Source organism: Marinobacter sp. M-5 (assembly GCF_032911545.1).
Lineage (GTDB): Bacteria > Pseudomonadota > Gammaproteobacteria > Pseudomonadales > Oleiphilaceae > Marinobacter > Marinobacter goseongensis.
This window is the reverse complement of sequence record NZ_JAWJEK010000002.1, coordinates 114,233-229,575: the sequence shown is the minus strand read 5'-3', so window position 1 is coordinate 229,575 and position 115,343 is coordinate 114,233. Positions and strand designations below refer to the sequence as shown.

General features: G+C 57.1%; 104 protein-coding genes, 1 tRNA gene and 1 pseudogene (2 of these 106 running past the window's edge). 59 read left to right on the top strand and 47 right to left on the bottom strand.

The features are described from left to right. From R0125_RS10390 to R0125_RS10370, 5 genes are all read right to left on the bottom strand, one after another. Window positions 1-2,447: the 5' portion of a formate dehydrogenase subunit alpha gene (locus R0125_RS10390; protein WP_248183334.1), read on the bottom strand. Its footprint begins 361 nt before the window's first position; the window shows 2,447 of its 2,808 coding nt (coding positions 1-2,447); it begins with the start codon at window positions 2,445-2,447; its stop codon lies beyond the left edge, outside the window. Between the two features lie 165 nt (window positions 2,448-2,612). Continuing rightward, window positions 2,613-2,804: a ubiquinol-cytochrome c reductase iron-sulfur subunit N-terminal domain-containing protein gene (locus R0125_RS10385; protein ID WP_248183336.1), complete on the bottom strand. Its 192-nt coding sequence runs from the start codon at window positions 2,802-2,804 to the stop codon at window positions 2,613-2,615. A gap of 41 nt (window positions 2,805-2,845) precedes the next feature. Beyond that, window positions 2,846-3,457, bottom strand: coding sequence for a molecular chaperone (locus R0125_RS10380; protein WP_317238109.1), 612 nt, complete (start codon window positions 3,455-3,457; stop codon window positions 2,846-2,848). Between the two features lie 94 nt (window positions 3,458-3,551). Next, window positions 3,552-4,166, bottom strand: coding sequence for a DUF3306 domain-containing protein (locus R0125_RS10375; protein WP_317238108.1), 615 nt, complete (start codon window positions 4,164-4,166; stop codon window positions 3,552-3,554). Continuing rightward, window positions 4,166-4,744, bottom strand: coding sequence for a DUF3305 domain-containing protein (locus R0125_RS10370; RefSeq protein WP_248183342.1), 579 nt, complete (start codon window positions 4,742-4,744; stop codon window positions 4,166-4,168). Before R0125_RS10370 ends, R0125_RS10375 begins: the two co-directional genes overlap by 1 nt. Window positions 4,745-4,891: 147 nt before the next feature. Between R0125_RS10370 and R0125_RS10365 the strand changes: the two genes are divergently transcribed. Genes R0125_RS10365 through R0125_RS10350 form a run of 4 tightly spaced genes read left to right on the top strand, consistent with a single transcriptional unit; the run spans window position 4,892 to window position 8,910 of the window. Then, window positions 4,892-6,871, top strand: a complete 1,980-nt coding sequence (locus R0125_RS10365) for a 4Fe-4S binding protein (protein ID WP_317238107.1) — start codon at window positions 4,892-4,894, stop codon at window positions 6,869-6,871. A 19-nt stretch (window positions 6,872-6,890) separates the two neighbouring features. Next, complete coding sequence (locus tag R0125_RS10360; RefSeq protein ID WP_248183345.1) at window positions 6,891-7,736, top strand: Mrp/NBP35 family ATP-binding protein; 846 nt, start codon at window positions 6,891-6,893, stop codon at window positions 7,734-7,736. Beyond that, the gene (locus R0125_RS10355; protein WP_317238106.1) at window positions 7,733-8,437 is read left to right on the top strand and encodes a biotin/lipoate--protein ligase family protein; all 705 of its coding nucleotides are present in this window, start codon (window positions 7,733-7,735) and stop codon (window positions 8,435-8,437) included. The genes R0125_RS10360 and R0125_RS10355 overlap by 4 nt, the downstream gene beginning before the upstream one ends. Further along, a complete protein-coding gene (locus tag R0125_RS10350; protein ID WP_317238105.1) occupies window positions 8,434-8,910 on the top strand; it encodes a DUF6505 family protein in 477 nt (158 codons plus the stop codon). The genes R0125_RS10355 and R0125_RS10350 overlap by 4 nt, the downstream gene beginning before the upstream one ends. On the opposite strand, the gene R0125_RS10345 is transcribed toward R0125_RS10350, so the two are convergent. The 7 genes from R0125_RS10345 to R0125_RS10315 are packed head-to-tail and all read right to left on the bottom strand — an operon-like array spanning window position 8,911 to window position 14,353. Beyond that, window positions 8,911-10,158, bottom strand: coding sequence for a molybdopterin-binding protein (locus tag R0125_RS10345; RefSeq protein ID WP_317238104.1), 1,248 nt, complete (start codon window positions 10,156-10,158; stop codon window positions 8,911-8,913). Continuing rightward, window positions 10,142-10,675 (bottom strand): molybdopterin-guanine dinucleotide biosynthesis protein B, encoded by a 534-nt coding sequence (mobB, locus tag R0125_RS10340; RefSeq protein WP_317238103.1) that lies wholly within the window; start codon window positions 10,673-10,675, stop codon window positions 10,142-10,144. Before mobB ends, R0125_RS10345 begins: the two co-directional genes overlap by 17 nt. Continuing rightward, the gene (gene mobA / locus R0125_RS10335; protein WP_248183354.1) at window positions 10,672-11,259 is read right to left on the bottom strand and encodes a molybdenum cofactor guanylyltransferase MobA; all 588 of its coding nucleotides are present in this window, start codon (window positions 11,257-11,259) and stop codon (window positions 10,672-10,674) included. Before mobA ends, mobB begins: the two co-directional genes overlap by 4 nt. Continuing rightward, window positions 11,252-12,121, bottom strand: coding sequence for a formate dehydrogenase accessory sulfurtransferase FdhD (locus R0125_RS10330; protein WP_317238102.1), 870 nt, complete (start codon window positions 12,119-12,121; stop codon window positions 11,252-11,254). The genes mobA and R0125_RS10330 overlap by 8 nt, the downstream gene beginning before the upstream one ends. After that, window positions 12,118-12,912: a substrate-binding domain-containing protein gene (locus R0125_RS10325; RefSeq protein WP_317238101.1), complete on the bottom strand. Its 795-nt coding sequence runs from the start codon at window positions 12,910-12,912 to the stop codon at window positions 12,118-12,120. The genes R0125_RS10330 and R0125_RS10325 overlap by 4 nt, the downstream gene beginning before the upstream one ends. A 42-nt stretch (window positions 12,913-12,954) precedes the next feature. After that, on the bottom strand, window positions 12,955-13,665 hold the full coding sequence (locus R0125_RS10320; RefSeq protein ID WP_317238100.1) for an ATP-binding cassette domain-containing protein: 711 nt from the start codon (window positions 13,663-13,665) through the stop codon (window positions 12,955-12,957). Beyond that, a complete protein-coding gene (locus R0125_RS10315; RefSeq protein ID WP_317238099.1) occupies window positions 13,658-14,353 on the bottom strand; it encodes an ABC transporter permease in 696 nt (231 codons plus the stop codon). Before R0125_RS10315 ends, R0125_RS10320 begins: the two co-directional genes overlap by 8 nt. A gap of 422 nt (window positions 14,354-14,775) precedes the next feature. Here R0125_RS10315 and R0125_RS10310 point away from each other — a divergent pair, with 422 nt between their 5' ends. Beyond that, window positions 14,776-15,135: a hypothetical protein gene (locus R0125_RS10310; protein WP_317238098.1), complete on the top strand. Its 360-nt coding sequence runs from the start codon at window positions 14,776-14,778 to the stop codon at window positions 15,133-15,135. 50 nt (window positions 15,136-15,185) lie between these two features. On the opposite strand, the gene R0125_RS10305 is transcribed toward R0125_RS10310, so the two are convergent. Further along, window positions 15,186-15,356, bottom strand: coding sequence for a hypothetical protein (locus tag R0125_RS10305; protein WP_317238494.1), 171 nt, complete (start codon window positions 15,354-15,356; stop codon window positions 15,186-15,188). Here R0125_RS10305 and R0125_RS10300 point away from each other — a divergent pair. From R0125_RS10300 to R0125_RS10290, 3 genes are all read left to right on the top strand, one after another. Then, entirely contained in the window at window positions 15,294-15,752 is a 459-nt protein-coding gene (locus tag R0125_RS10300) for a demethoxyubiquinone hydroxylase family protein (RefSeq protein ID WP_317238481.1), read from the top strand. The two genes, R0125_RS10305 and R0125_RS10300, sit on opposite strands and share 63 nt — an antisense overlap. Window positions 15,753-15,859: 107 nt before the next feature. Beyond that, window positions 15,860-16,372 carry a hypothetical protein gene (locus R0125_RS10295; protein ID WP_317238097.1) on the top strand — a complete coding sequence of 171 codons (513 nt, stop codon included), beginning with the start codon at window positions 15,860-15,862 and terminating at the stop codon, window positions 16,370-16,372. A 971-nt stretch (window positions 16,373-17,343) separates the two neighbouring features. Further along, entirely contained in the window at window positions 17,344-17,808 is a 465-nt protein-coding gene (locus R0125_RS10290; protein WP_317238096.1) for a hypothetical protein, read from the top strand. A gap of 211 nt (window positions 17,809-18,019) precedes the next feature. On the opposite strand, the gene R0125_RS10285 is transcribed toward R0125_RS10290, so the two are convergent. Both R0125_RS10285 and R0125_RS10280 read right to left on the bottom strand, forming a co-directional pair. Then, entirely contained in the window at window positions 18,020-18,295 is a 276-nt protein-coding gene (locus R0125_RS10285) for a hypothetical protein (RefSeq protein ID WP_317238095.1), read from the bottom strand. 388 nt (window positions 18,296-18,683) lie between these two features. Then, window positions 18,684-19,232, bottom strand: a complete 549-nt coding sequence (locus R0125_RS10280) for a hypothetical protein (protein WP_317238094.1) — start codon at window positions 19,230-19,232, stop codon at window positions 18,684-18,686. A 452-nt stretch (window positions 19,233-19,684) separates the two neighbouring features. Here R0125_RS10280 and R0125_RS10275 point away from each other — a divergent pair, with 452 nt between their 5' ends. Beyond that, a complete protein-coding gene (locus R0125_RS10275) occupies window positions 19,685-20,341 on the top strand; it encodes a hypothetical protein (RefSeq protein WP_317238093.1) in 657 nt (218 codons plus the stop codon). 616 nt (window positions 20,342-20,957) lie between these two features. Here R0125_RS10275 and R0125_RS10270 read toward each other — a convergent pair. Continuing rightward, window positions 20,958-21,698: a hypothetical protein gene (locus R0125_RS10270; RefSeq protein WP_317238092.1), complete on the bottom strand. Its 741-nt coding sequence runs from the start codon at window positions 21,696-21,698 to the stop codon at window positions 20,958-20,960. A 485-nt stretch (window positions 21,699-22,183) separates the two neighbouring features. Between R0125_RS10270 and R0125_RS10265 the strand changes: the two genes are divergently transcribed. The 3 genes from R0125_RS10265 (at window position 22,184) to R0125_RS10255 (ending at window position 25,770) form a co-directional block, all read left to right on the top strand. Then, window positions 22,184-22,597 (top strand): hypothetical protein, encoded by a 414-nt coding sequence (locus R0125_RS10265; protein WP_317238091.1) that lies wholly within the window; start codon window positions 22,184-22,186, stop codon window positions 22,595-22,597. Window positions 22,598-22,640: 43 nt separating this feature from the next. After that, the gene (locus R0125_RS10260; RefSeq protein WP_317238090.1) at window positions 22,641-23,216 is read left to right on the top strand and encodes a demethoxyubiquinone hydroxylase family protein; all 576 of its coding nucleotides are present in this window, start codon (window positions 22,641-22,643) and stop codon (window positions 23,214-23,216) included. A 523-nt stretch (window positions 23,217-23,739) separates the two neighbouring features. Beyond that, window positions 23,740-25,770, top strand: a complete 2,031-nt coding sequence (locus tag R0125_RS10255; RefSeq protein ID WP_317238089.1) for an EAL domain-containing protein — start codon at window positions 23,740-23,742, stop codon at window positions 25,768-25,770. A 31-nt stretch (window positions 25,771-25,801) separates the two neighbouring features. Here R0125_RS10255 and R0125_RS10250 read toward each other — a convergent pair whose 3' ends face one another. The 4 genes from R0125_RS10250 to R0125_RS10235 are packed head-to-tail and all read right to left on the bottom strand — an operon-like array spanning window position 25,802 to window position 29,819. Then, a complete protein-coding gene (locus R0125_RS10250; RefSeq protein ID WP_317238088.1) occupies window positions 25,802-26,563 on the bottom strand; it encodes a HAMP domain-containing protein in 762 nt (253 codons plus the stop codon). Continuing rightward, window positions 26,560-27,399, bottom strand: a complete 840-nt coding sequence (locus tag R0125_RS10245) for a phosphate/phosphite/phosphonate ABC transporter substrate-binding protein (RefSeq protein WP_317238087.1) — start codon at window positions 27,397-27,399, stop codon at window positions 26,560-26,562. Before R0125_RS10245 ends, R0125_RS10250 begins: the two co-directional genes overlap by 4 nt. Before the next feature lie 12 nt (window positions 27,400-27,411). After that, on the bottom strand, window positions 27,412-29,313 hold the full coding sequence (locus R0125_RS10240) for a bifunctional diguanylate cyclase/phosphodiesterase (RefSeq protein ID WP_317238086.1): 1,902 nt from the start codon (window positions 29,311-29,313) through the stop codon (window positions 27,412-27,414). Window positions 29,314-29,348: 35 nt separating this feature from the next. Beyond that, the gene (locus R0125_RS10235) at window positions 29,349-29,819 is read right to left on the bottom strand and encodes a hypothetical protein (protein ID WP_317238085.1); all 471 of its coding nucleotides are present in this window, start codon (window positions 29,817-29,819) and stop codon (window positions 29,349-29,351) included. 718 nt (window positions 29,820-30,537) lie between these two features. On the opposite strand from R0125_RS10235, the gene R0125_RS10230 reads away from it, so the two are divergent. From R0125_RS10230 to R0125_RS10175, 13 genes and pseudogenes are all read left to right on the top strand, one after another. After that, a complete protein-coding gene (locus R0125_RS10230; RefSeq protein WP_317238084.1) occupies window positions 30,538-31,770 on the top strand; it encodes a methyl-accepting chemotaxis protein in 1,233 nt (410 codons plus the stop codon). 11 nt (window positions 31,771-31,781) lie between these two features. Further along, the gene (locus R0125_RS10225; RefSeq protein ID WP_317238083.1) at window positions 31,782-32,144 is read left to right on the top strand and encodes a response regulator; all 363 of its coding nucleotides are present in this window, start codon (window positions 31,782-31,784) and stop codon (window positions 32,142-32,144) included. A gap of 11 nt (window positions 32,145-32,155) precedes the next feature. Next, window positions 32,156-32,470 carry an STAS domain-containing protein gene (locus R0125_RS10220; RefSeq protein WP_317238082.1) on the top strand — a complete coding sequence of 105 codons (315 nt, stop codon included), beginning with the start codon at window positions 32,156-32,158 and terminating at the stop codon, window positions 32,468-32,470. Further along, entirely contained in the window at window positions 32,463-34,490 is a 2,028-nt protein-coding gene (locus R0125_RS10215) for a chemotaxis protein CheA (protein ID WP_317238081.1), read from the top strand. The genes R0125_RS10220 and R0125_RS10215 overlap by 8 nt, the downstream gene beginning before the upstream one ends. 17 nt (window positions 34,491-34,507) lie before the next feature. After that, window positions 34,508-36,187: a methyl-accepting chemotaxis protein gene (locus R0125_RS10210; protein ID WP_317238080.1), complete on the top strand. Its 1,680-nt coding sequence runs from the start codon at window positions 34,508-34,510 to the stop codon at window positions 36,185-36,187. An 11-nt stretch (window positions 36,188-36,198) separates the two neighbouring features. Continuing rightward, window positions 36,199-36,729 (top strand): chemotaxis protein CheW, encoded by a 531-nt coding sequence (locus R0125_RS10205; protein WP_317238079.1) that lies wholly within the window; start codon window positions 36,199-36,201, stop codon window positions 36,727-36,729. Further along, complete coding sequence (locus R0125_RS10200; protein ID WP_317238078.1) at window positions 36,726-37,562, top strand: CheR family methyltransferase; 837 nt, start codon at window positions 36,726-36,728, stop codon at window positions 37,560-37,562. Before R0125_RS10205 ends, R0125_RS10200 begins: the two co-directional genes overlap by 4 nt. Next, window positions 37,562-38,638: a chemotaxis response regulator protein-glutamate methylesterase gene (locus R0125_RS10195; RefSeq protein ID WP_317238077.1), complete on the top strand. Its 1,077-nt coding sequence runs from the start codon at window positions 37,562-37,564 to the stop codon at window positions 38,636-38,638. The genes R0125_RS10200 and R0125_RS10195 overlap by 1 nt, the downstream gene beginning before the upstream one ends. A 730-nt stretch (window positions 38,639-39,368) precedes the next feature. Continuing rightward, window positions 39,369-41,132 carry a PAS domain S-box protein gene (locus tag R0125_RS10190; protein ID WP_317238480.1) on the top strand — a complete coding sequence of 588 codons (1,764 nt, stop codon included), beginning with the start codon at window positions 39,369-39,371 and terminating at the stop codon, window positions 41,130-41,132. Between the two features lie 3 nt (window positions 41,133-41,135). Further along, entirely contained in the window at window positions 41,136-42,059 is a 924-nt protein-coding gene (locus R0125_RS10185; protein ID WP_317238076.1) for a chemotaxis protein, read from the top strand. A 290-nt stretch (window positions 42,060-42,349) separates the two neighbouring features. Further along, window positions 42,350-42,922, top strand: a pseudogene (locus R0125_RS16625) (PAS domain-containing protein); the annotation flags it as partial. After that, complete coding sequence (locus R0125_RS16620; RefSeq protein ID WP_410797650.1) at window positions 42,899-43,438, top strand: methyl-accepting chemotaxis protein; 540 nt, start codon at window positions 42,899-42,901, stop codon at window positions 43,436-43,438. The pseudogene R0125_RS16625 and the gene R0125_RS16620, both read left to right, overlap by 24 nt. 116 nt (window positions 43,439-43,554) lie before the next feature. Next, window positions 43,555-45,108: a PAS domain-containing methyl-accepting chemotaxis protein gene (locus R0125_RS10175; RefSeq protein ID WP_317238074.1), complete on the top strand. Its 1,554-nt coding sequence runs from the start codon at window positions 43,555-43,557 to the stop codon at window positions 45,106-45,108. Between the two features lie 86 nt (window positions 45,109-45,194). Here R0125_RS10175 and R0125_RS10170 read toward each other — a convergent pair whose 3' ends face one another. After that, entirely contained in the window at window positions 45,195-45,929 is a 735-nt protein-coding gene (locus R0125_RS10170) for a DUF429 domain-containing protein (protein ID WP_317238073.1), read from the bottom strand. Window positions 45,930-45,974: 45 nt separating this feature from the next. Beyond that, window positions 45,975-47,107 (bottom strand): IS3 family transposase gene (locus tag R0125_RS10165; RefSeq protein ID WP_317238072.1). Its coding sequence is split into 2 segments (ribosomal slippage): window positions 45,975-46,849 and window positions 46,849-47,107, totalling 1,134 coding nucleotides; the frame shifts between segments, so codons are not numbered across the junction. 72 nt (window positions 47,108-47,179) lie between these two features. On the opposite strand from R0125_RS10165, the gene R0125_RS10160 reads away from it, so the two are divergent. From R0125_RS10160 to R0125_RS10135, 6 genes are all read left to right on the top strand, one after another. After that, a complete protein-coding gene (locus R0125_RS10160; protein WP_317238071.1) occupies window positions 47,180-47,662 on the top strand; it encodes a tyrosine-type recombinase/integrase in 483 nt (160 codons plus the stop codon). A gap of 471 nt (window positions 47,663-48,133) precedes the next feature. Next, the gene (locus R0125_RS10155) at window positions 48,134-50,215 is read left to right on the top strand and encodes a putative bifunctional diguanylate cyclase/phosphodiesterase (protein ID WP_317238070.1); all 2,082 of its coding nucleotides are present in this window, start codon (window positions 48,134-48,136) and stop codon (window positions 50,213-50,215) included. Then, a complete protein-coding gene (locus R0125_RS10150) occupies window positions 50,212-55,023 on the top strand; it encodes a CHASE domain-containing protein (RefSeq protein ID WP_317238069.1) in 4,812 nt (1,603 codons plus the stop codon). Before R0125_RS10155 ends, R0125_RS10150 begins: the two co-directional genes overlap by 4 nt. Continuing rightward, the gene (locus R0125_RS10145; protein WP_317238068.1) at window positions 55,020-55,973 is read left to right on the top strand and encodes a diguanylate cyclase domain-containing protein; all 954 of its coding nucleotides are present in this window, start codon (window positions 55,020-55,022) and stop codon (window positions 55,971-55,973) included. Before R0125_RS10150 ends, R0125_RS10145 begins: the two co-directional genes overlap by 4 nt. A gap of 490 nt (window positions 55,974-56,463) precedes the next feature. Continuing rightward, window positions 56,464-57,078 carry a tyrosine-type recombinase/integrase gene (locus tag R0125_RS10140; protein ID WP_317238067.1) on the top strand — a complete coding sequence of 205 codons (615 nt, stop codon included), beginning with the start codon at window positions 56,464-56,466 and terminating at the stop codon, window positions 57,076-57,078. A 699-nt stretch (window positions 57,079-57,777) separates the two neighbouring features. Next, window positions 57,778-59,055, top strand: coding sequence for a hypothetical protein (locus R0125_RS10135; RefSeq protein WP_317238066.1), 1,278 nt, complete (start codon window positions 57,778-57,780; stop codon window positions 59,053-59,055). A 200-nt stretch (window positions 59,056-59,255) separates the two neighbouring features. On the opposite strand, the gene R0125_RS10130 is transcribed toward R0125_RS10135, so the two are convergent. Beyond that, window positions 59,256-60,056: a flavodoxin domain-containing protein gene (locus R0125_RS10130; RefSeq protein ID WP_317238065.1), complete on the bottom strand. Its 801-nt coding sequence runs from the start codon at window positions 60,054-60,056 to the stop codon at window positions 59,256-59,258. A gap of 105 nt (window positions 60,057-60,161) precedes the next feature. On the opposite strand from R0125_RS10130, the gene R0125_RS10125 reads away from it, so the two are divergent. The 4 genes from R0125_RS10125 (at window position 60,162) to R0125_RS10110 (ending at window position 63,399) form a co-directional block, all read left to right on the top strand. Next, complete coding sequence (locus tag R0125_RS10125; protein WP_317238064.1) at window positions 60,162-60,527, top strand: hypothetical protein; 366 nt, start codon at window positions 60,162-60,164, stop codon at window positions 60,525-60,527. Window positions 60,528-60,848: 321 nt separating this feature from the next. Beyond that, window positions 60,849-61,292, top strand: coding sequence for a translesion error-prone DNA polymerase V autoproteolytic subunit (umuD, locus tag R0125_RS10120; RefSeq protein ID WP_317238063.1), 444 nt, complete (start codon window positions 60,849-60,851; stop codon window positions 61,290-61,292). 11 nt (window positions 61,293-61,303) lie between these two features. Continuing rightward, window positions 61,304-62,587, top strand: coding sequence for a translesion error-prone DNA polymerase V subunit UmuC (umuC, locus tag R0125_RS10115; protein WP_317238479.1), 1,284 nt, complete (start codon window positions 61,304-61,306; stop codon window positions 62,585-62,587). A 113-nt stretch (window positions 62,588-62,700) separates the two neighbouring features. Beyond that, window positions 62,701-63,399 (top strand): SOS response-associated peptidase, encoded by a 699-nt coding sequence (locus tag R0125_RS10110; protein ID WP_317238062.1) that lies wholly within the window; start codon window positions 62,701-62,703, stop codon window positions 63,397-63,399. 430 nt (window positions 63,400-63,829) lie between these two features. On the opposite strand, the gene R0125_RS10105 is transcribed toward R0125_RS10110, so the two are convergent. Both R0125_RS10105 and R0125_RS10100 read right to left on the bottom strand, forming a co-directional pair. After that, window positions 63,830-63,906: transfer RNA gene (locus tag R0125_RS10105), tRNA-Arg, on the bottom strand. 85 nt (window positions 63,907-63,991) lie between these two features. Further along, window positions 63,992-64,534 carry a YaeQ family protein gene (locus R0125_RS10100; RefSeq protein WP_317238061.1) on the bottom strand — a complete coding sequence of 181 codons (543 nt, stop codon included), beginning with the start codon at window positions 64,532-64,534 and terminating at the stop codon, window positions 63,992-63,994. Window positions 64,535-64,679: 145 nt separating this feature from the next. On the opposite strand from R0125_RS10100, the gene R0125_RS10095 reads away from it, so the two are divergent. The 3 genes from R0125_RS10095 (at window position 64,680) to R0125_RS10085 (ending at window position 66,822) form a co-directional block, all read left to right on the top strand. Continuing rightward, window positions 64,680-64,886, top strand: coding sequence for a bacterioferritin-associated ferredoxin (locus R0125_RS10095; RefSeq protein WP_317238060.1), 207 nt, complete (start codon window positions 64,680-64,682; stop codon window positions 64,884-64,886). 97 nt (window positions 64,887-64,983) lie between these two features. Next, window positions 64,984-65,460, top strand: a complete 477-nt coding sequence (gene bfr / locus R0125_RS10090; RefSeq protein ID WP_317238059.1) for a bacterioferritin — start codon at window positions 64,984-64,986, stop codon at window positions 65,458-65,460. Between the two features lie 9 nt (window positions 65,461-65,469). Further along, window positions 65,470-66,822, top strand: coding sequence for a phosphomannomutase (locus tag R0125_RS10085; protein ID WP_317238058.1), 1,353 nt, complete (start codon window positions 65,470-65,472; stop codon window positions 66,820-66,822). A 146-nt stretch (window positions 66,823-66,968) separates the two neighbouring features. On the opposite strand, the gene R0125_RS10080 is transcribed toward R0125_RS10085, so the two are convergent. Both R0125_RS10080 and R0125_RS10075 read right to left on the bottom strand, forming a co-directional pair. Further along, entirely contained in the window at window positions 66,969-68,141 is a 1,173-nt protein-coding gene (locus tag R0125_RS10080) for a phospholipase A (protein WP_317238057.1), read from the bottom strand. Window positions 68,142-68,156: 15 nt separating this feature from the next. Then, window positions 68,157-68,489 carry a hypothetical protein gene (locus tag R0125_RS10075; RefSeq protein WP_248185252.1) on the bottom strand — a complete coding sequence of 111 codons (333 nt, stop codon included), beginning with the start codon at window positions 68,487-68,489 and terminating at the stop codon, window positions 68,157-68,159. A 194-nt stretch (window positions 68,490-68,683) separates the two neighbouring features. Between R0125_RS10075 and R0125_RS10070 the strand changes: the two genes are divergently transcribed. After that, window positions 68,684-69,097, top strand: a complete 414-nt coding sequence (locus R0125_RS10070) for a c-type cytochrome (protein WP_317238056.1) — start codon at window positions 68,684-68,686, stop codon at window positions 69,095-69,097. A 50-nt stretch (window positions 69,098-69,147) separates the two neighbouring features. Here R0125_RS10070 and R0125_RS10065 read toward each other — a convergent pair whose 3' ends face one another. The 3 genes from R0125_RS10065 to rep all read right to left on the bottom strand — a co-directional run bounded on the left by R0125_RS10065 (window position 69,148) and on the right by rep (window position 74,210). Then, window positions 69,148-69,708 (bottom strand): hypothetical protein, encoded by a 561-nt coding sequence (locus R0125_RS10065; protein ID WP_317238055.1) that lies wholly within the window; start codon window positions 69,706-69,708, stop codon window positions 69,148-69,150. 12 nt (window positions 69,709-69,720) lie between these two features. Continuing rightward, window positions 69,721-72,042 (bottom strand): galactose oxidase-like domain-containing protein, encoded by a 2,322-nt coding sequence (locus R0125_RS10060; protein ID WP_317238054.1) that lies wholly within the window; start codon window positions 72,040-72,042, stop codon window positions 69,721-69,723. 149 nt (window positions 72,043-72,191) lie between these two features. Further along, window positions 72,192-74,210: a DNA helicase Rep gene (gene rep, locus R0125_RS10055; protein WP_248185247.1), complete on the bottom strand. Its 2,019-nt coding sequence runs from the start codon at window positions 74,208-74,210 to the stop codon at window positions 72,192-72,194. A 100-nt stretch (window positions 74,211-74,310) separates the two neighbouring features. Between rep and R0125_RS10050 the strand changes: the two genes are divergently transcribed. The 4 genes from R0125_RS10050 to rmf all read left to right on the top strand — a co-directional run bounded on the left by R0125_RS10050 (window position 74,311) and on the right by rmf (window position 80,436). Continuing rightward, the gene (locus R0125_RS10050) at window positions 74,311-76,047 is read left to right on the top strand and encodes a bifunctional diguanylate cyclase/phosphodiesterase (protein WP_317238053.1); all 1,737 of its coding nucleotides are present in this window, start codon (window positions 74,311-74,313) and stop codon (window positions 76,045-76,047) included. Window positions 76,048-76,094: 47 nt separating this feature from the next. Continuing rightward, complete coding sequence (locus R0125_RS10045; RefSeq protein WP_317238052.1) at window positions 76,095-78,437, top strand: Tex family protein; 2,343 nt, start codon at window positions 76,095-76,097, stop codon at window positions 78,435-78,437. Between the two features lie 77 nt (window positions 78,438-78,514). After that, complete coding sequence (gshA, locus tag R0125_RS10040; protein WP_317238051.1) at window positions 78,515-80,068, top strand: glutamate--cysteine ligase; 1,554 nt, start codon at window positions 78,515-78,517, stop codon at window positions 80,066-80,068. 152 nt (window positions 80,069-80,220) lie between these two features. Further along, window positions 80,221-80,436, top strand: coding sequence for a ribosome modulation factor (gene rmf / locus R0125_RS10035; RefSeq protein ID WP_317238050.1), 216 nt, complete (start codon window positions 80,221-80,223; stop codon window positions 80,434-80,436). A gap of 20 nt (window positions 80,437-80,456) precedes the next feature. Here the strand turns inward: rmf and fliL are convergent, their stop codons facing one another. Then, a complete protein-coding gene (fliL, locus tag R0125_RS10030; RefSeq protein ID WP_248185239.1) occupies window positions 80,457-80,924 on the bottom strand; it encodes a flagellar basal body-associated protein FliL in 468 nt (155 codons plus the stop codon). Between the two features lie 163 nt (window positions 80,925-81,087). On the opposite strand from fliL, the gene R0125_RS10025 reads away from it, so the two are divergent. Further along, on the top strand, window positions 81,088-81,594 hold the full coding sequence (locus R0125_RS10025) for a disulfide bond formation protein B (RefSeq protein ID WP_317238049.1): 507 nt from the start codon (window positions 81,088-81,090) through the stop codon (window positions 81,592-81,594). Window positions 81,595-81,692: 98 nt separating this feature from the next. Beyond that, window positions 81,693-82,175 (top strand): sigma D regulator, encoded by a 483-nt coding sequence (rsd, locus tag R0125_RS10020; RefSeq protein ID WP_317238048.1) that lies wholly within the window; start codon window positions 81,693-81,695, stop codon window positions 82,173-82,175. Between the two features lie 93 nt (window positions 82,176-82,268). Here rsd and R0125_RS10015 read toward each other — a convergent pair whose 3' ends face one another. From R0125_RS10015 to R0125_RS10005, 3 genes are all read right to left on the bottom strand, one after another. Next, window positions 82,269-82,976, bottom strand: a complete 708-nt coding sequence (locus tag R0125_RS10015; protein WP_248185235.1) for an FKBP-type peptidyl-prolyl cis-trans isomerase — start codon at window positions 82,974-82,976, stop codon at window positions 82,269-82,271. Window positions 82,977-83,108: 132 nt separating this feature from the next. After that, window positions 83,109-83,504: a DUF4124 domain-containing protein gene (locus R0125_RS10010; protein ID WP_248185233.1), complete on the bottom strand. Its 396-nt coding sequence runs from the start codon at window positions 83,502-83,504 to the stop codon at window positions 83,109-83,111. Then, entirely contained in the window at window positions 83,501-84,004 is a 504-nt protein-coding gene (locus tag R0125_RS10005) for a DUF2390 domain-containing protein (protein ID WP_317238047.1), read from the bottom strand. The genes R0125_RS10010 and R0125_RS10005 overlap by 4 nt, the downstream gene beginning before the upstream one ends. Before the next feature lie 72 nt (window positions 84,005-84,076). Between R0125_RS10005 and R0125_RS10000 the strand changes: the two genes are divergently transcribed. Next, window positions 84,077-86,035, top strand: a complete 1,959-nt coding sequence (locus R0125_RS10000; protein WP_317238046.1) for an ATP-binding cassette domain-containing protein — start codon at window positions 84,077-84,079, stop codon at window positions 86,033-86,035. Here R0125_RS10000 and ppx read toward each other — a convergent pair. Next, complete coding sequence (gene ppx, locus R0125_RS09995) at window positions 86,032-87,555, bottom strand: exopolyphosphatase (RefSeq protein WP_317238045.1); 1,524 nt, start codon at window positions 87,553-87,555, stop codon at window positions 86,032-86,034. The two genes, R0125_RS10000 and ppx, sit on opposite strands and share 4 nt — an antisense overlap. 289 nt (window positions 87,556-87,844) lie before the next feature. Between ppx and trxA the strand changes: the two genes are divergently transcribed. Beyond that, window positions 87,845-88,171 (top strand): thioredoxin TrxA, encoded by a 327-nt coding sequence (trxA, locus tag R0125_RS09990; RefSeq protein ID WP_012139190.1) that lies wholly within the window; start codon window positions 87,845-87,847, stop codon window positions 88,169-88,171. A 55-nt stretch (window positions 88,172-88,226) separates the two neighbouring features. On the opposite strand, the gene R0125_RS09985 is transcribed toward trxA, so the two are convergent. Genes R0125_RS09985 through moaB form a run of 4 tightly spaced genes read right to left on the bottom strand, consistent with a single transcriptional unit; the run spans window position 88,227 to window position 90,745 of the window. Continuing rightward, window positions 88,227-88,688, bottom strand: coding sequence for a molybdenum cofactor biosynthesis protein MoaE (locus tag R0125_RS09985; RefSeq protein WP_317238044.1), 462 nt, complete (start codon window positions 88,686-88,688; stop codon window positions 88,227-88,229). A gap of 1 nt (window position 88,689) precedes the next feature. After that, a complete protein-coding gene (gene moaD, locus R0125_RS09980; RefSeq protein ID WP_248185224.1) occupies window positions 88,690-88,953 on the bottom strand; it encodes a molybdopterin converting factor subunit 1 in 264 nt (87 codons plus the stop codon). A gap of 2 nt (window positions 88,954-88,955) precedes the next feature. After that, on the bottom strand, window positions 88,956-90,170 hold the full coding sequence (glp, locus tag R0125_RS09975; RefSeq protein WP_317238043.1) for a gephyrin-like molybdotransferase Glp: 1,215 nt from the start codon (window positions 90,168-90,170) through the stop codon (window positions 88,956-88,958). Window positions 90,171-90,172: 2 nt separating this feature from the next. Further along, entirely contained in the window at window positions 90,173-90,745 is a 573-nt protein-coding gene (gene moaB, locus R0125_RS09970) for a molybdenum cofactor biosynthesis protein B (protein WP_248185220.1), read from the bottom strand. Between the two features lie 336 nt (window positions 90,746-91,081). Between moaB and rho the strand changes: the two genes are divergently transcribed. From rho to R0125_RS09955, 3 genes are all read left to right on the top strand, one after another. Continuing rightward, on the top strand, window positions 91,082-92,344 hold the full coding sequence (gene rho, locus R0125_RS09965) for a transcription termination factor Rho (protein ID WP_248185219.1): 1,263 nt from the start codon (window positions 91,082-91,084) through the stop codon (window positions 92,342-92,344). A 201-nt stretch (window positions 92,345-92,545) separates the two neighbouring features. Further along, window positions 92,546-94,033: a 4-hydroxy-3-polyprenylbenzoate decarboxylase gene (ubiD, locus tag R0125_RS09960; protein ID WP_248185217.1), complete on the top strand. Its 1,488-nt coding sequence runs from the start codon at window positions 92,546-92,548 to the stop codon at window positions 94,031-94,033. Between the two features lie 12 nt (window positions 94,034-94,045). Further along, window positions 94,046-95,038 (top strand): 2Fe-2S iron-sulfur cluster-binding protein, encoded by a 993-nt coding sequence (locus R0125_RS09955; RefSeq protein ID WP_248185214.1) that lies wholly within the window; start codon window positions 94,046-94,048, stop codon window positions 95,036-95,038. A 3-nt stretch (window positions 95,039-95,041) separates the two neighbouring features. Here R0125_RS09955 and R0125_RS09950 read toward each other — a convergent pair whose 3' ends face one another. The 6 genes from R0125_RS09950 to R0125_RS09925 all read right to left on the bottom strand — a co-directional run bounded on the left by R0125_RS09950 (window position 95,042) and on the right by R0125_RS09925 (window position 101,092). Beyond that, complete coding sequence (locus tag R0125_RS09950) at window positions 95,042-96,280, bottom strand: heme biosynthesis protein HemY (RefSeq protein ID WP_248185211.1); 1,239 nt, start codon at window positions 96,278-96,280, stop codon at window positions 95,042-95,044. Further along, window positions 96,277-97,407, bottom strand: coding sequence for a uroporphyrinogen-III C-methyltransferase (locus R0125_RS09945; protein ID WP_248185210.1), 1,131 nt, complete (start codon window positions 97,405-97,407; stop codon window positions 96,277-96,279). The genes R0125_RS09950 and R0125_RS09945 overlap by 4 nt, the downstream gene beginning before the upstream one ends. A gap of 2 nt (window positions 97,408-97,409) precedes the next feature. After that, complete coding sequence (locus R0125_RS09940) at window positions 97,410-98,222, bottom strand: uroporphyrinogen-III synthase (protein ID WP_317238042.1); 813 nt, start codon at window positions 98,220-98,222, stop codon at window positions 97,410-97,412. Then, on the bottom strand, window positions 98,203-99,144 hold the full coding sequence (gene hemC / locus R0125_RS09935; RefSeq protein WP_248185206.1) for a hydroxymethylbilane synthase: 942 nt from the start codon (window positions 99,142-99,144) through the stop codon (window positions 98,203-98,205). Before hemC ends, R0125_RS09940 begins: the two co-directional genes overlap by 20 nt. Window positions 99,145-99,248: 104 nt before the next feature. Then, on the bottom strand, window positions 99,249-100,010 hold the full coding sequence (locus tag R0125_RS09930; RefSeq protein ID WP_317238041.1) for a LytTR family DNA-binding domain-containing protein: 762 nt from the start codon (window positions 100,008-100,010) through the stop codon (window positions 99,249-99,251). Between the two features lie 5 nt (window positions 100,011-100,015). Beyond that, window positions 100,016-101,092 (bottom strand): sensor histidine kinase, encoded by a 1,077-nt coding sequence (locus R0125_RS09925; RefSeq protein WP_317238040.1) that lies wholly within the window; start codon window positions 101,090-101,092, stop codon window positions 100,016-100,018. A 118-nt stretch (window positions 101,093-101,210) separates the two neighbouring features. Between R0125_RS09925 and argH the strand changes: the two genes are divergently transcribed. Continuing rightward, window positions 101,211-102,629 carry an argininosuccinate lyase gene (gene argH / locus R0125_RS09920; protein WP_317238039.1) on the top strand — a complete coding sequence of 473 codons (1,419 nt, stop codon included), beginning with the start codon at window positions 101,211-101,213 and terminating at the stop codon, window positions 102,627-102,629. A 25-nt stretch (window positions 102,630-102,654) separates the two neighbouring features. Here argH and R0125_RS09915 read toward each other — a convergent pair whose 3' ends face one another. Then, on the bottom strand, window positions 102,655-105,099 hold the full coding sequence (locus R0125_RS09915; protein WP_317238038.1) for an EAL domain-containing protein: 2,445 nt from the start codon (window positions 105,097-105,099) through the stop codon (window positions 102,655-102,657). A gap of 132 nt (window positions 105,100-105,231) precedes the next feature. Between R0125_RS09915 and R0125_RS09910 the strand changes: the two genes are divergently transcribed. The 7 genes from R0125_RS09910 to R0125_RS09880 all read left to right on the top strand — a co-directional run bounded on the left by R0125_RS09910 (window position 105,232) and on the right by R0125_RS09880 (window position 113,785). After that, entirely contained in the window at window positions 105,232-108,090 is a 2,859-nt protein-coding gene (locus R0125_RS09910) for a class I adenylate cyclase (protein WP_317238037.1), read from the top strand. Window positions 108,091-108,167: 77 nt separating this feature from the next. Beyond that, entirely contained in the window at window positions 108,168-108,344 is a 177-nt protein-coding gene (gene lptM, locus R0125_RS09905) for an LPS translocon maturation chaperone LptM (protein ID WP_248185194.1), read from the top strand. Window positions 108,345-108,375: 31 nt separating this feature from the next. Continuing rightward, window positions 108,376-109,626, top strand: a complete 1,251-nt coding sequence (lysA, locus tag R0125_RS09900; RefSeq protein ID WP_248185192.1) for a diaminopimelate decarboxylase — start codon at window positions 108,376-108,378, stop codon at window positions 109,624-109,626. 8 nt (window positions 109,627-109,634) lie between these two features. After that, window positions 109,635-110,564, top strand: a complete 930-nt coding sequence (gene dapF, locus R0125_RS09895) for a diaminopimelate epimerase (RefSeq protein WP_248185190.1) — start codon at window positions 109,635-109,637, stop codon at window positions 110,562-110,564. A 16-nt stretch (window positions 110,565-110,580) separates the two neighbouring features. After that, window positions 110,581-111,330 (top strand): DUF484 family protein, encoded by a 750-nt coding sequence (locus R0125_RS09890; RefSeq protein WP_248185188.1) that lies wholly within the window; start codon window positions 110,581-110,583, stop codon window positions 111,328-111,330. Window positions 111,331-111,371: 41 nt separating this feature from the next. After that, complete coding sequence (gene xerC, locus R0125_RS09885; RefSeq protein WP_282448488.1) at window positions 111,372-112,307, top strand: tyrosine recombinase XerC; 936 nt, start codon at window positions 111,372-111,374, stop codon at window positions 112,305-112,307. A gap of 32 nt (window positions 112,308-112,339) precedes the next feature. Then, complete coding sequence (locus R0125_RS09880) at window positions 112,340-113,785, top strand: diguanylate cyclase (RefSeq protein ID WP_317238036.1); 1,446 nt, start codon at window positions 112,340-112,342, stop codon at window positions 113,783-113,785. A gap of 1 nt (window position 113,786) precedes the next feature. Here R0125_RS09880 and R0125_RS09875 read toward each other — a convergent pair whose 3' ends face one another. Continuing rightward, window positions 113,787-114,020: a DUF2789 domain-containing protein gene (locus R0125_RS09875; RefSeq protein ID WP_248185081.1), complete on the bottom strand. Its 234-nt coding sequence runs from the start codon at window positions 114,018-114,020 to the stop codon at window positions 113,787-113,789. A 97-nt stretch (window positions 114,021-114,117) separates the two neighbouring features. On the opposite strand from R0125_RS09875, the gene R0125_RS09870 reads away from it, so the two are divergent. Continuing rightward, window positions 114,118-115,343, top strand: partial view of an ATP-binding protein gene (locus tag R0125_RS09870; protein ID WP_410797605.1) — the 5' end (the start) only. Its footprint extends 1,567 nt past the window's final position; only the first 1,226 of its 2,793 coding nucleotides appear in the window; its start codon is at window positions 114,118-114,120; the stop codon falls past the right edge of the window.

Here is a 115,343-nt window from a genome sequence, read left to right as displayed (position 1 = left end):
TCACCGCCACCCTCGTACTCGACCAGACGGCCAGAGGTCAGAATGATGGGGAAGTCCTTGCTGAAGTCCTTCTTCTGGATGGACTCGTACAGGGTCGGGACGCGCCAGAAATGCTTGTCGGCGTAGGTCGGGTAATCCTCGACCAGATCGCGGCGGGTGGTGTAGAGCGGTTCGCGGTGAACCGGCACCGGGTCCGGGAAGTTCCACACGATGGCGCGGGCCTTGGCGTTACCGAAGGGGGCGCATTCGTGCTTGATGGCCACCCGTTGTATGCCGCCGGACAAATCCGTCTTCCAGTTGGTCTCGGGACCCGCAATGCCGTCAATGGTGGCACGTTCTTCCGCCGTCAGGTCCCCATCCCAGCCCAGATCCATCAGCATCTGCATGGTGAATTCCGGATAGCCGTCCTTGATATCGGAGTCTTTGGAGTACACGCCGTCTGCCAGGATATTCTGGCCGTTGTGCTCAACACCAAAGCGGGCGCGGAACGTCAGGCCGCCCTTGGACACCGGTACCGACATGTCGTACAGGTTCGGGGAACCCGGATGGTTCATTTCGGCGGTGCCCCAGCATGGCCACGGCATGCCGTAGACATCGCCATCGCAGGGTCCGCCCGCCGCACGCAGTGTGGTTTTGTCGAAGTGGTGCTGATACGCCATGTGTTTCTTGATGCGCTCCGGCGATTGTCCGGTATAGCCGATGGTCCACATGCCACGATTGAACTCGCGGGTAATGTCTTCGGTCACCGGAATGTCGCCCTCAAGGGCAATGTTGCGGAACATGCGCTCGGTGAAGCCGAATTTGTCGGCAAACAGCTTGATGATTTCGTGATCGACCTTCGAGTCGAACAGTGGCTCGACGATCTTTTCACGCCACTGCAGTGAGCGGTTGGACGCGGTAACAGAACCGGAATTCTCGAACTGGGTGGTCGAGGGCAGCAGATAGGCCCCGTCTTTGCGATCGTGCAGCACGGCCGACACGGTCGGGAACGGGTCCACCACCACCAGAAGGTCCAGCTTTTCCATGGCTTCCTTCATCTCGAGCATGCGGGTCTGTGAGTTGGGCGCGTGGCCCCACAGCACCATGGCCCGGGTGTTGTCCGGCTGTTCCAGGTTTTCCTTGGCTTCCAGTACGCCATCGATCCAGCGGGATACGGGAATGCCTTTTTCGTTCATCATGGCGCGGGATTTACCATCCTTGTCCATGGTGGCAAAGCGACCCTTCAGCCAGTCCAGATCCTCTTCCCAGACCCGGGCCCAGTGCGCCCAGGAGCCCGCGGCAAGGCCATAGTATCCGGGCAGGGTATCGGCCAGTACGCCCAGATCGGTGGCGCCCTGAACGTTGCAGTGACCCCGGAAGATGTTGGTGCCGCCGCCGGCGACGCCCATGTTACCCAGTGCAAGCTGCAGCACGCAGTAGGCGCGGGTGTTGTTGTTGCCGTTGGTATGCTGGGTACCCCCCATGCACCAGATCACGGTGCCCGGGCGGTTGTTGGCCAATGTGCGGGCAACGCGCTCCAGTTGCGCCCCCGGGGCGCCGGTAACCCGCTCGACTTCTTCCGGGTTCCAGCGCTTCACTTCCTCACGGATGTCCTCCATGCCGTACACGCGGGTGCGGATGAACTCGTTGTCTTCCCAGCCGTTTTCAAAAATATGCCACAACAGACCCCAGATCAGCGCAACGTCTGACCCCGGACGGAAACGCACGAATTCGTCAGCATGGGCGGCGGTGCGGGTAAAACGCGGGTCGCAGACAATCAGCGGTGCGTTGTTCTGTTCCTTGGCTTTGAGAATGTGCAACAGCGACACCGGGTGTGCTTCTGCCGGGTTGCCCCCGATGAGGAAGATCGCCTTGGAGTTGTGGATGTCGTTGTACGAGTTGGTCATCGCACCGTAGCCCCAGGTGTTGGCGACACCGGCGACCGTGGTGGAGTGACAGATCCGCGCCTGGTGGTCAACGTTGTTGGTGCCCCAGTAACCGGCGAACTTGCGGAACAGGTAGGCCTGTTCATTGGAGAATTTCGCGCTTCCGAGCCAGTAGACCGAATCCGGGCCGCTCTCTTCGCGGATTTGCAACATCTTGTCGCCGACTTCGTTAATCGCCTGTTCCCAGGAAATCTTCTGCCACTGGCCGTCGACCATTTTCATCGGGTATTTCAGGCGACGCTCGTTGTGGGCGTGCTCACGCACGGCGGCACCCTTGGCGCAGTGGGCGCCCATATTGAAGGGGCTGTCCCAGCCCGGCTCCTGGCCCGTCCAGACACCATTCTGAACCTCGGCTTCAACCGTGCAGCCAACCGAACAGTGAGTGCACACTGACTTTCTGCGAACAACCTCGCCACCTTCCGTTGAAGGGGTTGCAGCCTTGACGCGCGTGGACGTCATCGACAAAGCTGCCAGGCCACCGACGGTCACCCCTGAGGCAGCCAGAAAACCGCGTCGGTCCATCGTCTTTGCAGCGAGGGATGAAAGTAAAGATCCCGCACGGGAGCCTTTCGCTACCCCGTTGGTTTTCTTCCTTAACATGTCACATACCTCTCTTTTTTTGTTCTCGTTCAGCCGGAAGTGCGGTCATTCAAGGGCCTTTCGCAACCTTGAACGACACACGCGTCCCTAGAAGCGAGCCGACTCGAAATATTTACGTGTGTGCTCCGTGTCACGCAGACCGCGGCTTTTCGGCGCATCACTCTTGACGACCTCAGCTGCGGCGTTGGGTGCAACGGCCGCGGCTACGGCAGCGGGAACCGCCGTGGCCGCCAGCTGCAGGAACCGGCGCCGGCTGTTATCGCGTTTCGGGTGGTCCATTGGACACCTCCACCTTGGTATGGGGATCGGGTAGATCCCGGTTATTGAATTGCAAACGCGTCAGCCTCTATGGCCATGAAAGCTCGCCCGAGGGAGCCCACCGGGGCATAGAAAACCGCCGCTTGCGCTTTCTCCAGATCGGTAAAAAACAGGGCCGCCCACTTTGCCAGGTGCGCATCGAAGAAGGCTTTCTGGGAGGGCAGCTCACTGTCACAGGGGAATTCACCGGTAATGATGCCCGCCATGATTTCACACAGGGTGCCCATGTGATCTTCCGGCTCCTTGACGTCGTCATTGGCCTGGATACCGCGCGCCATCAGATCGCTGCGCAGTTCCGCCAGGGGCTTTTCATTGAGGAAACCGGTCAGGTAATAACTGGCATAGGGCAGCAACTCGCCGCGGCCAAGACCGACAAACAGGTTATTGAATTCGCGTTCGGCGTCGCCGGGGGCAGTGCGTTCTGCCAGTGCGGCCAGGCTCCGGGAGGCGGAACCCAAAGGGGTGTCGTCACCCTGCAGGGCGGCAAGCCCGTTGAGCAGCTCGCGTGACGGGGGGTTACCGAGCAGGGTGCCTAGCAACTGGTACATCTGGGCGCGCGCCCGGTCTTCGTTGCTGACCGAGCGCGGGCACTGAACTTCAGCCGTGTTGGACAAGGTGTCTCTCTCGTTTTGTTATTTTGTTTAAATTTTGTTCATTAATTTATAGCCCTGATCACACAGCCACGCAACAGAGATTCTGACTAACGGGCTAATAGTCAAAACGCATTCGTGGGCGATAGCGCGGCGGCGGCTCGGCCTCAGCGCGGGCCAGCGCGGGGTCCTCCTGGTCGGCGGCGGGGAGGGACCCGGCCGCGTTGTCCGGACCGGGCGTATTCACTTCTGCGGCGGCCACCTGGGGTGCGGGAGGTTCCGCCGGTTCGGGTGTCTGCTCTGCCGTCGGCGGTTCTTGCATTGGGTCGGGCCGGGCGCTTTTGTCGATCAGTCCCTCGCCCACTTTGTAGAGCGTTTGCACGCCCTTGACGGCGGTGGCAGCGTCGGTGAAGTCTTCGTCGTAGTCATTCAGGCCGTCCAGCACCGCCAGCACCGGGTTGGATTTCCAGAGCGAGCGCAACGCCCGGCGCCGCAGCAGCTCGGGAATCTCCTTGCGCAAGAAACCGGTAATGTCGGTTCCCAGTTCGATGGCGTCCGGGTCGGGCAGGTCGTACTTTGCCAGCAATTCGTGATCGGACAGGGTTTCGTTGACCGCGAGTTCCTGTTCGTCGGGCGGTACCGCGGTTTCAATGGTTGAGGAGGAAGCGGGTTCGGCCTCTTTGCTGGCTTCGGCCTTTTTGCGGGCCCAGCGCTGTAAGCGTGATTCGGCCATCAGTGCACTCTCGGTTTCTTGATATTGGACGGAGCCCGGAACACATCGCTTTCCTGGCGAATGCGGGCGTCGCCCTTGCCGTCTTCTATGCCGTCCACGCGGTGCTTGTCGCGACGGCGCTTCTTGAAGGGCTCCTCGATGTAGTGCATGTCGACGAATTCTTTGATCCAGGCCGCCAGGGATTCCGGAATCGGCACCGCCTCGACGATGCTCTCGCCACTGTCGAGCGCGTCCTGAGCTTCATAGGCACTGGCGGTGATGGCGCTGACGAACCAGCCGGAGGGGGAGCGGCGGGTTTCATCCCGATCCATGATGATCCACACCGAGGGCGTGGCCATATTCAACGAGACCAGGTAGGACTCCACGTCAGCACGGAACAGTTCCATGGCCACGGTGCCGGCGTGGTAATCCACCACGTCGCCGTCGCGCACCATTTCTTTCCAGAACGCCTCCGGGGCGCCCGGAACCACCGCGACGGGTTTCCAGATATCCCGCGCCCATCGGGTCACGCCCGGCGCGCGGCGAACAACGGCACCCACGAGTAACTCTCGTTTCCAACTCTCTGTGCGACGGGTCATGGCAACTCCCTTTTTCTTTGAAGCTAGCAGACGGCTAACAATTATCCAATCATCCAATTGTCCAATGCCGAACCGCTGTGGCATGCTCGAAAGCAGGCGGTATCAAAACCGTATACGTATAAAAATAACGAAAAGAGTATGACCCTGATGACATCACCTAAAACCCTACTGTTATGCACCTGCGACAAATCCCAGTCCATTGATTCGGCGGCACTGCAGGCGGCCGCAGGCGCTGAGCAGGTGGTCGTTGTGGATCAGCTCTGTGGCTCAGAGATGCGTACGGCCGCCGAACACCTGAGCGGCCGTCACGACGTGCTCATCGCCTGTGGCCAGCAGGCCGCTCTGTTCGAGCGTCTGGGCGAGGACGTCTACGCGGAAACTCAGCAGGCCGCACCCCTGGCGACCATCGACATCCGTGATCGCGCCGGCTGGAGCTCGCCCGGGGCGAAGCCGCAGCGTCTGCATGCCAAGCAGGCCGCGCTGGTTGCCGCAGCCCAACTGCCGGCGCCGATGGCACCCGCGAAAACCATTCAGTCGGCCGGGGTGTGTTGCATTGTTGGTCCCACCGAGCAGGCGGTCAGAATGGCGGAACTGGTGGGGGACGAACTCGGCGTCACCTGCATCGTTAATGATGCCGGACCGGTACAGCTGCCCTCCGCCAACTATGACATGGCCCGGGGTGAGTTAACCGCCGCCCGGGGCGCGTTGGGCAACTTCCGGCTGGAATTTGCCCGGTTGCAACCGCTCAATCCGGCTGGCCGTGGCGCCCTCGGGTACGGTGAGGTCCAGGTCTCTGCCCGTAGCGAATGTGATGTTTTCATCGACCTGCGCGGCGGTGAGCCGGCGTTTCCCAGTTATCAGAAACGCAACGGCTATTTCTGGGCCGACCCTGCAAAAACCGGAGAGCTGGAGCGGATTGCGCTGACCGCCAGGGAGCGGGTGGGTGAGTTCGAAAAAACCGTGTACTTCCGGCTGGAGACCTCGCTGTGCGCGCACTCACGCGCCAACCAAAGCGGCTGTACCCGTTGCCTGGACGTCTGCCCCACGGAGGCGATTTTCTCCATGGGCGATCACATCGAGATCGATTCGGATATCTGTGCCGGTTGCGGCTCCTGCGCCGCGGTGTGCCCGACCTCTGCGGTAACCATGACTGAAACCCCGTTCGAGGCCCTGACCCAGGTCATGGATGTCATGGCCCGGGTCTATCGCGAACATGCCGGCGAGGCTCCGCGCCTGGTGTTCCATACCCTGGGTGCGGGCGGTGACGCCATCGCCCGGTTGGCCCGCTACGGCGACGGGTTGGCAGACGATCTGGTGCCGCTGGGGCTGGAGCACGTTGACCATGTCGGCCACGCCGAGATTATGGCTGCGTTCGGTGCCGGTTACGCCGAAGTGCTGATCCTGGCAGACAGTGACACTGACCGTGAAGCCGTGACCGCCGAAGTGGAACTGGCCTGCGCCATGCTCACTGGCACCCACAACGCGCCCGACCGGGTGCGGGTGATCGCGGCCGACGAACTCAGTGCCGCCGGCGACAATGGCGGGCGGGTGAGTGATCCGGTACTGCTGGTGGGCGGCCGTCGCGACATTACGCGGGTGACCGTCAGTGCTATGGCCGACCGCATCGACACGCCCATTCCTCTGCCCGCAGGCGCGCCTTACGGCGCCATCGAAATCAACTCCGACAAGTGCACGCTCTGTCTGGCCTGTGTCTCCCTGTGCCCGACCGGTGCTCTTGGCGATCACCCGGACCGCCCGGAGGTTCAGTTCACCGAAAATGCCTGCGTGCAGTGTGGCGTTTGCGAGAGCACCTGCCCGGAGACCGCCATCACGCTGGTGCCTCAGCTGGATGTGTCGAAAGCTGCCCTGAGTGCCCGCGCACTGCATGGTGAGGAGCCGTTTGAATGCATCAAGTGCGGTACGCCGTTTGGCGTGGCCAGTACCATTAACCGGATTATCGAAAAGCTCGAAAACCAGCACTGGATGTACACCAGGTCGGATAATGTCCAGCTCATCAAAATGTGTGACGACTGTCGCGTGAAATCCCAGTTCCACGGGGAAAACTCGCCCATGGCGGGAGGTGAGCGTCCTCGCGTTCGCACCAGCGACGACTACCTCGACAGCTAACAACCAAACAGGACATCACATGGTTCAGTACGTTAACGCCGATAAAAGCAATCTGATCGGTACTGATGCGCCCCGGCCGCAGGACAAGAACCCGAAGGGCATTGCCCGCATCATTGCCATTGCCTCCGGTAAAGGCGGGGTCGGCAAATCCACGGTCGCCTCCAATCTGGCGGTTGCGCTTGCCTCGAAAGGGCTGAAAGTGGGCCTGCTGGATGCCGACGTCTATGGCCCCAGCCAGCCTCGCATGCTGGGCGTGTCCGGTCGCCCGTCCAGTCCCGACGGGCACACCATCCTGCCGTTGCGCAATCACGGCGTGACCCTGATGTCTCTGGGCCTGATGGCGCCGGATGACGAGGCCATCGTGTGGCGCGGGCCCATGCTGATGGGCGCTCTGGAACAGATGATGAACCAGGTGGACTGGGGCCGGCTGGACGTGCTGCTGGTGGACCTGCCCCCGGGTACCGGTGATGTCCAGATGACCCTGAGCCAGAAGTTCTTCGTGGCCGGCGCTGTTGTGGTCTCCACCCCCCAGGACATTGCGCTGATGGACGCGCGCAAGGGCATTGATATGTTCAACCGGATGGAGGTGCCGCTGTTTGGCATTATAGAGAACATGGCTTCGTTCATCTGCGACGGTTGCGGGAAAGAACACCATCCCTTTGGATCCGGTGGCGCCCGGGCTGAAGCCGAAAAGCTGGGGGCCCCGTTCCTGGGGGAAATTCCTCTCGACCTGGATATCCGGATCGGGTCGGACGGCGGCGTACCTATTGTGGTGTCGAAGCCTGATAGCCCTCAGTCCCGGTCTTTCCAGCGTATCGCCGATGACATTATTGCCTCTGACGTCTACGCACAGGCGATCCTATGATGGAGTCACCTCAGTTTCCGCCGCTGCTCTCGGGTGAAGTGGTACCCAGGCACACCGACCCGTTCGACAAGGCCGTCAGCCGAGCCATTGCCGGGGTGGATTCCGGCACGGTGTTCTACTCGGAGAAGGGCGACACCCTGCGCGCTGCCCTGGTGCTGGCGCCGGAAACGCCGCTGGAGGACGCGATTCTGGCGGTCTACGTGGCGCAGGTCGGTCTCGCCGAGAGTCTGGGCGCACTGGCACCTCCGGAAGTGCCCGTGCACTTTCAATGGCCCGATCGCATCAAGGTCAATGGCGCGGTCTGCGGTGGTGTGCGTTTTGCCGCGGATGTATCAGACCCGGCCGCGACGCCCAACTGGCTGGTGATCGGCATCGATGTGCCCTTTCTTCCCGCCAGCGACGAGCCGGGCGAAAACCCGAACCAGACCTGCCTGATAGAAGAAGGTTGTGGCGAGATTCAGCCCATGGCACTGCTTGAGAGCTGGTCCAAGCACACCCTGTTGTGGCTGACCTATTTCATGGACAGCGGGTTCGAGCGCGTGCACAGCGAATGGCGGCCCCGCTGCGACACCCTCGGCAAAGAGATTGACCAGCCCCGGCCCGGGCTCTTTGTCGGATTGGATGAAAAAGGCCGGATGCTGTTGCGCCGGGATGTGATGACCGAAACAGTGAGTTTGATCGAATTCGCGGAGCGTGTATGAAACTGGCCCGAACCCTGAGACTGGACATATCCGACGACAACGTATTTGAGCGCCCGGCGCCCAGTGGTGAGTGGGCCATATCGGGCGGATTCGAGTTCTCCAACTGGACCGATGCGGATCTGAAGGGTAAGGCCCGCCAGGCCTTCAGCAACGGCTGGTACAGCATCGAGTCGGCTGGGCGCGCCAGTTTTGTCGGTGTGTGCGACATCACCGAAGCGGAACTCGAGCGGTTGCGGCAGACGCTGGCGCAGACGTTTGTGGACCGCTATGGCGCGCCGGATATCGACGCCGCCTATCCGGTGGCCTGTGAAGAAATCGATCAGATGCGCAGTATGTGCGAGGACTTCGAAGACAACACCTTGCTGATGGTCAGCCGCACGCTGACCGGTTTGGGGGTGGAGGAAACCTATCGCTCCCGCGCGCCGCAGGATGCCTCGCTGGAAGCCTTCGCCGTGCATGGCAGTGTGGAATGATTACAACCCGAAGCTGCCGTAAGGAATAAACCGCACCTGGGTACCCGGCTCGATCTGCTGGGCGCCCTCATCCAGTTCCACCAGCCCCTCGGACCATGCCAGGCCGGTCACCCGGCCCGATCCCTCGGAACCGAACACGTCCACCTGGCCGTCACGGACCCGGGCACGTAACATCTCGCTGCGCCCGGGCTTCTTGTTCTTGGAAAAGTTCGCGGGCATGACATACGCCTGTGGCTCGAACCAGTGCCCCCCGGCCAACAGCGCCATCGCCGGCGTGCCAAACCGCAAAGCGCAGACCCAGGCGGCCACCGGGTTGCCCGGCAGGCCCACCACCGGCGTGCCCTTGAACATAGCCAGCGCCAGCGGCCGGCCGGGCTTGATCGCGATGCGCCAGTTGCTGATGTCGCCGTGCGCTTTCAGGGTTTTCGACACATGGTCCTCGTCGCCAGCGGAAACACCGCCACTGGTCAGGATCAGATCGCAGTGTTCGGCGCCGCGCTCCAGCGCTGCCCTGACGTCGTCGGCGCGGTCGAGCGCATGGCCGAGATCCACCAGCTCATACCCGAGCCGGGTAACCAGCGCGCTCAACATCGGGCGGTTGGCGTCGTAAATCTGCCAGTCGGTGACCTCCGAGCCAACGGCTTTGACCTCGTCGCCGGTGGACAGAACGCCGACCCGCAGCCGCTGGTACACGTCCACCGATGAAATGCCCACGCTGGCCAGTACCGAGAGGTGAGTTGGCGTCAGGCGGGTGCCGGCACTGAGAATCCGGCCCTGCGCCTTGATGTCCTCGCCGGCCTGGCGGGCGTTGGCACCCAGCTTCAGGGTGCCGTTCAGTTTCAGCTCACCGTTCACTACCTCACAGTCCTCCTCCAGCACCACCGTGTCTGTGCCCGCCGGAATCACCGCGCCGGTCAGAATGCGGATGGCGTGGCCCGGTGGCACCGGCTTGCGGTAGGGCTCCCCGGCGGCGCTGCGACCATCTACGAGTGGCAGGGTGCAGGGCACGTCAGTCAGGGGGCCGGCAAAGGCATAGCCATCGACGGCGGAATTGCTGCTGGGAGGGTGAGCGCGGGGCGCCAGAACATCGCTCGCCAGGATCCGACCATTGAGCTGTGACAGGGGCACGGCGGGTTCCACGTCCACCACCGGATGCAAACGCGAGCGCAAACGCGCCAGCGCCTCTTCCACCGGCGTCCAGTTCACGCCGGGGGGCAGGGCGAAACAGTCGTTACGAAGCGGATTCATTGCTCTCCCGTTCATAGTTGTAGCGCTCCGGGTGTGCAGGATTCAGAAGAAAGTCAGCGATGCCGGCGACGTCGTTCACGTCAAAAACCGGGCCCTGGAAGTCCGCGGTATAGTCCACCGCCACCGCCACCACGCTGGGGTCTTCCGGATACAGCGGGGCCTGGACGCACTCGCGCCGGTGCACTTCAATCTTGGGGTGGGCATGGGTTTTGAAGCCTTCGACCACAACCCAGTCGCAGGGGCCCAGACGCGCCAGCAGATCCTTCAGTGCGGGTTCGCCGGCGCCACGCAGCTCGTGCATGATGGCGAAACGCTGCCCGCCGGCGAGGATGACCTCACGGGCCCCGGCCTCACGGTGTCTGTAGCTGTCGGTACCGGGCTGGTCCACATCCACCGAATGATGGGCGTGCTTGATGGCGTTGACCGTTAACCCCCGGCGGGCCAGCTCGCGAATCAGTGCGCTGGCCAGAGTGGTTTTTCCGCAGTTTTTCCAACCCACAATGCCGATAACGTTCACTTCAGGTGTTGCTCCGCCCAGGCCAGGTCTTCCGGCGTATTGATGTTGAAAAAGTCGTCTTCTCCAAACACCACCAGCGTCTCCCCCTGGGCCTGGGTCCACTGGCGAATCTTGCGCACGCCGTCGTTCAGCGCGGCTCTGAGATCTTCCCGCAAGGCGACCTGCCAGCGGCCAAAAGTCGGCTGGGGCAGGCGGCCACGCTCCGGGTCCGGCGTGGCGGCCAGTACCACCGGGGTGTCATGCCCGGCCAGCCGTGCCGCCAGATCCCGGGGAAAGCAGGGGGTGTCTGCCGCCACGCTGATCAGCCAGTCGTGACCCTGTTCCGCCGCCCAGTCCATGCCCGCGAGCACGCCCGCCAGCGGACCGGGAAAATCGCTGATGGAGTCGGCCACCACTGGCAGGCCCAGGTCATCAAAGCGGCTGGGGTCACCGTTCGCGTTCAGGACCACGGCGTCGACCTGGGGGCTGATCCGCTCAATCACGCGCTGGACCAGCGACTGGTCGCCCAGCATCAACCGGCCCTTGTCGCCGCCCCCCATGCGGTTGGCCTGGCCGCCTGCCAGGATCACGGCACAGTCAGTCATGGGCCGCTCCTTTGCGTCGCAGTTTCTTGTCCTCATCGGGCACCTGTGAAAGATCCTGATCGAACACCAGTCGGTGCTGGCCGCTGAGGCAGGTGAATTTCCTGCCACGCATGCGCCCGATCAGCGTCAACCCCACCTGGCGGGCAATGTCGACGCCCCAGGCGGTAAAGCCCGAGCGGCTGATCAGCGTGGGGATCCCCATCAGTGAGGTCTTGATCACCATTTCCGAGGTGAGCCGACCAGTGGTATAGAGCACCTTGTCGGCCGCCGGTATGCCGTTCAGGTGCATCCAGCCGGCGATCTTGTCGACCGCGTTGTGGCGCCCGACATCCTCCATATAAGCCAGGATGTCCCGGCCCTGACACAGGGCGGTGCCGTGAATGGCGCCGGTTTCCATGTACAGGCTGGGAGTGTGGTTGATCTGGTAGGAAAGATCGTAAAAGCTGCTGGTGTGTACCGGCGTGTCGGGCAGCGTTAGCCCCTCGAGCCCTGCCATCATGTCACCAAACACCGTGCCCACCGCGCAGCCGGAGGTGCGGGTTTTCTTTTCCAGTTTGGCTTCCACATCGGTGGCTGTGGCGGTGCGGACCACGGCTACCTCAAGCTCTTCGTCGTAATCAATCCCGGTGACCTGGTCGGTCTCTTTGAGCATACCCTGATTCAGCAGGAAACCGAGGGCCAGATACTGGGGGTGATCGCCAATGGTCATGGCGGTGACGATTTCCTGGCTGTTCAGATAGATGGTCAGCGGACGTTCCTCGATCACACTGATCGATCTGGCTTGGCCGGTCTCGTCAACGCCTTCGACGGCGCGGGACAGCCGGGGGTCGTCCGGGTTGGGTAACAGGGTCTCAATCATCATTTCGACTCAATCGCGCTGCTCAGCGGCTGGTTGGCGTTCGGGAAAAACAGTTGCTTGCCTTGCACCTGATAAGCGCCGATGGCCGCTTGCCCGGATTCCGACAGCAACCAGTTGGCAAAGACTTCCGCGGCTTCGCGGTTTACCGAAGGGCACTTGCCCGCATTGACCGGGATCACCCCATATTGGTTGAACAGCGGCGGCGCGCCCTCAAACACAATGGTACTGTCCTGCTTGTTGCCGAACGAGATCCAGGTGGCCCTGTCGCTCAGCACATAGGCTCCGAGGCTGACGCCGGTATTCAGGGTGGCGCCCATGCCGCTGCCGGTTTCAAGGTACCATTGCCCGGATCCGGCGTCCGGGTCGATGGCGGCTTCCTGCCATAACAAACGTTCTTTCTTGTGGGTGCCGGAGTCGTCCCCACGTGACGCAAACCGGGCGCCGGTTTCCCGGATGCGCTGCAATGCCTCGGTGACGTTGCCCGCGCCTGCCACGCTGGCGGGGTCGGCCTTGGGCCCGATGATGACGAAGTCGTTGTACATCAGATCCCGACGGTAGTCGCCGTAGCCGTCGGCGACAAATTTTTCCTCGTCTGGCCGGGAATGAACCAGCAGCACATCCCCATCACACCGCATGGCATTCTTGATCGCCTGCCCCGTGCCCACGGACACAACATTGACCTTAACACCGGTCTCTCGCTCCAGTATCGGCAAGAGATAATCGTACAGGCCGCTGTTCTCGGTCGAGGTGGTGGACTGCACCACCAGGGTGTCTGCCAGAGCGGACGTGCTCAAAGCAAACGCAACGCAAGTCATAAAATGCTTCATAGCTGACCTCTACAACAGGATTTCACCCGCCAGATAGGCTTTGGCCATCGGGGTCCGGGGCGCAGAAAAGAAGCTGTCCGCCGGGCTCTGCTCTTTGAGCTGCCCGTCAGATATAAATACGACTTCATCGGCCAGACGTCGAGCCTGACCTTGGTCGTGACTGATCAGAATCACCTTGGTTCCCTGCGCGCTCTGGGCTTTGACCAGAGACTCGATCACCAGTACCGATGCCGGGTCGAGGCTGGCGGTGGCTTCGTCCAACAGCAGTAACGCCGGTTGACTCAGCAGGGCCCGTGCCAGGGCCAGTCGTTGTTGTTCTCCTCCCGATAGCATACGCGCTGGCTGATCGGCCCGATCAGCCAGGTGGACGGCGGCCAGCGCATTGATCAATCGCTGTGGCTCGGACCTGGCAAGCTCCGGCGCGGCAAAGGCCAGATTCTGTAACGCGGTCCGGCGCAGCAGCACCGGATGCTGGAACACCATGGCCTGCTGGTCGCGGCTGCTCTCTGGCGCCAGGGGGCCGAGAGTAATCTGCCCCCGGTCCGGTTTGATCAGGCCATGCAGGCAGCGGAGCAACAGGGTCTTGCCTGCACCGTTGGGTCCCATGATCACCGTGATGCCGGGGTCCTCAATGGTCAGGTTGATGCCGGCCAGCAGGGCTCTATCCCCTTTGCTCAGGCGCAGGTCGCGGATATGGATGGGCAGGAGTGAGTCAGGCATACTGGCGCCTCGCCGCGTATTCGCGGACACCGATCACCAGCGCATTGACCAGCAATGACAGCGCCAGCAGCACGGCCCCCAGGCCTAGGGCGAGGCTGAGGTTGCCCTTTGAGGTTTCCAGCGCGATGGCGGTGGTCATCACACGGGTGAGGTGATCAATGTTGCCGCCGACAATGATGACCGCGCCCACCTCCGCGATGGCCCGGCCGAAGCCGGCGAGAATGCAGGTGGTCAATGCGTAGCGCGCATCCACCAGGTAGGCCACCACCGCCCGGCGCCCGGTGACGCCCATGGAGTAAAAGGTATCGCGGTACTCCTGATGCAGGTTCTCGATTACCTGGTTCGACAGCGCGGCAATAATGGGGGTGATCAGCACCACCTGTGCAATGATCATCGCGGTGGGTGTGTACAGCAGGCCCATCCAGCCCAGAGGGCCGGACCGTGACAGCAGCAGATACACCATCAAACCCACCACCACCGGCGGCATGCCCATCAGCGCGTTCAGCACCAAGATGCAGAACTTCCGCCCCGGAAAGCGGGTGATCGCCAGCCAGGTGCCCAGCGGCAGGCTGATCACGGCCGAGATGGCCAGTGCGATCAGACTGACGCGGATAGACAACCAGAGAATTTCGAACAGATCTGCGTCAAGCGTGATGATGAGTCGGAATGCTTCGGCCAACGCGTTCATTGTTGTTGCTGAGTTCCTGCGAGAGTAAGGCCATGATTGAACGCTGTTTGCGCCAGATTCGCAAGGGGTTGAGGCGGGGTCAGCCCGGGTGAAACGGAAAGCGGAGGGAGTTGGGCGCTGACTGGCCGGGGTATAACGAAAAAGGCCTGCGCTGTCACGCTGGCTTTTCTTTAACTACCACGAGTGCGGCTCATGATGAAAAAGTGGGCCATTGTGATGGTGAATTTTTGATCCGCCAGACTGCCGAAAGCGTAACGTTGTCTGTTTCGTGCTAAACGTCTGGATTGTTCTCTAATTGCCGCGCCCCCGAGCGCGGCTTTTTTTGTTAAGTGGGCAGGGGTATTGAGCCAAACCTGACTAATACTGAGCGGCTCACTGCAGTGCGAAAGCACTGGTCGGTAATGCGGAAATCCGGCAGAAGCATGTCAGCGATTGATCCGAAAAGCGCCAACCCAGAATTGGTCAGCGGTCGTATTGATTACTGTATCAGCTGTCTGGGTCGTGCCAAGCAATGGACCATCGAGATCACACCTCTGAACGCGCCTTTCGCATTCTCAGCAGCAACACTTTTGCTATTAGCGTCGGTGATCACCGTGCTGTTGTCGGCGCGGAGCCTCTCTGCTCTTCAGAATCTCCATATTCACCACCACGAGAGACGGCTCCAAGAGGAAACAACCGCCGACTTGCTCGACGCATTCAGACACAGATATGGACTCAGTGAGACGGAGGTTTTTGTTGTGGTCGCTCTTTTAGATCACCGAATACCCGGATGGCGGGATTAGCCCTGTCGTTATTTGTATCAGCAGTAAGTGAGGAGCGGTGAGTGTCAGAGTTAATGCTTGATAAAACCCACCTTAGGCACCTCGAAACCACCGGAGTGAGCGTCCGATTTCAGCGAGAGCTGAGGTGCAGCCATGCCGGCGAGACTGGCGCCTGTTGGATTTACCGAGGCATTCTGGCGACGCGCCCTGACGCAGAATTGCATCAGTTTGCGGTGGCTCATCTCAGGTCAGAAACCGAGCATCTAACGTTTTTTGACGACCTGCAGTGTTGTTACCGTCCGAGCTTGTTGCTACCGCTTTGGCGATTAGCAGGATTTTTGACAGGTTGGCTCCCGGCGCTCGTTGGAAACCAGGCCGTCTTCGCGACGATTGAAGCAGTTGAGACGTTTGTGGATGAGCACTATCGGGACCAGATCAATGTCCTCATGCCTCACGTTATGCGAGAGCCGGAGCGGAAAGTGTTGGCTGGGTTTGAATATTGTCGATTAGAGGAGGTCCACCACAGAGACGACGCCAAGCAGCGATCGTCATTGAGTAAGCCACTCTATCTACGGCTGTGGATGCATCTTGTTCGCATCGGGTCTCAGATTGCAGTCAAGTTTGCAAAGGCGGTTTAATCGGTTCTGTTTATTGAGTGTTGCACACCACTGTCTGTGGGTACCCATGCGCTCATCCGGCAAATACGGTCACACCTTGTGCGGACAATCGTGGGTGGCGATCACGCTTGTCGGGTTATGCCGATGATAATGACACCGAGCCTGGGCAGTTCTTTATCGCGCCTCGTGTTGCTCACTGTTTGTGTCGTGCGGAATTTGGTGCCTTGACCCCAAAGCCGAGATTCATTTTTTCATTCAACGAGTGTTTAACCGAAACAATGAGAGAACACCAAGACGATGCGCCCCTTATCTTCCAGGCAGTAGACAAGGATGAAAACTACGAGATTCGAGTCCTCGTTAAAGTTGATGGCAAGCTGGCCGTGTTCAGCAGGGAAGGGCTTAACCGATCAGAGCGCGATGCCATCTTGTCTGGCGAAATGCAGCTAGCCCGGACGCTTTGGATGCCTGAGGGCAATAATCTCAACGACCAAGTGCACTGGTGTGTGTCGAGTTGGCGTCGCCAAGGGTTTGCCTACTTGGTGCGCAATGACCGGGTATTTTTGTTGGCAGAGCGCCGCTTGGCTTCTCGTGGTGGTGACGAAAACAAAGCGCTGACCGTACCAACCGGTATGGCGATCTGATTGCCCGAACCAGGTGGAGCGGATGGTTGCTTACTCTGCAATAAAAAAAGGACCTGCGTTTCCACGCAAGTCCTTCATATATATGGCGCGCCCGAGAGGATTCGAACCTCTGACCTCTGCCTCCGGAGGGCACTCTTCTACGGTGTTTTAACGTGGTATTGATGGGGGTAATGTGAGGTGGTTCAAGCAGTTAGCTATTGTGAAGGCTCTCCTGAAAAAGCCTTTTTAAACCGTTAGTTGCACGATTTAAGCCGGTTGTGGGCACAGAATTGTCTGGTTCCTGTTGTCCGAAATAGACCAATATGACTGCTGCCTCATACCCCGCAATCATCAGCTTATACAGCCAATCCGTCATAGACAACCTGTCAAATTTTGTCCGGTTTTGGTTGACCAAAAGAAGACAACCTACGGGCGAATTGGCAAGTCCCCGGAGGAGTGCAATATCCGGCCCTGTGATTAGAACCGAGTGGAGTCCCCCGAACGTCTGGGCTGGGGTCACAGTGCAAACCGCCTTCATATGAAAGCCCAACCGATCGGGGGGGCTATGAATGGTCAGTTGGTTCTTCAAAGTGTTTATCAGGTCTCTCATAAAGGTACTCCGCCGCAAGAGGCCTTTTCCCGCTGTTTGCTTTTAAACAAAAACAATCGCATATAGTGCCTGATTTTGAGTGCCCGGACTGGCGATTACGCCATATCTGGTCGAGCTGGCACTGGACATGGTCTGTCAGGTACTTAAAGCCTTGTGGCCGATGTTTCGCGGGGAGGGCTATGAGTAGTATATCAAGGCCGTATAGGACGTTTTCGACCAGGTGACGGTGCGCACGCCTAATTCGTCCAGATCAAGATTGTGGGGAGTTTGTATGGTGGTCCGAGATTTCCGGGGTACGTAAAGGTTTTAATCAAGGTGGCGGCCTTGCTTCAAGGCGAGTTGCTGGTTAAAAAATCAGTCTCTATCTAAAATTTGGAGCTCAATGATGTTTCCCCGGCTGAGTTTATGCGTGCTTGCGCTGCTTCTGATCACCAGTGTGGCCCACGGCGGTTTCCCGCCATCCTGGTACATGAGTGCTATTGAAAAGGCTGATCCTAACATCCTGGGTTACGTTGCCCGTTTTGAGGAAGATGCCTGCGTGATTACGGAGCGCGATCTAAAAGATGCCGTGGCGAGCGTCATCAAGAGATCGGAAGTTGAGCCAAGGCCAGGACGCCGCGGGGAAGTCCACCTGAGTGTCAGCGTCAGATGCCTCAACGTAGACCCCACCTCCGTCTTTTCCCTCGCCATTCAGTTTGGTAGCAAGGACTCCGACTCGACGGTGCTTTACGTTAAAGACTATGGCGAGATCTTTGCAGCTACGGACGCTGACACAGTGCTTCAGACCATAAAAACCTCAGTCGAAGCTGCGATGACGGATTACACTTTGGCCAATTTCGACCGGTGATAGGGAATCGTACGTTTTGCAAATCCTCCTGAACCTTACCCCTCTTTGGGTCCAACAAAGGCTGTAAAAATCTGGATATGGCGATGCGTCGTCACAATTGTCTGCAGCCGTCCGCAGCTATACCAAAGAGGCCCTGCCGGTGTGCAGGGCTTTGTTATTTTGCCCTAACTAGAAACGGGCTCACGTCTAGCGCGCTTTTTGTGAAGTGTAGTCAGCGAGGTTTGATGGAACCCGGTTTTTTTGAACTGGGCGATTTGTCGAAAGCTTTCCAATCAACGATGTTGCCTTGGGTGTCGAAATGCACAAAACCTGCATAGTCCTCGCTATCGTGCCAGGCTTTTATGTACCCAACGACTTCTCCATCTTCAGAAACCTTTTCAAAAGAAAGGATATTTTTTCTGTCCGACTCCGCCTCGGCATCCTCTTGGATTACTTCATTGAGGTGGTATTCGGGATCGCTAAGAAGTGCAAGCAGATCGGAATTCATGTAGTGGGGCTCCCTTTCATTCACTATAAAATGTCATATCAACCCGGATTGGGATACGAGCCAACGTGAAAAGTTTCCCAAAGTGATGACAGAGATTAATATCAATTCTGCATAAGAAAATTTCTATTAATAACCTATATTTCAATGACATGGGCGGTGCGCGATAATAGTTGTTACTTCCGATCTCTCTATGATGAGTACATCGCTGAGGTCAAAAGGTTTAGAAAGTTAGGTGCAGGTCGGATCTCACCCGGGGATAGGGAGGCGTTGCGCGTCGATGGGCGAGTTGTGGTGGTTTTGTCATAGTTTGACGGTGAGTGAGCCATTAAGCGGGTTGGCCGTCTGCGGTCGAGCAAAACTGGCGGCAAGCCAAGGAGCTCGGGTTGGCCTAATGAACTCCCAAAAATTTTTCTGCAGATAAGCTCGTGACGATCATCATCTGGTCGCGTTGGCTAAGATGAGGCAGATTCGTGGGATCTTCAGTTAGGAAATTTTCAGGGTCAATTATGGATCCAAGCGCTTGATCGACACAGAGAGTCTCGGCAATCGCAAAGTGCGCACCCGTGATCAAAATCGCTTTGATTGATGTGATGGGTCGCATGCCAGTTTCAAGCTGTCCTGGCGGGCTGGAAAATATTGCGGTATGCGGTAGATCCCAGTTGATCTGATCACCTGATACAAGGCCAACGGAAATCTCAGTGCAGGGTGTTGCAGTCGCCTCTAAAAGTGTTCGAAAGTTGGCTGAATTGGCAATGTTCTCCGCTATAAACCGTGCGCTTGGGCGCTCATTTGAGTCGATCAGCAAGTAGGGTCTCTTCTCTACGAACACCCCGAAATAGCTTTTTTGGCTGGCAGATTCGTCATTGACGTATTGGCCGGAGGTGAGTGAAGAGTGTTTCTTCATCCTCGCCAAATAATTTTTCCCTTGCCCACGCATCGTTTTTGCTTTCCGTAACTTTCAGATTGTCTGATTGAATGCCGGATTGTCCGACATCGTATTTTATCGTTTAATACATCGTATGCGAATTTTTGCAATCCGCAAGTTACTATTATCCTCGATGGTGCTTTGCTCTCCGCTGTCCACTGGCAGGTTCAAGCTAATAGCGCCATTGCTGTCCAGAAAGAACCGCTCAGCCCGCAGCTCCGGGGGGCAGTTTTAACATTTAATGTGCCGCTGAAAATATCAGTATTGGGTCATAAGGGGTTGGTTCGGTTGGCTTATGTGAGATGGCTCGATCTTTGACTGAACCTGACCCTGAGGGACATCCTCGGTGCCTGCTATTACGTGCTAATGTCATTCATACTATCCTTGATTCTGCCGAAATGCTTAACGACCAACCTGCAGCTCAATTCATTCCAACTCCTGATTTCCGGAACCCAATCCCGAGGATGAGCATCAATGGTTTTCCGACCCGCTTCCGTCGAGACTCTGTAAATCTAAACGAGACTCTTTGGGTGCCTCAACGTGTAACCAGGAATCGACAAAGCGGTGGCTGGCAGATCGATATTCAGCATTCCGATGGCAAACTCAGGTTGCGGGAAGGTGATCGCGGTAGAGCGCCCCTTGAATCACTGGAGGCTGCTTGGCAAATTCTGACGTGGCACCTGCTTAGGCTCAATAGCCCTTACGTTGATAATCGACGTGTAGCGCCGGGGAGCAAGCGACGGATCAAGGAACTTGATACCGGTGTAGAGGGCGTACTTATTGCCCGTCAAAGGGCGCGCAACGGCAGAGCAAATACCGTTTCTGTGCGGATGTTTCAGCGAGTCGAAACGCCAAGCGGAAAGTCCCGACCTGTGGCGCTAGACACTGTTCATATCAGTGAATCAAAGTATTTGAAACACCCTGAGCTTGAGCAAAAACGATTCGAAAAGGGACTTTGTGAGGCTATTGCCGTTCGTGCTCAATACCTACGGGTCTACCCTTCAAACGGGCCAATACCCTCACCGATCACGGTGAATGATCTAGAATCCGAGTCTATCCCCGACCAGCCAACAGTGCCGTTAGATCTGCAAAAATTGTTCGCGACCTTCACATTGTTTTGAGCGCGGGTGAGAGGATTCAGAGGGCAACGGAGATTGCCATTGGATCTTAATGCCGAGAGGGTTTTGCGCGCGCGTTGTGGACTTCAACGGGCCACCGCGCAGCCAAAAGAGTCGCGGCTCCCAAAACGTCCAGACCCAGCCTGGGGGCGTTCGGAAAACTATCATTTATCACGGTCACGATGTCTGAGACGGAGGGGCGCTCGCCGAAGAACGTCGCTGCGCCATTATCCGCGGTTAGCATCCGAATGCCCTCAAAGGTCATGCTCAAATGTCCAACGAACGACTCAGCGCCATGGTGGCCGGTCACCGTCAACGTAAAAGAACCGTATTCGATTGAAAACTCGAAAACCAAACTGCCCACTCTCGAATATCCTCTTCTGATCCTTCCTGTTTTTTCTGGGTACGATGTTTAGCCACAGTCGGCTTAATTTCATGTGATTCAGAGTTCATTATTGGGGCGAGGTGGCCTCGAAGCTTACTCAAGTGGTCGAGGAAAAAAAATCAAGTCAGACAGTTGGATTGCCCGTACAGTGAGTTCCGCCTTAAGCAAACTGGTAGGTGGAATCGGTCTGGAGTCGAGAATTGACTGAATAAATCTCTAGCGGATGAGATCGCCTCATAGGTCATCCAGCCTGTGGCTACCAGAGCGATAACGCTCGATCTCAGAGAGCAGAGAAGTTGAGAAGTCAGACAGGTCCCCTGCCCCAGCGGATTTCTCGCGCGTGGATAGCCACGGCTTGATGGCCGGCCGAGCGGCCCTTTTACGCTTCAAGTTTTCTCGCTGGCCCGCAAAGGCAAAGTGGAGTGCGTCAACCGGTATGTTGTGCCCCTCGTGAAGATTCATTTGCTGTCGCAGGGTTTTGAAAGCAGAAGGTGTCGGTTTTTTCAGCTGTCGGATCATCGCGGCATCCTTGGGTCTGATGTCGTAAGTGGATACCCACGCGTCCATCGCCAACTCCCAAGCTTTGTCGAAGGATTGGTCTGCTCTGATCGGAAAGCGCTGAGTTTTACCCTGATTGTTAATCACAAATTGGTAATAATAACGATGTGTCCCTGGGCTTGGCAGGATAGCCATTGTCATGCCCTGGAACCCAAGCCCTCTGCACGGGAAAGTCCGATCGTTGGTCTTGCTAATGAAGTCGATATATCTGCAGGCGGCGGAACGGGCCATCATTTTCGCTTCATAATATCGAGCCCGAAGGTGCTGGTACTCCCTCCAGACCTCGTCATCAACCAGGGGGTGCGGATTTCGAAGTGGGAAGTATTTTTGGTAGCGCTTACCGCGTATATATCCTGCCACTCGCCAACCAGCAAAGCCGCTGGACAACGTGTTTGAGTCGTAAAAATCGATAGCCATATCGTATCGTCTGTGTCCCGATTGTAGAATTTTAGTATACGCGGATAGCTGTTAACTGGGTTAATGCCCCAGCGACCACGAACGCGACTTGTGGTGAGAAAAGTAGGCTATTAGGTTGGACTCGTCATGATATCGAGGTGTAAACGGGGAGCTCTGACTAAAGCCTAGTTGCTTTTCGCGCTACTGCTCACCGTTAACCAAAACTTTTTGATCCGGCGGACCGTTGTAAGCGTAGCTAGTGTCGTTTCATGCTAAATGTCTGGACCCTTTATGTTGCCGCGCCTCCAAGCGCGGCTTTTTTTGTTCGGGGGGCTGTCGAGCGGAACCAAGCTCGTTCTTACATGGTTTAAGGGATCGCTAGAGCATTAGTCGGTCATGCTGGAATCCTGCAGAAGCATGGCATCCATTGACATAGAGAGAGCTAACCCAGAACTGGTCAGCGGTCGTATTGGATTCAGTGTCAGCTGTTTGAGTCGTGCCAAGCAATGGACCATAAAGATCACACCTCTGAACGTTCCTTCCCCCGTCTGAGAGATTTCCAGGATCATCGACTGATTCGGGCAACCGGCTTGAAGTGGCTGGGCGTGATAATGGGATTGGTTGCAGTGCCTTGTGTGCTGGTGTACGCATACAGTGATGTTAACTTCCTGATTGACGCGCCGTTCGCATTTTCAGCCGCAACACTGTTGCTCCTGGCATCGGTTATCACGGTGCTGCTGTCGGCACAGAGCCTGTGTGCACTTCAGAATTTCAATGTTCACGACTACGAGAGACGGCTCAGAGAAGAGACAACCGCCGACTTGCTCGACGCATTCAAACACAGATATGCACTCAGCGAGACGGAGGTGTCTGTTGTGGTCGTTCTTTTGGATGAACGAATACCCGGATGGCGGGATTAGCCCCGTTGTTATGTTTATCAGTAGCCAGTATCGGGAGCGTTGAGTGTCAGAGTTAATGCTTGATAAAACCCAGCTTAGGCGTCTCGAAACCACTGGAGTGAGTGTCCGATTTCAGCGGGAGCTGAGATGTAGCCATGCCGGCGAGACTGGCGCCTGTTGGATTTACCGAGGCATTCTGGCGACGCGCCCTAGCGCAGAATTGCGTCAGTTTGCTGTGGCTCATTTGCAGTCAGAAACCGAGCACCTCAAGTTTTTCGAAGACCTACAGTTTTGTTATCGTCCGAGCTTGTTGCTGCCGATCTGGCGATTTGCAGGATTTTTGACAGGTTGGATCCCAGCGCTCGTTGGAAAACGGGCAGTCTTCGCGACGATTGAAGCAGTTGAGACGTTTGTGGATGAGCACTATCGCGATCAGATCAACGTCCTCATGCCTTACGTTACGCGGGAGCCGGAGAAGGAAGTGTTGGCTGGCTTTGAGTATTGTCGACTGGAGGAGGTTCACCACAGAGATGATGCGAAGCAGCGGTCGGCACCAAGTAAGCCACTCTATTTAAGGCTATGGATGCATCTCGTTCGCATCGGGTCCCAGATTGCAGTCAAGCTTGCAAAGGCGGTTTAATCGATTCTGGTTATCTGATGCGCCTTTGCCCGTACAACCTCAAACATGTGGAGTATTGAACACTCCGCGTCATTGATACCGTGGTCTCATGCGGCAAATATGGTCACACCTTGTGCAGAAAATTCTGAATTGCGACCACGCTGATCGGATTTAGACCGAGCCGCCATGTTATCTGGTGAGATGCAGCTAATTCATGTACTTTGGATACCTTAGGGCAAAATCCCCAATGACCATGTGTATTGGTTTGTGTCGAATTTATCGGGGCAACCACACCCTGCCAGACTCGACGTAAAACGCCTCGGGATAGGTGATCATCAGATCACGGATGTTATCCACACAGCACCGACTGGTAGTCTTCTGCCAGACACGCGGCGTCAGGCTGGGCTCGGTGTTCTGTCGGGGGAGATCACCATCGGAGCTTCTACTATCCAAGACAAGCGCTAGCTTTTAAGATCCTGCAACATGCCTATACTGAACGTGTCGAAGAGATTGAATTTGTATTGAGAAGATACGGTGGAACATCATGTTCAAAAATGTAAACGGTCCTCTATCTGCTGTATTGAAAGCAGCTGCGGACGCAGTCGTGCTGATTGACGATGATGGTAGGATTCAGCAGGTCTCTGACTCAATCGAGCAGGTTTTTGGTTACCAGCCGCACGAGTGTGTCGGCGCAAACGTCAGTATGTTAATGCCCGAGCCTGATCGAAGTGCTCATGATCGCTATTTAGCTTCTTATCGTCAGGGCGCCCCTGCCAAAGTCATTGGTATAGGGAGAAATACGACCGGGCGAAAAAAAAACGGTGCGGCTTTCCCCATTCGCCTGTCGATCGGTGAATACAAATCCGAAGGAAGATCGTGGTTCGTGGGCATTTGTCATGATTTGACGGATTACTATAATACGTTGGCGGACTTGGAGCGCGCAAAAACTCAGTATCGTGAAATTGTCGAAAGTGAAAGGTATTTCATTTGTCGTCTAGATGAGCAGCTACGGCTGACTTTTGCAAACTCATCTCTCGCAACGGTTCTTGGCAAATCCCACGATGATCTGATCGGTACGCATTTGACCAATCTTTTGAGTGGTGAATCCCGGCAGCAAACCAGAGAGCTCGAGGAACTTCTATCCAAAGATCATCGCGATGAAGTCTACCTTCAGTTCAATATGCTGACAGCTGGTTCATCACGGCACGCCGACTGGTCATTCAGGCAGGTAGAGAGCGGTCTGAGCGGAACGAGAGAACTGCAGGGTTTTGGAGTCGATGTGTCGGACAGAGAAAGAGCCTTGTCCCGTGCCCGATTCCTGAAGAATCACGATCAGCTTACTGGCCTTTTTTACAGCAGAGCCATGATCAGATACCTGCGCAAGTCTTTACAGCCAGGACAAACGTGGGCTTTTCTTCTGATTGATCCTGACCGCTTTAGCCAGATCAATCAGCGGTATGGTTATGAGTTCGGTGACAACGTGATTGTACAAATGACCCAGCGAATGGAATCTGCTTTACCGGTGTCGGCTCTTATGGCCCGCCAGGGTGGTGACGAGCTGATGGTGGCGTTTCCGGTCCCGGAAACATCTGGAGCAATGCAGGCCGCCAACGATATACTCAAACCTTTAGAACAACCCTATCCAATCAACGGCTTTTCCCACACTTTGGAATGCAAAGCCGGAGTGGCCCTTTTCCCCGATCACTCTAATGAACTTGAACGGATGCCTGAATTGGCGGAAGCCGCCATGCGGGAAGCTAAAACCCGCAACATCTCTCTTGTTATGTTTGATGGTCGAAGACACAAGGATTTATTGCGCCAAATCTCGATGGAGCAATTGATCAAAAGGGCGCTCTCAGAGGGCACCATTGATGTTTACCTCCAACCCAAAGTTACTTTGGCCACGCGGAAGAAATGCGGCTATGAAGCTCTTGCTCGTTGGCATCATCCAGAATGGGGCTCGATAAGCCCGGCTGATTTTATACCAGTAGCGGAGGCCGCCGGTATGGGGCCAGCGATGGATCGTTACATCCTTCGCGAAGTAGCGTCGATTTTGGCAGGCATAAGAGCGTCGCTGGGAAGTCCAGAGCCGATCGCTGTCAATATAACCGCCCATCACTTCGCCGATCCAGCCTTCTCGACGTGGCTTTCGGGACTAATTGAGGAGTTTGGCCTAACGTCAAGTGACTTGGAGTTGGAAATCACCGAGGGAGTGCTTTTGGGAATGACGGAAACAGTTTCAAACACGATTGCAGCCCTGCGATCCATGGGCATAAAGATCAGCCTTGACGACTTCGGGACAGAATATTCTTCTCTCAGTTACCTGAAAAACCTCGATGTAGACGAGCTTAAAATCGATAAATCGTTCATTAATGATATTGATAATGAACAGGGCATATTGTTGGTCAAATCCATTATCGGTTTGGCGAAAGCCTATAGTCTTAAGGTAACCGCTGAGGGAGTGGAAAGCGCCGATCAAGCGCGACGGTTAACTGAGTTGGGTTGTGATGTAGCTCAGGGTTACTTTTTCAGCCCCGCAATTCCGGCTGAGGAGGCAACCGCATGGGAAGGGTAAATCCTGAGGTTACTCCTAACCTCGCACTTCCTTAGTTTTTTCTGTAGTGAATAATTTTTTTCTGTAGAAGCCGATTGAGCTCCTCAAGGTCTTCGATCCGCTGATCTCGTGTTTGCGTCTCCCAGATGATCCTGTCGGTGAGACAATCAATCTCTCTGGCAATATCTGCAACTTCGTCCAGCCAAGAATCGCCAACTTTCTGCCGATATTCACCGTTGTTTATTCGCTTGAGGACACCGACGATGTGTTTAAGTCGCCGCACCAGATAATAACCTGCGGCTAACGAGAACAATGCGGCGGCAATGACTTCAAGCGCTGCAATTAATAGGCTTCTCTTTTTGACCGCGGCAATACTCTGCTTTTGTTCACGAAGGTCCAGACCAATCTCCACTCTTCCGTAATTAAGTCCTGCTTTTACGATCGTCGCATCTGCCATAAACAGGTCGGGTAAGACATCCGCTTGCCCGGTATTTTTGAAGGATTGCGACAGTGCCTCAGGGTCGCCTGCCTCAGCCAGTAAGTGTCCGTTGTAACCGATGATTCGGGCAAACGACGTTCCCGGAGTCCTGGCAGCAGCGTCTACAAAAGATTGCAGTGCGCCGAGATCCATCGATAGCACGTCATCTCCAACTGTGGCAGCAAATATGTCTGCAACAGATTGTGCTCGGCGCTGCACCTCAGACGAGGTCGATCCGTCGATAAAATGGAAGACGGAATACAGCAAAACCATCAGCATGATAATTTCAATCATGCCAATACCGATAATGGCTTGGGCCCGGATCGAGAGTTTCATAGCTCTTGCTCGGCAAGAAGAGAACTAATTTCCAGCGCTCGCACCTCATCCCAGTCGGAATCCTTTGCTGCGGCCAGCGCTTCCAGATTGGCCAGGTCGAGCGAGCGCTTTCCTTCTTCAGTTTCATGGAGGCTCGTTAGCACAGCCTGAACTTTCAGCACGTCGTCTGTGGGTAGATCCGGATGTACGGCGAACGCGTGAGGTATATAACCTTTTGATCGCCAAAGCACCCGGGTACCTGTGAGTCCCGCCTCAATCGCTGCGTTGTATGTGCGCTCAATCCCGCCGCCAGCCGCAGCGAAACCTTTCTGCACATTCAGGTAGACCGATTGATGCGAAGAAACGTAACGCGGCGTGTAGGGAACACCAAGTCTGTCCAGCTCTGCTCGAACCAGTATCGTAGCGGCAAATGCAGCCGGCGCTGGGAACACAACGGTCTCTCCCTCAAGTCCTTGCAAAGTCTGAGCGGCATGCGTCTCGGGAACGACGACGATGCCTCGCATTAGCTTCGTCGCTTCGAATGCAACAGCTCGGTAACCCGGCTCTTCACTGAATACGGTGTAGTGATACGGGTTCATATACGCAATGTCGTAATGACCCTCCCATAAACGTCTCTCAAACGTCGGAATGTCCGGAGCCGTTGCAAACCGAATGGGACGCTCAAGTTGCACGGACAACCGGTGTAACAGAGGAGACCATTGCTCAGCCAACTTGCTTGAGGATTCTTGAGGCACTACGCCGAAGACGAGCTCTGTGTCATTAGCCAAAACAGCCGCTGGCCACAAACACATCGTCAAAGCCATCCACCATTGAGTAAATTGTTGTCGGATACTCATGAAACGTTTCCATTAATTTCCATAGCGCTTTTGCTCGTTCATCGCTTGTGTCGGGTAAGACGAATTCGCATCCAGCAAGAGATTGATGTAGCAATTCAATGCCATGGGGCGATGAGCGTGATAGCCCTGAATCAATGTGCCGCCCAGTTTTTCAACCAACTGCCACTGTGCCTCGTTCTCCACACCTTCAATCACACTCTTCATGTAAGCCTGTTCAGCCATGGCGATGATGGAACCCAAGAAACGGGCTTTATCGTTGCTGAGCTCAATGCCATCGACAAAGCACCGGTCAATTTTTAGTCGATCGACTTTCAGCTCGCGGACATACTCAAGCGAGGAGTGCCCAGTCCCGAAATCGTCGAGGGCAAAGGCTACGCCTAACTCACGCAACCGCGAGATCAGCGTATTGATCACTTTGAACTCTAACGCCGCGTTATCCTCTGTAATCTCCATACACAAAGCGTTGCCAGGCACACCGGCATCGATTAGCAGGGCTTGAATGTCATTAACCAGGTTGCTGTTTAACATCGCCGGATTGAGGTTTAGAGAGATACTTCCGCCGAAATCCATACCTTCATATAGCTGGCCGGTCTCGAGGGCTACCTGTCGAAACAGCCATCTGCCCAACTCGACACCCAATCCGAATCGTTCACAAAGGTCAACAACTCTGTTGGGGGGAACGAAGCCGAGAGTGGCTTCCTTGCAGCGTAGAAGCACCTCGGCACCTGTGATGTAATTACGGTTAGAAGCACTCACGATGGGCTGGTAAACAAGGTGCAGACCAAGAGAGCTTGGTTCGTTATTGAGAAATCTCAGGAGACCGGCATGAATTTTTTGCTCTTCCTGAAGACGCCGCCGCAGGTCCTCTCCGTTAATATAAAAAGTACGATTCTCCAGGCGGGCCTGCGTCAGAGCCCGGTGTGCCCGTTGGTGTCTCGCATCCCATGTCAGGCTTCCATCGTCGCATTCCGGATCGACGCCGAAAGTAGCGGAAATGTGCAGAACCGAATTACCAATTCGCCAGTCGAAATTAGACGCATCGACCAGCCCCTCGATAATAGACGAAACCGTCTCGGATTTTCTGTGGGCGATAAGAAGCACGAACTCACTTTGGGACGCATGAATCAATTCGTCCTCCGATAAAAGCTGTTTACGCAACTGGCGGGTGAAGTGACGCAGCAACCGGTGGGCGCCTTCCGTACCATAATCACTTATAACAAGCTGAAATTCTCGGATCTCACACGTGATGATGGAGGTTTGCCTATCGACGCCGCGAATTGAGTGCAGACGCAAGGCGTTAGGTAATCCCGTCACCGGGTCTACACGTGCTTGCTTGCGCACAAAGCTTACAGCCAGCGCCATATAAAGAAACACCGCGACCAGTGCGCCAAGCGTAAGAATTCGGAGATTCGAAAGCCGCTCCCGAGATGCCTCGACAGCGGTGACTAGACGATTGGCTTCATTGCCCACGAAATTGTCGATAACCAAACGTTGGATGCCGGTTTTTTGCTCATTCCAATCGGTGAGCACCGACTTCCAGTCTCCAGGGGTGGCCAGCTGCGCCGCCAAGGGTTGCTCAAGCTGCCTCAGTTGGCTGAATAGTTCTTCGAGTCTCGCTTGGTTGTCGTCATGATCGCGGGTGGCGCGGGATTCGGCATTGGTCAGAAGATAGTCATAACGGCTCCAAAGTATGTCATAGCGCAGGGCAAGATCGTCGGGATTGCCAACTCCCGCAGCGGTGAGGTGAAGCTCGCGATCGAGTGCACCGGCCTCATTGCCCAATTGAGCCAGGTTCCAGGACGCCATCCGCAAAGCACTTATCGATACAGACTGCAGGCGCCGGTCCTGCAGATAGGTATAAAAGCTGGCCGCAAGTAAGAAAGCCACGATCAGGAATAGAAAGCCGATCGTCATTCTTGAGAAAAGCCGTGTTAACAGGAAACCTTTCGTCACCGGTTGCTCAACTCGATGCCATTGAGTTGCCAGACCATGTAGCGATGGAAATTTTCATCGTCTAATTCTGGTCTCGTCGAAAGCGGCAGAATGATCCAGAACGGTCCTCTGTCACGAACGGACATAACCTTGCCATTCCGGCGTGTCGCTACAATCGCGTCGAGGCCAAGAATTTCTCTCAACGGACCTGTAACCGTATAGTCATTCAAAGCTTTCAGGGTCACGTTGCGTTCACCAGATACGTCGAATGGCTCAAGAACTCGTGTCAACGTGGGTCCGGAAAAGGTCTCGTCACCGTCAAAATAGGGGCTGAATGTTACAACAGTGGACTGTGGAAAAGCTTCAAGTTCGGAGCGATCCAACACGATCAATTCAGCGCCATCGGCGATCTTAAGATCATTGGCAGACGCAAGAAGGGAGCTCGATACCGTAGCTACAAAAGCAAAAAGTACAAAAAAACGACCCATTGGCTTAGTCTCAATGTTGTTAAAGTTTTACCGATACGTGCATAACGTAATTTCGCAGAAGGTGCGGTACCACAGGGTTTTCGTTATTTCGCGTAACAATCCAAGAAGTATAAGTTCATGCTCGGGACCCTGTTAGATAAACTTTTGAACCAGGGTGATAGCGATTAACTAAGAGCGAGACTCGCGTGACTGAGAGGTTCACTGTTTCGAGAGGTGCGCTGCGAGGTAAAGGGACTACTCTCGACAGACGTTCCAGCGGCTTCGGGGTATCCTGGAGAAGACGGTGTTCTTCTAGGGCGCTCTCGTCACAGAGCCCTGTCTGATAGAGATAGCGGCCTTGGACCGCGCTGCACGTCAATCGTTTTTTGCACCCAGTGTATGAACCCCCGCCAGTTGGGTAGTCTGGTTAGCTTGTCCTCGGTCAACACGTCTTTCCTCTCCTAAGGGCAGAAGCTGTTTGCTTCAGAAAAAGTCTGCTCCGGAGATAGCTAACAATTTGACTTGCATCAACTCTAGATAGAGTTTTTGGGATTATACGGGCGATCCTTTATTTGAATATGTAGCGAATTTTACCGCGATTTTCAATTCCACAGAAATTTGCATTTTAAATAAAAAATGACACAGGAATGTGTTTTCGCTGAGTTGAGAAAGTTAATTACACTGGCGTCCGAAATGTGACAAGTGTCATGGTATTATTAGACTTTAGTCTGAGGTACTGATGGATTACATTAGCGATTCGAACCTCGAAAATAATTCTGATCACCGTCGGATTTCTCGGCTATTATTGTCTTTTTCGGTTTTCCTGGTTGTCACTGGCATTGCCATATCAATCTCATTTTTCCTAGTAATGAGCGGATTTAAGTTTGCTGGCAGCCTAGCAGCTTCATGTACATTACTTATAACGTTTGTTGTATTTTTTCGTTGCCGGACACTAAATAAAGAATTGTGTCGGACGTTTAATGACATAGTCGTGTGTCAGGAGCAGCTCGAACAGTTTGTCCGCCGAGACCAAGTAAACCAACAATTCACAGACTCTGTGACCGAACTTTTGCCACTCTGGAACCAGCTCCTCAACGGAGGTAGGGAAACCATGGAGCAGGCAGTGGTTGACCTCTCCCAAAAATTCGAATCCATCTGTGATCAGCTATCCGTTGCCACCGGTGAGGGAACCCGGGGCACTGATACGGTTCTGAGTGAAGTCACACGATCGGCTGAGTCAACGTTCCGACAATTGTTAGGTTTGCTTGAGGCTGGTGGCAGCCGAGATCAGCAGACTTTTGAGAGAGTGGAGGCGCTTTCCGAGAGCACGTCTCTGCTTGACAACTTTGCAACCGAAGTTCGAAAGATTGCAGAACAAATTAACCTGTTGGCTTTAAACGCAGCGATTGAAGCGGCTAGAGCCGGCGAAGCCGGGCGTGGATTCTCCGTTGTCGCCGGTGAAGTTCGATCTTTGGCAGCGAGATCATCCGAGGCTGGTGACCGTATCAGTGAAGTGGTGGGTCGGGTAAGCCATCAAATCGGCGAGACGGTGACACTGGTCCAAAGCAACATCGATGATTCTATTTCCGCACGCCGAAAGTTACAGAGCGCGATCGATGAGACGCTGGCCGATATTGCCTCCAAAGTAGATGGCTTAACCGAAGTCAATTATTCCCTCATGCGCAGCGGGGTGTCGGTTCAGGACGACATCCGTGATGTGATTATCCAGCTGCAATTCCAGGATCACTTCAGTCAAATCCTCTCACACGTAACCGGCTCCGTGGATGATGTTCACGTCCTCGCATGCAGTAGGAATTCGGAAGCGCCCGGGACATTTGAGAATAGCGTGACAAAGCTGGCGGATCAGTTGCGCTCACGCACAACAACGGCCTTCGAGCGCGAGTCGCTGGCCGGTGGAACACCCGGGCGCCCCTGTCAGGCCGCTGCTTCTAGTGAACTTACCTTCTTCTGAGATTTAAGCCCATGTCAAAAAACATTCTTGTAGTCGACGATTCTGCTTCCATTCGCCAAGTGGTGGGCATGGCTCTGAAAGACGCCGGTCACCAGGTGGTAACTGCGGAAAATGGCGCTGATGCCCTCGGCAAACTCAACGGCCAGCGCTTTCACCTCATTGTGAGCGACGTGAACATGCCAGTGATGGATGGGATTACCTTTGTTAAAGAGGTCAAAAAGCGGGCTGATCACAAGTTCACCCCGATTCTGATGCTGACGACAGAATCCGAAGAGAGCAAGAAAATGGAGGGTAAAGCGGCAGGTGCCAAGGCATGGCTCGTGAAGCCCTTCAAGCCTGAGCTGCTGTTGGCAGCCGTTTCCAAATTGGCATGAGGAAGCTGACTATGACCCTTCCTGATCCTGCCAAAGGCGTTTGGAGTGCCCCGGACGCCCTGACTATCTACGAAGTACGAAAACTTGAAGCATCGTTTTCCGGTTCCGGCGTGCCCAGCCGGGACTGGCTTTTCGATCTCTCCAATGTCAACGAGATTGACTCTGCCGGTCTGCAATGGCTGCTGGCCGTTCGCAATCGCCTGTTTACAGACGGGTACCGACTGGTGTTTGTCAACGTGCCCGGCGCAATAGCCGGGATCATTAAGTTGATCAGTCTTGAGATCTGCCAATGTGAACCGTTTCCGGAGCTTGTCACTGATGTCTGATTCGGAAACGGTGTTTCGTGAAGAGGCGGCTGAGCACCTTGATAACCTCGAACAGGCGCTGTTGCGCCTAGACGTTATCCCGAACGATGCGGAGCAGATCAACATCGCATTTCGCGCCATGCACACCATTAAGGGATCGTCCGGTATGGTGGGATTCGACCATCTGTCAGAATTTACTCACCATCTTGAGACCTTGTTCGAACAGGTGCGTTCTGGGCAACTGGTACTGACCGCAAAGATGATCAATCTGGTACTGGAATGTAAGGACCAGATCGAGAGCCTGCTTAAGTCGCCGGTACCGGAGAACACGCAGATCGAATACAGCCTGGGGCTGGTCAGTCGGTTGCAGCAAGTTACAGAGGTATCGAGCCCAGTATATGAACAGCAGGCAGGCACGGATTGTATAGATGAGTTGACCGGCCCGCGTTGCTACTCGATTTTGGTGCGACCTGCGGTAACGGCTTTCACCGATGGTATGGACGTGCTGCCCCTGATTCGTGAGCTACAGGAATTAGGTGCCTGCGGCATAAGTCTTCGCCTGGAAGGAGCGCCGGAGGATCCGGAACTCTGCGCGCTTGAGCTGCTGATACTGATCGTCACTGATGCTTCAGAAAATACCCTGCGCGATGTTTTTTTGTTTGTCTGTGATGACTGGGACATTGAATTATCCCTCCTTAGCCCTGATGCCTTCCGCAGAAACATCGATAGTTTATCCGCTGCTGGATGGCTGACAGGTGAGCGCGTCAAAGCCTTGTATGCTCTGGCTCCAGAGGTACGCATTCAGGGGCGTGATGCTGCAGATCAGCTCGCGCCCCAAGGAACAACGCCCTCACAGCCAACCATCACTTCGCGGGCAAATGAGTCCGAGCTTAGTATCAAGGTGCCTCAGCGTAAGCTGGACGCCTTGATGGATCAGGTTGGTGAGCTGGTGATTCTGCAAGCTCGGCTGGATCAACTGGCCATTTCCCGCGAAGACGACATCATTGGCGAGCTGGCCGAAGAACTGGATCGTCTGTCCAATAACCTCCGTGAGACTACCTTTGACATCCGGATGTTGCCGATCGGCTCCACTTTCGGTCGCTTCCGGCGATTGGTTCGTGATCTGTCCAGAGAGTTAGGCAAAAACGTGGCTCTGGAGACGGCCGGCGCGGGAACCGAACTGGATAAGGTGGTGCTGGACAAGCTCGCGGACCCGTTAGTACACCTGTTACGCAATAGCCTGGACCACGGTATCGAACTGCCGGAGGCTCGGTTGGCTGCTGGTAAGCCTGAAAGCGGGACTATCCGTCTGGAAGCGGCTCATGAGCAGGGCCGGATCATCATTCGGATTTCCGATGATGGAGCCGGGCTTGATGCTGGACGGATTCTAGAGAAAGCCAGAGATAACGGGCTGGTTGGACAGGATGCTACCCCCGACACAGATGCCATTTATAACCTGATCTTCGAACCTGGTTTCTCGACTGCAGCAAAGGTCTCGGACGTGTCTGGCCGCGGTGTTGGTATGGATGTGGTCAGGACTTCCATTGAAAGTCTTCAAGGTCGAGTGCAGCTACAGTCTGAGCCAGGCGCGGGCACGGTCATTACTATCAGTCTGCCTATGACACTGGCCATCATTGATGGCCTGATGGTGGCGGTGTCCGGTGAAAGGTTTGTGATTCCTCTGGGTGTGGTGGACGAATGCATCGAAACACTTGCCTCTGAGTCCAGCCGAGACAACGGGACGCGATTGGTCAGACATCGTGACGGCCTTGTTCCATCCCTGCGTCTGCGGGAATGGTTTGCGGTTGCAGGCCAGCAGCCAGTCATAGAGCAAACGGTGATCGTCCATGTGGACAATGAGCGGTTCGGAATCACGGTAGATGAGGTGATCGGCCACTCCCAGACTGTGATCAAAAGTTTGGGGCGTCTGTATCGCGACGCCGAAGGTGTTATGGGAGCAACCATCTTGGGCAATGGCGGTATTGCCATGATCCTAGATGTCGCAGAACTGGTTGACGATATCAATAGCACGGCAGCTTGAATGAGGAGCCGGAAAGCATGAAACGAATTACCATTAAGACCCTTTTGTACACAGGATTCACCTTGCTGATCCTGCTAATTGGCGTAAACAGTTACGTGAGTTTGCAGTCGCTGGACCGTGCTCGTGAACGCCTGAATGAGACCATAGAAGGGCCAGCTGAGCGTGTGAAACTGGCTGAACAGATCCGTTCGGGTCTTCTCGACGCCGATCGTCTGGTCAAAAACTATGTTATTGCGACAGTCGGCGCCAATAAGGATCGTTATGAGGGGCTTGTAAGAGATAGCGTTGCGGCTTTGGAGAGGGATCTGGAGGCGCTTGAGAAGTTGATCGTTTCCGATGAGGCTAAGCAGGCCTTGGCCGACTTCTCTGTGTCGCTTGGGGCATACCGTTCCGTATCCAGTGAGGTTCGCCAACTGGCAAACCTCACTCTGGATCGAGGAGCGAGCGCAGAGGCTTTGCTGAGTGCCAATCGAGAAGCAGCTCAATTGCTGGCAAGCTCTGGTGAGCCTGCACTGGCGAATGCTGAAGGTTCACTACGTAGAGTGGCGGAGATCGGAGTTGATGGTATGAGGGAGGCAACTGTCCTAGCGGAGGCACGATACACTGAAGCGCGCAACATGCTTCTGGGTATGCTGATAGTCTCTTTGCTCGTCGGTTTGTTGTCCGCGACTGTCATCATTCGTCGAATCAATGAAGTAGGCCGCATTGCTATGCGTATTGGTGAGGGCGATCTTAATACTCGGTTTGACCCGAAAGCTAACGAAGCTGATCTTTACGGTATCCTGCGCAATATGAACTCGAAACTCCGTGAGATTGTTGGAGAAATAAAGGAAGCATCGGACAACGTGTCCGCCGGTAGTATTGAGCTGAGCAGCACTGGGCAACAGATTGCGGAAGGTGCCACAGAGCAGGCAGCGTCTTTGGAGGAGGTCTCTTCGTCCATGGAGGAGATGTCGGCCAACATCGCTCAGACCGCTGATAACGCACGTCAGACCGAGCAGATCGCCCGCAAATCGGCGACCGATGCCCAAGCAAGCGGTGAGGCCGTGCACGAATCCGTCGCAGCCATGCAAGAAATCGCCGAAAAGATCGGAATCATCGAGGAAATTGCCCGTCAGACCAACCTCCTGGCGCTGAATGCTGCTATTGAGGCTGCCAGGGCCGGTGAGCACGGTAAAGGATTTACGGTGGTGGCCGCGGAAGTTCGCAAGCTGGCGGAACGCAGCCAGCGCGCTGCTGGTGAGATCGTTGAGCGATCTCGGAGCAGTCTCGAAGTGTCTGAGCGTGCCGGTGAAATGCTGAAGGAACTGGTGCCTAACATTCAGCGGACCTCTGAACTGATTCAGGAAATCAGTGCCGCCACGGTCGAACAGGACAAGGGCTCGAACGAAATTAACAAGGCCCTGCAGCAGTTGGATCAGGTAGTTCAGCAGTCCGCTGCCTCTGCAGAGGAAATGGCCGCTACATCAGAGGAGCTGTCGGCTCAGGCTGAACAGATGAATGCGACGGTCGATTTCTTTCGCGTCGACAATCAGAGCGCGGCAAAGAAAAAGAGCCAGAAGGACAGCACCATTATTGTTGCGAAAAAGCCGGCATCAAAGACCGCTAACATAGGCCACAAGGCCGCGAAAACGTCGACAAGTGACGGTGTTGATATCGACCTTCATGCGGATGACAAAGAGTTCGTCCATTACTGAGGAGCAGAGCCGTGACAACAGTTGAACCAGCGGCTACCGCTGAAAGTCTTCAGGTACTGTCATTTGTTCTGGATGATGAATGGTTTGGTGTGGAGATCAGCGGTATTCAGGAGGTGCTTGAATACCGTCGGATCACTCAAGTGCCGAGAACACCTAATTGCATGCTCGGTGTGATTAACTTGCGGGGTAAAGTGATTCCGGTGGTTGATCTGCGGCAGCATTTCCGGATGCAAATGTCGGAGCCGACCATTGATTCGTGCATCGTCATCGTGAATGTCGAGGTGGATGGCGAGAATACGCCGTTGGGTATCCTGACTGACAGGGTTCAGGAGGTGGTTGAGTTGGATGCTGCCGAGATCAGTCCGGCGCCACGAATTGGCAATCGGATCGACAGTCAGTTCATAGAGGGAATGGCCAAATACGACGATCATTTCATCATTCTGCTGCGCCTATCCGAGATTTTTTCGTCGGATGAGTTGGAGCTGTTGATCTCTGGCTCTGAGCGGCAGCCGCAAGCGCGAGCGGAGCATGCAATGGAATGAGCGTCGCCCAGGGTCTCTCCACGGCTGACCACCGCCGGGTTTCGGATTACGTCGGGCGTGTCGCGGGCATTCTGCTGCCGGAGTACAAGCGCAAGCTGGTGGAGGCGCGTCTTCGCAAGCGCATGCGCGCTACCGGCCATGGTAATTTTTCTGATTACTTGGATTTTGCGCTTTCGTCGGCCGGCGCATCGGTTGAGCAGATCCTGCTCATTGACGCGCTAACGACGAACAAGACGGATTTTTTTCGCGAACCGGCTCACTTTCAGTTTTTGGAGCGGTATCTCCAGCGCCGGCTGGAAAGGGGACCCCTAGGCCGGCCTTTGCGTATCTGGAGTGCGGCGTGCTCCAGTGGTGAGGAAGCGTATTCCTTGGCAATCCTGATGTCCGAGTTGGCGTTGAAATTTCAGCGCTTTGAATTTCGCATCGAGGCGACCGATATTGCTCCGTCAATGCTGGATGCAACCCGCCGAGGGATCTATTCCGAGGACCGCATCGCCCCGGTGCCTCTGGAGTTGCGCAAACGCTATTTCTTGCGCAGCCGTGACCGGGCAAAGCAGTTGATTCGCATGGGCCCGGCATTACGCTCCCACCTGAGTGTAAGGCCTCTGAATCTTATTTCCGATGATTATGGTCCTGACGGGCATTACGACGTCATTTTCTGCCGCAATGTAATGATTTATTTCAATCAGGCGAACCGGGCTGCAATTGTCCGGCAGATGAACCGTGCACTGGCCCCTGGTGGGCTTTTGTTCGTTGGTCATTCTGAAAGCATTCGCTCTTATCAATCCGGCCTCATTAGCGAAGAGCCCGCGGTTTACAGGAAGCCTGACTGATGGTCGACCCAATCATTCGCGTTCTTGTCATTGACGACTCAGCTGTCGTGCGTCAGACACTTACGGAGATTCTAGAATCGGAAAGTATGATCGAGGTGGTTGGAACAGCGTCTGACCCTTACCGTGCCGTTGAGAAGCTGCGCACGGTAAGGCCGGATGTGATCACCCTCGACGTAGAAATGCCACGCATGGACGGCCTTACGTTCCTGCGAAAGCTAATGGCTCAGGCACCTATTCCGGTTGTTATCTGTTCCTCCCTCACCGGGACTGGCACGGATACTCAAATACGAGCGCTGGAGTACGGAGCGGTGGACATCATCACTAAACCGGTACTGGGAACCCGGCAATTCCTAGAGGAATCGCGGGTGCGTATCTTGGATGCTGTGAAAGGCGCCGCACGTGCGCGAATTCATAGGCAACAGGTCGTATCGGCCTCAGAGGTTGTTCCGCATATTTCGCCGACTTCCCAGTCAATGTCAGAAACGACCGACAAGGTTATTGCTGTGGGAGCATCTACCGGTGGAACCGAAGCCATCCGTATTCTGTTGTCGGCGCTACCGGAGGACTGTCCGGGCATACTGATTGTCCAGCATATGCCCGAGGGTTTTACCCGGTCCTTTGCCGAGCGACTGAATAGCCTTTGTCGGATCAATGTGAAGGAGGCGGAGGAAGGAGACTCCTTGCTCCGTGGGCATGCGTTTATAGCACCGGGCAATCGGCATATGCGGCTTCGCCGCAGTGGTGCCCGTTATTTTGTTGGCCTCGAGGATGGACCGCTGGTGAGTCGCCACCGGCCATCGGTCAACGTTTTGTTCCGATCAGTCGCTCGTTACGCCGGGGCGAATGCCATAGGAGTCATTCTGACAGGCATGGGGAGCGACGGCACTGAGGGACTCCTAGAGATGCGTGAGGCCGGAGCCCACACCATCGGTCAAGACGAGGATAGCAGCGTGGTTTACGGCATGCCGCGCGAAGCCTGGGAGCGGGGGGCGGTGATCGAGCAAGTTACGCTGACACGTATCCCAGGCTTGATCATGAAGAACACGCTGCAGAGAAATAAAGCGAAGGTTCTCTGATTGCTTCGCTTGCGGGCACGTCGCGCGCTCTACACGAAGTCTCTGAGAGGATTCGAGCCTCTGACCTCGGCTTCCGATGGGTAGCGATTGGGCGCGAATTATAGCGGGATTGTCGGGTTTAGATCGCTTTTCGTCAGTAACTTGTAGGTCAAACGAAAGCGCAAGAAAAATTCGTTTACCATCGATCGCCACACGATTTGAACTACGTTCGGGCACACGCTTATAAGGTTAAAGGTGGCTCGAAATAAACAGAATGAATGCTGTGTCAACTGCCTAGGATTCAAGTTTTAAAAACTGGCCATGCTAACTTTACATTCAAAAATGTCTGGTTGTGATTATCGGGAATCGGAACAAAATTCAATGAGCGAACTCGACGGTATTGAAGTGCCAAGCCCCATTTTGCGCGAGAGTATTACCCATTTTTTTATTAACAAACATAGTTGGTGATGTTGGGGCTGTCGCAACTCACTAGGTTCAATTGGTTAATCTCCCACCTTAACCATGGGTAGCTCTTACCTATATGCATTAACAGGTTGGAACCCAAACCGTCCTAGGAATTGGGATAGAACCCAACTGAGAACAAGCCTTTATAAAAACATTATGTTACGAAAGAATACGTTAGCACTGAAAGGCTGACAGTTCTTTACAAGTGGCAATCACAATGCACTGGTAATTTGTGACAGAGATCTCATCATTAGTTCATTGTGTAAATCAACCGGAAGCCTACTTGATGTTTTCTCGCCGAAATTTTTCATCCAGCGTTCTTGAGCAGTGTCTCGATGCGGTTGTCAGTATCGACGAAAAGAACAGAATTACCTTCTTCAACGATTCCGCCGAGCGACTGTGGGGGTATAGTCGCAAAGAGGTGATGGGTCAGAATGTGAAGATGCTGGTTCCTGATGATGTGAAAGGACACCACGACTCGCACATTGAGCGTAATCGAAAGGGAGGGGAGGACAGAATTGTTGGCACGAGCCGCGATGTAAGGATGACTCGTAAAGACGGCTCGACCGTTTGGGTCAATCTTGCCTTGAACAGAATTGTATCAGGCAGATCTGTCACCTACACCGCTTTCGTTCGAGATATAACTAACGAGCGCGCATCACGGGAGATGATCAATCAAACCCTTGAACAAGCCCTTGATGCTGTTGTAACCATTGATGCAAATAACCACATCATTTTTGTGAACTCTGCGGCGGAGTCGCTGTGGGGGTACGAACGAGAAGAAATGATTGGTCAGAATGTCAAGATGCTGGTTCCGCACAATATCCGGGACCGTCACGATGACTTGGTTGATGCAAACAGAAAGACCGGAGTCGACAAAATCGTCGGCACATCGAGAGAAGTCCCCGTTTACCGCAAAGACGGCGGGCGGCGCTGGGCAACGCTTGCGCTGTCAAAAATACGCCTCGATGACAGCATTCTCTACACCGCATTTCTGAAGGATGTCACTGAGGAAGTGGAGCGGCGAGATGAATTCAAGATGCTTTCCATGGTGGCAAATGAAACGGATAACGCCGTCATCATTACCAAACCGGATCGTAGTATTGTTTATGTGAACCAGGGTTTTACACAGTTAACGGGGTACACACTGAGTGAGGTGATCGGTAAAAACCCTGGAAGTCTGCTTCAAGGCCAGCACACTGATGCTGCAACCATTGAACAGATCCGTTTCAAGCTCAGGAACAATGAGCCCTTCTACGATGAAGTGCTCAATTACGACAGAAACAATCAGCCCTACTGGGTCTCATTGGCGATCAATCCGGTCTTTGATGACGCTGGAACACTGACTCATTTCATCTCCATTCAGGCGAACGTTACCGAAACAAAGGAAAAATCGCTCGAGTTCACTCGTCGCTTTGAAGCCATCAGTGAAAGCAACGGCGTCACCGAATGGGACCTTGCCGGATCAATGTCTAGTGCAAATGGTTACATGCTACGCAGTCTCGGAGACACCTCTGAAGACAGCGTTAAAGTGCGCATCGATAACCTCAAGACAATCGTTGGTGCTGATAATTTCGCGAAGCTGTTAAATGGAGTTCAACTCAGGGGAAGTTATGCGTTTCCGAGCACGGCAGGAGAGGATCACTGGTTTGACTTGACGGTATGTCCAATTACCGATTTTTCGGGAAGCATTAAATACTTTGTTGCATACGGAATAGATGTCCATTCAAAGATGCAGGCTGTGGAGGTTACCGACCAGGAAATGAACTCTGTACTCAGGTCTTCAGAGCAGATTTCCCAGATTGTTGGCGCGATCAATCATATTTCACAACAAACAAATCTGCTTGCGCTCAATGCCGCGATCGAAGCAGCCCGAGCGGGAGAGGCCGGCAGGGGGTTCGCCGTGGTAGCTGATGAGGTTCGACAGCTTGCCTTGAAATCCAGTCAATCGGCCGATGAGATCAATCGTCTTGTCACCGATACTAATGAACGTGTCGGGAGTCTGGCGGATTCATTGCGAGCACTCAATGACGTCTCACAGGAGCAATGACGAATGAGTAGCGTGTTGGCGAGTGTTGACGAGCGCACCAATCTTGCGGGCCAGAATAGATTGGAAATGCTGTTGTTTGGGCTGGGTACAAACCAGGTCTATGGCATAAACGTGTTCAAGATAAGAGAGGTGATCCGCTGCCCCGAGCTATCGGAGGTGCCTGGGGGTAGCAAAAATATTCGTGGAATTTCCCACCTGCGAGGTGAAACGGTGCCGATCATTGACCTGGCGGAATCGATTGGTCGCGCACCTTACACGGGGAACGACGGCTTTGTGATTGTTACGGAATACAACCGCAACATTCAGGGCTTTCTTGTTGAAAAGGTCGATCGGATTGTCAATTTGAATTGGAGCGAAATTTCGCCACCGCCGGAAACCTTGGGTACAAATCATTATCTTACTGGCGTGGTCCAGCTAAACCAGGCTTTGGTCGATATTATCGATGTTGAGAAGGTGTTTGCCGAGATCTCCAATATCGAGACCGACGTGAGCCCGACATTAAAATCGACGGTTACCGCGGAGGCCCTGTCGGCTATTACGATACTTGCCGTTGACGATTCGAGTGTGGCGCGAAATCAGGTGAAGAAAGCTCTTGAGCACCTAGGATTCCAAGTGGAAACCGCGAAGGATGGGCAGGATGCACTCAAGCAGTTGACTGAGAAGGCCGAAAAACTGGGCGATGATTTTTACACGGCAATGCCGCTTGTCGTCTCGGACATCGAAATGCCTGTTATGGATGGCTACACCCTGACCAGCGAGATTCGCTCCCGGAGCGAGCTCAACAAGCTTCATGTTGTTCTCCACTCATCGCTCTCGGGACAGTTCAATGAAAGCATGATCCGAAAAGTGTCCGCGGATGGCTTTATCGCAAAATTCAGCCCGGATGACCTCTCGAAGAAAGTGCTGGAGATATTGAGCATCCGATAATCAGGCATCCGGTTACTCCGGAATCAATTTTTTGACCGCTCAGTCACCTTGCGTCTCTGAGCCTGTAGGGATGGTACATGTTTGGTAAAAAAGCGAAGCAGAGTGATTGTTATCATAAGTTAGAGTTGTGTTCGGCCGAAAACGAAGAGCTCACGAGCACTCTCCAGGCCATTAAGGGGCCGGTTGCATTCATTACGTTCAGCCCTGACGGCATCATCCAGACTGTCAACGACACACTGCTCAAGCTCCTTGGCTATGAGGAGAGTCAGTTGATTGGGTAGCACCACCGAATGCTGTGTGAGCAGGCGTATGCGAATAGCAGTGAGTATCAGGAATTTTGGCGCGCGCTTGCCGGTGGGAGTTTTAAGCAGGGTCGCCTTCCGCGTGTCGACGCCAGGGGACATAAGTTGTGGTTGGAAGGCAGTTACTTTCCTGTGAGAGACAACTCCGGCCATGTAGTGAAAATCATAAAAATTGCCGCAGACGTTACCCAGACCCACACCGAAAACGCTGACAAAGAGGCGTTGCTCGCGGCTTTGGACACGTACATGGCGGTGATCAAGTTTGAGCCGGAAGGTATGGTTCTGGATGCGAATCGCAATTTTCTCAACGCTACGGGATATGAGTTTAATGAGATTGTAGGGCAGTCCCATAAAATGTTCTGTTTTGATGCTTTTTACCGAGAGCATCCGGATTTCTGGAAAAAACTGGCATCAGGTGAGAGTTTCTCCGGTCGGTTTGAGCGCAAAGATCGGCAAGGTCGCTCAGTTTGGCTGGAAGCAACCTACAGTCCGGTGTTTGATGAGCTGGGGCGCGTCAGCAAAATCGTTAAGTTTGCCATGGATATAACCCCACAGGTGAATCGGGCACAGGAGGCAAGAGAGTCAGCTGCCGCCACTTCGGAGGAGGCCTCGCAGATCGCCACTCAGTCAACACACGCGATTGAGGAAGCTGTCCAGGTATCAGATCGAGTAGCTGCGGAAATTGGAGCGGCGCTGAAGTTGAGTGAGAGTCTCGAGGGGCAAGCCTCCCAAATTCACGGTATCGTCACTACGATTCAGGCGGTGGCAGATCAGACTAATTTGCTTGCTCTTAACGCCGCTATTGAGGCTGCGAGAGCAGGAGAGGTAGGCCGAGGATTTGCTGTAGTTGCGGATGAAGTTCGCACACTGGCTGCGAGGACGGCGGAATCCCTTGCAAAAATCTCGGATGTCGTGGCCGCTAACAACGCCATGATCGCCGAGCTCCGGGGCACAATGGATAACGTGAGTGGGCTTTCAAAAAACAGTGCCGAGCGCATAGGTTCGGTTGCCGAGGGTATCAATGAGGTGGATCGGGGTATTAGTGAGCTGGCTGCGATGATGTCCAGTTCGGGGTAATGAAAGAGTCATTGCGATTGTTTTTTGTTAGATCGGTACTGAAGATTCTCGATCCCTTGCCGATAAAGAATCTATGTAGGAGTTGCATGCATAACCGGATGATTTGAGGACTTAACGTGCGCAAAAATTTACCAATAACAAACAATGAAAAAACCTTTCCGCAGTCGCAGAAATTGATATCGGCGACGGATCTCAAAGGCAAGATCCTCCATTGCAACGACGCGTTTGTCGAGGTGAGCGGGTTTACCCGTGACGAGCTTATTGGCCAACCTCACAACATTGTTCGGCATCCGGATATGCCCCCGGCCGCCTACGAGAACATGTGGTCTCACCTGAAATCCGGAAGCCCCTGGATGGGTCTGGTGAAGAATCGCCGCAAGAACGGTGACTTCTATTGGGTCAGTGCCTACGTCACGCCGGTCACGCAAAACGGGGAGGTTGTCGGCTATGAGTCTGTGCGATCCTGCCCGGCTAGGGAAGACGTGGCAAGGGCTGAGAAGTTGTATGCGGATATGCGGCGCGGCAAAACCGGAACCCCCTGGTGGAGGCGGATTGCGCTGAGTACACTTTTCCTGGTCGCTGTGCTGGTGATGTCTGCAGGACTATTCTATTTCGGGCGGGAAGTCGTTTCGGAGATCGTATTGGCTGTTGGCGTCATTGCCTACGCAATCTGGATGAAACTGTCCACGGATTCGCTGATTCGTTCGGTCACACAACTGATGAGCAAGGTGTTTACCGACGACCTGGCGGCCAATAGTTATACCGATGATGACCGGCAACTAGGCCGGGTAAAGGTCGCGGTGCTTGCCCAACAGGCGCACCTGGATGCCGTTCTGACCCGGATCGAAGATGCGGCTGGCAGTGTAAAAATTGGTGCGGTGCAGGGGCTGGAAATCACCTACGAAGCTCAGGAAACGTTGAAAAAGCAGCAGGCCGAGACTGAGCAAGTGGCGGCAGCCGTCCATGAGATGTCGCAAACCATCGGTGAGGTGTCTGCCAACGTTCAGCAAACGGCGGAGAAAGCTGAGGGCGCGCGGGAATATGCTGATCGGGGCGCATCGGTGGTCATCTCGACCCGCGAGTCGATTCAGAAGCTCAAAGAGAAGGTGCACGGTATATCGGAGTCCGTCACTGAACTGGCCACGGAGAGCGGCAAAATTGCCGGAGCCGCCAAAATTATCGAGGACATTGCGGACCAGACCAACCTGCTTGCCCTGAACGCGGCCATCGAAGCAGCCAGAGCGGGAGAGCATGGACGAGGATTTGCGGTGGTAGCCGATGAGGTTCGTGGCCTGGCAAAAAGGACCCAGGATTCAACCCGGGAAATCCACGGCATCATTGAGACATTGCTGACTCGCTCGTCGGATTCGGTGAAAGTTGCCGATGAGGGTAACCGAGCTGCTGATGAGGGAATGGCGCGCATGTTGGACGCTGAGGAGGCGCTGGGCCAGATTACAGAATCCGTTGGTACCATTGCGGAAATGGCGACGCAAATGGCTGCAGCTGTCGAGGAGCAGGCTCAGGTGTCTGATCAGATCAATGAACAAGTTGAGCAGATTTCGGTCCTGGCTGCGGACAATCTTGAGAAGGGCGAACATTCAACCGCCAGTGTGCAGAAAATGGAAAGGATCGCCGGTGAACTGCATGAGCTGGTGGTGCGATTCAAATAAGTGCCAAGACCAGCCCCTCTGCAGGGCTATCTCCTCGAAAAGCACAATGAGAGGAGGACGTTGTATGAACCCTTCGTCGCCTTCGCTTAATTTGGCTGCCCGAGGCTAGGTACGTAAATATAACCCTGGCTCGGCGATCCGAAAACCCGATCCCGGACACCGAGCTGGTAACAAGCGGCCACGACGAGACAGACGACCGAATCCAATACGTCTTCGTTGTGCTTGAGCGCTTTGCCCTTTAGCTGAGCGATTTGCTCAGGATTAAAGTAATTTTTGAGCTTCTCAGGAACTTCCAGGGTTAAATGCTCTGCGCCCGTTAAGCCGGATAGAAGTTGAGCCAAGGTGGCTTGGCCCGACCTTTTCTCGCCAACTCGTCCCCGTTTGTAGGGTAGGCGTGTGGGCAAATTGAACAACTCGATCAGTGCCGGGTGGGGATAACATTCAATTTGCCAGCATCGACTTGTCGAGCCGAGGTGCGCAAAGCCTTTGGCTACAAGGTGCTCTGACAACATTACTGCATCCGAATTCGGGAACTTGGCTAGGTTTGAGGTGTGACAGGAGGCATGCCGTGACCCATACTCGCGGCCAATGGCGCTTTCGCAATCACGTTGACCGGTTTGGTTTCGGATAATCAAGGGTGCGTCAATCGCGACTCCCCGAAGTTGGGGTATGTCTGTAAGAGCCTCCAGAACTGCATTCGCTGAATACAGCTGTTCGTAAATGGAATCTATTTTCAGGTTCCTGCCACGTAGTGAGCCTGCGGCTACTGCTGTCGGGTTGCGTTCGCTCTGCCAAGCCAAATCAACGCCGGCAACTTTCACTGCTTCTGAGTTAATATCGTCGCCTTGGTGACCTGCCCCCAGTCTTTAATCCAACTGCTCCCTAGTAATGTCCGTTACTTTTGAATCAGTTTTTCCAAGTCGGAGAGCGGAGGCAAACTCCAGGGGTGTCTGATACCCCAAGGATGAATGCGGTCGCAGCTCATTGTAGTCTAAACGCCAGCCGCTGATCTTTTCGCGGGCATGAGCGAGATCCCGGAACCAATGTTCATTCAGGCACTCATCCCGGAATTTTCCGTTAAAGCTCTCGACGTATCCGTTCTGCATCGGTTTGCCGGGCTGGATCAGCTTTAGCTCGACGCCATGGCGGTAGGCCCATTGGTCGAGCGCTCTACCAGTGAATTCCGGCCCCTGATCGGTCCTAGCGGCTTTCGGGTAGCCTCGGAAGGCCGCAATGCCATCTAGGGTACGGACAACCTGTTCACCCGAGATGCCCATGGCCACGGGGATGTCGAGGCACTCCTTCGTGAAGTCATCCACGATCGTCAGGCATTTGATCCTGCGGCCGTTTGCCAAGGAATCCATCACGAAATCCATGGACCAAGTATGGTTTGGCGCATCAGGCAACACCAAGGGCTGCCGCTCGACCATCACGCCTTTACGACGCTTACGTTTGCGGACGGCCAGGCCTGCTTCCCGGTAAAGCCGATAAACCTTCTTGTGATTCACCTCAGCACCCTCACGACGCAGCAACTGGTGAACACGCCGGTACCCGAACCGGCGGCGTTCGAACGCAATGGCTTTGATGCGCTCTGTCAGCTCGCGCTCTTCTGGCGAACGCTGAGACTGATACCGCATCGTTGCGCGGGATAACCCGACGAGTGAACAGGCTTTGCGCTCGGATATCGTTGTCTCCGACAGCATGGTGCGCACAGCCTCGCGCTTGTTCCCGACGGTCAGTACTTTCGGTTGAGGGCGGCCTTCAGAGCTTCTGTGTCCAGCATGGACTCAGCCAGCAACTTCTTGAGCCGGGTGTTCTCTTCCTCCAAGGCCTTTAGTCGACGGGCTTCAGAAACTTCCAGTCCGCCATACTTCTTACGCCAGGTGTAAAACGTCGCGTCCGAGATGTTGTACTTCCGGCACAGCTCTTTGACCGGCAAGCCAGCCTCGGCTTCCTTCAGAATGGGAATGATCTGTTCTTCGGTGAATCGCTTCTTCATGTTCATCGTCCTCTCTGGTGATGAACATTACTAAGATCACGATGGATTAGAAAGTTGGGAGCAAGTCAGGCGATGTTCAACATGGCAATTGATTGCAAGCTCCGGTCCTGCGATTTGGTAAAGCTCTTGGTTCGAGATATTTCTAGAAACGGAGAGGTTCTGGATCGGGCGCAAGTCACTCAGCAGAAAACCAGTCAACCTGTTCAATTTGAGATAACGAAAAAGACGCGCGAATCGGTCGAAGCGTGGATCGAATTGCGCGGACTCTCAGGTATGGATTATTTGTGGCCGAGTCGGATGAGAAAGTTCGACCACATCACTACCCATCAATATGCCCGTCTCGTCAAAAAATGGATAACCAGCATTGGACTTGATCCTTCAGTCTACGCAACCCATTCGATGAGACGTAGCAAAGCTACATTGATCTACAAGAAGACCAAAAATCTGCGAGCCGTACAGTTGCTGTTGGGACACACGAACATGTCGAGCACCGTGCGATACCTTGATGTCGAAGTCGAGGATGCTCTGGAGATAGCTGAGAGTATTGAGATCTAAATGCGCAACTTGGCTCCTTGGTCGCTGGATGTTGCAGACGCTGCCAGCGTCCGGTCGATGATCACCTTCGGGTTTCGATCAGGCTCCTTCAGTCGTAAACAAAAGCGAACATTGGTGCCTCTCACCTTTAAGCGGAGATTTTCGGAGGCGTATTTCACACTGCCAATAATGACCGCTCTTGATAAAAGCGGGCCTTTCTGCTGCGCACTATGCTATGGCTGACAAGTATGGGTAGTTGTCACCAATCCCCGAAATCGGAGCATGAATAATCGGAGTCCCCAAACTCAGAGTCGTCTTTGGGAGCGTGGTAGAACCCAAGGTGTGGTTAAAATAACAAATCAGCAACATAGCTATGCAAAAAAAAGCTAAAGTATTACGAAAACAGACTTCGCCTGATGCTAATAATGATAGTCGTCGAAGGCGGTATTCGCTGGAATCTGACTGTGGAAAGTCAGTATCGCAGGAGCGTCAATGTTTACTACGCTGAGTAAGACACCAAAAATTCTCGTTATCGACGATGACGCGAGTCAGATAGTTCTGCTACACAAAACGTTAAAGACCATTGGCGACGTTATCTTCGAACAGGATGGACGGGCAGCGCTGGATCGAGTTATTGATAGCAGCCCAGATGTTATTCTTCTCGATATTGACATGCCTGGCAAAGATGGCCATGAAGTTCTCGCCGAATTAAAAGCAAATGTGCTCACCCAGCATATTCCCGTTATTTTCCTCACATCACGTGACTCAGTCGACGATCAATTAAAATGCCTCAGGGATGGGGCTGTTGATTTTATTGCCAAGCCACCGGAGCCTGCGGTTGTCGCAGCCCGCGTCCACACCCAGTTGACTCTCCGCAGCAGAGAGCGTGAGCTTGTGGAATCCTACCGGCATGCCAAGGTGATCGTTGAATCAATCGGGGATGCCGTCATCACGACTGATCAAAACTGTATTGTTACCTACCTGAACCCTGTTGCAGAGGTAATGATTGGTTTGCCCTCCGCCGAGGCGACGGGCCAAATGATCGAAGATATCATGCCGTTGAGAATTGGAGACGATGGCCCACCACACATCAACCCGGTGCGAGTGGCGATCCTGGATCGTCGGGTCGTTGGCATGGCCCTCAATTGCCAGATGATGAACCAGAGAGGCGCCTGGGTTCCAGTGGAAGACAGTGCTGCGCCACTGGTATCCGAAACAGGCGAGATACTTGGCGCGGTCATAGTTTTTAGTGACATAAACGAATCTCGCGCCTTGGCGGCGAAAATGGCGCAAACCGTTCAATACGATCAGGTGACCAATTTGCCGAATCGTTTTCTTCTCCTGGAGCTCATTAACACCGAAATTACAATGAGCAAACGAAGCGGAAAAAAAATTGGTTTACTACTCGTCGATATCAATCAATTCAAGCTGATTAACAGCGAATTTGGTTTCGAGTACGGCGATGCCCTTCTTAAAAAAGTGGCGCAACGGATCAAGGTTCTGCTGCGCCGCGGCGAAATCCTCAGTCGTCATCACGCTGACCAGTTTATGTTATTGGTGCCAGATCTTGATCGTATCAGCGACTTAAATTATTTGGCCGAATCGATCAAAGGCGACCTGACATTGCTTTCGCAACGGCAGCCTGAACTAAACGGGTTATCGGCCAGCTTCGGTTTGAGTATTTTTCCAGACGATGCGCTCGATGGACAAATGCTGATGATGCATGCGGATTCGGCGGTCCACAAAGCGAAAAAAGATGCTGATAATGGGGGCGTCTGCTTTTATTCATCAGAAATAGAATCGCAATCAATCGCGCGACGCCACCTGCATGCTCAACTAAAATCAGCCATCGAAAATGAGGATGTTATTGCCCTGTTCCAACCGATGATAGATCCGGTGTCAGGTGAGGTTCTGGCAGTTGAGGCGCTCATGAGAATTCGACACCAGGATGGTAGTTTTATTTCTCCCATGGATTTCATTCCACTGGCCGAGGAGACTGGCTTAATCATCGAACTGGGTGAGCGGATGGTTGACCTCGCTTTGCAGCAACTCAAACATTGGGCTGACGATGGTCGCCGGATTCGTGTTTGCCTTAACGTATCGCCCGTTCAGTTTATTAGCCCCCGGTTTGTTCCGTTCCTCCTGGAGGCGATCGAGCAATATGGCGTAAGCCCGGAAATGATTGAGTTAGAAGTGACGGAAAGCCTGATGATGCAAAACCTTGATCAAGTCATAGGCGACATGGATCGGCTGCGGTCGCGGGGCATTTCGATTTCCATAGACGACTTTGGCACAGGCTTTTCCTGTTTGAGCTATCTGAAAGATCTTCCTGTAGATGTATTGAAAGTCGACAAGGCTTTTGTGGCACAAATTTCAGCGGATGGCTCAGACTACGTGCTTGCCCGAACCATTGTTGCTTTGGCTCAAAGTCTGGGTCTGCAAACAGTGTCAGAAGGCGTTGAATCTGCCTATCAAGCGAGCCAATTGCGAGGGCTTGGGGTTTCTTTGCTTCAGGGCTTCTATTTCTCGCCTCCTGTGCCTGCCGATGATCTCCAGACCAGGTACTTAATTTGAACAATACTCGATTTTTCGGATTTTCGGCCACGACTTTTTGGCTGGCTACTCTCTTTGGTCTTGGTATCACTTTCGCCGTTGCTTCAATTTTGCAATGGCAAAATGAACGCAACCTGCGTGTTTATTCAAATGAGGTTGCGGACCAGGCCAGCCTATTGATTGGCGAACGGTTTGAGAGCTTTGAGCATGGTCTGCGAGCCACACGTGGTGCGTTAAACGCTGCGGGGCTGGAAAGCATCACACGAGATCGATTCAAGAAGTTCATCGACAGTATCGATGTTGAACGGGAATTCCCTGGCACGCTTGGTTTTGGTTTTATCAGACGCGTGCCAAAGGCGATGGAAACGACGTTTCTTTCTTCTGCTCGCGGTGATGATGCGCCAAACTTCACCATTCGCAGTCTCAGCCCACACGAGGGAGATCGTTTTGTTATTCAGTACATCTATCCGGAAGCGGGCAATGAGAAAGCGGTCGGCCTTGATATTGCCTCTGAGACAAACCGTCGTGGAGCGGCGCTTGCGGCTGCCAGAGAAAACGCCCCGCGACTGACCGCACCTATTACCTTGGTGCAGGCTGACGGCAAGCCGCGTCGAGGTTTTCTGATCCTGCTACCGGTGTTTAATGGTCAGACTGGCCTGCAGACCGCAGAAGCGCGTTTGCAAGCATTGGAAGGCTGGTCCTACGCACCGTTGGTTGTGGACGAAGTCCTGGCCGATTTAGGCCCGATACTGAATAAAGCGAATATCACGCTCACCGACCTAAGGGAGTCGTCTCCATTTTATGTCTCATCGGCGGCAACTGAATCAGCTTTTGCTGATCAGTCGGTTGCTCGAACCGTCATGGTGATGGGGCAGGAGTGGCAGTTAGAGCTAACACCCAGCGCTGAACTCTTCGATGGTCTGAGTGTGTTCCCAGTCCGATGGGCGGTTGCGGCTGGAGTCGCTCTTACCCTCCTGGGCCTGCTTGTCATCCGTGTCTTCAACATTCGCCTGGCAGCAGAGCTCGAAGGGACGGGCGATCTGGCGCCAGAGACCGGGATGCAAGGTTTCCTGAGTTTTCTTCAGCGACCGGAATCGAGGCGCTCATTTCTGGCCATGCTGCTGATTGCAACACTGGCTCTGGGAGTTTTGGTTTGGGTAATGGTGCGAAACGAACTCGCGGAAGTAAAAAACGATTTGACGCAAACGACGAAAGCGGTTTCTGATCACCTTGATAGGCAGGCATCACGATTTGGCCGAGACCTGATCTTTCTTTCATCAACTCCCTCATTAGCAACACTAACCGACAGGCCGGCGGCCACTACTGACGAGTCTGTCAGCACCCTCCCGGAACAAGTGATAGTTCGAGCGTCCGAAACGCTGGAGGCCTATATGTTGGCCACACCGGCTGTTCATCAGGTGCGTGTTTTAACCGCCGGCTCTGGTGCGCAAGAGATCGTGAAAGTTCAGCGTGTGGATGGCAGGCCAGAGAGCTATGGTCAAGAGACGCTTCAGGTGAAGACGGGCGAGCCCTACGTGGTAGCCACCATGCAGCTCGACCATGGCGAAGTCTATGTTTCCAGTATCAATCTTAATCGTGAATTTGGCACGATCGAGCGCCCCCAAAGACCCGTCTGGCGTTTTGCCACGCCACTGTTCTATCCAGACGGCAGCCGATTCGGTTTTGTCATTATTAACGTTGATGCCGCATCAATCCTTCGTGACCTTACTGCTCTAGTGCCTGAAGGTGTCGGCTTTTACCTCACGAACAGTCGGGGTGATTTTATCTTTCATCCTCGCCCCGGAAGTGCCTTTGCCTTCGAAACGGGGGCTGCCCTCCGATGGAACGATGAGTTCAAGCAACATGAACCCCTGGGCGGGCTGGACATAAACGATATCAGCCTTTGGAAGAGTGCGGAGGGCCAAGTTTGGGTGGACCAAAAGCAGGTTCTTCCGAGCAAGGAGGCCCCCGGCAGCGCACTGCAAATATTCAGCGTCAAACCGGTCGCAGCGGTTTATACAAACTTGGCTTTGAAGGGTGGTATTTCTGCCGTCTTGCTACTGGTGTTTGTCGCTCTTGGCTTTGCCCTGCAGTACTACTCCTGGTGGACAGTTCGCAGGCGCCGGCATGACGCCGATCTTCAAGAGCGTCAGAACAACGCCAACAAGGAAAAACTGTTTTTCAAGGCCTTACTGGAAGCTTCGCCAGAAGCCACTGTGATTATAGATTCGGATGGCTTCATTCGATTGGTTAATGAACAGGCAGCGACGCTATTTGGCTATACCCGCGCTGAGCTGGAAGCAAGTTCTCTTCATAGGCTTGTGCCTGAGAGATTTCACGAGCGGCACAAAGCCCATTTGTCCGCTTTTATGCGTGACCCGAGAGCCAGGCCAATGGCGAGGGGGCTGGCTTTCCCTGCAGTGAAAGCCGATGGAATGGAGTTTCCTGCGGAGGTTTCCCTGGGTCCGATTGAGCTGGACGATGGATTGCTGGTGTCGACCTCCATAAGAGATGTGACCCTCAAGTTAGCCGAACAGGAGCAGTTGCAAAAGGCGCTGGTCGCCGCCGAACAGGCTTCCCAGGCAAAAAGCGCATTCCTGGCCAATACCAGCCACGAAATCCGCTCGCCACTCAACGCGATTATTGGCCTGACTCACATACTTGGCGAGGAAGAATTGACTCACGCGCAACAGCGGCTGGTGGGAAAGATTCAGATTTCGGGGAGATCGTTGCTGGGTATTGTTAACGACGTATTAGACCTGTCGAAAATCGAGGCCGATGAAATGGTACTCGAGCAAGCATCGGTCAATTTACCCGATCTTCTGGAAGAAGTCGGAGCCGTTTTTGAACCGCAGGCAGAAGTCAAGGACCTGCAATTCAGAATGGAGCTGGACAGTCAGCTTCCCACGTGGGTTGTGTCGGACAGCACAAGATTACGTCAGATTCTCGTTAACCTGCTCAGCAATGCGCTCAAGTTCACCTCGATTGGTCAGATAATTCTCCGTGCACAAATTCTGGATTCCGGTCCTTTGCCGCGTAATACGGATCAAGCGTATCTGCGCTTCTCGGTCCAGGATACGGGCATTGGCATTCCGGTTGACATCCAGGCTCAGCTCTTCCAGCCGTTCACGCAGGCTGACGCTACCATTACACGGCGTTTTGGTGGTACGGGATTAGGTCTGTCAATTGTAAGTAAGCTGGCGAACTTATTGAATGGTGAGGTAGGCGTTGAGAGCCAGGAAGATGTCGGAAGCAAATTCTGGGTGGATTTGCCCGTTCGCTTGCAAATGCCACATGAAATTGCTGCCAGGGAGGCTCAAAGCTCAGCGCTTCACGTGCTAGTACTTGAAGGGGACTTGCCCGAGTCATGTCATCTGAGACCGATGATTCGTGCTCTGGGGTGGAAAGCTCAGACAGTTCGAAGCCTGATCGATCTGCCCCGGATACTTTCAGAGCGCCAAGGAAGCGGGCTTTCTTCGCCTGATGTGTTGGTAATCAATTGGCGACCGTCTGCGGCAGATGCCGTCAGCGCCATTAAATCATTGAGTCAGCAGTTAGGAGCGGACCAGGTGCCTCCGATCCTAGCGATTGCAAACGATGATGAAAGTCTGACGTTCACCGATGCGTCTGTCGTCGAGCGTGTTCTGAAACAGCCTGTTGAAGCCTCGGCACTTTTTAACGCAGTTAACGAGATGGTTTCCGAGCGCACGGGTAATCTGAAAAAAGTTGTTCAGTCCACTCGTACGGAAGCCGTGAAGGCGCACTGGCTACCTGATGTGTGTGTACTTGTGGTCGACGATAGCCCGATCAACCTCGAAGTTGTCTCCCAGATTTTGCTGTGTAACGGCGCCAGGGTTCTAAGCGCCGACGGCGGCGAAGCGGCTCTTGAGTTGCTTCACGCGAACGCAGATACCGTTGATTGCGTGCTCATGGACGTGCAAATGCCAGGGATCGACGGCCTTGAAACAACGCGAAGGGCGCGTGTTGCACTTGGTGTTCGATCCCTACCTATTATTGCCCTGACTGCCGGCGCATTTCTTGAAGATAAACAACAAGCCATTGAGGCGGGCATGAATGACGTCCTTACCAAACCAATCGATCCATCGAAGCTCATCAATACGCTGCGTGCTTCGGTGGAGCGGTATCGCAAGAAAGACATTCCCGTGAAGTCGATCAGCACCGGGCCGTCGGAAAGTGATTCCTGGCCGCAGATCGCCGGGCTAAATTCTAATCAGGCCCGCCGATTACTGCTAGGCGATAGATTGTTGTTCTTATCGGCACTGGACCGGACTGTGAGAGATTATGCCAACCTGAAAGAAGGGCCCGACGCCAATATCGACCAGCCGGATCAGGAGGCAGCACGTAGTCAGGTTGCGACCCAGGTTCATAAGCTCCGCGCCGCTGCCGGCATGATTGGAGCCGAACGCATGCAAAAGCTGGCAGGCGAGGCCGAGCAGATACTCAGGGCGCCGGGTCAGCCCGCAAGCCATATTCTGACGGAGTTGGCAGCTACCATTGATGAATTGGAGCATGCCAGCGAACCGATACTCGCAGAGTGGCGTTTTCAAAACAGGTTTACGGTATTACCAGGCAAGGTCAGTAGCGTTGATAAATCCCTTGATTCGTCAATACTTCAGCTGATCTCCAGATTACTCTCAGAGTCTGACCTCGGTGCATTGGATAAAATAGCAGAACACAGCGCGGTAATTCGTGAGTATTTAGGCGATGAGGCTTTTGAACGACTTCAGGACGCTTTGAGCCGATTGGATTTTGGAGCCGCCCGATCTTTGCTTGAACCCTTAAATGAAAAATACAGGAACGCCGAATGAACATCTCACCAGCCGACGAGAGGATGCCAGAAATTCTGATCGTCGATGATGACAGCACTGTCGTACTGGGATTGAACAAGGTGCTGTCTGATATTGGGCGGATAAGATTTGCGGCTGACGGTCAGAAAGCACTCGCAATGGTGGCGGAGAGACTTCCGGACCTGATCTTTCTGGACATTGGTCTGCCGGACATCAGTGGCTTAGAGGTGTGTGCCAAGCTCAAAACTGACTCGGACACGTCCGATATCCCGGTGTTGTTCATGACCAGTACGACCGGTTCAGACTTTGAAGAAAAAGTTTTTGATGTCGGTGCGGCAGATTACATTGGCAAACCACTTAACCCGCAGGTGGTGCTGGCCAGGGCAAGAATACACCTGGAGTATCGTGCCGCATTGCAGGCGCTTGAGTCACAGGCCAGGACAGATGGACTGACAGGAATTGCTAACCGGCGTAGTTTTGATGAAAGGCTATCAACTGAATTAAAGCGTGCAAAAAGGTATCAGCTACCCCTGACGCTGATGATGATCGACATCGATGAATTCAAGAAATTCAATGATCATTATGGGCACCTGGCCGGAGACGAGTGTCTCAAATCTGTTGCACAGACTATGTCGATGAGCGCTCGTCGGCCCGCCGATTTCACGGCTCGGTTTGGCGGCGAAGAATTTGCTGTGATACTGCCTGATACTGATACGAAGGGTGCGGCAACCTTCGCACAGATTCTCCTGAATCGTATGGCTGAGATGAAAACACCCCATGCACCTGAGGCGCGCCGGCAACACGTGTCGGTATCAATTGGTTTCACGACTCTTACACCTGAGTACGGCGACAATGACCTGGTGAATGAATCAGCGATTATCGAAACCGCTGATCAGGCGCTCTATGAGGCAAAATCCGGTGGGCGAGACTGCTTCAAATACGTTGAGATGAGAAAGCGTCCGTTGCTCTAGGCACCACTATCGAGCTCAAGACGGGCAATCCAGAAGGGAGCCCGTCAATGATTTTCTGGCGTCAATGCATCAACGACCAAATTGTTTTACCCATTCCATGGCCTTTTCATAAGGTAAAGACTTGGTATGAGGGAAGCCTTACCCAATATGACAGGCTAAAGAGAGCAGTCGATCTTCGGTTTGGTTGTCTTCAATACCTTCAGTCACCAGTCTTCTGCCGGAGTTCCGCGCCAGTCCAAAATTAGCTCCAACGATCATTTCATCATCTTTGTTTTCCAGCATATCTATAACGAATGATTGATCGATTTTAATCGCCATATTGAGTAGAGGATTAAGCTGTCTCTCGTAGCGGCACTGCAGGTACTTTGGGCAGCGAAACAGGACCGCTTTGTGGTCAATCTGAATGTCCGCTTTGCGACCAGGTTGGACAACAGGAAACAATTTTCTGAGCCATACTTAAAGGCCCTTACCCTCCGAAGAGTGCCACACCATGACATTTCCTATCAGCAAAGCTCCCTGGAACAAGGGAAAGCTTATTGGCCAGAAACTACCGCTCAAACTCGAACAAATATGGGCTATCCGTATTCGGTTGGAGATTGCTAAGAACATCCGAGAGCTGGCGATGTTCAACATGGCAATTGATTGCAAGCTCCGGTCCTGCGATTTGGTAAAGCTCTTGGTTCGAGATATTTCTAGAAACGGAGAGGTTCTGGATCGGGCGCAAGTCACTCAGCAGAAAACCAGTCAACCTGTTCAATTTGAGATAACGAAAAAGACGCGCGAATCGGTCGAAGCGTGGATCGAATTGCGCGGACTCTCAGGTATGGATTATTTGTGGCCGAGTCGGATGAGAAAGTTCGACCACATCACTACCCATCAATATGCCCGTCTCGTCAAAAAATGGATAACCAGCATTGGACTTGATCCTTCAGTCTACGCAACCCATTCGATGAGACGTAGCAAAGCTACATTGATCTACAAGAAGACCAAAAATCTGCGAGCCGTACAGTTGCTGTTGGGACACACGAACATGTCGAGCACCGTGCGATACCTTGGTGTCGAAGTCGAGGATGCTCTGGAGATAGCTGAGAGTATTGAGATCTAAATGCGCAACTTGGCTCCTTGGTCGCTGGATGTTGCAGACGCTGCCAGCGTCCGGTCGATGATCACCTTCGGGTTTCGATCAGGCTCCTTCAGTCGTAAACAAAAGCGAACATTCGATTCAGGGCTTTTCCTCCAGAGCCTCTGTGACCTGCACTCAACTCTCTAATCCACCGTGACCTCGATAATGTTCATCATTGGTCCCGTAGAGGGTTCACCGAGTCGATCAATGGTTAGCCGAATTTTTTGTGAAAATGGGCCAGAATATACCTCTTCAGTAACGATCTACTCGGCCAACAAAAACTAGAGTAAGTTTATTCAAATCTATCCTGACTAACCGCGTTGCATGTTCGAATCGAGTAGTTTTATCGAATCCCCAGGTATAAAGATCCGGACCTTCACCCGCTCTTAAATATTGATCCAAAAAAGATTTTGGAAGTCTTTGTCAGTGAAGGTTCAAACTCATATTAGAACACGTTGGTCGAAGACAAGCCCTCATATAGGTTATTAACGACTGTGGAGCCCCACCAAAAGAACATTACGTAATGTGGACTCACGCTTACCCGTGCCGCTTGGCAATGTTCTGGCAGTTTACTACTATTTTTGCTGTTGAGAGACCGCTTACATGGCTCAGCCTCTAGCGGCGCTTGACTATTCACAACTTCTCAGAAAAACGAATTTTACAAAGCTAGTAGGGATCTCAATGAAAAAGTTTGCGCTGATACCATTTCTTTGCACGGGTTTAGTCGCATGTGGCGGCAGTGGCTCCAGTGGCTCCTCCGACACGGCAGCAGTCCAAAATGGCGTTTTTATAGATAGCCCCGTCGTGAACATTGGCTACCGGACCCAGAGTCAGGAGGGCGTTACAAGTAGTTCGGGTGAGTACAGCTATGTTGAGGGCGAGACGGTTACCTTTTTCATCGGTGATTTGGAGTTACCGCCTGTGTCGGCCACGGGAGTTGTAACCCCTCTTGATCTCGCGGGGGCAACAGATACGTCAAACGACACGGTAATCAACATTATTCGGCTGCTCCAGACGCTGGATGAAGACGGCGATGCGGATAACGGAATTACCATTACCGAAATTGCAAAGAATAACGCAACTCAAGTCAACTTTGAGCTATCGGTGCAAGAGTTTGAAGCCTCAACTGCAGTGACTTCTCTTGTCGCAAACTCTGGTTCGACTAACACGGCGCTGATCTCAGAAGGCGCTGCCATTGCTCATTTCGAAGACACGTTGGCAGAAGAGGGTCTCGATTTTGTTGCGAACGCTAACATTAGCGGTGTCTGGACAACAAATCTGACAGACAATGAACTGTTGGCTTTCGTGTTCTTCCAAGATGGGACTTATGTTCATTTAGAAGTGGATGAAGAAGCGCCCATAGATTCTGAAAACGAAATTTCGGGCATGGAGTGGGGGACCTACGTGCGGGACAGTGAGACAGGTGAGCTCGATATTGAAATAAGATTTGATAACAACGGAGATACCGGTCTTACAGACGCTGCCAATGGCCAAACGACAATTTTTGCGCAAGTCGCTGGAGACACCCTAACGCTTCAATTTGATGACAATCAAAACGGGACCATAGGTACGGATGAGGAGTTGGATTTTACCCGCACCACATCTAGCGGTCTCAGTGGCGTTTGGAGCACCGATTTAACAGATAATGAACTGCTCGCATTCGTGTTTTTCGATGACGGCACTTACGCGCATCTAGAAGTAGATGAGGTTGAACCTTTTGACCAAGTCGGTGAGACGTCTGGCATGGAATTTGGGACTATTCAAAGAAATCAGGAAACAGGGCAGTTGACCGTAACTATCGACTTTGACAACAACGGAGATACAGGCCTGACGGATAATGTTGATGGAAGCGTACCCGTGTTCGCTCAAATCGACGGCGACGTGCTGACGTTGCAATTTGATGATAATCAAAATGGAACGATCGATGAGGATGAAACACTGAATTTCGAGCGTCGATAAAAAGTTATTCGCACTCGGTTGGAAAGTAGCCGTCGGCCGAGTGCGGCCAATATTTAAACCTCCGCCATACAGATGACTGTGGCTCCAAATCCGGAATGAATGTTCGCTCTGCGACCTCTGCATCTGATTTCGCAACGAGCGCGATAAGCCCCGTCATCGAGCCTAAGCCAACGCCTTCTCGATTTGCCCAAAGACGCCGCTCAGTCGCCATTTTTTGAGCCTGTCACCTGAACGTGCCATTTATCGCCTGGCTGTGCAGACAATAGTAGTTTGGCTGTTCCGCTCTTATCGACCTTTGTATGATCCGTGGTGATTCGGATGCGGGTAAAGGGATTCGAGGGGGCCGGGTTGATTTCGGCGACAAATGGCTCGAGGTTTGGATTTTTTCGTTTGGGCTTAAAGCGAAGAGCCGTCGCCTGTTCATGCTCCAGACACTGAATGTAAAAGACGAGGTCGAGCGCTGACTCGGTTCGTTCCTCCGTGTCCATCACGGTCGCAACTTCCCAGTCGCTCATATCGGGTTCAAGCGCGATGCCAAAGGTTTCCGACAGCTTCTGCCACCAATGGCTGAACACGGCGGCGTCATTACAATGCAATTCGGTGGTCGGAACTCGCGGGTCCGCGCCTTGACGAAGCAGTTGTTGAGTCAGATGTTTACCAAAACCGCAAAAGTCCGCGTATTGCTTGTTACCCAGAGCCAGCACCGCAAATTTTACTTGGTCCAGATTGATGCTCGACTGGTCGAGCGCCTGTGCGAAGGGACGCGCTTCGGTGGGCGCCTCTCCCTCACCAAATGTCGAGACAATAAAAATGTGGCGCCCGTATTGCTCCAGCGTCTCGGGTGCAATCTCCGCCAGATTTACCAGATCGCACATGGATGAGTTGTGTTCATAAATCCGTGTTGCAAGGGCTTTTGCGGTGTCAGTCTGGCTGGCAAAGGCGAGAAGAATGCGCCCGCCGTTGTGGAAGCAGCGTTTTTCTTTGTCGATTGGGTCTGTCATTGCCACAATCATAGGGTGGAATCTCGCGCTCATCCATATCCGTTTGAGCCCTTTAAACCGGGGCCCCGTAATTAACAGAACATTGGCGATCAACAGGGGTTGAGTATGCGTACTCTCAGAAACAGCGTTTTGGCTTTGGCGACTACCGTTTCATGTGTTTTTTCTGGAGTCGCGCTTGGCGCCTCCAGCGCTGACGAGGTCAGAGTCGCACTGGTCGGCAATACGTTTAAAGGCAGTATGGGCAGCGACGTCTATTCAAGCTATTTCGCGGCAGACGGCACCTACAAAGACGCTTTTGGCGGCGGAAATTATGAAATCAGAGCCGAGGGCGTCTGTTACCCGGGGACTGACTTCGGCTGTTATGCAGCACAGATAAGCGGGAATGAACTTGAATGGTTCCAGAACGGAGAGAACGTCGGCACGGGAGTGATCGAAGAAGGCGACACCCTCGTCTTGCCGCCCTCCGAGTAAAACAGTCGGATTCCAAGGTTCAGGCCGCCCGGTCAGCCAGAATTTTCTAGCTCTCAGGTTTCCGGGGGCTGTCTGCAATGACTCTGTTCCCAGTTTCGGCGTCAAACAAAAGCGGACATTGCGCCGGAGGGTTCTCAGATGGCCTCGCGTGAGTTTGCCTGTCCTGCGTAGATCCACGACAAGTATCGCAAAACTTCATCTATTTTCACTACCTGATGAAATTCTGTTGCTTCAACTTGAGCAACATTGATCTCACCTGTTGATCTCTGCAGTTCACTCGACCAGAATGCTGTATATTTAGACAGTATTGGGGTGTGCAAGATGACCTGTGTTTTTCTCGGTGACTACCAATCCCTCTCTCGACTGAGGATCCCGATGTTCCTGGAGCGGGTTTCTGCTGGTTTTCCATCGCCCGCGGAGGACTATGTCGAGAAAACGATCGATTTGAATGAGCTGTGCATCCAGCACCCTGCAGCAACCTTTTTTGTCCGTGTGCAGGGTGAGTCGATGGTTGAAGCCGGTATCTTTCCGAATGACGTTCTCGTCGTAGACCGGTCTCTGCGTGCAAAACATGGAGACATCGTGATCGCCAGTCTGGAATCAGAGATGACGGTGAAAGAGCTTCATCTCTCCCCGCTACCAGTGCGATTACTACCGAGAAACCCAGCGTATGAGCCCATCATCATTGAAGGTGACATGGTGATGGAGGTCTTCGGCGTAGTCACCAATGTTATCCGGTCGCTCAAGCGGGGTGGCCAGGGTTGAGTAATAACGACATGAATCAGGTCTTTGCTCTAGTCGACTGCAATAACTTCTACGCATCATGTGAAAAGCTGTTCCGGCCGGACCTCAGGGAGACTCCTGTTGTGGTCTTATCCAACAACGATGGCTGCGTGGTCGCTCGCTCAAAGGAAGCTAAGGCGATGGGTATCAAAATGGGCGTGCCCATTCATCTAATCAAAACGGAAATCCAACGGCACCGCATCAAAATCTTCTCGTCCAACTACACACTCTACGGAGACATGAGCCGACGAGTGATGACGAACCTGGAGGCCTTAGCGCCGAAAGTTGACGTTTACTCCATCGATGAGGCATTTCTGGATCTTACTGGAATCAATCAAGTGATGTCTTTTGAGGCGTTTGGCCGGCAGGTTAAGGATGCTGTGTATCAAAATGTCGGACTTCCCGTTTGTGTTGGCATCGCGCCGACTCGGACTCTGGCTAAGCTCGCCAATTATGCGGCCAAGAAATATTCAGCGACGGGAGGTGTCGTTGACTTGACGGATCAGGCACGACAACGGCGCCTGATTGCCCGTGTGCCCGTCGGAGAGGTTTGGGGTGTAGGAACCAGGCTTTCGGCCAAACTGCAGGCTATGGGCATCACAACGGCCTTGCAGCTCGCCGATGCGGACCTGACGACATTGCGTAAACGCTTTTCTGTTGTCCTGGAGCGAACAGCGCGAGAGCTGAACGGCGTTTGTTGCCTCGTGTGGGAGGATGTCCCCGCTCCCAAGAAACAAATCATGTGCTCTCGATCATTCGGTCAGCCGATTCAGACCTTGTGGGATCTTGAGGCTGCCGTCGCGCAGCATGCCACCCGAGCCACTGAAAAGCTCCGTCATGGGCAGCAGTATGCGAGCGAATTGATGGTGTTTATCCGCACCAACCCTTTCAAGCCCCACGTTCCTCAGTATTCGAGAAACGCATCGATCAGGCTGGTGACCCCCACCCAAGATTCCCGAGTCATCGTGCAGAAAGCTTTGACGCAATTGCGATCGATCTACCGTTCTGGATACGACTACGCGAAGGCCGGAGTCATGCTGGGTGAGCTGATGGGAGGAGCGGGGTTCCAGGAGGATCTGTTTGCCTCAGCCAGCTCATCCACGTTGGACAACGGCAAGTCTGCCAGGCTGATGGCGGTCATCGATGAGATCAACGTCCGATCGCGAGCAACCATCGTTATGGCACGATCAACTGGCCCAGCTGCGCATACCATGCGCCGGCAGCATTTGTCGCCGGCTTACACAACGGACTGGAACAGTCTTCCCAGCGTCAACTGAGCCCCAAGCGATTAGAGTGTAATGGGCCAGACAAAGCCTTGAGCGTAGTGTCGCTAGTTGATCTACGGTGGTAGATATTGAGTGAGCTGAAAACCGTGTGAGGGGAAAAATTCATGTGTGGTCGATATAACGTCACGGATTCTCCCGAAGTGCGAACGCTCATGGAGCGGTTAATGTTGCCAAACACACTACCGACACCGCAGCTGAACGTGCCCCCTGGGGGCGTCGGTGAGTTTGTCGCTGAGGCAGCTGGAGCGCGGCAGCTTTTAGCTGGCATCTGGTCGCTTTTGATCGAACGCAAGCCCACCGGGGCCGGGTATCGCCCAAATCCGAAGTTTCAAACCTTCAATGCCCGCAGTGACAGGCTCACCAGTAGCCCGCTCTGGAAGAAGGTTTATCCATACAAGCGGTGCATTTTACCGGTTAGTGGTTTCCACGAATGGAAGGACAAGCAGGTCTACAACATTCACCCGGAGAGTGAGGCGACTGCATTGGCCGGATTGTGGCAATCCTGGTCGTTTGAGGATGACATCGTGAACTCGTTTACGGTCATTACGCTGCCAGCGCATCCCAGATTCCGTCACATTCACCCGAAAAGTATTCCGTTAATGCTGCGTCCGGACGACTTTGAGCTTTGGCTCGATCCGGATGTCCAGCAGGTCGATGCGTTTCAGACGTTGATGACAACCCACATCCCCGCGCCGCTCGTGTGTGAACCTGTGCACAGCCCGAGGGACTTGAGGCAAGTGGGAAAGACGGAACTTTTGGCTGCGGACGCAGGTTGGTACCATGGAGGTCAAACGTCACGATAGTGTGAACTGTTGCTAGTGACTGTCCCGCCAAGTCAACATAACCTCAGATTATGCGCATGCTTTCTTGAACTAACCATCGGGCCCACGTTTGGTCTCGTTATCCGGGAAAGCAGAATATGACTAATCACCAAAATCATTGATCAAGTCTAGCCCGGGAGATAACCGCCGGAACCCGCCATAACTTCTCCGCAGGTTTAAAAAGAGTGATTTGGGTGTGGGCAAAGTCATTGCCATGTCGAGGTTTCTACTGCAATGAGCACAATGTGAAAGGAGGTTTTCTGTGCCCGAGTAGGGTTGGAGGAGGGCCGTGCAAAGGTCAGAATGTTAGAGGCCATTCTTGCCGCCGTAAACCATAAGGCACTGTCAGGGCACGGTTTGGGCACAGGCCAAAAAAAAGGACCTGCGTTTTCACGCAAGTCCTTGATATTCATGGCGCGCCCGAGAGGATTCGAACCTCTGACCTCTGCCTCCGGAGGGCAGCGCTCTATCCAGCTGAGCTACGGGCGCTTGAAATCGCTGCTGTTGCATCAATTTCGAGTGCGCAATCTTACGTGCGCAGCGGGTGTCTGTCCAGCCCCGTCACAGGTTGTTTTCAGGCCGGATGCAGCGGTTCCGGCGCGATGCTGACCAGTGACTCCTCGTTACCGATGCTGACCTCGCCGTCCTGGATGGAACATTGCAGGCTCATGGTACGTTCGACCATGGCAGCCAGGGCTTCGATCGGTGCGGTGGGCAGGTTGATGATGGTGAGATTGTTGAATCGCGTCAGCTTGTTATGGTGTTTTTCCCACCACAGCGGTACCGCGCGTCCTCCGTAGGTGTACAGGATAACCTGGCGTGAGCGGTTGCAGGCTTTGCGCAGGCGGCTTTCGTCCGGCAGCCCCAGTTCGATCCAGAGTTCAATCTCATCGCTCAGGGATTTCCGCCATAACTCGGGTTCATCGTCCGTGCTCAGCCCCTTGGTAAACTCAAGATCCTCACTGGCATTGAGCACGAACGCCAGCAGCCGGCTCATCATGCGTTCGTCGTTCTCGGAGGGGTGGCGCGCCAGGGTGATGTGGTGGTCCGCATAGTAGTGACGGTCCATGTCGGCAATGTTCAACGTGGCTTTGAAGATGGTGGCCTTGAGCGCCATAAGGCTTCCTTGCGTTGGTCGATGGATCTGAATGATGACCGCCAGTGTAATGCAATCTCGCGTAGTTTTTAATCAGAGGGCTTGCAATTCTGCATGCAAATAACAATAATTATCACTATCTTTCATTGGGCAGTGAGTGATTCGTATGTATGTATGCCTTTGCCATGGCGTAACCGACCGTGAAATCCGTGAAGCCGCCGATAACGGCATCAGTTCCATGCGCCAGTTGGGCAAGGAGCTCGGTGTGGGCACCCAGTGCGGTCGCTGCGCCTGTACCGCGCGGGAAATTCTGCGTGAAAGCCGCACCCCGGATTACCTGGCCATGGCAAACCTGCTGGCGCAGCCTGCCTGACATCGCGCTTACTGCGAGCGCTTCCCAATTGTGATTTTTTCTCTCTGGCCAAAGGTCTATCCTTGTCGGAATAGTTCATCCATCAAGGGGTTCTGCCATGAAAGGCGACAAGAAGGTTATCCAGTTTCTGAACAAGGTGCTCGCCAACGAGCTCACCGCGATCAACCAGTACTTCCTGCACTCGCGCATGTACAAGGACTGGGGCATCACCAAGCTGGCCGCCAAGGAATACGAAGAATCCATTGATGAAATGAAGCACGCCGATCAGTTGATCGAGCGCATTCTGTTTCTGGAAGGGCTGCCCAACCTGCAGGATCTCAATAAGCTGCTGATCGGCGAGAACGTGGAAGAGATGATCTCCTGCGATCTGAAACTGGAGCACCTCGCCCATACCGACCTGAAAGAAGCGATTCTCCACTGCGAAACGGTACAGGACTTCACCAGCCGTGAACTGTTCCGCAGCATTCTGGACAGCGAAGAAGAGCACATCGACTGGCTCGAAACCCAGCTGGAAATGATTTCCCAGATGGGCATCCAGAATTACATCCAATTGCAATCAGCCGCTGCGGAGTAACACCCGACAATGGACCTATCCTGTTTCAAGGCCTATGACCTGCGGGGTCGTGTTCCGGACCAGCTGAACCCGACTCTGGCCGAGCGTATTGGCCGTGCGTATGTGGAAGTCACCGGCGCGAAACGCGTCATCGTAGGCTATGACATTCGCCTGTCCAGCCCGGAAATCAGCGAAGCCCTGAGCTCTGGTCTCATGGCCGCGGGGGCCGATGTTTTCGACATCGGCTTGTGCGGCACCGAGCAGGTGTATTTCGCCACCAGCCACTACAAGATGGACGGTGGCATCATGGTAACGGCCAGCCATAATCCCCGGGATCACAATGGCATGAAAATGGTCGGGCCGGATTCACGCCCGATCAGCTCGGACAATGGCCTGAACGACATTCGCGACCGAGTGCCGGAACCGTTCGGCGATGCCCCGCAGCAGGGTCGTTACGAGGCACTGGAAGTGATGTCAGCGTACGTGGATCACCTTCTGGGTTACGTTGATGCCACGGCGCTCAAGCCCCTGAAAATCGTGGTCAATGCCGGTAACGGCGGCGCCGGTCTGGTGATCGACCAACTGGAACAGCACCTGCCGTTTGAGTTCATCAAAGTTCACCACCAGCCTGACGGCCACTTCCCCAACGGCGTGCCCAACCCCATCCTCGAAGAAAACCGCGCGGCCACCGCCGAAGCCGTCAAAGCCAGCGGGGCTGCCATGGGCATTGCCTGGGACGGTGATTACGACCGCTGTTTCTTCTTCGACGAGAACGGCCGCTTTATCGAGGGCTACTACATTGTCGGCCTGCTGGCGGATCAGTTCCTGCGCAAGACCGGCGGTGGCAAAGTCATCCACGACCCGCGCCTGACCTGGAATACCCTGGATCTGGTTAAAGCGGCCGGCGGCGAAGCCATCGAAAGCAAAACCGGCCACGCCTTCATCAAACAGCGCATGCGGGATGAAGACGCGGTCTACGGTGGCGAGATGAGTGCCCACCACTATTTCCGTGATTTCGCCTACTGTGACAGCGGCATGATTCCGTGGCTGTTGATCGCCGAACGGCTGTGCCAGTCCGGCCAGCCGTTCTCCTCACTGATCGACGCCCGCATCGAAGCCTACCCGGCCAGCGGTGAAATCAACCGCACCATCGCCGAACCGCCAAAAGTCATCGCCGCGATTGAAGCGGCCTACAGCGTTGGCGCCAAAAACGTCAGCCATGTAGACGGCCTCAGCGTGGAATACGACAACTGGCGTTTCAACCTGCGGATGTCCAACACCGAACCGGTGGTGCGGTTGAACGTGGAGTCGCGCGGGGATATCCCGTTGATGGAAGCCAAAACCGCCGAGTTGTTGGCGGAAATGGACAGGTTGAATACCTGAGGCTTGTACAAGAGCTCGGGGCCGAGCGGAACGACACCTTTTCCTGAAACTGTGCGGAGCCATGGATGGCGGAGCCCAAGCGCCACATGGATGTGCTTGAGCGTGTTTCAGGAAAAGGTGTCGTTTCGCTTGGTCTTGAACAAGGTCTACAGCCAGTCGTTTAGCATAATGCCAACCCCGACCCGCTGAATCCGCTCGTTGTAGTCGATCAGACTCTCCCCGTAGCCGTTGTAGTACTGGAAAAATCCTCTGATCGTATCCCCCATGGGAAAACTGTACCCGAATTCCACCGAAGTCTTGTTGTCCTCCGAGCGCAAATTGTTGCGCAGCTTCAGGGAGAGGGTGCGATCCTCTGTCAGCTTATAAACCGCGAGATAATCCGCATGCCCCAGAAAACGCTCGATATCCGGGTTGTCATCCTTGCTGTCGCTCTCCGGCAATCGGTACCAGGGCTTTAACAGGAACAGCCAGCGGTTGTAGCTGTAGCCCACCGACCCGACGATTCGGTTCCAGCTGCGTGAGCGGGGCTCTGACTGACCGTTGGACTGATGGTTAAAGCCCACCGTGAGGCCGCTCAGTGTGCCGGGGCCAAGGTCGTAGTCTGCCTGATAACGCAGAAAAATCTCCGGCTCGTAATTGGTCTCCCGGAAGGGGGCGGAATCGTCGGTATTGTAGACCTGCCAGAACGATTGCTGGGTATAGCCGAACCATAGGGTTGTGCGGTCATCAAGCCAGCCGGTCAGCAATGGCACCTTGAAGCTGATCTGGTATTTGGCTTCCTCGTTGTCGAGCGAGTGGTCATACGCCGTCTCGCCGAGTCTCGGGCTGACGGGTCTCTCGTTGGGTGTGTCCACCCAGGTGATCGGCAGGATGTAGGTTGGCCGATGCCCGACAAAGCTGCCGGAGAACGAGAACACGGCCTTCTCCGCGGCGGTGTAACGTTGCACCAGTGCCGCCATCACGCCGTCGTCCTCGTCCTCCGAATCGCGGGCGATCTCCTCCACCAGATCCTCATCGTCCGAAGCCTCTGCGAGCGCGTCGTAGGCAAAGGTGTCGGTGGCCTCCTCGGCCTGGCGGACGTCTTTCTGTTCAGCCTGCCCACGGGCTTCCACGGGGTCATTCAGGCTGTCGTAGCAGGCCAGCCGCTGGATGCCGTCGTCAATCAGGGCGCAGTCCTGCAGTGTCAGGTCTTTTGGCAATGACGTATCTGCAGGGCTGCCATCGGTCTGACCGAGGCCGAGGGCGGGTAACAGGCAGAACGCCAGGAGAGGCATTGTCGGGGAGCAGGCGTGCCGCAAGCTGCTGAATGAGAAGTTCATGCGCGAAAGTCCTTGTTAGGCAGAAAGGCTGACCCAGGTGTTGAAGATGCCATAGGACCATACGCCGAGCAGGGTAAGGGCCAACAGTGAGAAAACGAATTTGTGCCGGGTTTTCTCGCGGGTTTCGGCAAGCGCGACCCACCGCAGATACATCAGGCCGATGAAACTGCAGAAGACCGCCAGGCTCGCCATCGCCGGAATCAGGAGCCAGCCCGGATTGAGAGCACTTGCAGACTCGGCTTTGTGGGAGAAATAACCCATGGAGATCAGCAGTATGGCAAGTGATCCGAATTCCAGCGCCAGTAAAGGCTTGCGAAGCGGGTGGGGCGTTTTTTCAGTAGGTTGCATAAATCCTGGTCCCGGGAAAGGTCGTATGCCATGGTAACCGCAATAGCGATTGAACGTTTGAATGCTTACGAAACGGCAATAAAAACGGTTGAAATCGAGTGGCGATTTCGAGCTTTGGTTTTTTTGCCTTGCCGCAATCGCTATAATGCAATGTCTGACTATTATAACGCTCTGATGCGAGGTGCATTGTGAAGATGAAGAGAGTCCTGGCTGCTGTATTGCTTGGCTTTGGCCTGACAGCGGGTGCCGTAACGGCAAGTGTTGAAGACGAAATTCGTGCGCGCATCGCCCCAGTGGGCGAGGTGTGTGTTCAGGGTGAGGATTGCGGTTCTGCGGCCGCGCCGGTCGCCAGCGCCAGTGCCGGTCCCCGCAGTGGTAACGAAGTTTACGATGCGGCCTGCATGGCCTGTCACAATACCGGTGCTGCGGGCGCGCCGAAACTGGGTGATGCCGGGGCCTGGAGTGGTCGTGTCGAGAAAGGTCTGGACACGTTGGTCAGTCATGCCATTAACGGTTTTAACGCGATGCCGGCCAAAGGTGGCTGTGGCAGCTGTTCTGATGAAGATATTGAAGCGGCTGTCGAGTATATGGTGTCAGAAGTTAATTAAGATTGACGTAAAAGTGTTGAAAAAAACCCGCCAGTTGGCGGGTTTTTTCATTAATGCCCATCATTCGTGGACTGGGCTACGATTGGCCGCCAGGTGAGTCGGCCGATAATTGCCGATACCTCCTGGTCACCCTGTTGCACCGGAATTTGCCATCGAGCTGTTTCGTCAGGCTGTTCCCCCTCCGGCGTGGATAAACGTGCGTCGACCCATCCGAAAGTGCCTGAACCAGATACCTCAACCCAATGTGTACCCTCATCCACCCTGTAGCCTTGGCTTTGAGGGAGATTTGGCCAGTCCACGCTGCGGACGTTAGCTTCTACGCTGCTATCTGTGAAGCGTAAGAAGGGCTCGTTCTCATTGTCGAAGACAGTCAGCACTTGCGCACCGTCGTACCGGACCATCAGGGCCGGCTGTGGCGCATCCAGAACCATGACATTCAATCCGCCGATGTCACCCTCATTCAGGATAGTCGCGCGGGTAATTCCCTCCGGAGCGCCTTCGGCGCCCGGAGGTGAATGAGCCATCCCTGGTTCGGCCATGGTCAAAAGCGCAGTTGCAACAGTCGCAGCGAGTACTGTCCGAATCGCAGGCTTTTGATCACCGTGTTTCATGGAACCTCCCGATTAAAACAGGCCGCCAAGGGCACCATCCAGAAGACCACCTTCCTCCTCTTCTTCGGTTTCCTCCACCATCTGCGGATCACCACTGCACTGCAGCGAGCCTGCAGTTTGTACGGTGATCGGCGCAGCGACGGACGGCACGCGGCCTTCCTCTGTGTCTTTGCTGGCGAACAACATATAAACGCCGGCCGGTGTCACGCTGGCACTCTCGGGCATTTTCAGTCGAATGTTGTTGCCATTGCGGCTCTGTACTGGCAGTTCGATGGCGCGTTGATCGCTGTCGACCACGTGAGTCATCACGGTGCGACGGATCAGCAATACCTTGTCGATCTGCTCGGCCTGGTCCACCTGAATGGTGAACTCGTCACCCGGCATCAGCGTCTTCGGTGCGGACAGGATCTCTGGGCGATCGTTCCGCATGGCGTACGGCGGGGTGTAGATTTCAAAGCTTGGATCCCGGCCGTCATAGGGCGCCAGGCCGAAGTCCTGAAGATCGACGAAGCGTAGGTACGCGGTGTTGATCGGGGAGTGACCACCCACCATCACACGACCATCCGGCATCAGCACGGCGGTGTTGTGGTAGGTACGAGCACGGATGCCCGATGCCATTTCCGTCCACGTTCTGGTCTCGGGATCGAAACGCTCTGTGGTTCTGATCGGACCTTCGAGGCCGGGTGCTACAACACCATCACGATCGCCACCACTGAACACCATGACCGAGCCATCGGGCATAAGCACATTGGTGCCGTACCACCGGGGCCGGTTCAAAGAGCCGGTGAGACTGGACTCGTATTCAACGATCTCGTCACCGTTGGTGCGGACAGTGTCGATACGGCTCTGGTCGGTGGGCAGGTAACCACCCGGGTTGGTCAGAATCGCATAGCTCGGTACGCCGCCGGCAGTCAGGAATTCAGCGTCGGTATACTCGCCGTTCTCATTGGGCTTCAGCGGCAGCATGGTGGACGAGGTGGAGCCGCGCATGCCACCGGCAATTGCGGTCTTCAGGGTTTCTTCACTGATGTCCAGCTCGGACGCCACAGTCAGCAGGTTCGAGGCGGATCCCAGGAGGTCACCGACCAGCGATGCGCCCTGTTCCATTGACAGGTTGGTTACGTTCAGTGTGCTGGAGAGCTCACCCAGGCCAATTTCATCCAGGCGCAGCGGGAGACCGGCGTAGCCGAGGTCGGTCCAGCTGTTGTCCTTGGGGTTGAAGGTGGCTGCAATGTTCCACAGGGCCTGATCGTAGCCCTGCCCGAAGGGGTTGAAGGCCTGCCCTCCGGCGTTGTAAAACACATGGCCGTTGGGCAGCATGTGCAGGCGCGGATACAGCGGCAGTGAGCGGTCTGCGGTAGAGGGGTTGACGCTCCAGGTGCCGGTGCACGGATCGTATACCTCGGTCTGTACGATGTTGCGGCCGCTGTTCAGCGGATCGCTGGGATAGACCGGTTTGATCAGTTTTTCAACGCCACTCGCCACAAATACTTTGCTGTCAGTCAGCGTGACCAAAGAAGGGTACCAGCGACCGTAGGTCATGTCGCCACTCTGAAGCCAGGTGTCGGTTTCGGCGTGAAAAATGCGGGAATTCTTGACGCCTTCCAGCTCTGCGACACCTAGCGGCAGGCCGTCGATGCCGGGCTCTGAATAGTAATCGGTACCGCCGACCGCCAAGACACTGCCGTCCGCCATGCCGATGACGTCCGAACAGAACAGCGCGCCGTCGTTCTTTGAGGTGTTGTCCGCGGTATCCAGCAGACCGTCCAGTACGGCCAACGGCGTATTATTGAACAATGTTTCACTGTCGGCCCCGTCAGGGTTGGCGCCAGCCCGCAAGGGGGTGGGTTTGAGCCAGGTGGGCTCATCGTTTTCACCCAGCGACAGCACCCGGCTCTGATCGTTCACAGAGACTTCGCCGAACTCGGCAACGATGGACAGCTCCACGTTCTCCGTGCCTTCCAGAGCGTTCAGGTACAGCAGACGGCCATCGGCCAACAATGCCATGGTGCCTGCGGCGGGCTTGCACTCGGCCAGGCCGTCAGCCGTTTCCACGCACTTCTCATCGGTTTCCACGACTTCGCCGTCCACAATGATGGTGGGTTCGGCGAAAGGCTCGCTGAACGCGCCCATCGGCGAGTAGTTTTCTTTGAATGTCGGTTTCGGTTCAGCGGTGGCCGTCACCTGATCTCCCGCAACCGCCGATTCCTGGGTCTGGGATGTGGTTGAGGTGCTGTCATCGCTTCCGGAAGAGCCCCCGCCGCATGCGGACAGGGCCACAGTGCTCAGGGCAAGGGCGATATGCCGGTACAGTAGGTTCTTGTTCCAATGCATGATTTGTTCCTCGACGTTTGTTTTTGTATTGAGATCTACTGCAAAAGGGTTAAGCGAATTTTGTCTACGCGATAACCCTTACGTTCGAGGTTAACAAAAGGTTTCATCTGTATGGCAGTTTTTTGCAAAATTGTTCGACAAAGTGTCGTCTAGATACCCAGGTCGCCCAGCAGGGCGCTGAGGGTGGCTTTGCCTTTTTTCTGGTTGGCTTCTACGTCGAGGTCGCCCAGCCCCTCCCATTTCAGGTCGTCTTCCGGCAGCTCATCCAGAAACCGACTGGGGATGGTTTCTATTTTCTCGCCGTACTGTTTGCGCTGGGCGGCATAGGTGAGGGTCAGCGTTTCCCGGGCGCGGGTGATGCCGACGTACATCAGCCGGCGCTCCTCTTCTATGTTCCCTTCCTCAATGCTGGCGCGGTGGGGCAGGATTTCCTCTTCCAGCCCCATGATGAACACGTGGGGGAACTCCAGCCCCTTGGACGCGTGCAGGGTGAGCAGCTGAACCTTGTCGCTATCGTCGTCTTCTTCCCGTTGTTCCATCATGTCCCGCAGGATGAGCTTGCTGATGGCGTCCTCGATACCCAGCTCATCGGCGGTGCCCTTGCCGTCGTCCAGCATGCGCTGGATGGATTCCACCAGGTACCAGATGTTTTCCATGCGGCGCTCGGCCTGTTTTGGGGTGCCGGAATGCTGGTGCAGCCATTCCTCGTACTCGATGTCGGTAAACAGTTGCTTGATCACCGGTACCGGATCTTCCCGGTGCACCCGTTCGCAGATGTAATCCACCCAATGGGCGAAGCGTCGTAACCGGTCAAGGCCCTTCTCGGTGACGTGGGTTTCCGCACCCATGTCCCCCAGGGCCTTGAACAGGCTGACGTTGCGGGAGCGGGCGTAGTGACTCAACTGCTCCAGGGTGCGGGGGCCAATCTCGCGGCGCGGCACGTTGACCACCCGCAGGAAAGCGGCATCGTCGTCCGGGTTGATCAGCAGTCGCAGGTAGGACATTGCGTCCTTGATCTCGTTTTTTGAAAAGAACGACTGCCCCCCGGAGATGCGATAGGGAATCTGGTAAGCCTGAAGTTTCATTTCCAGCAGCCGGGCCTGGTGGTTGCCGCGATAAAGCACGGCGAAGTCCCGGAACGCGAGCCCCTTTTTCAGCTTCTGGTCGAGGATTTCAGTGGCCACCCGGTCGGACTCGGCGTCCTCGCTGCGACAGCGCACGATGCGGATCTCCTCGCCGATGGTGTGATCACTCCACAGCGCTTTCTCGAACACGTGGGGGTTGTTGGCGATCACGGTGTTGGCGCTGCGCAGAATACGGCCGGTGGAACGGTAGTTCTGCTCCAGTTTGACGATTTTCAGGCTGGGGAAGTCTTCTTTCAGTTGCGCCAGGTTCTCCGGGCGTGCGCCGCGCCAGGCATAGATAGACTGGTCGTCGTCACCGACCACGGTAAAGGCCGCCCGTTCCGCGACCAGCAGTTTGACCAGTTCGTACTGACACACGTTGGTGTCCTGATACTCGTCCACCAGCATGTAGCGAATCTTGCGTCGCCATTTGGCCAGCACGTCCGGGTGAGTGCGGAACAGTTGCACCGGCAGCAGAATCAGATCGTCGAAGTCCACCGCGTTATAGGCTTTCAGGTACTCGTTGTAACGCTTGTAGATCAGCGCGATGCGCTGTTCGCGCTCATCGGCCGCCTTACTCCACGCTTCTTCCGGTCCGCGCATGGCGTTTTTCCAGGCGGAGATGGTCATCTGCACGTCGGACAGTTCATCGCCGGCGTCAGCGCTGTCTTCCCGCAGCATCAGGTCCTGTAACAGCGCCTTGGCATCCTCGGCGTCAAAGATCGAAAAGCCGGGATGGTAGCCCAGATGCGGGTGTTCCTCCCGGATCATGTTGAGGCCAAGATTATGAAAGGTCGAAACAATCAGTCCGCGGGTCTGTTTGCGATCAACAATGCGGCCCACCCGCTCTTTCATCTCGCGGGCGGCCTTGTTGGTGAAGGTGACCGCAGCGATATGGCGCCCGGGAATGCCGAGGTGTTCGATCAGATAGGCAATCTTGCGGGTGATGACACTGGTTTTGCCACTGCCGGCACCGGCCAGAACCAGCAGGGGACCGTCGGCATAACGCACTGCTTCGTTCTGTCTGGGGTTGAGTTTGTTCATCCGCGCATTCTACACCAGCAACAGACCCTGTACCTTGACGATCTATCAGCTATCCTTGGGGAACTGACCGCTGTTTTTGATGAATTATCAGGCGCTTTTGATGACACTTCCAATGGAAACAATGAGTTCCAGCCAGGTGCGATTGCTGGTGTTGACGCCGGAATACACCGACTTCCTGTGGATGCAGACCCTGCTGCGCACCGACAGCGAACTTGTCCCGGACATGGTGTGGTGTCCGGATCTGATCGATTGTGATGACCTGATCCGCAACACCCATTTTGATGTGATCCTCTGGGACTGTGTGTTCCATGGTGATTCCGAGGCGGCCTTCCTGGATTACCTGCACGTGGCCAGCAACGACAAGCCGGTGCTGGCCCTGAGTGCCGAACCCTGTGCCGAGCGTGCCCCGGACCTGCTGGCCAACGGCGCCACCGATTACCTCTGTCGTCAGACCCTGGATGGCTGGGGCCTCGCTCGCTCGGTCAAGTGCCTGTGGTATCGGGAACAGTTGGCAGGAACCGCGCTCGGCCACCTTGGCCGCGATGTGGCCAGCGGTTTCATCAACCGCGACCTGTTCTTCGACCGCCTGCAGCAGGCTTTGCTGAGGGCCGAACGTGGCGCTCACCGGTTGGCCCTGCTGCACCTGAATCTGGATGATTTCCGCAGTTTTAACGAATCGTTTGGTTACCAGAAAAGCGATCAGCTGGTGTTGAAGCTCGCGGAACGGCTACGCCACTGCCTGCGCCGGGTCGATTCGCTGATGCGTATTGGCGGGGATGAGCTCGCCATCATTGTGGAAAAGGTGGAAGATTCCCTCGATATTACCCAGATCATCCGCAAGCTGGTGAGCGCCCTGAATGATCCGGTCACCGTCGACGGCCAGAGCGTGGTGGTCAGCGCCAGCCTGGGGGTCGCGACCTATCCGGAAGCCGGCGACAGCCCGGAGAACCTGATGCGCCGGGCCAATCGTGCCATGTTCGAGGCCAAACGCGATCCCGGCACCAGTTACCGGTTTTATGACCGCCAGTTGCACATCACCGCCGGCTACCAGCTGCGCCTGGAAGCGGACTTGCGGAACGCCCTGCGGGGCCGCGAACTCGAGCTGTATTACCAGCCGCGTATCGATCTGGCCACGGAGGAGGTGCGGGGTGTCGAGTGCCTGCTGCGCTGGAATCATCCAGAGCGGGGGCTGGTGGGGCCGGACGAGTTTATCCCGGTGGCCGAGCGTAGCGGTCTGATCGTGCCCATCGGGTACTGGGTGATCGAGCAGGCCTGCAAACGGCTGCAGGAATCCGCCGAACTCGGCTTTCCCGGGCTGGTGTTCGCCGTCAACCTGTCATTCCGCCAGTTCCACGATCGCAAGATGACCGAAACCATTTTCCGCATCATCTTCAACGCCAATGTGGATACCAGCCTGCTGGAACTGGAGCTGACCGAAAGTGCCATGATGCACGATCCGGAATACGCCCAGCGTTGTCTGCGGGAACTCAACCAGCTGGGCATCAGCTTTGCCCTTGATGATTTCGGTACCGGCTTCTCCTCCCTCAGCAATCTGCAACATCTGCCAATTTCGCTGGTCAAAATCGACAAGTCCTTTGTCCAGGAGCTGGGGCATTCCGCCGATGCGGAACACATCATCCGCGCCATCATCAGTCTCGCCCACAGCCTGCAGATCAGCGTGGTGGCGGAAGGGGTGGAAACCGAGGGTCAGCTGGAGTTCCTGCGCCAGCAACATTGCGACGAGATTCAGGGGTACTACTACGCCCGGCCCATGCCTTGGCAGGATCTTGTGCAGTTCCTGAGCAACCGCGGCCAGGCTGCTTGCCTGCAGCAGTAAGCCGCTGTACCTTTGCGCTTTGATCCAGAACGCATCACAGAGGTTGCATGAACAGTATCTCCAGGCGTATCGCCTACGAGCTCGGCGTACGCGAGCAACAGGTCAATGCCACCGTCGCCCTGCTGGATGAGGGCGCCACCGTTCCATTTATCGCCCGTTATCGCAAAGAAGTGACCGGTTCGCTGGACGACAGCCAGCTGCGGAACCTTGAGGAGCGTCTGCGCTACCTGCGGGAGTTGGAAGACCGCCGGTCTACCATCCTCAACAGCATTGAGGAACAGGGCAAGCTGACCGAAGAGCTGCGCACCAGCATCACCGACGCCGACACCAAGAACCGCCTGGAAGATCTGTATCTACCTTACAAGCCCAAGCGCCGTACCAAGGCCCAGATTGCCAGGGAAGCCGGCCTTGAGCCGCTGGCCGATGCTCTCTATAACGACCCCACCCGGGAGCCGGAGGCCACCGCGGCCGACTACGTCAATGCCGAAGCCGGCGTGGCGGACACCAAGGCCGCCCTCGACGGCGCCCGTTACATCCTGATGGAGCGTTTTGCCGAGGATGCCGAACTGCTCGGCAGCCTGCGGGAGTTCATCTGGCACAACGGCCAGCTCAAGGTCACGGTGATTGAAGGCAAGGAGAACGAAGGCGCCAAGTTCCGCGACTACTTTGATCACATTGAGCCGCTGAAGAAGGTGCCCTCGCACCGGGCCCTGGCGATTCTGCGTGGCCGCAACGAGGGCATCCTGGGTTACGCCATCGTGGTGGGAGACGCCGAGGATGATCGCCGCCAGCCCCATCCGGCCGAACAGCGCATTGCCGCCCGCTGGAACGTGCGTGACAACGGCCGCGCGGCCGACAAGTGGTTGTCGGATGTGGTGCGCTGGACCTGGCGGGTGAAGCTCTCCACGCAGATTGAAACCGACCTGATGGCGCAGGTGCGCGAAGCCGCCGAAACCGAAGCCATCAACGTGTTTGCCAACAATCTGAAGGACCTGTTGCTGCTGGCGCCTGCGGGGCCGCGCCCCACGCTTGGCCTGGATCCCGGTCTGCGTACCGGCGTTAAGGTAGCCATTATTGACGGCACCGGCCAGGTGGTTGGGCACGGTGGTATTTTCCCCCATGCGCCGCGCAATCAGTGGGAGCCGTCCATTGCTCAGCTGGCCGCCTGGTGCCGCGAATACAAGATTGAGCTGATTGCCATCGGCAACGGCACCGCTTCGCGGGAAACCGAGAAACTGGTGGGGGATCTGTGCAAGAAGTACCCCGAGCTGAAGCTGGCCCGTATTGTGGTGAGTGAGTCCGGGGCGTCGATTTACTCCGCGTCGGAGTTTGCCTCCAAAGAGCTGCCAGACCTGGACGTGACCATTCGCGGTGCGGTTTCCATCGCCCGCCGTCTGCAGGACCCGTTGTCGGAACTGGTGAAGATCGAGCCTAAATCCATCGGCGTGGGGCAGTACCAACACGATGTGTCTCAGGTGCAGCTGGCCCGCAGCCTGAACGCGGTGGTGGAAGACTGCGTGAACGGTGTCGGCGTGGATCTGAACACGGCGTCTGTGCCGTTGCTGTCACGGGTGTCGGGGCTGAACCAGAGCATTGCCCAGAACATTGTGGATTTCCGCAACCAGAATGGGGTCTTCAGGAATCGCAAACAGCTGTTGAAAGTGTCCCGTCTCGGAGACCGCACCTTCGAGCAGGCCGCCGGTTTCCTGCGGATTGCCGGCGGGGAGAATCCGCTCGACCGCTCATCGGTGCACCCGGAGGCCTATGGGGTGGTGGAAGCCATTGCTGCGAAGAACAATCGCAAGGTGGAAAACCTGATGGGCGATGCCGCTTTCCTGCGCACGTTGAATCCCCAGGACTACGTCACCGAGCAGTTCGGCCTGCCCACGATCCGGGATATTATTGCCGAGCTGGAAAAGCCCGGCCGTGATCCGCGCCCGGAATTCCGCTTTGCCAGTTTCGAGGAAGGCGTGGAAACCCTCAGCGACCTGAAACCGGGTATGGTGCTGGAAGGCTCGGTCACCAACGTCACTAATTTTGGCGCGTTTGTGGATATCGGAGTGCATCAGGACGGCCTGGTGCACATCTCGGCGCTGTCGAATACCTTTGTGAAGGACCCCCGGGAAGTGGTCAAGGCTGGCGACATCGTCAAGGTCAAGGTCATGGATGTGGACATTCCCCGCAAACGGATTGCCCTCTCCATGCGTATGGGTGACCAGCCCGGTGAAACGTCCGGCTCCAAGTCCGAGGGGGCCGCTTCGCGGGGTCGGGGTGACAACCGGTCCGCCGGCCGCAAGCGAGAGCAGGGTGGGCAGCAGCCCCGGCAGCAGGGTGCCATGGCCGGTGCATTGGCCGAGGCGCTGGCGTCGGCTCGCAAAGACAGTCGTTAACCGACGGCATCGTTATTCATTCCACAGGGGGTTCTGCCCACAAGACAAGGCGGAACCCACCGTAGCAGGAGTCATCCATGGCAGAATCCCGCCATCAGATTTTTCATCAGCTCGCTGCCAGCGATTGGGGCGGTTTTCTCAAGGGTGTGGAAAAAGAGGGGCTGCGGGTTGACCGCAACGGCTTCATCGCTCAGACCCCGCACCCGCGCGCCCTTGGCTCCGCGCTGACGCACCCTGCCATAACCACCGACTACTCCGAAGCGCTGATGGAGCTGATTACCCCGGTGTTCTCCTCCACCCGGGGCATGTTGGATTCGCTGCGGGATATCCACCGGTTCGTGCAGCGTCACCTCGGCGACGAGGTGTTCTGGGCGGCCAGCATGCCCTGCGAACTGGACGGCGATGCCAGCATTCCCGTAGCCGAGTACGGTACGTCGAACATCGGTCGCCTGAAACACGTGTATCGCCAGGGTCTGGCTGTGCGTTATGGCCGGATGATGCAGAGTATTGCCGGGGCTCACTACAACGTATCGCTGCCCGATCGCTTCTGGTCGCTGTGGCAGGAAGCGCTGGGTGACGGTCAGAGCCTGAAGGATTTCAAGTCGGACCAGTACTTCTGGCTGATTCGCAATTTCCGCCGCCGTAGCTGGTTGCTGATGCTGCTGTTTGGCGCCTCGCCGGCGCTGGACAACAGCTTCGTGGCGAACGTGAAGCACGATCTGTCGCGCTTCAATAACACCACCTGGCACGGCTCGGATGCCACCTCACTGCGCATGGGGGATCTGGGGTATCACAACAATGCCCAGTCCTCGTTGAACATCTGTTTCAACGAGCTCAGCACCTACACCCGCACGCTGGACCGTGCCATTCACACCCAGTGGCCGGCCTATGAAGCCATTGGCACACGCCGCGGTGACGAATTCATCCAGATCAACACCAGCGTGCTGCAGATTGAAAACGAGTATTACAGTGCGGTGCGCCCCAAGCGCACCACCGAACGGGAGGAAAAACCGATCCAGGCGCTTGAGGCCCGTGGCGTGGAATACATCGAGGTGCGCTGCCTTGATCTGGACCCGTTCTCTGCTGTGGGTGTTTCCGAAAGCCAGATCGACTTTCTGGATCTGTTCCTGCTCGACTGTCTGCTGTCTGACAGCCCGCGCATCGGCGACGCGGAATGCGAGCGTCTGGACGACAACTACAAAGACGTTGTGGCCCATGGCCGGGACCTGTCCATGGCGCTGTGCCAGGGCGGTCATCGCTCCGCGGTCGGAGACGCTGCCGCTGAGCTGCTTTCCGGTCTTGAGCCACTGGCTGAGCGTCTGGATGGCTGGGCCGGTGGCGACAGCTATCGCCGCGCGCTTCAGGCCCAGCGTGCCAAGCTGGAGGCACCGGAGCAGATTCCGTCGGCGCGGGTAACCCGTGCCATGGCCGAGGCCGGGTTGGGGCACCGGGAGTGGGTTCAGTTCATGTCTCTGCAGCACCAGCGCAGCCTTCGTGAGGAGGCGTTTGCCACGACGTCCGAGGCGGAGTTCGAACGCATGTCCGAGCGCTCCCACGGCGAACAGGCGGATATGGAAGCCGCTGACACGCTGCCGTTCGGCGACTTCCTCGAGCAGTACCTGGCTTCCTGAGAACCGGGATCAGGGCCGGGGGTCACAGCCCGGCCGGACCTGCCGCACAGAATCTGCACAAACATTTGTCAGCTTCTGACCCTGCTGTTACGTTCTTTAGCAACAGTGTCACTGTGTGTTTCCGTGACCATCAGGCATCAGGGAGAGCCGGCATGGCCAGAGATATCAAGCTGGGTTGGGATGTGGAATCACTGAACAAAGCCTACCGCCAGGGTTATATGGCCGCGTCCATGGGCATGGAACGCAGCCGCTGCCCGTATCGCGGCGAGGTGGTGATTGCCGCCTGGGAGGCGGGCTGGGAAGATGCCGGGCAGATCGCCCGCGAGCAGCTTCCCGCCAGCGATGACCTGTTTTCCCGCATTGCCTGACCGGGCGCCGGTTATCCGCCCTATCGCTGTACCACAAACTCGGTAAACAGCACCCCGGTGATCGCCTCTCCGGTCTGTTGTTCTTCCAGGGCAGCATTGATCCGACGTGTCGCTTCTTCCCCGAGTGCAGACTGCCCACCCCCTGTTGCCAGGCGGTCGGTATCGGTCTGCTCCCCGAACAGCATCACCAGCTCGTGCCGCAGGCGCGGCATGTGAGCTTCGACCGCCGGCCGTGTGGTTTCTTTCGACGCCCGCAGGGTCACCGACGCTTTCAGGTAGGTCAGTTTGTTCCCGGCTTCGCCCACATGGGTGACAAACGGCGGATCCATCTCGATGTAATCGGTGATCTTCGCTTCCTGGTTCTCCTCCTGACTCTCCTCCTGACTTTCTGGGTCGGATGCCTCGTTCTGAGCCAGGGCGGTGGCCACGGGCGCGGCCGGAATCAGGCACATCAGGATCAGGAAAAAGCGCTTTAGCTGAGGTGTCATAGGCTTGAAGTTCACTATGGTTTAGGGTTTAGTGGCAGACCAATGGCGATAACCGCCCGGTTCTCGCAGAATAGCAGGCCCCGGGGCTGCTTGCAGCACCCTGTGAACGCCCGCCGATCTCTGGCGGCTCGGCGGGCCCGAATGTCTTTCCCGAGGTGAACTCTTGACGTCCAGACTGGTTTTTTCCGGAATCTTTGTGGTGTGTGCCGCCCTGCTGGGTGTGGCGTTTTACATGGAGCATGTGATGGGGCTGGAGCCCTGCCCGCTTTGCTGGCTGCAACGTTTCGGATTTATGGGCGCTGCGCTGGTGAGCCTGCTGGCGGTGCTGCATAACCCCCGCGGTTTTGGCGTGCGGGTATACGGCTTCCTGCTGGCGCTGGCCGCGGGCGCCGGTCTTGCGGTTGCCGGCCGCCAGCTGTGGTTGCAGAGCCTGCCTGCGGATCAGGTGCCTGCCTGCGGTCCCTCGGTGGATTACATGCTGGATGTACTGCCGATCATGGAAGTGCTGACCACCGCCCTGCAAGGTACCGGTGACTGCGCCAAAGTGGTTTGGACCTTCCTCGGTCTCAGCATTCCCGGCTGGACGGCGGTGTTTTTCTCACTGCTGGTGGTGACCGGCCTGACGCTGATGTTTCGTCCCGCCAAAGGGTCGGAGTGGGTTAGTGCCTGAAACGGTTGCGGCCCACTGTAAGCATGGGGTACCTTGAGTCTCGTCACTATAAAAATGAACTTGAAACCGGACAGGTCAGGTAACTGGAGAGAGGCGTCATGTTGGAAAATTGCCGTAATGCGAGGGAGCGTTGGGGTGGCGTCAGCGAGCTGATTGATCGTTGGCTGAAGGAGCGCCAGGAGCTGCTGGTACATTATTGTGAGTTGTCCGGGGAGACCGACTACTCCCAGACAGAGGCCCTGCGGGAAAAGTTCGTCAGATTGTGTGAAGTTCTGGTGGATTACGTGTCAGCGGGCCATTTCGAGATCTATGAACAGCTGATTCAGGAAGCCCGGGAATTCAATGACGGTGGCCTGGAACTGGCAGCCAAGCTGTATCCGCGCATATCGCAGACGACGGAAACCGCGCTGAATTTCAATGATCGACTGAATGGCCAGTCGTTGAGCGAGGCACAGGTTCGGGAGCTGTTTGCGCAGCTGTCTGAGCTGGGAGAAATTCTGGAGAGCCGGTTCGAAATGGAAGATTACCTGATCGAACATCTGCACAACGCCCACGCTGACAAGGTGATGTCCTCAGCCTGATGGTTGGCGCGGTGTTCGCACTGCCGTGTCTGGAAGACCAGGCCGGCAGACTCCTCACCAACGGCGGAGGCTGCCGGCTCTGATAACCGGTTGTTACTCCGGGTTTACCTCGATCAGTTCCACGTCAAACACCAGTGTCTCATTGGGTCCGATGCTGTGGTTGCCACCCGGGCCGTAGGCCAGGTCAGACGGAATGTACAGTTTTGCCCGGCTGCCTTCGTTCATCAGTTGAAGTCCCTCGGTCCAGCCGGGAATCACCTGGTTGAGTCCAAAGGTTACCGGCTCGCCGCGCTCACGGGAGCTGTCAAAAACGTCGCCGGAAAGCAGTTCGCCGGTGTAGTGGACCTTCACCCGATCCGTTTCGCCGGGTTTGTCGCCGTCACCTTCTTCCAGAATTTCGTACTGCAGGCCTGACTCGGTGGTTTCCACGCCGTCACGCGCCGCGTTCTCGGCGAGGAAAGCCTCTCCGGCTTCTCTGTTCTTCTCGGCCAGATCTTCCATCTGCGAGGTTTCCTGCTCCTGCAGCTGTTGCTGATAGGCCATCAGCGCTTCCTGGACTTCCTCGCGGCTCATCCGGCTGACCTCTTCATCGCCGGCATGCCCATGTTTGATGCCCTGCAGGAACTGATCCATTTGCAGGTCTGGCAGATCGTTCTTCATCCGCTCACCAAGAACCAGTCCCATGCCGTAGCTGACTTTCTGGTCGGTCGAGTCCAGGCTGGGGTCTTTGGCGGAATCGGATTGAGTGGAGCAGCCGGCAACAATGCCGGTCACTGCCAGAGCGAGCAGTGCTTTCTTCATTTCATTGTCCTTTGTTGTCGGGAGGGGTCTGAATCAGCCCCCCTGTTGTGTTGACTTGAAATAGGGAAAGGTAGCGGGTTCTGTGACGAGATGCCACTGAACATGTGTTAAGAAACCGGTCAGGTGCCGGGCTCAACTGCCGTTGTTCGCAGGTGGCGTCGGAGCCAGCGAAAACGGCGCGCTGTAAGGCGACTGCCAATCGGTCTCCAGATTGGGTTCGGCAAGACGCGGCAGGCCACCGCTGTTCTGGCGCTCAATAGCGAGGGTGTTCCAGGAGCCGTTTTCCGGAGGCTTGTCGGCGTAGTGCCAGCTGCCATCGCTGTCCTGCCACTTGAACACGATATCCGGGCCTTCCACCGGCACCGGTGAAGGCACCAGACCTTCAAAGGCAGGAATCTGCTCCTTGGTGTCTGTTTCTGTCGTGCTGGTGACCGCCTGGGGTTCGGGCTCGTTAATGCCGAAGAAAATCAGGAACAGCAGGACGCCGAGGGCAGGGAATGCGAGCCGGATAAGCCACTTCATGATCATGCTCCCTGTTTTCCGGTCGAGAAAGCCACCACGTGACGCGCGAGGGCGTCCAGTAAGCGCCCGGTGTCCGGGTCCAACGCGGCCTTCGGGGCGGCCCCATTCAGGTTGGTGCGGGCCAGTTGTTCCAGTCCATGCATGCCGGCGTTCTCTTGTTGGGTTTCTGCGAGGCTCTGATAGGTCAAAGCCAGCTCAATCCGCTCCGCTTCCAGCTCACTGCGGGCAATTGACTCCCGTAGGCTCTTGGTGCCCGGTTGGTTTCGCGGGATAAATGTTCTGGCCGAGCGCAGCGACTCGGTTACATGTGTGCGCCACTCTGTTACCGTATCGGCTTCATTACCGATGTATTTCTGGCCTGAAATGGCAAGCCAGCATGCGCTTAAAATCCGGGTAACACTCCAGCCTTTGCGTTGTAAATCCAGGCAGGCGGTTTCGGTGCCGGGACTTGCCCAGAACGCGATAGCAAAACGCCAGAGCGGGTTGTCGGGTTCCAGTTCTGTCACTTTCCGCTCCAGGACGCGCTGCATAGTGGCCTTATGTACGTTCTGTGAAAAATATCCTGATAAAATGACAACATGTTAACGATAACCGATCTCAGTTTACAACGGGGCGGCGTCTGGTTACTAGACGCCGTCAGCGTCACTATTCAACCGGGCCAGCGGGTGGCGATTGTCGGTGCCAATGGCGCGGGCAAATCCAGTCTGTTCCAGCTGTTACTGGGCCAGCTGGCGCCGGAGCAGGGTACGGTATCGCTCCCCGGCGGTTGCCGCATCGCTCACATGGCTCAGGAAGTGGCGGCGTCTGCTCGCACCGCGCTGGATTTTGTGCTGGATGGCGATCACGATCTGCGGCGGATGGAGCGGGAACTGGCCGACGCCGAACAGCGCGGCGACGATCACGCCCAGGCCCGAATCCATGGTGAGCTCGATGTGCACGAAGCCTGGTCGGCGCCGCGTCGGGCGGAGTCGCTGTTGCGGGGGCTGGGCTTTGCCGATGCCGACGCGCTGCGACCGGTTTCTGCATTCTCCGGGGGCTGGCGTATCCGCCTGAACCTGGCTCAGGCACTGATGCGGCCCTCGGATCTGTTGCTGCTGGATGAGCCCACCAACCATCTGGATCTTGACGCCTGCCTCTGGCTCGAAAACTGGCTGCGTCGCTATGCCGGCACCCTGCTGTTCATCTCCCACGATCGCGATTTCATGGATCGGGTCGCCACCCATGTGGTGCACTTTGACCAGCGCAAACTGGAGGTGTATACCGGCAACTACTCGGCGTTCGAAGGTCAACGCAGTGAACGGCTGGCCCAGCAACAGGCGGGCTTCGAGCGCCAGCAGGCGCGAATTGCGGAAATCCAGCGGTTTATTGACCGGTTCAAGGCCAAGGCGACCAAGGCGCGGCAGGCTCAAAGCCGGGTCAAGGCGCTGGAGCGCATGGAGAAAATTGCCCCCGCGCACGTGGATTCGCCGTTCAGCTTCGAATTTCCGGTTGCCGACAAAGTGTCGAACCCGCTGCTGTCCATTCGCAACGGTGTGGCCGGTTACGGCGAGACCACCATTCTTGCGGGCATCAATCTGAGTTTGTTGCCGGGTAGCCGGGTGGGCCTGCTTGGCCCCAACGGTGCCGGCAAGTCTACGTTGATGGACGCGTTACGGGGTGAGTCCACGCTGCTGGCCGGCGAGCGCACCACCGGAGAGCACCTGGCCATCGGCTATTTCGCCCAGCATCAACTGGAATCCCTCGATCTGGATGCCAGCCCTTTTCTCCACTTGCAAAGGCTGTCGCCCCGGGCCTCGGAGCAGAGCATTCGCAACTTTCTGGGGGGCTTTGATTTTCACGGTGATGAGGCGCTCAGTGCCATCCGTTCGTTCTCCGGTGGCGAGAAAGCTCGCGTAGCGCTGGCGGTGATTGCCTGGCAGAAGCCGAACCTGCTGTTGCTGGATGAGCCCACCAACCACCTGGATCTGGAAATGCGCCAGGCGCTCACCATGGCGCTGCAGAATTTTGACGGCGCCATTGTGGTGGTGTCCCACGACCGGCACCTGCTGCGGAATACCGTCGACGAGTTCTGGCTGGTTCACGACGGCCGTGTCAGCGATTACGACGGCGATCTGGAGGATTATGAGCGCTGGCTGGCGGATCGTCGCAAGGATGAGACAGAGGCGCCGAAGCGTACACCCCAGGGTGGCCCGCCTTCGGCCGGAGCCTCAGGCGCCTCCGCAGGCGAGGCTGTCGGGGAAAGCGCGGAGGATCGCAAGGCCCGTAAGCGGGCCGAGGCGGCTCTGCGTCAGAAGCTGAGCCCGTATCGTAAGAAGCAGGCGACACTGGAGCAATCCATGGAGCAATTGCAGCAGGAACTCGCGTTGCTGGAGGAATCGCTGTCGGCGCCGGAGCTCTACCAGGAAAGCGGCAAGGCGCTGCTCAAGGAGCGGCTCGGCGAGCAGGCGCAACTGAAAAGCCGGCTGGAGGAGGTCGAGGCTGAGTGGCTGGAAATCAGTGAAACGGTGGAAAATCTCGAGGCGGAACTGGTGGCCTAGGGGTTTACGTCCAGGGTGAACCCCTGTTTGGCCAGGTATTCTGCCTCGTTTTCCAGATCCGCCAGAGTCAGCGGACGCTCATCGAGCCAGCCATCGGGGAACTCGACGGCGAGGCGATCGTCTCCGGCGTGGAGGCGAAATGCCGGCGGCGCCTCCATGTTCCGCGGGTGCTGAAGCAACACGCCGAGGCGCACCAGCACGCACAGATATTTCAGGCGCGGAATTTCCTCAGGATCAAGACCCTCGAAGATCGCGGAGGCAAACTTCCGGCGATGGCCCCGTACCAGGGTGGCCAGGTCGCGCTGGAATTGCTGGCTGAAGCCGGGCAGGTCGGAGTAGCGCAACAGGTAGGCGCCATGTTTGTGGTACTGGCTGTGGGAGATGGTCAGGCCGATCTCGTGCAGGCGACACGCCCAGCGCAAGACCTCCTCATCCGGTGCGGTGCGCAGCGCCCAGGTGTCGGCGACCTGGTCCCAGGCGGCGATGGTGGTGTCTTCCACGGCGCGACCGTGGGCCTGATCCACGTGATAGCGCTCCTGCAGCGCGGTGATGGTTCGCTCCCGCACGTCTTCATGCCGGATTCTTCCGACGATATCGTAGAGCAGGCCCTCCCTCAGCGCGCCCTCGGCAAACGACATGTCCTCGATCTGCAGCGATTGGAAAGCCCCCATCAGAATGGCGAAGCCGGCGGGAAAAATGCTCTGGCGGTCGGCCCGTACGCCAAGGTCGCCGAGCTTCTCCACCTTGCCCATGCTGACCAGACGCTGACGCAATTCGGTCATCGCCTCCAGCGTGATCGTACCGTCGGTGATTTTCAGCGTTTCCAGAACGCTGGCAATCGCCTTGATCGACCCGGAAGAACCGACCGCGCTCTGCCAGCCTACGCTGCGGAAATGCCGGCGAATGTTCAGCAGCTCCTGCTGGGCGTGGGTCACGGCTTTGTCCATTTGTCGGCGGGCAATCTTGCCGTCGGCGAAGTAACGATTGCGGAAAGACACGCAGCCCATGTGCAGGCTTTCCAGCTCCTGGGGCTCAAAACGTTCGCCGATGATGAACTCGGTGCTGCCGCCGCCAATGTCGATCACCAGGCGGCGACCACTGTCGTCAGAGAGGGTGTGGGACACTCCGAGATAGATCAGCCGAGCCTCCTCGCGCCCGGCGATGATCTCGACCGGATACCCCAGAACCCGCTCCGCCCGTGACATGAATTCCTGGGCATTGCGCGCCACCCGCAGCGCATTGGTGCCGACAATCTGCACCGTTTCCGGGTGCATACCCTGCAGGCGCTGTGCGAATCGGCTGAGGCAGGCCAGCGCCCGTTGCTGGGCGTCTTCGGTCAGGCGATTGTAGGTGTCCAGGCCCGCGCCAAGCTGAACCTTCTCCCCCATTTTCTCGAGGGTTCGTATTTCACCGTGAACAAGGCGGGCAACCACCATGTGGAAGCTGTTGGAGCCCATGTCGATGGCGGCAAGCAGCTCGGGCGTGGTGGTGTCTGATTCGGCAGAGGGGGTGGCCGTCACGTGTGAAGATTTCCTCTTGGCGTTACCGGTGCCGGTACTATAAGCGAATTCCGGCGGGTCTGTCAGTAAAGGCTGCCAGCGGATTTGACCCTCCGTCAGTATAGCGGGAAACCGAGAGGTGGGCGGAACCGCTTCACAGACGGCGGACCAATCGCGTAAAGTATGCGCTACTGAGATGAGGATGAATGGCCGCCGGACACACCCAGGGCAGCCTTCAGCAACGTTCAACAGCACCGACGCTTCGGCATGGGCCGTAAGCTTTCCAAGGTGCCGGAATCGGGAAAAGGTAATGAGCGGAAATATCGTAAACGTAACCGACGCATCCTTCGAACAGGACGTACTGCAGTCTGACGTGCCTGTGTTGGTGGACTACTGGGCCGAGTGGTGTGGCCCGTGCAAGATGATCGCGCCGGTGCTGGAAGAAATCGCCGATGAATACGACGGCAAGCTGAAAATCTGCAAGCTCAACATCGACGAAAACGAGCAGACTCCGCCCAAGTTCAACATCCGCGGCATTCCCACCCTGATGCTGTTCAAGAATGGCAACGTGGACGCCACCAAAGTGGGCGCACTGTCCAAGTCCCAGCTCGCGGCCTTCCTCGACAGCAATCTCTGATTGCTGGCCGCAAGCCGGAAGCCGCCCCTGAGTCTGAGCTCACGGGCGGTTTTTTTTATGGCTTCAGCACACCGGGGTGCCGTGCCAGATCCGAGGCTTTCTGCTCGACCCAATGCTCCGATGATCCGGACAGCTCCTTTTTCCAGAACGGCGCGGATGTTTTCAGCGCATCCATGATGAACGCGCAGGCGGCGAAGGCATCCCCGCGATGGGCACTGCAGACGCCGACGAACACGATCTGATCGCACAGCGCCAGTTCGCCCACCCGGTGCACCACCCGCGCCTTGCGGACATCCCAGCGTCCGGCAGCTTCGGCAATCAGGCCCTCGATCACCTGCTCCGTCATCCCCGGGTAGTGCTCCAGGAACAAACCGTTGACCCCCTGCAAATCACCGCTGTCGCGGACCAGCCCGGTGAACGTCGCGATCGCGCCGGTGCCGGGGCCACTGTCACGCATTGCCTGATACTCGGCGGCGGTGTCGAAATCGTCCTGCTGGACGGAGATGGAATAGTTCATGTCAGCCTCCGGTTACCGGCGGAAAAAACGCCACCTCATCCCCGGGCCCGATCGGCGTGTCCGGTTTGGCCATGGTCTGGTTAACGGCGATCATCACCGGTTGAGCGCCGGTCAGCTGTGCCCACGCACCCCCTCGCCGAGCCAGTTCAGTCAGCAACTGGCCGGCGGTGGTATCGGGTTGTATCGGCAGTGTCAGGCTTTCGGTGTTCAGTTCTTCCCGCAGGCGGGCAAAGAAACGGACAGTCAGCGTGTGGTCTTCGCTCATGGTTACCCCAGCAGCTCTGCGAACGAATAATATGTGATCATATCACCGGGGCTGACCGTCGTGTGTTCCGGCACCACCGCCAGCCCGTCCGCCCAGCAGGCGGAGCTGAGCATGCCGGAACTCTGGTTCGGATAGGCCGCCACGGTCACCTGCTGGTCATTCCATTCCTTACGTGCACGGACAAACTCCCGTCGGGCAGACGTCGACGTCACCGCAAAACCGGCGGGCAGTTGCTCGCCCCGGACCCGGATATCAGCCACACCCTGGCGCTTGCGGAGGTAGGGCAGGCCAACCATTAGAAATGTCACCAGCACAGAGGCCGGGTTGCCGGGCAGGCCCAGAACGGGCGTGCCGTCCATCTCGCCAAAGGCCAGGGGCTTGCCCGGCTTGATGGCCAGCCGCCACAGGGACAGCTCACCGGATTCCTCCAGCACGGCCCGCACGTGATCTTCCTCACCTACCGAGACACCCCCACTGGTGATGATCAGATCGGCCTCTGCGGCCGCTCGCACCAGCGTCGCGCGGGTGGCCTCGCGGGTATCCCGCAGGGTTTCGCACAGCACCACGTCACAGCCGGCCTGGGCCAGCAAGCCCAGCAGGGTGAAGCGATTAGAGTTGTAGATCTGCCCGGGTTTCAGGGCGGTTCCCGGGTCCACCAGTTCGTCCCCGGTGTTCAGGATCGCTACTCTGAGGCGGCGCCACACCGGTACCTGCGACGCCCCGAGGGACGCCAGAACGCCCATTTCCTGGGGGCGGATGCGGCTTCCGCGTGCCAGCGCAACGTCACCCGCACGCAGATCCTGGCCGCGGCGCCGGATGTTCTGGCCCGCGTTCGCTTCGGTCTGGATGACGATACCTGCGTCGGTCACCTCGACGTGTTCCTGCATCACCACTGCGTCGGCACCGTCGGGGATTTCCGAACCGGTGAAGAGGCGAACGGCAGTTCCCGGTTCAATGGCTGAGGGTGCCTGGCCGGCGGCTATCCGTGCCGAGACCGCAAGGGCGTGGCCGGCCGTCAGGTCCCCGGCGCGAACGGCGTAGCCGTCTACCCCGCTGTTGTCCGCCGGCGGGACATCCGCCGGCACATGTTGATCCTCCGTCAGAATGCGTCCGAGGCTCTCGGCCAGGGGTACGATTTCCTGAGCGGTGACAGGCCTGGCCTGATCCAGCAGCAGCGCGACGGCCTCCTCCAGCGGGGTTAACAGTTGGCCGGTCATGATTACTTCTGCCCCCGGCCGCCAATTTTTTCGTGCACGCGGTTATGGGGGCTGGCGGGTTTGCCCAGCACCAGCGCCGAGAAGTTGCAGGGGGTGTGGCGGCTGTCCAGTTGAGAGCTCAGAATGCCGTTCCAGCCGGTGCGGCAGGCGCCGGTGGAACCGGGCAGGCAGAAAATCACGGTGTGGTTGGCCAGTCCTCCGAACGCCCGGGACTGAACGGTAGAGCTGCCAATCTCCGTCGCCGACAGCCGGCGGAATTCTTCGCCGAACCCTTCAATGGCCTTATCCAGCAGCGGCGCCACCGCCTCCGGTGTGCTGTCGCGCTCATGAAAGCCGGTGCCGCCGGTAATGATAACCGCGTGAACATCGGGATCGGCAATCCACAGTGACATCAGTGCGCGCACCAGGTACACGTCGTCGGGGAGAATGCGCCGGGCGATCAGTTGGTGACCGGCCTCAATAACGCTGTCTTCCAGGAACTGACCGGACGTGTCTTCGTCGACACCGCGAGTGTCAGATACGGTCAGGATGGCAATGTTCAGGGGCTTGAGCTTGCTGCTGCTCTCACTACTCATGGTGTCGCTCCGCAGATTGACTGGCTGTTTGTGGTTAGTATCCCCATAGCCCGGGAGGAATGGAAGGGGAGGACCATCCATGGCGGGGTGGCGGATGGTGGTTTATTTTTAGCCAGCATTACTTGACATTCACAGGTCAGGTGGCCGATTATCCTTGTTGCCCGACGAATGGTTGTTCTTCCCGTCTCTGGCTTCAGTACTTTTCCGGCTTTCTTCATTATACCGGTTGCTCCATCTGGCCAGCACCAAGATCAGCTAATACCCGATCAATCCGTTCAAGGGCATTCCTGTCATTCCAATATTCGCTTACTTCCATTCCTGACTATCTAACAACCTATGAACCTTACTGAACTCAAGCAGAACTCCATGCCCGAATTGCTCGACATCGCGCAAGAGATGGGCCTCGATAACCTGGCCCGTTCGCGCAAGCAGGATGTCATTTTTACGATCCTGAAGAAGCATGCCAAGGGCGGTGAAGACATCTACGGTGATGGCGTACTGGAAATTCTGCAGGACGGTTTCGGCTTCCTCCGTTCCGCCGATGCTTCCTACCTGGCTGGCCCCGACGATATCTACGTGTCCCCCAGCCAGATTCGTCGTTTCAACCTGCGGACCGGTGATACCGTCGCTGGCAAGATCCGCCCGCCGAAAGACGGCGAGCGCTATTTTGCCCTGCTGAAAGTTAACGAGATTAACTTCGACAAGCCGGACAATGCCCGTAACAAGATTCTGTTCGAAAACCTCACGCCGCTGTTCCCGGACGAGCGCCTGATGCTCGAAGCCGGTAATGGCAGCACCGAGGATCTTTCGTCACGGGTTCTGGATCTGGTAGCGCCCATCGGCAAGGGCCAGCGTGGCCTCATCGTCTCCCCGCCCAAGGCCGGTAAGACGTTGCTGATGCAGAGCATCGCCCAGTCCATCACCCGCAACAACCCGGAATGCCATGTCATGGTATTGCTCATCGACGAGCGTCCGGAAGAAGTGACCGAAATGCAGCGCACCGTGCGCGGTGAAGTCATCGCCTCCACCTTCGACGAGCCGCCGGCCCGTCACGTGCAGGTGGCGGAAATGGTGATCGAGAAGGCCAAGCGCCTGGTGGAGCACAAGAAAGACGTGGTCATCCTGCTGGACTCCATCACCCGTCTGGCGCGTGCCTACAACACCGTGATTCCGTCCTCCGGCAAGGTCCTGACCGGCGGTGTGGACGCCCACGCCCTTGAGAAGCCCAAGCGGTTCTTTGGTGCGGCCCGTAACGTGGAAGAGGGCGGCAGTCTGACCATCCTTGCCACTGCGCTGGTCAACACCGGTTCCAAGATGGACGAGGTGATCTACGAGGAGTTCAAAGGTACCGGCAATATGGAGATCCACCTGGATCGCAAGATTGCCGAGAAGCGTACCTATCCGGCCATCAACATTCGCAGCTCCGGCACCCGTCGCGAGGACCTGCTGATGTCCGAAGCGGATATCCAGCGCGTCTGGATCCTGCGCAAGCTGCTGCACTCCATGGACGACGACACCGCCGCCATCGAGTTCCTGCTGGACAAGCTGAAAGAAACCAAGACCAACGCCGAGTTCTTCGACTCCATGAAGCGTCGTTGATAGTCGGTCGAGGATGCCGGCCGGCTTGTGGCGCCGTCATCTGAAGCCCGCTGAATGAGGTGTGGGGCAGGGGTTCCAAAACAGTCAGGGAAACCAGTTTCCCGTTTTGGAACCCCTGCCCCACATCTCGTTCTACCCTCTGACAGCGGTCCGGAAAGGATCGACCTCCGTAGTATCTCGTGACACAAAACGGAGCACCTGATGAAGTACAACGACCTGAGAGACTTTATCGACCAGCTGGAAAAACTGGGCGAGTTAAAGCGTATTTCCGTCGAAGTGGATCCGCACCTGGAGATGACCGAGATCTGCGACCGCACGCTACGGGCCGGCGGCCCTGCGCTGTTGTTCGAGAACCCGAAAGGCTATGACATGCCGGTGCTGGCTAACCTGTTTGGCACGCCGAAGCGGGTGGCCATGGGCATGGGGCAGGACGACGTCACCGCGCTGCGGGATATCGGCAAGTTGTTGGCGTTTCTCAAGGAGCCGGACCCCCCCAAGGGTTTCCGCGATGCCATCGAGAAATTGCCGCTGTTTCGTCAGGTGATGCGCATGAGCCCCAAGGTGCTGCGCTCCGCACCCTGTCAGGATGTGGTGATCGAGAAGGATCAGGTCGACCTGTATCAGATTCCGGTGCAGCACTGCTGGCCCGGCGATGCCGGCCCGCTGGTGACCTGGCCGCTGGTGATTACCCGCGGTCCCCACAAGGAGCGGCAGAACCTGGGTATTTACCGGCAGCAGGTAATCGGCCGTAACAGACTGATCATGCGCTGGCTCAGCCATCGTGGCGGTGCACTGGATTTCCGGGAGTTCCAGAAAGCTAATCCGGGTCAGCCCTACCCGGTGGCGGTCGCGCTGGGAGCCGATCCGGCCACCATCCTTGGCGCGGTGACGCCGGTGCCCGATACCTTGTCCGAATACGCCTTTGCGGGCCTGTTGCGTGGTGGTCGCACCGAACTGGTGAAGTGCGGTCTCAGTGACCTGCAGGTGCCGGCCAGCGCGGAGATTGTGCTGGAGGGCTTCATTTATCCGGACGATATGGCGCCGGAAGGACCGTTCGGCGATCACACCGGGTACTACAACGAGGTGGACCAGTTTCCGGTGTTCACGGTGGAGCGGATGACCCACCGTAAGAACCCGATCTACCACAGCACCTACACCGGCCGCCCGCCGGATGAGCCTGCGATTCTTGGGGTGGCGCTGAACGAGGTGTTTATCCCGATCCTGCAGAAGCAGTTTCCGGAGATCGTGGATTTCTATCTGCCCCCGGAAGGTTGTTCCTACCGCCTTGCGGTGGTGACCATGAAGAAACAGTACCCGGGCCATGCCAAACGGGTGATGATGGGCGTATGGTCATTCTTGCGGCAGTTCATGTACACCAAGTTCGTGATCGTCACCGATGACGACGTCAACGCCCGGGACTGGCAGGACGTGATCTGGGCCATGACTACCCGCATGGATCCGGTCCGGGACACCACCATGGTGGAAAGTACGCCGATTGACTATCTGGATTTTGCCTCGCCGGTGTCCGGTTTGGGATCCAAAATGGGGATGGACGCGACCAACAAATGGCCGGGTGAAACCGATCGGGAGTGGGGCACGCCGATTACCATGACCGAGGACGTCAAGCAGCGGGTCGACGAGCTCTGGGACAGCCTGGGGATTGAAAAATCGCCGGCTCGCCCCGACTAACGAGGCATTCGGGTGCATCGGGTTGTCCTGACACCGTCCGGGCTGGCGTTCAGTGTTGCCCCGGATGAAGATCTTCTCGCGGCGGCCGCCCGGGCAGGCATTGCCGTACCGGCAGCCTGCCGCAACGGAGTCTGTGAAATCTGCGAAGCCCGCCTGCTGGCCGGGCGCGTACTGAACACCCGAAACCAACAAACGATGACGGTCAACGAGCGGCTGATGATGTGCCGAAGCCTCGCCCTCGACGACCTGACACTGGAGATTAACGCCGTTATGGCAGCAGGAACCAATCAGCCACGTACGTATCAGGCCAAGGTGGTGGACGTTCGTTCCATCAGCCACGACGTTTACCGGGTGGAGCTGCAACTGCCGCGCCGTCGTGAGCTGTCGTTCCATGCCGGCCAGTACCTGTCGGTCAATCTGCCGGACGCCGAGCCCTGCTACTTCTCCATCGCCAGTAGCCCGGCTGAGGCCAGCATCGAACTGCATATCCAGGCCTCGCCGGACTGGGTGTCGGCGCAGAAAGTGATCGAAGCTCTGATGTCGGGCAACGATGTCACGGTTGAGTTGCCCCATGGCAAAGCCTGCCTGGCTTCCGCACCGCAAAAGCCGCTATTGCTGGTGGCGGCAGGCACCGGCTTCGCCCAGATGAAGAGTCTGGTGGACTACCTGCGAACCACCGGTTACCAGCACCCCGTCAAACTCTTCTGGGGGGTGCGGCGCCATGAGGATATGTACCTGCGGTCGCTGGCGGAGGAGTGGCACAAGGACTGGTCGCCCTTGACGTTTCTGCCGGTGGTCGGCGATGACGAGGACAACGACTGGGCCGGTCACCACGACCAGCTGGTGCGGGCCGTGCTGGCGTCTGGCATGGACTGGAAGCACGTGGAAGTGCATGCCAGCGGGTCACCGACCATGGTGTATACGCTAATGGATGCCCTGATTGAAGCTGGCTTGCCAGAGGCGGCGTTTTTCTCCGATGTACTGGAATACGCGCCCAGGAGCTGATGCTCAGGCTTTCGGCATCGGCAGATCCGGCAGTTCGCTGTCACTCATCAGGCCCTGCATCAGCAGTTTCACGCTGGTGCCGCTTTCGCCCATGTGCGCGTTCAGCCGGCTCAGTTCAGCCAGTGTTTCACGACTGCGGCGCAGGCGCAGGCTGGTCTCGAAGTACTCCCTGGCCTTGCCCCAAAGCTCGTTTCTCAGGCTCAGCCGACCCAGTGCCAAGAGTAGCTCGGCGTTGTTGGGTCGGTCCTTCAGCCACTGTTCCGCCATCAATAGTTGCTCATCCGGTTTGTGGCCCTCAATGCGCCCATACAGGTTGATCAACTCATCACTCCAGTGATTACGCAGCACTTTGCGCAACAACGTTTCGGATTGGGCTTCGTCGCCCAGGGCCGCAAGCAGGCGGGCGTATTCGCGAATGGTGCGCTCATCCCGGCGTAACACGCCTGGCAGCTCATCCCACAGGCGCGTCAGCGGCTCAAGCGAAGCGGAACCGCTGCCGGTTTGCCGACGGCAATCCTCGGCGGCCCGTTGCAGCAGGTTCTGCCAAACGGTGCGCTCCAGATTCTCCAGTTCATCCGCGGTCAGCAGGTTGCGCTTGCGCATTTCCGGCAGCAGTTTCGACAGCTCACGCCAGTCTTCCAGCCGCAGGTAGGTGTTTTTCAGCAACTTCAGCACAAAAGGATGGTGTGGAGCCTGCTTGCGCAGGCGCACCAGCGTGGCCAGCGCCTGTTCCAGCCGGTTGCCGGCCAGTTGCAACTGGGCCTGGGTAATGCCGACTGCCATGTCGGAGCCCGGCGTGCTCTCGAAGGCCAGGCGCAACAGCCGGTCCACCGCGTCGTGATCACCCGACTCGAACGCCGCTTGTGCCGCCGCCAGGTAATTGATGAGCGGAGTGTCGGCATGGCTTGCCGATGAGGTCAGCAGCTTGCGTGCGCGGGGCCAGTTGCCCTCTGCCAGGGCAAGCAGACCCTGGGTGGTGCGGCGACGGGCACGGCGCTCGTTGCCGCGGCGAACCCAGGTGGTGACCAGGCCAGTGCCATGGCGCATGCGCCGCAGCAGGTTGACGCTCACCACTGACACCACCACCACGGCCAGCAGCAGGGCAAGGCCGACCCAGAAGTTGGTCTCAATCAGGTAATGGCCAAGGCTGATGCGAATGTAGCCAAGGTCGTACTCGAGGCCGAGTGACAGGCCGACACCGATCAGCAGGGCGACGAGAATGATCAGCAGCAGGCGGATCATGAATCAGTCTCCCCGCCGTTGGCTGCACTGTTGCCGGTGTCAGCGGGGTTGGCCGCCTCCTGACGACCTTCGAGGCGCGCCTTCAGCAATTCCAGTGAGCGACTGATGTCGGGCAGGTTCGGGTCAATGTTGCGGTCCTGAAGTTCATCCAGGGTCTGGGTCAGTGCTGCAACCTGGGGGTTGGTGTTGTCGTACCAGTCGTCGATGGCGTTGCCGGCTTTCGTCAGCGCACGCTGAAATAATTCCTGATGGGCGCGAAGTACCGCCATTTCCGCTTCCTCCAGCATCAGCTGCAGGTTGAGGCGGGCGTAAGCGCTCTGGTCCGGTGACAGCAGCGGTTTGACCGGTTCATCAAGCCGGCGCACCACAATAACGTTCGCCAACGTGCTCTTTACCTGTGACCAGCCCTGGCTCAGCACGCCGGGCTCCCCGTCGGCTTCGTCGCCGAGGGCCTCGTCGGCACGGGTAACGAATCCGGGCGCCCGCTCATGCACCAGGGCGTCGTCAGTCAGCCGGTTCACGCTGTCGATGGCGGCTTCGAGGGTCAGGTAGAGGCCGGTGCGGTCCACATCAGCGATGCCCTTCAGTGCCAGAATCTCTTTGGCCAGCTGCTGGCGTACCGGGAACACGCCAATGTCGTCCGATTCATTGAGTACGTCATCGCCGGCTTCCAGGGCCGCCAGGGCGCCGCGGATGTCTTTCTCGATCAACAGCCGCTGATTGGCCACTCGCAGCAGGTATTCCGCTTCAGCGAGAAGCCAGTCGGTGCGGCTGCGATTGCCGGCTTCCAGCAGTTGGCGGGCGTTGTGATCGATCTGGCGTTGCTGGGTGGCAATCAGTTCACGCTGGTCTGCCAGCTTATTCTCCAGTGCCCGGATGCGCTCGCTTTGCTCGTTGCCACTGTCGCCGTACAACCGGTCAAGCCGGGACACGTCGCCGCGGGTATCGCCGAGGGTCTGCTGCAGGGCTTGCTGATTGTTCCACTGTTGCCAGTTCCACAGCGCCAGTGCCATAACCAGGGCTATGGCAATCAGGCTGATGACCCACACTGGCCAGAGCTTCTGGCGACCAGGCTGGTCTTTGGCGATGGTGGCGGGCAGTTGCGTGTTTGATTCAGTCACGGGCATCCTTACTTGGTGGTGCCGGCGCTACCGGTCCGGCGGTCGAGCTCCCGGGCGACAGTCTGCACAATATCGGCGTCGGCAAGGCTCTCTGGAATACAGGTATGTGTCAGCCCTGCCTGATGGGCCTGTTCAGCAACCCGGTTGGCAGGGACCACAAGTAACGTTTTATCAGGATTATGGCCACTATTCTTACTCAGTGCGATGAAATTGTTCAATGTTTCCCCCGAGAGGGTGACGACGACCTCCGGCAGAAAGCATAGCAGAGCCTCGTCTATCACGGTTTTGTCGTGGCGGGGCTGGTGGCGCCGGTAAAGCGGCAGCAACGTGACATCGGCGCCCCGCTCCGTCAGCGTCTGGAGGATCAGTTCGCGGCCTTCCTCGCCGCGGACCAACAGCACTTTTTCATGGCGGAAGTGTTGCAGAGAGGGCATGGCCAGCAGGGCTTCGCTGGTCCAGCCACTGGTGGGTTTGCGAGGGCGCAGGCCATGGCGGGCAAGAGCGGCGGCGGTTCCGCTGCCGACGCCGTACCACTGAATGCCGCTGGGCCATTGCGGCCACCAGTTGTCTGCAAGGGCCAAAAACAGGGAGGCCGCGTAAGGGCTCACCGCGATGACGTGGGAATACAGATCGAGGTTCTGGATCAGCGTGCGGATTTCCGGAGTTTCCGGCAGAGGTTCCCGGGCGATCAACGGAAGCACCCGCACCTCGGCCCCGGCGTCACGAAAGCCGTTCGCCAGGCGCGAGGCCTCGGGTTCCGGCCGGCATATGAGAATGCGACGGCCGGCCAGGTTGCGGCAATCAGGTCGGGGTGTGGCCATAGATCTCTGCCAGCACCTTGTCGGCTCCCATGGCCAGCAGGTCTTCTGCCAACTCGCGGCCCAGACGTTCACCTTCCGCTCTTGGCGCCCGCCCCTCCACCCGGAAGATCTGGGTGCCATCCACCGCGCCCACAAGGCCTCTCAGCCAGACGGTGTTGCTGTCTTCCAGCAGCGCGTAGGCGGCAATCGGTACCTGGCAGCCGCCCTGCAGGCGGCGGTTGAGTGCGCGCTCGGCCTTGACCCGGTCGGAGGTGTCCGGGTGGTTCAGCGGCGCCAGCATGGCCTGCAGTTCACCGTCGTCGAGACGGCATTCAATACCCAGGGCACCCTGGCCAACGGCCGGCAGCGACAGCGAATCCGGCAGGCAGTAGCGGATGCGGTCGTGGAAGCCGAGGCGTTTCAGGCCGGAGCTGGCCAGCACGATGGCGTCGTAGTCGCCGGCGTCCAGCTTTGCCAGACGGGTGTTGACGTTGCCGCGCAGCACACGAATCTGCAGATCCGGGCGATAGGCCCGCAGCTGGGATTCGCGGCGCAGGCTGGCGGTGCCCACCACCGCGCCCTGGGGCAGGGCGTCAACCGTGTCGTGGTTGTTGCTGACAAACGCATCCGTCGGGTCTTCCCGTTCGCAGATGGCGACCAGCCCGAGACCTTCGGGGAATTCCATCGGCACGTCTTTCATGGAGTGCACCGCCAGATCCGCGCGCCCATCAATCATGGCTTCTTCCAGCTCTTTGACAAACAGGCCCTTGCCACCGATTTTGGCGAGGGGAACGTCGAGGATCTTATCGCCCTGGGTTTTGATTTTCACCAGTTCCACGATGACGTTGTCGTGAAGCCGTTCCAGCTCGGATTTGATGAATTCCGCCTGCCACAGTGCCAGGGCACTGCTGCGGGTTGCGATACGAAGGGTGCGTTTTGACATGGGGTGCCTTGCCAGTGAGAAAAAGTGTTCGCCAAGGTTACCTTGGCGAGGCGAAAAAGTCCCGTGAGCACCGTTGCAGGCTGTCCGCAAGGAGGCTGTGGTGATCAGCCCGGCTGGTGTTCCTGCAGCCATTGCTTGACGGCGCCGGTGTGGCGGCGGCTGACTGGCAGCTCGCCGCGGCCGTCGCGCAGTATGACGGCGCTATGACCGTTGGCGTCTCGGGACAGCGCCCGGATGAACGCCACCCCGACCAGGGTATGGCGATGGATGCGCAGCAGCGCCTCGGGGTGACTGCTCTCCAGTTCTTTTAGGGTGTAGTCCGACACGGTCTCACCACGGGTGTGGTGAATGGTGACGTACTTCTGGTCAGCTTCGCAGTAGAGGATTGCCCCGATGTCGATCAGCTCGGTGCCGCGGTGGGATTTGATCGCCAATTGCCCGCCGGCGTCGGCGCCGCGGCTGCTCAGTGCCTGTTGCTGCACCCGGTTGACCTGACCGGTGCGCTCGAGAGCCTCGGCCAGCGCCTCCCGGCGTACGGGCTTGAGCAGATACGCCGCCGCGCGAACCTCGAAGGCCTTGATGGCGTAGTGGTCGTAGGCGGTGCAGAAGATCACGGCGGGTGGATTGTCGAGCTCGCTGATCGCGGCGGCGACGTCCATGCCATCCATACCGGGCATGCGGATGTCCAGCAGAACGATGTCAGGGCCCAGCTCCGCCACCTGTCTCAGAGCGCTGCCGCCGTCCGCGGCCTCGCCACACACGCGGTAGCCGGGAATGTCGTCGATCAGCCGGCGGATGCGATCCCGCGCCAGGGGCTCGTCATCGGCAATCAGTACATTTTTTGGTGGCAGGTTTACGTGTGTCATGGGTGTCAGTCACTGGTGTTCGGGCGGTGCTCTGCACGCGGGGCCGCGTTCTGATCGGCGGTCCGGCGTGGCAGCCTGAGGGTAACAGTGTACACGTCGTTCTGGTGGCTGTGCTTCAGCACCGCCTGCTCGCCAAACAGCGCCAGCAGCCGCGACTGGATGTTGGCCAGCGCCATGCGGTTGCCGTCGTGATGGCTGTTGCCGGCGTCCGGGCGAGGGTTCTGCACCATCACGTACACAAACTGGCCACGGCGGGACGCGTCGAGTTTTACCGTGCCACCTTCGGGCCGGGGCTGGATGCCGTGATAGATGGCGTTCTCCAGCAAGGGTTGCAGGGTCAGTGGCGGAATTGCCTGCTTGTCGAGATCCGGCGCAATGTGCCACTCCAGAGTGAGCCGCTCGCCGAGACGCAGAGCTTCAATGTCCAGGTAGCGCCGGCACAGGTCCAGCTCGTCTTTCAGGGGAATCAGGCGGTCGCCGCTGCGCAGACTGGCGCGGAACAGCTCCGACAGATCCAGTACCGCATCCTCGGCCCGCTCGGGATTGACCGCGATCAGGCTGGCGATGGTGTTCATGCTGTTGAACAGGAAGTGGGGGTGGATGCGTGCCTGCAAGGCGGTCAGCCGCGCCTGCATTTCTGCCTCCCGCTGTTGTTGCCACTGGTGCTGGAGATAGAAATAGCGCAGCACCATCAGCGCAATCAGCAGCGCCAGCAACAGTTTCTTGGCAATGGCCTGCCAGTCGATCATCCCTGGCTGGGAGTGCAGCACATTGTCGGCAAACAGGCTGAAGGCCAGCACGTCGAGCAATACGATGGTGAGCATGGCGAGGGTGGCACGGCTAGTGGTCAGCCGCGCCAGCCGGCTGCGCAGCAGGCAGATCAGAGCGGCACTGGTGAGCACTGTCCACTGCACGAACAGCGACAGCAGGCCGAAATAGTTCCAGTCGATCCAGCCGCCTTCCGCCTGCACAATGGACAGCACCAGCACCATCAGTTCGCTGGTGATCAGCAGCAGAAATACCGAACGCACCCGGCACAGATCCGGAACGTAGAAATCGCTGGTTTTCGGTGCTGCTGCCATTACATCCTGATCCTGAACCGGGAGCACAACAGGACGCGCGGCAATGCTATAATCCCGCGATCATCCATTTACTCACTCCCGCAAAATAATGCCGGGCTGTCAGCAGGAAAGATAGACCATGACGGATCAGAAAAAGCCTGACCAGAGCACAACCCCTGAAAAACCCTCGGAGAAACCCTGGGGTGGTCGCTTCAGCGAGCCGACCGATGCCTTTGTGGAACGCTTCACCGCGTCCGTTGGTTTCGACCAGCGCCTTTACCACCATGACATCACCGGCTCCATCGCCCACGCCACCATGCTGGCGGAGGTGGGTGTACTGACGTCCGACGAGCGAGACAGCATCCTCGAAGGTCTGAAGGCGGTCAAGGCTGACATCGAAGCGGGTACCTTCGAATGGTCCGTCAGCCTGGAAGATGTGCACATGAACATCGAGGCGCGGCTGACCGACCGCATCGGCATTACTGGCAAGAAACTCCACACCGGCCGCAGCCGTAATGATCAGGTGGCCACCGATATCCGTCTCTACTTGCGGGACGAAATTGACGTCATTGCCGAAGAGCTCACACGGCTGCAAGCCGGCCTGCTGAATCTGGCCGAGCGCGAAGCCGACACCATCATGCCGGGCTTCACCCACCTGCAAACAGCGCAGCCGGTCACTTTTGGCCACCACTTGCTGGCCTGGTACGAGATGCTGGTGCGCGACGCCGAGCGCCTGCAGGATTGCCGCAAGCGGGTCAATGTGATGCCGCTGGGCGCCGCGGCACTGGCGGGCACCACCTACCCCATTGACCGCGCCATGACCGCCCGATTGCTGGGCTTTGACCGGCCCACCGAGAATTCGCTGGATTCGGTCAGTGACCGGGACTTTGCCATCGAATTCTGCAGCTTTGCTGCGCTGCTGATGACGCACCTGTCCCGCTTCAGCGAGGAGCTGGTGTTGTGGACATCGGCCCAGTTCGACTTTATCGATTTGCCGGACCGTTTCTGCACCGGCTCATCCATCATGCCCCAGAAGAAGAATCCGGATGTACCGGAACTGGTGCGCGGCAAGACCGGTCGGGTCAATGGCCACCTGATCTGCCTGTTGACCCTGATGAAGAGCCAGCCACTGGCCTACAACAAGGACAACCAGGAAGACAAGGAACCGTTGTTCGACACTGTGGACACCATCAAGGGCTGTCTCAAGGCCTACGCCGACATGATTCCGGCGATTCGCGCCAAGGCCGACAACATGCGGGTGGCGGCCAAGCGCGGCTTCTCCACAGCGACCGACCTGGCGGACTATCTGGTCAAGAAGGGTGTGGCCTTCCGCGACGCCCATGAGATTGTCGGCAAGGCCGTCGCATTCGGGGTGGCAGAGCACCGCGATCTGTCTGACATGACTCTGGAAGAGCTGTCGCGTTTCTCAGACGTCATTGGCGGGGATGTGTTCGACGTGCTGACCCTGGAAGGTTCCGTGCAGGCGCGGGATCATCTTGGCGGTACCGCACCGAATCAGGTCCGTGCCGCCGTGGCAAGGGCTCGCCAGCAGCTCTGATCCGGGGTTGCAAGGAATCGGCGGCCTAGCCGCCGATTCGCCCGGTGCTCAGATCCACCGCCGCCGGCTTCAGCTCGTTCAGCGGGCGCGGCCGGTACAGGCGGAATCCCTGTCCGTAGTGAATCCCCAAGGTGCGCACTTTGCGCAAGGTGTCGTCGCTTTCGATAAACGTGGCTACCGTGGTCTTGCCGGAGGCTTCGGCAATCTTGTGCAGCGCTTCCACCATTACCTGCTGCACCGGGTCGTCACGGAGATGCTGCATCATTTTCCGGTCCAGTTTGATGATGTCCACCGGCAGCTTCGCCGCGAGGCTGTAACTTTCCACGGACGCACCGGCGCCGTCCAGCGCGACCCGGCAGCCGATCCGGTGCAGGGCGTCGCACAGCACCGCGACGTCGTCCGGGTACTGGGTGGCGTGGGACTCCCGAATCTCCAGGCAGAAACATTCCGGAGCGAAGGGTGAATCGGCCAGCGCGGACTCCATGAAATCCGCGAAGGTGTCATCCAGCACGCTGGCCAGCGACAGGTTGAAACCACAGTATTTCAGCCGGGGCTCCAGCAGACGCTGGCTGTTCAGCCACTGCAGCGTCTGGCGGATGACCTGGCGATCCAGTAATTTGGCCAGATCAAAACGCTCGGCAACAGGTAGAAACTCGCCGGGCTGCAGGCAAGGCTGCTCCGGGGTCTCGCCGGGAATCCGTGACAGAATCTCGATGTGGTCGCCCCAGGTGACACTGGCGACCGGGCGCAGCGCCTGGTATTCCAGAATCAGCCGGTCGTTGTCCAGCGCATCACGGATCTGCTCGGCGAGTTTCCCGGCACCTCCGTCCCCGGCCCGGTGAGACAGGGCGTGCGCGGCGTGAATGCGGTTGCGCCCCGATGTCTTGGCGGTATGGCACAGGTCCGCGGCCTGCCCGAGCAGTTGCTCCGGATCGTCGGGAAGGTCATCGGTCAGCATCAGCAGGCCGCCGCTGGCGGTGGTTTGCAGCTGCTTGCCCTGCCAGTCAAAGACGAAACCGCTGATCAGCTCCAGGATGTTGTCGGCAATTTTGCGGGCCTTGACCTCGGGGCAGTTTTCGATGAGCAGCGCGAAGGTATCACCGGACAATCGTGCCAGGGCATCGCGCTGGCGCACGCGAACCCCGAGGTTGCTGGCCAGTTCGCGAAGGTAACGATCGCAGGGGCCACTGCCGGCGTGTTCGTTGATGCTGTTGAAATCATCCAGGTCGAGATACAGCAGGCTGTCGGTGCTGTCTTTACGACGGGCCTGCTCCATCAGCCGCCCGAGCCGGTGAATGAAGGCCTTGCGGTTCATCAGCCCGGTCACTGGATCATGGCGTATCCGATACTCGTTGTTGGCGGCGGTGTTGACCCGGGCACTGATGTCCCTGCCCACGTAGATTGCGCCGGTGACCTCCCCCTGAGGGTTGGTGAGGCGTTGATAGTGGAACTCGTACACCGGCAGCTCTCGGTTTTGCTGGGCCAGCGGCATTTCCACCACAAAGCTGTCGCGCTCGAACGCCCGGTTCCACAGCCGCTCGATCAGCCGGCGCTCGTTGGGGAAATCCTGCAGCATGTCGATCAGGTTGGCGGTGGCGCGGGGGAGCAGACCGAAGGTGTGGGTAAACTGGCGGGCAAAGGCCTGGTTAAAATGCAGCAGGTTGAGCTGTCGGTCCACCGCCACCACCAGATCGTTGGTGGCATTCGTGGTCGCACTGAGGAGCGTCCGCGCCTGCCGCTGGCCTTCTTCCCGCGTCATCTCGGCTGTGTGATCCACCAGAGTGCCGCCCAGTCTGCAGACACGGCCGTTTTCTTTCAGGGCGCGACCGTTGAGGCGGACCCGCCTCCGCTCCTGCTTCGCGGTCTGCAGGTCGAGCATGACCGAAAAGGGCTGGCCGGTGTGGATGCAACGGCGGAACAGTGCCCGTACCCGGTTCTGGCCGGTCTGACAGTAGAACAGCGCCTGTTCGGGTGTGATCTCCGTGCCCGCCCGCAGTTCCAGCAGGGCGTAGAGACCCTCGGTCCAGCTCAGCTGGTTGGTTCGGACGTCAAGTTCCCAGAGTCCGAAGCCGGCGGAGGATTCCGCCAGGCGGACCAACTGGTGGTCAATGGGGGAGTGGTCCCGCAGTGTAATGTAGGCATTGGCGGCCTGATCGGAATCCCGCATCGTCATGCGCAGGCTGAGACAGGCTGTGAAAAAGAAGCCTTCCTTATGTCGGAAGGTGATCATCACCGGTTCGCCGCTTTCGATGCGATGGCGATTGGCGGGCGCAAAGGGGTCGTCCTGGCGCGCGGCAATAATGCTGTGAACCGGCCGGCCTTCAAGCTCGCTGGCGTCAAAGCCCAGCACCGCATCGGCGTGGATGTCCGCGAAGGTGATGATGCCCTCGTCATTGATGCGGATCAGCGTGCGGCGATCCGCGGGTCCGGAAGTATCGGACCGATAGCGACGGATAAAGAATTCTTTCACGACGGGGAAGCCTCAGCCAGTGTCTCGCCGGGAGTGTAAAGCAGTCCCGCTTTTATTTTTTTGCCGGTTTTGCCACGATGCGTCCATCATACTGATAATACCATCGGAAAGAACCTCTCCCGCGGAGCTACCTTGACCAGTCACAGTCTGCCTATTGCCCTGGATTTCGACGAGGGTATTGATCGAAAGACGCTGCGCCGGTTGCGGGATCGATTTCTGATGGTCAACGAACAACGCTGGCAGCGAACCCATTCCGCCCTGACGTATCGGCAGCAGGTGGTTCTGGAGGTTCTGCCGCTGGTTTTCCATCTCAATCATCCCTCATTGCCGGGCTACCTTGATCGGGATTGTCCCTACGGCCTGACCCGCTACCAGCCGTCCGAGCCGACGCTGAACGCGGCCAAGCGGCTGGCTCGCACCTTTTCGGTCAAGGACGAGGGGCGTCGCCGGCCGGATATCGACGCTCTGTTTCTGATGGGCAGTCCGGGCACTCTGGGGCACTCCGTCGCCAGCGATCTGGACGTCTGGCTCTGTCACCGGGCGGACCTCTCCGGGCGGGGCGTGCGCTGCCTTGAGCGCAAAGCCGAACGGCTGGCAGCCTGGGCGGCCAGTCTTGGTGTCGAGTTGCATGTGTTCGTGTTTTCCGCCGCAGACTGGCGAGAGGGGCGGCAGCGGGCCGAGGTTACCGGGGAAAACTGCGGCAGCGCCCAGCACTATCTGCTGCTGGACGAGTTCTACCGCACCAGCATCCATCTCGGTGGCCGCGTGCCCCTGTGGTGGCTGATACCGGCCAGCAAGGAAGCGCAGTACGATGAATGTGCACGGCAGCTGATTGAATGCCGCTTCATCAAGGGGGATGAGTACATTGATTTTGGCGCGGTGCCGTCGATTCCCCAGGCAGAGTTTCTTGGCGCGGGTGTGTGGCAGCTTTACAAGGGCATCGATGCGCCCTGGAAATCGATTCTCAAGCTGCTGCTGATCGAGTGTTACGCCCGCGATACGGATCAGCCGCTGCTGTCCAGTGTCTTCAAGGCCTCAATCTATGGTGGCGAGACCCGCGCCGACCGGCTCGACCCCTACGTGCTGCTGTACGACCGCCTCGAGCGCTGGCTGCTGGCGCAGAATGCCCCGGAGCGGCTCGAGCTGGTGCGGCGCAGCCTGTATCTGAAGTCGGGGCTGCCGTTATCCCGGAAGGAATCGGTGGTCGGCAGCTGGCGGGCCGGGTTGCTTCAGCAGCTGGTGGTCTCCTGGGACTGGCAAGCGACGGAGTTGCGCAATCTGGACAACCGCCAGCAGTGGCGGGCGGAAGAAGTGATGACGCTGCGCCGCACCATCGTCGCAGAACTGACCCACAGCTACCGTTTGTTGTCGCGACTGGCGCGGGAACATGGCGGCGAGGCCGCCATCAGCGCCACCGACATGCATCTGCTGGGGCGCAAGCTTTACGCCGCCTTCCAGCGTAAGGCCGGCAAAATCGAACAGATCAACCCCGGACTGGCGCCGTCACTGGCGGAGGAGAACCTGGCGTTTCATCACCAGTCCGAACAGGGTGGTTCACCGGGCCAGAATGGCTGGCTGTTGTACCGCGACCTTGAGGATCCGTCGGATGCGTTCTGGCAGCCGGTGATCCGCCGCAGTGGCAACCTCAGTGAGTTGATGGTGTGGTGTTACTGCAACGGCTTGTTGAACCGCGCCACCCGTCTGAACGTTCGGGCCGGCACCAGCACGGCCTCGGTGTCTGAATTGCGTGAGATGCTGGATGCGCTGTGCCAGTTTGTGCCGTTTCCGGTCGCGCCGGCCAGTCGCGAGGCGTTGTCCCTTGGGGTGAAGCCCTTGCGCAACCTGCTGTTCGTCAATGTCGGTGTCGACCCTCAGGCGCACCTCACTGACCGCGGCCTGCACAAACTCAGCGCCCGCCACGATTCCCTGGGCTTCAGTGGTGGCCGTGACAACCTGGTATCGACCATTGATCAGGTCACCCTCAACAGCTGGCATGAGGTGAGCCTGCAACATTACGCCGCCGGGGATACCCTGATCCAGTGCCTCAAGAACATCCTGGCAGCGGTGGTAGCGGCGCCGGCCAGCCTGCCGGAAATTCTGGTTCACAGTCATAACAAGGGACACGGCACCGCGATCGCGCGGCGGGTGCAGGAGCTGTTTGTGGATGTCCTGCGGCACTACTTCGCCGGCGGCCTCGGCCCCCACCCTCTGCGTTACGTGATCGAAATGGACCGGCGTTATTTCGTGCTCCAGTTTCACGGCAACGAGCCCGGTTTCGTTGCGCTGGACAGCGCCGGAGCCCTGATGGAGCAACTGGCGCGTCCGCAGGAACAGTATGTTCCCGTGGTGTTCGATCGCGGCGCATTACTGGACAATCTGCTGCTGCGCACCGTCTGCCATGCCAGTGAGCCGGCCAACGTGCAGGTGTTCTATCGGGTGGCCGGGGAGGTTGCCACGGTGTGGGTGGTGGACGAACTCGGAGCGGTGGTCAGCTGGGAGCAGCCATTCACCAATCGTCGTTACCTGCTGGTGCCGTTGTTGCGTTTCCTTGACAATCTGGTGGAGCGGCGCCAGTTGCGACAGCTGCACAGCGTGGCCGGGATGGCCGGCATCCAGTGTTATGAGCTGGTGCGTCGTGATGGCGACTGGAAAGCCGAGCGTCGTTTTGATGAAGACACCAGCGTTACCCTGCCGGGGCTGGAAGTGCAGGCTGTTGGTGTGCAGGAGGGGGATAGCCACCTGCGCTTTGATATCTTCTGCGGTGATCAGGAGTTCACCGTGCAGGAATACGGCGATCAGCTGATCCCGGCGGTGGCGCACTATATCCGCTCCGCGCGTCAGCCCGGAGAACATTACCCGGTGTACCTGACCGACGTGCATCTGCCCCATGACCTGGATCCGCAGGTCTACCAGCAGGATATCCAGACCACACAGTACCTCTACTACCGCGCTGCCCTGGAAGAATCGCTCAATCGTCAGTTATTGGGGTGAGGTGTGCCCTCCCAGCCTCGCCCGCCGGCCGTCGAGTCAGGTATACTGCGGCCATATCAGAAACAGGGGCAGAGGCCATGCAGGCGTGGAAAACAGTAGGGGTCGGGCTGGTGCTGGCGGGCGTTCTGGCCGGCTGTGGGCAGAAAGGCCCGCTGTACCGGGAAGCGCCCGACAACATCGCCCGTGATGCTGTTCAGGAGAGTCGCAGCGACGACACCAACCGCGAACAGGACGCCGACGCGTCAACACGCTGAGCCATCGCCCGCTAACGGAATCAGGATTTTCATGGATCATTTCAATTATCGTAACGGCCAGCTGTACGCGGAAGACGTGCCGGTGGCTGACATTGCCGCGGAGTTCGGAACCCCCGCGTATGTCTATTCCCGTGCGACGCTGGAGCGTCATTACCGCGCCTATGATGAGGCGCTCAAAGATCATGCTCATCTGGTGTGCTACGCAGTCAAAGCGAACAGCAACCTGGCGGTGTTGAACGTGCTGGCCCGCCTGGGTGCCGGCTTCGATATCGTCTCTGCCGGCGAGCTGGAACGGGTTCTTCGAGCCGGCGGCGATCCGGCGAGGGTGGTGTTCTCCGGCGTTGGCAAGCAGCCCTGGGAAATGAAGCGCGCGCTGGAAGCAGGCGTCCGCTGTTTCAACGTGGAATCGGATACCGAGCTGGATCGTCTCAACGCGGTTGCCGGTGAGCTTGGCACCCGCGCACCGGTGTCGCTGCGGGTGAATCCGGACGTGGACGCCGGAACCCATCCCTATATCTCCACAGGCCTGAAAGAAAACAAGTTTGGCATCGATATCACCGAAGCGCCGGCTGTGTATGCGCGTGCGGCGGCCATGCCCAACCTGGAAGTGATCGGCGTGGATTGCCACATCGGTTCACAGCTGACCACCCTGGCACCGTTCCTCGATGCGCTGGACCGGGTGTTGGCTCTGATTGACGCGCTGGCAGCGCAGGGCATCAGCATTCGTCACCTCGATATGGGCGGCGGCCTGGGCGTCACTTATGATCATGAGCAGCCTCCTCAGCCCTCGGATTACGTTCAGGCCCTGGCCGAACGTCTGGGCGGCCGGAATCTGGAGCTGGTGCTTGAGCCCGGTCGGTCCATCGCCGCCAACGCCGGCATCCTGCTGACCCGGGTTGAGTTCCTCAAGTGCACCGAGCACCGTAATTTTGCCATCATTGATGCGGCCATGAATGACCTGATCCGGCCGGCACTGTACAGCGCCTGGCAGGCCATCATTCCGGTGCAGCCGCGCCAGGACGGTGAAGAAAAAGCCTGGGATCTGGTGGGACCGGTGTGTGAGACCGGTGACTTCCTCGGCAAGGATCGAAACCTGCGCCTGCAAGCGGGTGACCTGCTCGCGGTGCGCTCTGCCGGTGCCTACGGCTTTGTCATGAGTTCCAACTACAACAGCCGTAATCGCCCGCCGGAATTGATGGTCGACGGTGACCGGGTGCACGTGGTGCGCCGCCGCGAAACTCTGGACGACCAGCTCGGTCCAGAAAGCTGCTTGCCGGAATGAGTTCGGACATGGGCAGGAACGACGACACCAGGCCACAACGGCCGCAGGGCCCGGCCATGCGGTTTACCAAGATGCATGGCCTGGGCAACGATTTCATGGTGGTGGATGCCATCAGCCAGCCCTTCCGGCTGCGCCCTGACATGATCCGAGAGCTGGCGGACCGCAACTTTGGTATCGGTTTTGACCAGTTGCTGGTGGTGGAGCCACCGGGGTTGCCGGATGTGGATTTCCGCTATCGCATCTTCAATAGTGACGGCTCGGAAGTCGAGCAGTGTGGCAATGGTGCCCGCTGCTTTGCCCGTTTCGTGCGTGACCAGCGTCTGACCAACAAGCGCGTGATCCGCGTGCAAACCGCCAAAGGCGTGATTGAATTGCGGGTCGGCCGTGACGGCCTGGTGATGGTGAACATGGGGGTGCCCGAGCTCAACCCGCCGGCGATTCCGTTTGCGGCGGATCAGCGCAAGAACGTGTACACCGTTGAGGTAGATGGCCAGACCGTCGAGCTCAGCGCCGTGTCCATGGGCAATCCTCACGGTGTGCTGCTGGTCGACGATGTCGACAGCGCGCCGGTGGAAACGCTGGGCCCGAGTCTGGAAAACCATCCCCGCTTTCCCGCGCGGGCCAACATCGGCTTTCTGCAGGTGATCGACCGTGGCCATGCCCGCCTGCGGGTGTTCGAGCGTGGCTCCGGAGAAACTCTGGCCTGCGGCAGTGGCGCCTGTGCCGCGGTGGTGGCCGGACGCCTGCGGGGGCTGCTGGATGCGCGGGTGGAAATCGAACTGCGTGGTGGGCGGCTGATCATCGAATGGCAGGGTGAGGGTACCCCTGTTATGATGGAAGGGCCTGCGGCGACGGTGTTTGAAGGCCAGATTCGCTTGCCCGGAGACAACCCGGGGCGGCGTCGCAAAGGCAGCCGACCGCCAAAAACAAGGTCCTGAACAGCAGGAGAGCAACATGACAGAACAAACGGCCCAGCAGAAGGCCGGAGGGCTCACCCGGGAAGAGATTGCAGATTACCTGCGTAGCCACCCGGATTTTTTTGTGGATCAGGATGAACTCCTGCGCAGCCTGACCCTGCCGCATGACAGCGGTCGAGCCATTTCGCTGGTTGAGCGCCAGGTACATCTGTTCCGTGAGCAGCGCGACACACTGAGGCGTGAGCTGGTGGAACTGGTGTCCATTGCCCGCCATAACGACCGCCTGTTCGAGAAAAGCAAGCGCCTGCTGCTGCAGGTGATCGAGGCCCGCAACCTGAACGACATGGCCTCCGCCATCGATGACAGCATCCGCGGTGACTTTGGGCTCGATGCCGCCTCAGTCTTGTTGTTTACCGATGCCGATTTGCCGCAGACCTCCCAGGGTGCCCTGCACGTGGTGTCGCCGGAGCAGGCCGAGGAGCGCCTTGGCAACCTGCTGGATGGCGCCCGCGCTGTGTGCGGCCAGTTCCGTGAGTCCGAGCGCGCCTTCCTGTTTCCTGACCGGGAGGAGCCCATCGCGTCGGTCGCTCTGGTGCCTCTGCGCGGTGAGACCGGTTTGCTGGGAGTGTTTGCAGTGGGCAGCTGCGAGCCGGGGTATTTTGATCAGAGCATGGGCTCCCTGTTTCTCACCTACATCAGCGATACCCTCAGCCGTCTGTTGCCGCCGATGGTGCAACGCCATACCGGCACCGCGTCCGTGGCTGGTGTCATCGCCGAGTCCCGCTGAGCGTGGGGACGTCCGGAGACGCCGAGGAGCTGACAGACGCCCTGTCGGCTCCGCTCTCTGCTTTCCTGGTTCACCTCGCCTCTGAAAAACGCCATTCGCCTCGTACCTGTGACAGCTACCAGCGCGATCTGCAGCGTTTTGGTGACTGGTTACAGGGCGGTCAGGCGTCTGCCTGGCACGACGTCAGCGGCCACGATGTCCGTCGCTACGTCGCTTCGCTCAGCCGCGAGGGTCTGGGTGGCCGCAGTATTGCCCGGCACCTGTCCGCCATTCGCCGCTTCTATCAATATCTGCTGCGAGAAAAGCAGGTGCGGGACAATCCGGCGCTGGATATTCGTGCCCCGAAGTCAGGGCGGCGCCTGCCCAGGGTGGCAGATGTGGACCAGCTCAACCACCTGCTGGATGCCCGCCCCGATGACCCGCTGGAAGTACGCGACCTGTGCATGTTCGAACTGATGTATTCCTGCGGGCTGCGTCTGTCCGAGTTGTCTGGGCTGGATCTGGATGCGGTGGATGCCCGCGGCGGTGAAGTCCGTGTTCTGGGTAAAGGCAGTAAGGAGCGCGTGTTGCCGGTTGGTCGCAAGGCCCTGCAGGCTCTGTCTGCCTGGCTGGCGGTGCGCCCGGGGCTGGCCACCGAATCCGAGCGGGCCCTGTTTGTCAGCCAGCGCGGCGGGCGACTCAGCAACCGCAGCATTCAGGCCCGGTTGGGCCGCTGGGGCGTTGCGAAAGGCGCTGAACAGCGACTCCATCCACACATGCTTCGCCATTCCTTCGCCAGCCATCTGCTGGAATCCAGCGGCGACCTCCGTGCCGTTCAGGAGTTGCTGGGCCATGCGGACATCGCCACCACCCAGGTCTATACTCATCTTGATTTCCAGCATCTGGCCCGCGTGTATGACCAGAGCCATCCACGCGCGCGCCGTCGGGGTGGATCGGATGACAGGCAACAAACACATGAAACACAAGAAACACCCTGAACGACCTGTTCGTTCACCGCCGGGAGAGCCCAATGACATCGGATCAGTCCTGGAAGGAAAAGTACCTTCAGGAACTTGAGTCAGCAGAACAACGGCAAAAACAATGGGAAGCCGAGAAGACCTCTCTCCAGCGCATGCTGGTGCGTACCTGTCTGGCCTCAGAGGGTCAGGCGGCGGAACTTGACCTTCTTCTGAACGAACTGCGCAAGGATTTGCGCAAGGACTCGCTGGATCTGGTCAAATGGCGGACACTCCAGGATCAGATTGACCGCCAGATTGCCCTGCTGGATGAACCCGCAGTGGCCTCCTTGGCTGCGCTCTCCACGCCAGTCTCCACGCCAGTCTCCAGTCCAATCTCCGCTGCCCCGCCGCAACCTGCCGCCGCCGCAGGCGATGACAACGATCTGGGCAACAACCAGCAGCGACTGCGCATTGCCCGGCGTGTTGGTCAGTTGCTCGGTCAGTTGCTGCAACAAGTGACGCTGGAACCCGGCGCGGACGCCGAAGCGCGGCAATTGCAGCAATCGTTGCTGAAGAGTGAGGACTGGGAAGAGCTGCGGGAAGGGTTGAATCGTGTGGCAGAGCTGGTCATCGCCGCGGTGACCCGGGGCCAGCGCGATTTCGAGGCGTTTCTCAAGCGTCTGGATGAACGTCTGCAATCCCTGCGTCAGCATTTTCAGGATCAGTCATCTGCGCAGGCGGGCCGGCTGGATGCCTCCGTCGAGCTTGACCGGGAAATCCAGCAGGAGCTGGCGCAGATCGGTCATCAGGTTCAGTCCAGCCACGAACTCGCCGGGCTGAAACAGTCGGTGACCCGGCATCTGCAGTCCATTGGCGGCGCGGTGCGGCGGTTCCGTGAGCAGGAGTCGGAACGGGAGAAGAACCTGTCGCACCAGCTCGAAGCCATGCAGGAAAAGCTGGCGGCGGTCGAGGCCAATTCCGAGAAGATGCAGGAACGTATCCGCGAGGAGCGGGCTCGCGCCCTGATTGATCTGCTGACTCAACTGCCCAACCGGGAGGCCTGGCAGGAGCGGCTGGCCTTCGAGTACAACCGATGGCAGCGTTACCGCCACCCGTTGACCATCGCGGTGCTGGATATTGATCTGTTCAAGCGGGTGAACGATTCTTACGGTCACATAGCCGGTGACCGTGTGTTGCAGTTGGTTGCCCGGGAGTTGCGGGACCGTCTGCGCAATACCGACTTTATTGCCCGCTTCGGCGGTGAGGAGTTCGTGCTGTTGCTACCGGAGACGCCTTGCGCCGCCGCAGAGGGCGTACTGAACGAGATGCGAGGACACATTGCTCAGTTGCCGTTCCACTTCCGGGGAGAGCCGGTTACCGTCACGTTCTCGGCGGGGGTAGCCGAATTCGGTGATGGCGACACGGAAGAGGCGGTATTTGATCGCGCAGACCGCGCGCTTTATGCGGCCAAGGATGGTGGCCGGAATCAGGTCCGGCTGGCCTCGGCCAGGGGCTGACTCAGTGCCGCATCCGCGCATCCAGTTCGTCAATGATTTCGGCCCAGTCCGAGTCGTCTTCCAGTCCCTCTTCAAGAAACTGTGCCTGACTTTCCGACCAGAAGGGCGCGTCCTGAAGCGCAATTTCGGTGGGGAGTGGTGAATGCCGGGTGATGAATTCTTCAATGGCGGCGTCGTCCGATGCCATGCCGAGTTGCTCGAAGAGGGTGGTGAATGTGTGTTTGCTGGTGTCCATGGCCGTCACCTCCATACGCTGTGCAGTGCTTGAATGAAATCGGGGACAATGGCAGGCATTGTCTCCTGAACTTTAGCGGAACCGTTGAGGATATCCAGTGAAGGCTGTGTTACGGGGGTTGTTGACGTTGCTGTGCTGCCAGTTCGCCGGGCCGTTGCTGGCTGACCCGCCGCAACTCTCGCCGGCACCGGTGCTGGGCGTCGAAGACCTGGTCTGGGTGGCAGAGCAGGAGGGTTTCCGGGTGGGTGTAGCCGGTGGCCAGATCCCGCTGATGTTCGATACCGGGAACGGTGTGTTGGCGGGTATCTACATCGATTATCTGGCGCGGCTTTCGGACAAACTGGGTGTCGCCATTACGCCCGTGGCGGGCGGTCATGGCGAGATTGACCGGCAACTGGCCCGCGGCGAGCTGGATGCCCGCGTCGTCGCCCGCAGCGCGCAGCAACGGGATCCCGCAGGCCGTGACACCGTGGAGGCGCTGATGAGCCTGACCTACGGTGTGTTTGTCAGTGCCGGCGATGCCGGTATCCGCAAGTTGTCCGACCTTGAAGGCAGCCGCGTTGCACTGATTGCCGAGGATGCCAACCAGTACACGCTGCTGGACCCGGTGGAGAACTTTACGCCGGTGCCGGTTGCCAGCATCAGCGAAGCGGTGAGTATGGTGCTGTCCGGTCAGGCCGACGGCTTTGTCGGGCCGCTGCCGGTGGTTTCCGATTACCTGCAGTCGGCGATGATCAATGGCATCGGCCTGGCATTGCTGCTGGATCAGCAGCCCGTGGATGTGATGCTGGAGGTCGATGCCGATAACGAACGCCTGAAGCGGGTGCTGGATCAGGCGGTCAATGCCATCAGCCACAACGAACACCGGACCATCCGCCAGTCCTGGTTGCAGACGGATATGCCAGAGGTAAGGGACGACGGCATCAATCTGTCCGCGAAAGAGCAGAACTGGCTCAAGAGCCATCCGGATCTCAAGGTGGCATTCCGTGCAGACTGGCCGCCTTTTGAATTCATTCAGGACGGCCGTCCGGCAGGGCTGGTGCCGGACCTGGTGACGCGCCTTGAAACCCAGCTCAATGTGCGATTCCAGCGCGAACAGATTCCCGACATTCTGGCCGCCGAGGAGCGTCTGCAGGCCGGGGAGATCGACATACTGCCTGCGTTCAGCAAGACGCCGCGCCGCAGTGAGGATTTTCTGTTCACCCGGGCCTACCTGACCGTACCTATAGCGCTGGTAATCCGTGACGACGGCCGCTTTATCGGCGATTTGCGAGAGCTGCGCTCGGAGCGCGTGGGGGTGGTAAACCGCCACGCGGCCCACGA

Excerpts from the sequence above, each read along its gene's own strand:
- R0125_RS10265 (WP_317238091.1), top strand. The coding sequence starts at position 22,184 with ATGGACCATAAAGATCACACCTCTGAACGTTCCTTCCCCCGTCTGAGA.
- R0125_RS10305 (WP_317238494.1), bottom strand. The coding sequence starts at position 15,356 with ATGAGCCACCGCAAACTGATGCAATTCTGCGTCAGGGCGCGTCGCCAG.
- hemC (WP_248185206.1), bottom strand. The coding sequence starts at position 99,144 with ATGTCAAAACGCACCCTTCGTATCGCAACCCGCAGCAGTGCCCTGGCA.
- R0125_RS10075 (WP_248185252.1), bottom strand. The coding sequence starts at position 68,489 with ATGCAACCTACTGAAAAAACGCCCCACCCGCTTCGCAAGCCTTTACTG.
- R0125_RS09985 (WP_317238044.1), bottom strand. The coding sequence starts at position 88,688 with ATGAACTATTCCATCTCCGTCCAGCAGGACGATTTCGACACCGCCGCC.
- moaB (WP_248185220.1), bottom strand. The coding sequence starts at position 90,745 with ATGAGTAGTGAGAGCAGCAGCAAGCTCAAGCCCCTGAACATTGCCATC.
- lptM (WP_248185194.1), top strand. The coding sequence starts at position 108,168 with ATGCAGGCGTGGAAAACAGTAGGGGTCGGGCTGGTGCTGGCGGGCGTT.
- R0125_RS10085 (WP_317238058.1), top strand. The coding sequence starts at position 65,470 with ATGGACCTATCCTGTTTCAAGGCCTATGACCTGCGGGGTCGTGTTCCG.
- R0125_RS10275 (WP_317238093.1), top strand. The coding sequence starts at position 19,685 with ATGAGCATCAATGGTTTTCCGACCCGCTTCCGTCGAGACTCTGTAAAT.
- R0125_RS10200 (WP_317238078.1), top strand. The coding sequence starts at position 36,726 with ATGAGCGTCGCCCAGGGTCTCTCCACGGCTGACCACCGCCGGGTTTCG.
- R0125_RS10375 (WP_317238108.1), bottom strand. The coding sequence starts at position 4,166 with ATGGCCGAATCACGCTTACAGCGCTGGGCCCGCAAAAAGGCCGAAGCC.
- rsd (WP_317238048.1), top strand. The coding sequence starts at position 81,693 with ATGTTGGAAAATTGCCGTAATGCGAGGGAGCGTTGGGGTGGCGTCAGC.
- R0125_RS10110 (WP_317238062.1), top strand. The coding sequence starts at position 62,701 with ATGTGTGGTCGATATAACGTCACGGATTCTCCCGAAGTGCGAACGCTC.
- R0125_RS10220 (WP_317238082.1), top strand. The coding sequence starts at position 32,156 with ATGACCCTTCCTGATCCTGCCAAAGGCGTTTGGAGTGCCCCGGACGCC.
- R0125_RS10000 (WP_317238046.1), top strand. The coding sequence starts at position 84,077 with ATGTTAACGATAACCGATCTCAGTTTACAACGGGGCGGCGTCTGGTTA.
- R0125_RS10320 (WP_317238100.1), bottom strand. The coding sequence starts at position 13,665 with ATGCCTGACTCACTCCTGCCCATCCATATCCGCGACCTGCGCCTGAGC.
- R0125_RS09945 (WP_248185210.1), bottom strand. The coding sequence starts at position 97,407 with ATGCCCGTGACTGAATCAAACACGCAACTGCCCGCCACCATCGCCAAA.
- R0125_RS09890 (WP_248185188.1), top strand. The coding sequence starts at position 110,581 with ATGACAGAACAAACGGCCCAGCAGAAGGCCGGAGGGCTCACCCGGGAA.
- R0125_RS10070 (WP_317238056.1), top strand. The coding sequence starts at position 68,684 with ATGAAGAGAGTCCTGGCTGCTGTATTGCTTGGCTTTGGCCTGACAGCG.
- R0125_RS10140 (WP_317238067.1), top strand. The coding sequence starts at position 56,464 with ATGACATTTCCTATCAGCAAAGCTCCCTGGAACAAGGGAAAGCTTATT.
- umuC (WP_317238479.1), top strand. The coding sequence starts at position 61,304 with ATGAATCAGGTCTTTGCTCTAGTCGACTGCAATAACTTCTACGCATCA.
- R0125_RS10290 (WP_317238096.1), top strand. The coding sequence starts at position 17,344 with ATGATGTTTCCCCGGCTGAGTTTATGCGTGCTTGCGCTGCTTCTGATC.
- R0125_RS10215 (WP_317238081.1), top strand. The coding sequence starts at position 32,463 with ATGTCTGATTCGGAAACGGTGTTTCGTGAAGAGGCGGCTGAGCACCTT.
- R0125_RS10280 (WP_317238094.1), bottom strand. The coding sequence starts at position 19,232 with ATGCGTGGGCAAGGGAAAAATTATTTGGCGAGGATGAAGAAACACTCT.
- R0125_RS10285 (WP_317238095.1), bottom strand. The coding sequence starts at position 18,295 with ATGAATTCCGATCTGCTTGCACTTCTTAGCGATCCCGAATACCACCTC.
- R0125_RS10145 (WP_317238068.1), top strand. The coding sequence starts at position 55,020 with ATGAACATCTCACCAGCCGACGAGAGGATGCCAGAAATTCTGATCGTC.
- gshA (WP_317238051.1), top strand. The coding sequence starts at position 78,515 with ATGGCAGAATCCCGCCATCAGATTTTTCATCAGCTCGCTGCCAGCGAT.
- R0125_RS10160 (WP_317238071.1), top strand. The coding sequence starts at position 47,180 with ATGTTCAACATGGCAATTGATTGCAAGCTCCGGTCCTGCGATTTGGTA.
- dapF (WP_248185190.1), top strand. The coding sequence starts at position 109,635 with ATGGGCAGGAACGACGACACCAGGCCACAACGGCCGCAGGGCCCGGCC.
- R0125_RS10355 (WP_317238106.1), top strand. The coding sequence starts at position 7,733 with ATGATGGAGTCACCTCAGTTTCCGCCGCTGCTCTCGGGTGAAGTGGTA.
- R0125_RS10370 (WP_248183342.1), bottom strand. The coding sequence starts at position 4,744 with ATGACCCGTCGCACAGAGAGTTGGAAACGAGAGTTACTCGTGGGTGCC.
- mobA (WP_248183354.1), bottom strand. The coding sequence starts at position 11,259 with ATGACTGACTGTGCCGTGATCCTGGCAGGCGGCCAGGCCAACCGCATG.
- R0125_RS10155 (WP_317238070.1), top strand. The coding sequence starts at position 48,134 with ATGTTTACTACGCTGAGTAAGACACCAAAAATTCTCGTTATCGACGAT.
- rep (WP_248185247.1), bottom strand. The coding sequence starts at position 74,210 with ATGAACAAACTCAACCCCAGACAGAACGAAGCAGTGCGTTATGCCGAC.
- R0125_RS09940 (WP_317238042.1), bottom strand. The coding sequence starts at position 98,222 with ATGGCCACACCCCGACCTGATTGCCGCAACCTGGCCGGCCGTCGCATT.
- argH (WP_317238039.1), top strand. The coding sequence starts at position 101,211 with ATGACGGATCAGAAAAAGCCTGACCAGAGCACAACCCCTGAAAAACCC.
- rmf (WP_317238050.1), top strand. The coding sequence starts at position 80,221 with ATGGCCAGAGATATCAAGCTGGGTTGGGATGTGGAATCACTGAACAAA.
- glp (WP_317238043.1), bottom strand. The coding sequence starts at position 90,170 with ATGACCGGCCAACTGTTAACCCCGCTGGAGGAGGCCGTCGCGCTGCTG.
- R0125_RS10130 (WP_317238065.1), bottom strand. The coding sequence starts at position 60,056 with ATGACAGACCCAATCGACAAAGAAAAACGCTGCTTCCACAACGGCGGG.
- R0125_RS10225 (WP_317238083.1), top strand. The coding sequence starts at position 31,782 with ATGTCAAAAAACATTCTTGTAGTCGACGATTCTGCTTCCATTCGCCAA.
- R0125_RS10365 (WP_317238107.1), top strand. The coding sequence starts at position 4,892 with ATGACATCACCTAAAACCCTACTGTTATGCACCTGCGACAAATCCCAG.
- R0125_RS10185 (WP_317238076.1), top strand. The coding sequence starts at position 41,136 with ATGAGTAGCGTGTTGGCGAGTGTTGACGAGCGCACCAATCTTGCGGGC.
- trxA (WP_012139190.1), top strand. The coding sequence starts at position 87,845 with ATGAGCGGAAATATCGTAAACGTAACCGACGCATCCTTCGAACAGGAC.
- R0125_RS10345 (WP_317238104.1), bottom strand. The coding sequence starts at position 10,158 with ATGAATCCGCTTCGTAACGACTGTTTCGCCCTGCCCCCCGGCGTGAAC.
- R0125_RS09925 (WP_317238040.1), bottom strand. The coding sequence starts at position 101,092 with ATGGCAGCAGCACCGAAAACCAGCGATTTCTACGTTCCGGATCTGTGC.
- R0125_RS10065 (WP_317238055.1), bottom strand. The coding sequence starts at position 69,708 with ATGAAACACGGTGATCAAAAGCCTGCGATTCGGACAGTACTCGCTGCG.
- R0125_RS10270 (WP_317238092.1), bottom strand. The coding sequence starts at position 21,698 with ATGGCTATCGATTTTTACGACTCAAACACGTTGTCCAGCGGCTTTGCT.
- R0125_RS09950 (WP_248185211.1), bottom strand. The coding sequence starts at position 96,280 with ATGATCCGCCTGCTGCTGATCATTCTCGTCGCCCTGCTGATCGGTGTC.
- R0125_RS10060 (WP_317238054.1), bottom strand. The coding sequence starts at position 72,042 with ATGCATTGGAACAAGAACCTACTGTACCGGCATATCGCCCTTGCCCTG.
- R0125_RS10315 (WP_317238099.1), bottom strand. The coding sequence starts at position 14,353 with ATGAACGCGTTGGCCGAAGCATTCCGACTCATCATCACGCTTGACGCA.
- R0125_RS10100 (WP_317238061.1), bottom strand. The coding sequence starts at position 64,534 with ATGGCGCTCAAGGCCACCATCTTCAAAGCCACGTTGAACATTGCCGAC.
- fliL (WP_248185239.1), bottom strand. The coding sequence starts at position 80,924 with ATGACACCTCAGCTAAAGCGCTTTTTCCTGATCCTGATGTGCCTGATT.
- R0125_RS10195 (WP_317238077.1), top strand. The coding sequence starts at position 37,562 with ATGGTCGACCCAATCATTCGCGTTCTTGTCATTGACGACTCAGCTGTC.
- R0125_RS10010 (WP_248185233.1), bottom strand. The coding sequence starts at position 83,504 with ATGATCATGAAGTGGCTTATCCGGCTCGCATTCCCTGCCCTCGGCGTC.
- R0125_RS09880 (WP_317238036.1), top strand. The coding sequence starts at position 112,340 with ATGACATCGGATCAGTCCTGGAAGGAAAAGTACCTTCAGGAACTTGAG.
- R0125_RS10310 (WP_317238098.1), top strand. The coding sequence starts at position 14,776 with ATGTCAGCGATTGATCCGAAAAGCGCCAACCCAGAATTGGTCAGCGGT.
- R0125_RS10125 (WP_317238064.1), top strand. The coding sequence starts at position 60,162 with ATGCGTACTCTCAGAAACAGCGTTTTGGCTTTGGCGACTACCGTTTCA.
- R0125_RS09930 (WP_317238041.1), bottom strand. The coding sequence starts at position 100,010 with ATGACACACGTAAACCTGCCACCAAAAAATGTACTGATTGCCGATGAC.
- R0125_RS10190 (WP_317238480.1), top strand. The coding sequence starts at position 39,369 with ATGTTTTCTCGCCGAAATTTTTCATCCAGCGTTCTTGAGCAGTGTCTC.
- R0125_RS10015 (WP_248185235.1), bottom strand. The coding sequence starts at position 82,976 with ATGAAGAAAGCACTGCTCGCTCTGGCAGTGACCGGCATTGTTGCCGGC.
- R0125_RS10250 (WP_317238088.1), bottom strand. The coding sequence starts at position 26,563 with ATGAAACTCTCGATCCGGGCCCAAGCCATTATCGGTATTGGCATGATT.
- R0125_RS10330 (WP_317238102.1), bottom strand. The coding sequence starts at position 12,121 with ATGATGATTGAGACCCTGTTACCCAACCCGGACGACCCCCGGCTGTCC.
- R0125_RS10360 (WP_248183345.1), top strand. The coding sequence starts at position 6,891 with ATGGTTCAGTACGTTAACGCCGATAAAAGCAATCTGATCGGTACTGAT.
- rho (WP_248185219.1), top strand. The coding sequence starts at position 91,082 with ATGAACCTTACTGAACTCAAGCAGAACTCCATGCCCGAATTGCTCGAC.
- R0125_RS10255 (WP_317238089.1), top strand. The coding sequence starts at position 23,740 with ATGTTCAAAAATGTAAACGGTCCTCTATCTGCTGTATTGAAAGCAGCT.
- R0125_RS10385 (WP_248183336.1), bottom strand. The coding sequence starts at position 2,804 with ATGGACCACCCGAAACGCGATAACAGCCGGCGCCGGTTCCTGCAGCTG.
- R0125_RS10235 (WP_317238085.1), bottom strand. The coding sequence starts at position 29,819 with ATGGGTCGTTTTTTTGTACTTTTTGCTTTTGTAGCTACGGTATCGAGC.
- umuD (WP_317238063.1), top strand. The coding sequence starts at position 60,849 with ATGACCTGTGTTTTTCTCGGTGACTACCAATCCCTCTCTCGACTGAGG.
- moaD (WP_248185224.1), bottom strand. The coding sequence starts at position 88,953 with ATGAGCGAAGACCACACGCTGACTGTCCGTTTCTTTGCCCGCCTGCGG.
- R0125_RS10245 (WP_317238087.1), bottom strand. The coding sequence starts at position 27,399 with ATGAGTATCCGACAACAATTTACTCAATGGTGGATGGCTTTGACGATG.
- R0125_RS10350 (WP_317238105.1), top strand. The coding sequence starts at position 8,434 with ATGAAACTGGCCCGAACCCTGAGACTGGACATATCCGACGACAACGTA.
- R0125_RS10050 (WP_317238053.1), top strand. The coding sequence starts at position 74,311 with ATGACACTTCCAATGGAAACAATGAGTTCCAGCCAGGTGCGATTGCTG.
- lysA (WP_248185192.1), top strand. The coding sequence starts at position 108,376 with ATGGATCATTTCAATTATCGTAACGGCCAGCTGTACGCGGAAGACGTG.
- R0125_RS10080 (WP_317238057.1), bottom strand. The coding sequence starts at position 68,141 with ATGAACTTCTCATTCAGCAGCTTGCGGCACGCCTGCTCCCCGACAATG.
- bfr (WP_317238059.1), top strand. The coding sequence starts at position 64,984 with ATGAAAGGCGACAAGAAGGTTATCCAGTTTCTGAACAAGGTGCTCGCC.
- R0125_RS10240 (WP_317238086.1), bottom strand. The coding sequence starts at position 29,313 with ATGACGATCGGCTTTCTATTCCTGATCGTGGCTTTCTTACTTGCGGCC.
- R0125_RS10135 (WP_317238066.1), top strand. The coding sequence starts at position 57,778 with ATGAAAAAGTTTGCGCTGATACCATTTCTTTGCACGGGTTTAGTCGCA.
- R0125_RS10095 (WP_317238060.1), top strand. The coding sequence starts at position 64,680 with ATGTATGTATGCCTTTGCCATGGCGTAACCGACCGTGAAATCCGTGAA.
- ubiD (WP_248185217.1), top strand. The coding sequence starts at position 92,546 with ATGAAGTACAACGACCTGAGAGACTTTATCGACCAGCTGGAAAAACTG.
- R0125_RS10045 (WP_317238052.1), top strand. The coding sequence starts at position 76,095 with ATGAACAGTATCTCCAGGCGTATCGCCTACGAGCTCGGCGTACGCGAG.
- R0125_RS09875 (WP_248185081.1), bottom strand. The coding sequence starts at position 114,020 with ATGGACACCAGCAAACACACATTCACCACCCTCTTCGAGCAACTCGGC.
- R0125_RS10230 (WP_317238084.1), top strand. The coding sequence starts at position 30,538 with ATGGATTACATTAGCGATTCGAACCTCGAAAATAATTCTGATCACCGT.
- R0125_RS16620 (WP_410797650.1), top strand. The coding sequence starts at position 42,899 with ATGGATATAACCCCACAGGTGAATCGGGCACAGGAGGCAAGAGAGTCA.
- R0125_RS10210 (WP_317238080.1), top strand. The coding sequence starts at position 34,508 with ATGAAACGAATTACCATTAAGACCCTTTTGTACACAGGATTCACCTTG.